Raw genomic sequence first — 113,610 nt, 5'->3', positions numbered from 1 at the left:
CGATTCGATCGCGATCGAGGACAGCAATGTCTGCATCATTCCCTTCCACCTGCTCGAATCGCTTTGCCGGGAAGCCAAAGGCGTCCAGCAGCACGTGCACCGGATGATGAGCAGCGAGATCGTCCGGGAATCGGTGCTGATGATGCTGCTTGGCACGATGTCCGCCGAACAGCGCGTCGCCGCTTTCCTGCTGAACCTGTCCACCCGGCTGAAAGCGCGCGGTTATTCGCCCGCCGAGTTCTATCTGCGCATGACGCGCGAGGAGATCGGCAGCTATCTCGGCATGAAGCTCGAAACCGTCAGCCGCATGTTCTCGAAGTTCCAGCGCGAAGGTCTGGTGGAGACACGCGGCAAGCAGATTCACATTCTCGATCTGGACGGACTGGCGCGGGTATGAAGTCGATCGGCGACCGGGCCGCCGGGCCGGTTCCCTCCGATGCCGGAACTCACAGCGAGGCGCTTTCAGCGCCGTGCTTCCTGATGCGACCTCAACGGACCGTCAGCACCGCGGCGCCTGTCAGCCGTCCTTCGCGCAGGTCGGCAAGCGCCTGGTTGGCGTCACCGAGCGGATAGCGCGTCGTTTCGATCTTGAGACGTGTCTCGCCGGCGAGTCGCATGAAGGCGACGCCATCTTCGCGTGTCAGGTTGGCGACCGATACGACCCGCCGCTCGCCCCACAGAAACGCATACGGAAACGACGGGATGTCGCTCATGTGAATTCCGCCGCACACCACGATGCCGCCCTTCGCCACCGCCTTTAGCGCGAGCGGTACAAGCGCGCCAACCGGCGCGAACAGAAGCGCGGCGTCGAGCGGCTCAGGCGGCGTGTCGTCGCTAGTGCCGGCCCATGTTGCGCCAAGGCTGAGCGCGAGTTGCTGTGCGGCCGTATCGCCTCGCCGCGTGAACGCATAGATTGTCCGCCCCTGGTGCCGCGCAACCTGCGCGACGATGTGGGCCGCCGCGCCGAATCCGTAGATGCCGATGCGCTGCGCGTCGCCGGCCATGCTCAAGGTTCGGTAGCCGATCAGGCCGGCGCATAGCAGCGGCGCGGCTTCCACGTCGGAATACTGAGGCGGCAAATGAAAGCAGTAACGGCTATCGGCGACCGTACGCTCCGCGTAGCCGCCGTCGATCGTGTAACCGGTAAATCCCGGCTCATCGCACAGATTTTCGCGGTGAGCGAGGCAATAGCGGCAATGTCCGCAGGTTCGCCCGACCCACGGCACGCCCACACGGTCGCCGACGGCGAATCCCGTGACATCGGCGCCGAGCGCGGCGACTGTGCCGACGATCTCGTGCCCGGGAATGACAGGCCGCTTCGGATCGGTCAATTCCCGGTCGACGACATGCAGATCGGTCCTGCAAATCCCGCAAGCGCGAATGTCGATCAACAATTGTCCGGCGGCCGGTGCGGGATCCGGCACCTGCATGTCGCGTAGCAGACTCGAGCTGCCGTCGAACACCATCGCGCGCATCGCTTGCCTCCCAGATTGATCTCCAGTCGACGCCGGGAAGGCCGGGGCGAACCGGTTATCGCCGCGCCGATGACGACCGCGCTGCTTACGTGGCGCGTCACTCACAGAACCGGAAGTAGCCGCTACGTAACAGCACCGGCTTGCCATCGACTTCCTTCAACATCCGCTCGGCCGCGTGCTCGATGGCCGCCCGATGCGCCTCGAACGCGGCGAGCAGGTCATCCTCGCGTAGCGACGCCGCGCCGAAATGATCTTCGAGTGCCTCGGCGGTGATCGCGCATTGGACACGCTTGCCGTTGACCACCGACGGAAACGCCAGCACAAGGTCCCGGCCGCAATAATCCGGGCGTTCCTGCGGAAAATGGATATGCATGAGAGTACTTCACTCGATGCGTGGTTCCAGAACGCGCATCCGGATCCGCCGCATGGCGAGGCGCGTGTCGCCACGCGCGACGGGCGCCTTCACACAGGATAGGCCGTCGGCGCCGCACGACAAGTCGCGCCTCCCAGCGCTTGACCCAGATCAATGCCCCTCCCGGCCGGTCGTGGGGGCCCGATTGCACCCGATTACGGCCGAGGACGCCCGCTGGCGGAGCGAGCGACGCGATGGGACTGAATTCGGGACCGCAATTCACCCCATCCGGCCGGGGCGCTCAGCTGCTCGCGCCCGAGCGGCATAAGCATCGCGCGATGGCAGCCTTTTCTCAGTCCTCGTCGGTGGGACGTGGCGTGAGCATCAGCGCGAGGCACGCCACGCCGATTCCCGCGACAATGACACCGTTGCGCGTCACACTGTCCTGATCGAACAGCAATCCGTGGATCGCGGCCGCAATGCCGCCCAGCACGACGAACACAGCAATTGTCGCAAACACGATCCGGCGTTCTGCGCGCACCATGGTGTCCTCCTGCCCGGCCTCGCGGAACCGCCGTACACCGTCAGGGAAAACCTGTGCCGACGAAGTGGCATCCCGCTTGATACAGATTAGCCGTTTCGCGTGCCGGCGCCACGCGCGTTTCCCCCACTCGCGCTCAGGACGCCGGCTGCTCCTGACGCACCAGCAGCACAGGGCACGTCGAGAACCGCACAAAGCGCTCGGCGACGCTGCCGATCACCAACCGCCGGATGCCACGGCGGCCATGGGTGCCGAGCACGACGAGATCGGCGCCGATACGCTCTGCCGTGCGTTGCAGGCAGCTGGCGATGTCCTCGGAAAGGCCATCGGTTTCAACAATCTCCGCAACGCCCGCAACGTCATGCTGAGCCATCAGCGTGCGGGCCTCGGCGAGGACCTGCTCGCCATCGGCGCGTATCGCTCTCGTCAACGCGAGCGGGTCGTACGCACCGGGATACGCAAACGAATGCGAGCTATCCACCACATAGGCCGCCGTGAGCTGGCCGTGCGCGAGCGACGCCATGCGAATGGCTTCGCTCAATGCGCGCTTCGAAGACTCGCTGCCGTCTACCGCTACCAGGATATGGTGATACATGATGGTCTCCCCACCGCGGGTTAAAGGATCAGAAACAGCACGCGACGACGCGCGCGGCACCGGCACGGGCGTGTTGCCGCGCTGTAGTGGCCACTGGTCGAGCTGCCGCTCCGCGGCGTCGAACGCCGAGCGCAAGGCGACGTTCGGATCCTCATTCGAGCAATGCTCGACGGGAACCAGATCGTTGGTGTGGGTGATCAGATCGAGGCGCGCGTCGTACACACAATGCCCCGACCGGACGCCGATCGCCTCGATCGCAAGATGACACCCGGAGATCTGCTTGCCGAACCGTTCGAGGCGGACGAACTGCGCGCCCGCCTCGCCTTCGATCTGCGTCGTCCCGGCAAATCCCAGATACACAATCTGCATGCCGACTCCCATAGGTCACCTCACACGAAATACGCTGCTTCAAATGACCTGATTCCTTCCGCTCCACGACAGAAAACGGGCTGCGACGACAACAACGGTTCTTCATCGGGCTTCCCCCCGGTGAACGCGGCCTCGAGCGCCAGAAAGCCGTCGTCCGTTGGCCCCCATGCAACGGGTCGCAACTGGAACCCATGCAGTCATGATCGGTGCTTTACCGCTTCGAACCTTGACCTGCATCAAGCGCGCGAAATCTGTCGCGGAATGGGGGGAAGCTGTACCTCGCGGGCGATGGCGCGATTCGCGACCCGGAGACCGGCTACTTCACGATCACCGGCCGGATCGACGACGTGCTGAACGTGTCAGGCTACCGGATGGGCACCATGGAGGATTTGCGCGGACAACCTGGCTGCTGAACATGATCAATGCCGGCTGGTTCACCGGAAAAACGATGAGGATGGAGCAGGGTGAATCCGGAACCCGGGCGGCCGCCCCCGCTTCTATCCAGGCAATTTCGCCGCGAGTACATCCACTTTTTCGATGACAGGTGATTGCGACAGGAGATCGGGAGCTTGCGCCATCAGCGCCGCGGCGACGCGTCCGGCGAGATGCGCCTGCCGCCCCTCCTCGTCGGGAAATGCGTCGAAGATGCCAAACGTCGACGGTCCCAGCCGTAGCCCAAACCACGCGACCGTTCCCGGCTCTTCCTGAACGATCGGCAGACCGGAACGAAGAAAGCTCTCGACAGCGGCTTCCTTGCCCGGCTTTGCCTCGAGGCGAACGAACAACGCTACATTGACCATTTCCCACCTCCACACTGAGTGTGAAGTTAAGGCTACTCCGTTTCTGAACGCGGGCAAGCCGGCGTCGCAGCCCTCTTGCTACAACCACAATCGCTGTCCGCCGTTCCGGTTCCGCCGCGCCAAACACGTAAAATAGCGCCCGGTTCACCGCATCCGAGCAGAGACACTCATGAAACGCAAAATGCCCGCGCTGAACGCGCTCAAAGCCTTCGAAGTCGCTGGCCGCACGGGCAGCTTCACGCGCGCCGCCGAGCTGTTGAATGTCACGCAAAGTGCCGTGAGCCGGCAGGTCCGGCAACTGGAAGCGCAGCTTGGCGAGACGCTGTTGCAGCGCCATCATCACCACCTCGAACTGTCCGCCGCCGGTCGAATCCTGCTGCAGGCATTGCAGCAATCGTTCGACCGTATAGAACTGACGGTGCGCAGTCTTCAGGAAAAGACCCATCGCAACCGGCTGCGCATCAATGCGCCGCCCACGTTCACGAGCCGCTGGCTGATGCCGCGTCTGGGTCGTCTGCGCGACGCGCATCCGCACCTCGAATTGAGCCTGTCGACGCGGGTCGACGACAATCTCGCCGAATCGGGCGTCCTTGACTGCGCGATCCGCTTCGGCAACGGTGAGTGGGAAGGTTTCGACAACCGCCTGTTGATGAACGAACGTCACGTCGCCGTGTGCGCGCCGACGCTGCTGGCGCGCCAGACGGGACGCACGGCGATCGATCTGAATCAGTTCACGCTGTTGCACGTGCTGGCGAGCGCCGATCAGCGGTATCTGACCTGGCAGCACTGGCTGAAGGCCGCCGGCATCGACAACGTCGATACGCGCGGCGGCTACGAATTCGATCTGCTCGATCACGCGATTCGCGCGGCAGTCGACGGCCTCGGCGTGACGATTGCCGATCGTCACATGATCGGGCGCGAACTGGCGGAAGGCCAGTTGGTGCAGGTGCTGAATGTGCACGTCGACGGCCACCAGTCCTACTGGCTCGTGACGCGCGCGGAGCAGGACGACCTGCCCCACGTCGCGCTGTTTCGCGACTGGCTGCAACAGGAAATCTGGCTGACGGAACGCGCGCTCGATTCGTCGGAATCGGCGCCGCTAAACGACGCGCCCTGATTCAGACTGCGCTATGAATGTGCGCCGATGCGATGCCTCCGGCGCAAAAAAACCGCGCCGATAGCATTGCATCCGCGCGGTTTCCAGCTTACCTGACGGCTATGCCTTGATCATCAGGCCGCGGCAGCCAGCTCCTTTGCATCGATTTTAAGAAACGCCTCTACCTGCGCGTCTTCGAGAATCATCGCGGCGCCCTTCTCCGCCACCATCATCGTCGGCGCATTGATATTGCCGGATGTGATGTTCGGGAAGATCGACGCATCGACCACGCGCAGGCCGCGGATACCGTGCACCCGCAAACGTGCGTCCACCACCGACGTGCGCGGATCGTCGCCCATCGCACACGAGCCGCACAGGTGATAGATCGAACCGGACTGCTCGCGGAAGTATTGCAGGAAGCCTTCGCGTGTATTCACCTGCGGTCCTGGCGAGATTTCCTCGACCGTGATCGCCTTCAGCGCGGGCGCGGCCATGACCTTGCGCACCAGTTCGCAACCCTGGATTACATCGTCGATGTCCTTTTCGGTTGTCAGCGCGTTGATCCGGATTTTCGCGGCATCTTCAACCCGGTTGGACGCAATCTCGATCGATCCACGGCTGGTCGGTCTGCACGGATTGAACGCCAGCAGGAAGCCCGAATACGGCTCGGGTTCAAGGCTCGCCTTGTTGCTCTTCGGAATCCGGTACGACAGCGGATTGAAGTAAAGCTGCAGGTTCGGCTGCGCTTCCCGATCGTTGCCCTTGAAGAATCCGCCCGACTGGTTCACGCTCATCGCGAGCGGCCCTTTACGCGTCAGCAGATACTGCAAACCAAGTTTCAGCTTGCCGAGCAACGGACGCATTTCGTCATTGAGCGTCTTGATGTTCGCGCGATAGTAGAAGCTCACGCACAAATGGTCCTGCAGGTTCTGGCCGACCGCGGGCAGGTCCTTGACCAGCGCGATGCGATGCTTCGCGAGCAATGCGCTATCGCCAACGCCTGAGAGTTGCAGCAGCTTCGGCGAATCGACCGCGCCCGCAGACAGGATCACCTCGCGATTCGCCATGAACTGACGCGTGCTGCCATTCTGCGTGACTGTCACGCCGATCGCGCGCTGGTTGCCGTCGAACAGTACGCGACTCGCCAGCACGTCACACTCGACGGTCAGATTCCTGCGCGTCAGCACCGGATGCAGATACTCGAAGCTGCTCGACGAGCGCTGACCGTTGCGCGTATTCACGTCGTAGATGCCGGCGCCTTCGAACTGTGCGCCGTTGAAATCGTCGCTACGCCTGTAGCCCGCCTGGTCGCAGCCGTTCAGAAACACGTGGCAAATCGGATGCACCGCATCTTTCATCGGCGAAATGCGGATCGGGCCGTCGGCACCGTGATATTCGGTGTTGCCGAGCGGATGCGATTCGAGCCTGCGGAAATACGGCAGCACGTCGCGGAATGCCCAGCCCTTGTTGCCCGCTGCCGCCCAGTCGTCGAAATCGTGCGGCTGGCCGCGCACGTAGATCATCGCGTTGATCGAGCCGGAGCCGCCCTGCACCTTGCCGCGCGGGCAATAGATCGGCCGGCTGTCGAGTTCCTTTTCGGGCTCGCTGTAGTACATCCAGTTATAGGTTTCGTTGTAGTACGTCTTAGTGAAACCGACTGGGATCCTGAACCAGAACGAGTCGTCCTTGCCGCCCGCTTCGAGCAGCAGCACCGAATATTGGCCGGACGCCGACAGGCGATTGGCGAGAATGCAGCCCGCCGAACCCGCGCCGACGATGATGTAATCGTAGTTCATGCTCTATGTCGCCCGACGGCGCTCAATCCAGTGAATGCGAAAATCGAATTTCAACCCTTGGCCGGCGCGAGGTCTTTCACGTCGGCGGGCCGGGCAGCCATTTGCAGATGCAGACGCTCGCCGGTGTACGGTGTGTGCTGGCGCACCACGTCCATGTTCAGCTCGACACCAAGACCCGGCTCTTGCGACGGAATGATGTAGCCGTCTTCCCATTGAATCGGCTTCATCAACACCGCCGAATGGAAGCCATCCCACGTACCAATGCTCTCCTGGATCAGGAAGTTCGGCGTGCAGGCGGCCAGCTGAATACTCGCGGCAGCACCAATCGGGCCGTTGTACAGATGCGGGGCGATCTGCGCGTAGTACACCTCGGCGAGTGCCGCGACCTTCTTCGCTTCGAGCAGACCGCCGACGCGCGCTACGTTCAGTTGCAGAATCGACGCAGCGCCTGCTTCGAGCAGCTTGAAGAATTCGTACTTCGTGGTCAGGCGCTCACCGGCGGCGACTGGAATGCTGGTGTGCTGCGCGACTTGCGCCATCGCGCCTTCCTGCCCCGGCGGCACCGGCTCTTCGAACCACAGCGGATCGTATTTTTCGAGCCGCTTCGCAAGCCGGATCGCGGACGACGGCACCATCTGCCCATGCGTGCCGAACAGCAGATCGGCCTTGCTGCCGACCGCTTCGCGCACCTTGCGGCAGAACGTTTCGCAACGGTCCAGCACTTCGAGCGACAGCTGATGCCCCGAGTACGCCGTGTACGGACCCGCCGGATCGAACTTCACCGCGGTGAAGCCGCGCTTGACGTTCTCAGCGGCGCATTCGGCGGCGAGATCAGGATCGTCGTAGTCGTACTCGCCGCGGCTGTTCTCTGGATACAGATACGTGTATGAGCGCAGGCGCGAATTCACCATGCCACCGAGCAGTTCATACACCGGCTTGTTCGCCGCTTTACCGATGATGTCCCAGCACGCCATTTCCAGCCCGCTGACCACGCCCATCATCGTCAGATCGGGACGTTGCGTGAAACCGCTCGAATACGCTTCGCGCCAGAACCGCTCGATGTGGTGCGGATCCTTATCCAGCAGATAGCGGCTGAATACATCGTCGATGATGTGCGTCATCGCCTTCGGATGGAACGTCGCCGAATAGATTTCACCGACGCCTTCGATGCCGCAATCGGTCTTCAGCTTGACGAAGATCCAGTACATGCCGCCGAGATGCGGTGGCGGAACGGCAACGATATGCGTTTCGAGCGAGACAACTTTCATTTACGCACCCTCTTTCCTGTTAAGCATGTTGCGCAGCGCGAGGCCGGCGAAGCCGCCGAGCGCCGCCATTCCAGCCACATAACCGAAGTACAGCTGGTAACCAAAGACGCCCGGAAAATTCTGCGTCAGATAGCCGTTGATCAGCGGCAGGAACACGTCCGGCGAATAGCCGAGCACCGAGATGAGGCCGATCGCGAGACCCATCGTTTCAACCGGGATGTTGCAGCGATCGAGCAGCGACCAGTACAGGCCGCGAATCGCGTAAGTCAGAATGCCGATGAACAGCACGAGGAACACCAGCAGCACGTGGCTGGAAATACGCGGCGCCGCCATCAGTCCGAGCAACGACAACGCGGCGAGGAACAGCGCGATAACCAGCACCGAGACCTTCGAGTAACGGTCGCCGAGAAAGCCGCCGCCGATACCGCCGACAGGCCGCATCCACAGCTTGAGCGTGGTGATCGTGCCGGCCATCACCACAGTGAGACCGATCTCGCCTTCGTGCAGATAGGCGGAAAAGCTGTAAGTCGCCCAGAACACCTGATAGCCGCAGAACACAATCGCGGCAACCAGCCACAACTCGGGAATCGTCGCGAGCGTTTTCAGATCGACCAGCACGTTGCTGCGTTTGCGTGCGGTGCGACTGGCGGCTGCGTCGCTAGCGCCTTGCGGATCCTTGACCAGCGCGAGCACGACGCCGAGCGCGACACAAAGAAACGCATACATGTAGACCACCAGCTTGAAGCCGGCTGCGACCGGCTCGCCCTTCGTTTGTGTGAACCAGGCGAACAGCGTGATCGCGATCGTTGCGAGCATCGCTTCGATCAGACCGCGCCCGCCGTCGAGCAAACCGAAAAAGCGGCCCTGCTCACGCGTACCGGCGATCATCGCCACGCGCTTGATGACGGCGGCCCAGAACGTCAGGCCGGTCGTCAGCCCCCAGCCGCCGAAGATCACCATCAACACATTGAACGACGGTGCGGTCGAATACCAGAGACCCAGCACACCGGTGGCGATCAGTGAAAAACAGATCAGCAGACGCGGTGCGATGCGGTCCGCGAGCCAGCCGCTCGGCAGGTAACTCAGCAGAAAAATCGTGCCCAGCGACGAATACAGGTAGCCGAGCTGGCTATCGGTGATGTGGAACACTTCCAGCATCGTCGGCTGATAGACCTGCCGCAGATAGAGAATCGGATAGATGGCGCCGGCGGCGAGCACCAGCAACATCAGCTGCACATAGCGTTGGGATGCGCTGTCTTGCAGCGCGGCGGGGTCGCCTGAGGCGAGCGATGCAGCGGTTCGAACGGGTTGAGATGACACTTGAGCGCTCCTGAGAGACACGCAACGCCGATGTTCCGGTGTGCCGGGTCTCCAATATGTTTTGTTATGGATGCAGCGTGCTTGCACGTTCTGCAGGCTTAAGGAAGGCGCGCGCCGCATTAAGGTTTGCAACGCGCGCCGGTACTGCTTCAGTACTTCATGACCACGAGGCGGGTCTGCGTGAATTCGAGCATGCCGTGCTTGCCGTCGTCGCCGCCGAGGCCGGAACGCTTCCAGCCCGCGTGGAACCCCTGATACGGATCGGCCGGCGTGCGGTTCACGTACAACTCGCCCGCTTCGATGCCGTTGGCGATCTTCATCGCGCTCCGGTAGTTCTCGGTGTAGAGCACCGACGACAAGCCGAACTGATGGTCGTTGGCCATTTCCAGCGCTTCGTCGAGCGTGCGGTATCTGACGACCGGCATGATCGGACCGAAGGTTTCTTCCTGGATGATCTCCATGTCCTGCCGGCAGTTCGACAGCAACGTAGGCGGATAGAAGAAACCCTTCCCTTGCGGCACCTTGCCGCCGGTTTCGACCGTGGCGCCCGCAGCAACAGCGCGTTCGACCATCGCGTGAATCGACTGGCGTGACGCTTCGTTGACGAGCGGCCCCATCAGCGTCGGCTGCTCGCTGCGATCACCCGTCTCCACGGCGCTCATGTGCTTCTTCAGCAATGCGACGAAACGGTCATGCACGCTCTCCTGCACGTAGACACGTTCGATCGCCGTGCAAAGCTGGCCGCAATGGGTAGTTTTGGATGCAACCAGATCGCGCGCCGCCTTCTCCAGGTCAGCATCCGCCTCGATGATCGCGGGCGTCTTGCCGCCCAGTTCCAGCGAAGGCTTCGCGATATTCGCCTTGCAGTATTCGAGCACCTTGCGGCCTGCGCCGACGCTGCCCGTCAGCGTGATCATGCCGACCGCCGGATGGGTGCAGAGCGCTTCGGCGGTTGCATGATTCATCGCGAGAATGTTCACGACGCCAGCCGGAAATCCGGCCTTCTCTACCGCCTTCGCGATTTCGAACGCGGAGGTCGGTGTGTTGTTGCTCGGACGGACAACCACCGTATTACCGGCAATCAGCGCAGGCGCAACCTTGCGCATGAACGTATAGACCGGGTAGTTGAACGGAATCAGGCACGCGACGACGCCGATCGGCTCGCGATGCAGCACCAGGTTTTCGTCGGGCGTATCGCTCGGAATCACTTCGCCTTCGATGCGGCGCGCCCATTCGGCGTGATAGCGGGTGATCTGGCCGGCGTAGATTGCTTCGTTCGTGGCGTCGGCGAGGCTCTTGCCCGACTCCAGCGCGAGCGCCGCGCCGATAGCGGGTGCGCATTCGGTCAGCGCGTCGGCGAGCTTGTGCAGGTAGACCGCGCGCTCCGCCGACGGCAGTTTGCGCCAGCCTTTTTGTGCTGCTGCGGCAACGTCGACCGCTGCGACGGCTTCGGCTTGTGTGGCGCCGGTTACGTGGGCGATCAGCGCTTCGGTGGCCGGGTTGTAGACGGCGATGAGCTCGTCACTCGCCGGTTCGATAAACCGGCCGTTAGCAAAATTGCGATCGAGTCTCATGGTTGTCTCCTGACAGGCGTGGTGCGAAAAAACGCGTTAGCCGCATTGCCGTCGGCTATGAACTTCATGCCGATGGTGCATGGACGGAATTTTTCTCCCCGCGACACATCGCCACAAGCGAATAATTTGCGGGACAAACATTCGAAAAAATCACGTTTATCCAGGGAACAGCCTCATTCGCGTTTGGTCGGCGCGCAGTACGTGTACACGATGGAAAACTACGATGCATCCACCGGTAACGTGAAGCCGAAGATTCACTCGTTCGGCTTGATGGCGGACTACAACCTCTCAAAGCGCACCGACGTCTACGTGCAGGGCGAATATCAGAAGGTCACGGGCGACTCGACACACTCGATTCTGGACGACGCGTTTATTCCTGGCGTACAGGCGCCGTCGTCGACGGGCAATCAGGTGGCCGTGCGGGTTGCGTTGCGGCACAAGTTCCCGGCATCAGGCGGATTGCGGGCGCGTCTATCACGAAAGTGATATAGGAATAGGCGCGCCCGCGCGCCATACTGGTTTTCATCCAGCCGGCTTTCACCTTCCCCGGATCGTCGCGACGGATACTTTTTAATTCGGTACGCTAAGTTAAATCTGGTTCTCTTCGGTCGTGCTTTCGCACGACCTCTGGCGCGGACGTACATGCGCCCATGTTTCGCAAGGAGACTCACATGAAAACAGCATTGGTCATTATCGGTGGAGCGATCTGTATGTCCACCTGGCAGGCAAATGCGGCAGAGACTGCCACGAATCCCTCTTCCTTAACGTCGGAGAGCGTGATCAATTCGGAGGGTCCGGACTTCTCCACACACTCCATGTCGGGCAGCGCTTCCGTTCCTTATGGAAAAAGCCGCGCAGATGTCTATCAAGACCTGGTCCACTCGAAATCCGACGGTGAAGCAGCACAGATGCAGAAACTCTTCAGAGGGAGCCGTTGAGTCCACTGAAGCTTCACCGGCTGGCAGATGCGACACGAGGGCCGATTGACGCGAAAGGCCGTCGCCAGCCCATATCAGTTCTTCGACCGCAGGTTGTTGGCCCCCATCCTGCGGGTGATGAGGTGAATCAGGTACGTTGCAAACTCCGGGTCCTGATAATAGAGGCGCATTGCGTGCGCCGCCGAGGCTGAAAGCAGTTCACAGTCGCTCTGGCAGCGCGCCGTGCACGTGCGACGATGGTCGGGAGAAAACAGACCGATCTCGCCCAGCATCGTGCCAGGCCCTACTTCGATGCCGATCTCCTGCAGACTGACGGTCCCGCGCACAACGTAGTAGAGCGCGTCGCTCTGAGCATGCTTGTGAAACAGCACCTCGCCAGCCTTGAAGCGAATGGGCGTCATGCTGGCGAACAGTCGTGGCAGTGAAAGCTGTCCGTCCAGCGCGTGATGAATCTGTGCCTCGCCGACTTCCGGCAACCGCGCAGCGGCAATACTCGCCTGGCTTCGGCTGCAGACCTTGAGCGCCTTGTACACCGTGTACAAGTGTACTTTTACCGTCCCTTCCGCAATATCAAGCCGCCGCGCAATCGCTTTATTGGACTCTCCGCGCACCGCGAGGGCTAACACTTCAACCTGACGAGGCGTGAGCGTGCAGGGACTGGCTTGAGGCGCGGCATCGGGGACAGGCGTTTTTTGTGTGGCCGGAGAATCGACGCTGGTTTCAAAGGCATGCAATGCCTGTGGCAGATATCGACAGCCTGCAAGCGCCAGACGCAGCGCATCCATGAGCGCATCCGCGGATTCCGATTTGCCGACGCAGCCACTCACGCCAGCCGCAGTGAAATCCGCGACGGTCTGCGAATCGATCGTCGTCAACACGGCGACGATCGGCAAGGCCGGTTGCATACGTCGCGTCGCAGTTGCTGTTTCAAGCGCTTCCTGAATGGAGTCGCCATCCAGCACGAGCAGATCGAGAGGAGATCCGCGTTCGTAGGCGCGCGTAGCGTAGTCGGCGCATCGCACCTCCACGCCGGTGGCCAAGTCGGTGAGAAGACGCGCGACACCGTTGCGAAACAGACCACCTGGCGCGACGAAAAGAACATGCATAAGCGAGCGTTGCTTCCGTTACGACGTCGGCGCGCAGCCGCGCCATCGTCTATCGTTCTACCGCAAAGAGCCGCCAGTCACCTGGAACGCCCTTCAGAGCGTGGACTCCGCGGTCATGAAATGACAACGCGGATCCTGCAACCAGATCCTTTACGGTCGCCGACACCAGCACTTCGCCCGGCTGAGCAAGGGCTGCGACACGCGCGCCGATATGGATGGCTATTCCGCCAAGGGCGTCACCCATGACCTCGCACTCTCCTGTATGCAACCCGGCCCGAACCTCGAGTCCAAGCGACTGCATGTTGTCAGAAATGGCACAGGCGCAGCGCACAGCCCGTGCCGGGCCGTCAAACGCGGCAAGAAAGCCGTCTCCCGTCGTGCCGATCTCACGGCCACGGAATCGCTCAAGCTCGCGGCGGACCGAAGCGTGATGGCATTCAAGCAGGTCGCTCCAGCGGCGATCCCCCAGGCTGACGGCTTTATCGGTGGAACCTACAATGTCAGTAAAAAGAATCGTGGCCAGTACACGATCATATTCAGGGCTGTGCCGCACACCGGTCAGGAAGTCCTCCACTTCGTCGAGGATGGCATCGCCGTTATCGCCCCACGGAATGTGATCGGCGCCATTCAGTTCGACGAGCTTCGCGCCGGGTATTCGTGACGCCAGATACCGCGCCGTGCCGGGATCGACTACGCCATCACGTACGCCGTGGAGGATCAGCGTAGGTACACGGATACTCGGCAGCACATGCCTGATGTCGATTTCCGCGTTCATTCGCAGCAGCGTCATGGCGGCCGCGGGGCTGGCACTGGCCCGCAGCCTGCGGGCCCACCATTGGCGGAATCGCTCGTCTTGCGCCATGCTGGGAGCATGCGCATCGATATTGACCGGCCCACCCCACTCGCGCTGAATCAGATCGAGCGCGTGCTGGATCTGCGCATCGGTTTGCCCCCAGGGGTAGTCAGGCGCCCATCTGCGGCGTGGAAATGCGCCGGCCATGATGAGCGCCGACGTTCGAGCGGGGTACGTCGCGGCAAACAGCGCACACATGGTCCCGCCTTCGGAGTACCCGAGTAGCGCTGCGACCTCTGATCCGACTGCGCGCATGACGGCCCACACATCGTCCATCCGTACCTCGAGGCTCGGCATATCGGCGACGCGATCGGACAACCCGGTCCCTCGCTTGTCGAACAGGATCACACGCGAAAAGGACGAGAGCCGGGTCAGGAACCGCGCGAACGCAGGTTCTTCCCAGGAGAGATCGATATTGGACACCCAGCCCGGCACAACCACCAGGTCAGGCGGTCCTTTCCCGAGCACTTGATATGCGACGTTGACTCCGCCGCTGCGGGCGTATCGGGTGTCAGGCAGCATTCCGGATGTCTCTGGCCTGGAGTTTTGTCAGCTGCTGGACGATATGGCGGATCAGGCCGCGTGACCCGCTCGTCGGTGACTGCGCTTCCTCTGGGAATTCTAGGTTCCGGGACGGCGGATGCCAAATCAGATTGACCGCTTCTCAACGCTCTATATTGAACATCACACCCCAAGATAGAAGCGCTGAATATCGCTATCGTCCAGGAGCTCCCGGCCAGTCCCCTCACGCACGATGTGCCCCCGTTCCAGTACGTAGACGCGATCGGCAATGCGGAGCGTCGAAAGTGCATCCTGCTCGACCAGCAGAACGGCCGTCCCCGCGCGCCTGATGTCATCGATGGCATTGAAGATTGTTGCCTTCAGGCGGAGTGCCAGACCGACCGAAGGCTCGTCCAGCACCAGCAGCTTCGGTTTGCCCATCAATGCCCGTCCAACGGCCACCATCTGCTGCTCGCCGCCCGAAAGCGTCCCCGCCTGCTGCGACCGTCTTTCGCGCAAGGCTGGAAAGAGGCCAAAGACACGTTCAAGGTCGGACTCGATCCCGCCACGGTCTGCCCGCAAGTAAGCGCCGAGTCGCAGGTTCTTCTCTGCCGTCAATTCCTGGAATAGATGCCGACCCTCCGGGCAATGGCAGATGCCCTCTGCTACCACCTTGTACGCCGGCATGCCGGCCAGATCTTTTCCGTCGAACCTCACGGTGCCGGTGCTCGCGAGCACGCGGGAAATGGCACGCAACAGCGTGGTCTTGCCCGCCCCGTTGGAACCGATCACGCCCACCAGTTCACATGCGGCGACCTGAAGCGAGACGCGCTCGAGGACGACGGCTTTGCCGTACCGCACCTCAAGATTCTGTACGTCGAGCAGAGGCATAAGCATCCTCCGGTGTGCCGATATAAGCGGCGACAACCTGCGGTTGCAGCACCACGCGAGCGGGCTCGCCGTCCGCGATGATCTCGCCGAAATTCATGACGATCACACGGCTCGCCAGTTGCATCAGTTCCCGCAACCTGTGCTCGATCATCAACACGGTCAGTTCGTGACTGCCATGCAACTGATGGATCAATGCAGCCAGGTTCCCGGCTTCGCTGGCACCGAGACCTGCGAACGGCTCGTCCAGTAGCAGCAGACGCGGCTCTGTGGCGAGTGCTCGTGCGATTTCGAGTCGACGCAGATCGCCATGCGACAACGCATGCGTCTGCAGCGATGCTTTGCCCTCGAGGCCGACACGCTCGATAATTTCCAGGGCACGCCTGCGTGGCATTTTCCTGCAGCGGACTCTGGGCGCGAGACAGCCGACCATGACGTTCTCCTCGACGCTCATCCCGGCAAACGGGCGACATAGCTGAAATGTCCGGGCGCAGCCAAGGTTGACGATCCGGTCGGGCGCCAATCCCGTCAGACGGCTTCCATTGAAGTGGACTTCGCCGCGGTCGGCCGTCATGAATCCGGTCAGCAGATTGAATAGCGTCGTCTTGCCTGCCCCGTTTGGACCAAGGATCGCCGTGATTTCGCCGGTCGAGATGACAAAGGAAACATTCCTGACCGCGTGAACACCCCCGAAGCCTTTGCACAATCCCTTCGCATCCAGTAGCGCTGTCATTCACGGGCTCCGCGCATCGACCGCCAAAGCGGGGCAACGAGCCCGTCTGGTCTGAGGAATACGACGAAAATCAGCACCAGGCTGTACGCAAGCAACCGGAACTCCCCTACGCCGCGTAACAGCTCCGTCAGAACGGTCAGCAAAATCGCGGCGCCTGCAGCGCCGTAAATCGAGCCGATTCCGCCCACGTACGCCATCGTGATGATCAGAACCGAAACGAACACGGAAAAGAGTTGCGGGCTGACCTGCAACTGATAGTGCGCATACAGTGCTCCACCGAGACCAGCGGGCGCAGCGCTGATCGCGAAGGCGGCGATCTTGTAGAAGGTGGTGCTGTGTCCGCTTGCGAGGCAGGCTGCTTCATCGCCGCGAATCGCCCGAAGGATCAATCCCCATCGCGAACGTGCGATCGCGAGCAATGTGGCGACGACCGCTGCCAGACAGAACAGGGCCAGATAGTAAAACGCAAGCGGAGACTGCAGCAGCGGAGCAATGCCCTGGATGCCATCTTCGCCGCCTGTATATGTCCAGAAGATCAGCGTAACGCGCTGCATGATCGCCGCAGCAGCGAGCGTGGCTAACGCAAAATACGGTCCGCTCAGGCGCAATGTCGGCACGCCCACGGCCACGCTGAACGCCACCGCGACTGCGACTGCGGCCGGCAGACTGAGCCACGGGTTTGCGAGCCAGACTGTGTTGAGAAACCCCGCGGCATAGGCACCGGTGCCGATGAACAGCGCGTGACCGAAATTTTCGCGGCCGGTCAGGCCGGACATGAAATCCCAGCTCGCGGCCCATATGCCGTAGATCGCGCCAAGCGTCAGTACGCCGAGAAAATAGCGGCTCGGGAAAATGAATGGCAGGACGATCAGTACAACGATGGCGCCGGTCGCGCCCACAGCGTTCGCGTGCCGCCTCAGCATACTGATCTCCTCAGAAAGTCGGCTTTCCGAACATGCCAGCGGGCCTGAATATGAGCGTGAGAAACACGGCGGCGAGGGACACCAGTTCAGTCCATGAAGCGGAGAATGCATACGCAACGATGGTCTCGGCGTAGCCCAGCATCAGTGCTGCCAGAATGCTCCCTCGAATCGACCCCAGCCCGCCGACGATCACGATGGAAAAAGCCTTGACCATGGGCAGGAGACCCATACCCGGCTGCACAGTGAGAAATGGCGCGGCCAGCACGCCCGCAATGGCCGCAAGCGCGGCCGACATGCCCATCACCAGCGCGAAGACCCGGTCGCCGGGGATGCCCATGTACTGGGCCGCTTCATTGTCGCCAGAAAGTGCGAGGATCGCTGAACCCAACCGGGTTCCATGAATAAAGACCCACAACATTGACAGCAACGCACAACTCACGGCGAGAGCAAGCAGGCGCTGCGCGCTCACGTCCACCCCGGCGATCGCCACCTTGCCCGCGACGAAACCCGACACATTGCGGTACTCGGAACCGAAGCCGAGAAAGAGCAGTTGCTCCACGACCAGCGACGTCGCGAGCGTGATCATCAGAACGGCAAGACCTGAATGGCGCAACGGACGGATCAAGATCCGCTCAAGACTGACACCAAAACCCGCGACGAAGAGCACTGCCAGCAGGGCCGCGACAATCAGTGGCATGTTGAAACGGGCGGTCAGGAAGTACGTCGCATAGGCGCCCAGAGCATAGAACGAGCCGTGCGCCAGATTTAGCGTGCGCGCCACCCCGAAGACAAGCGTGAACCCCACGGCGAGCATCGCGTAGATGGAACCGGTCACAGCCCCGTAGATAAGGATTTCGGTCACGGCGGCCGGCAACGGCTACTGCCTCATCCACGGTGGCATGATCAACCTTCCGGTACGCAAATCCTTCGGCCACACAATCGCGCGCGTTCCGTTGTCCTGCCATTGCGAGAACCGCACATTCACATATCCCGGGCCAGCGCGCACATCGTGCGCCTCGTCGAAGGTCACGCGTCCGACAACACCCACATGATCTGTTTTCTCCAGTTGCGGGATCAGCGCTTCAGCGCTCGTGCTGCTGGCGCGCTCCACGGCCTCGGCGTAGATGTACGTGGCATCGTACGCGCCCGGGGCGGTGTACACCGGCGCCCGATGGTAGCGACCGAGGAATGCATCCCAGAACGGAATGGTTTTGGGCGTCACCGGCGCGCGCACCGCGCTAGCCGTCGTAAACTCGCCGATCGATTTGCCACCGAGCCGCTGGTAGAAGTCGGCATCCTGACTCTTCGTGTCGATGCCACCCATCAACAGCGGGACACGCGCGTCGTACCACTGCTTCACGAAGGTATCGCTCGATGTGTGAGACAGGAGAACCACCATGAATTGCGCGCCGCTCTCTCTGGCTTTGGAAAACAGTGGCGAAAAATCGGTGGTCTGTGCGTCGAATAATTCGGTCATGCGCACTTCGATTCCGGCCGCGGCGATGCCCGTCTTCAGGGTCGGCACGATGTCCTGCGCCCATCTGGCGTTTTCTCCGACGATGGCGACGCGGGAATACGCCAGCTCGCCTTTGAGTGTCCCAGCGACAAAATCGACGAGGCCCTCTGCCAGGTGTATGGAGTTGACGGGATTCACGCGGAAGAAATATTTGTAGCTGGCGTAGTCGCTCTTCACTTTCGCCGTGATCGAGGGCGAAGCGGCGCCGATGCCGAGATAGATCGTCTTCGACTGCGCGACGTGCGGCATTTCCGCAAGCGCCACGCCGCTCGAATAACCACCGATCAGTACATCGACCTTGTCATCGGCGGTTAGCTTCCGGATCGCGCTGATGCCTTGTTCCGGGTTTTCCGTTTCATCGGCAACGACCATTTCCAGTTTCCGGCCGAGTACGCCACCCTTCGTGTTGATCTCGTCGATCGCCATCTGCACGGCGTCCACGGCGTCGCGGCCAACCTGTAGCTGGATCGCCGCAGGCACGCCAATCCGGATCGGTCGCGCTGCCTGTGCCACGACCGACGTGCCCGCAATGAGATCGACCAGCAAAACACCGAGAAGAATGACTAGCGACTGAGTCAATCGCACACGTCGGTTCGTCATGGAAAGCTCCTCATCCGGCTCGCAGCGTCGCACGGCCACTGCCGCCATCTTGCGCGTTCCTCTAACGAATAGCACTTTTTTCAGCGAAGCTCATCTCATGGTCATCCGGTACGGCTGGACGCGGGACCGACGCCGTGATCGATGCCGCGCGATGCCGGATCGACGCGCCGAAGCTTCATCGGGTGAGTCGCATGCACGCGAGCTCATACGCATGGACGTCCGACATCGTCGAACTACCGCGTATTCCCGTCGAAGACTGGGTGTCGCCAGGCACCGTCGGCAACTAACCGCCGTTGTGCATTCGCGATCGCCCTCCGTCGTTCGTCTATCGATAGCAGCGCGCCCACGGTGACGGTAGTTCACGCAACAACTGCCGCATATACTGATTGCTGAAATGCAGTTCTCTTTCCGTGCCGATTTCACTTCGAGCAGGGGCCAGCGTGAAGAGCACCAGAGTCACCGATGGCGAAGCACTGCCGGTGAGCGCGCCGGTGGGTGACAGTTTTGACGTCATCGTCGCCGGTGCCGGTCTCGCCGGGTGCACGGCGGCGCGCCTGTTCGCGATGGAAGGTCTGCGTGTCGCGCTGGTGAAACACCACAACGACATCTCGGCTTTCAAGCAGTTATGTACGCATTTCATCCAGGCATCGGCCACACCAACGCTGCGACGTCTGTGCCTTGACCACCTGATTGAAGAGGCCGGCGGCATTCGCAGTGGCATCACAAGAATACGATCCACTCACCCGCCCTGCGCGGCCCAATATGCTCCCACGTGCTGGAGACCACCATGCGATCCATATTCAAAATCTTGCCTGCCTGGGCAATGGTCGTCGTTGCACTCTGTTTCTCGTCACCCGATGTGCTCGCCCAGACAGCAGCGGACATTGTCGGATCGTGGTCACTGGTCTCGTTGACCGTGTCGAGGAGTGGAAGCGACATGGAATTGCTGGGCCCCCATCCTGAGGGGCAACTGATATTTGGCAGCGACGGCCACTATGTTCTGGTCGGGGTTCGTGCCGATCTGCCAAAGTTCACATCGGGTAGCCGCCTGTCGGGAACATCCGAGATGAACCAGAAAATCGTCGAGGGTAACGTCGCGCATTTCGGAACCTACACAGTCGACCCTGCCGGACACGTGATTGTTTTTCACATTCAAAGAAGCACATTTCCGAATTGGGACGGCGACGTCCAGCAGCGGCCGTTCACGCTGGTAGGCACCCGATTAACCTATGTCACGCCGGGTAGCTTTGGATATGGGTCGGCGAAGGTCGTGTGGGAACGCACAAAGTGACTGAAGCGCAGGCGGACACGCCTGCAATCCGCTATTGGCGCGGAGTCAGATCATTCTCTGTTTCCTCCGCAGGCCGTTTCGTGTCATTCGTTTGAGCGTGCCCGTTGCGCGGAACGGGCGCCGCGCATTTCTCCAGCGCGGCCGCCGTCCTTTTCGCGAGCGCGACGGTCTCTTCGCACGCGGCGATATCGCTGAAGATGCGGCAGCCGCCACCTGCATCGATTTTTGCCAATGCTGAGCGTATTTTGGCGAGCCCCGCTTCCGGCGAGCCGTTGTCCGCGATCAGCGCGGCCACGTTGAATACACTCCCGGCAGGTGTCGTCACAAGCTCCGGGCACGCAGGTCTTGCGTGCGCACCCGCTATGAGTAACGTCGCCGCCATTCCGATGGCCCAGCCCCGATGGCGACGTGTCAAACCGGCTAGCGTACTCATCAACGCACCCTCATCAGACGAATGCCGCTGCGACACGTCCGTCGCGTGACGCGGCTTCAAGTGCAACGGTAACGCGCCATGATTCCGCCGAACGTTGCCTGCCGCGCACGCGCCGCCACTTCCCTGCGCAGCATCGGTGCGTGCATCCGCGCGATCGGCCTGGTTACATTGTCGCGGGCGGGCGACCCGCGTGATCTGCAGGCTGGGTGTAAATGGCTATCTGGTCGCGTTGCTCACGCGCCATCGCCTAAGCCAGGTCAGGCAGAGGAAGCGCCTCGCGGATCACGGCGCTGAAAGCCTGCTCGACCATCGCAATATCCCGGTCCCGATTGCTCGCATGGATGCCGCGCAACTGCGGCAACTCGAGCTTGACCGCGTGGCACGCCGGGTAGTCGCGCACGCGCAGCTCTGGCGCGATCGTCGTAAAGAACGCTGTCGTTGGAACATTGAAGCCTGCTGCGACGTGAACGGCGGCCGTGTCGCAAGTCATCACGAAGCGCGCGCCTCGAACCAGTGCGAGGAAGTGAGCCGTGTCTCTCGACTCGGGCAGCACGTCGATATATCGAGCGTGATTCACCGGCCCAAAGCCGAGCACCGGGAGATCGTATCGTTCTATCAGCCGTTCAACGAGATCGGCGCGAATGTGTTGAGGAATGCTCCGTACCGGTGTGCTCGCCGTTGAACAAAGCAATACGTAGGGCTGATTCTGCCACTTGCGGGGAACGGCAGGCAGCGATATATCCGCGAGCCACTGGTTCGCCTTCTCTTGAGGCTGAACGCCGGACGCGTCGACGCCAAGCGCACCCAGAAAAAAATCGATCATCGGCAGCGTCGTGAAGTCCGGCCAGAAAAGGTGATTGCCGACATCGATCACGGTTGCCTCATCGGGGAGCTCATGGTGAGAGCACGGCAGCGTGATGATGTTCGACAGCAGGTCGCCTGCCAGGGCATAGAGTTCCTGCACGTATTCCGGTGCGCGGGCTGGCCGGTATAGCGAGAACCGTAGATCGGGGAATGCGCTCTTTATGGCCGAAATCGCCGTGAGCCCGATGATCGAGTCGCCGAGCGTCACGCCCATCCCGTTGAGGACGTGGATGGCGGACGCCGCGCGGTAATCAATCGTGAAAGGACACGCGCTTGCGTTCAGGATTCGCGGGTGATGAGCGGCTGCGCGATATCCTTCAATTTCGTCACCGCCCTCCTCGAGATCATACGAAGCCACGAGAAGCCCGTCCGCGGAAAGGAGAGATCCGGGGTATGTGAGCGCGTCAGCAGGGCTCAATGCAGTCATAACGACTATTCCCGATACGTGTGGCGGCATCCGTTTTACAGCGCGTCCCCGGTCAACCCGGCGCTGCCTGCTGCGCCTGAACGCGTCCCGGCGGTCAGACGCGACTATGCCGATAGAAGACGGAGGGATGCGCACATTGTGCACGGATCACACCGAATCTGCGATGTACTCACGCAGCCATTGATGCGCGGGGTCGCGATGGGAGCGCTCATGCCAGAGCATGGCCATCTCGTAGCCGGGTACCTCGACAGGTGGCTCGACGACCCGCAGCATGCTGGTGTCGCGGACCAGGCGCGAAGGTACCATCGCCACGAGGTCTGTGCTCGCGAGGACCGACATCATGAACAGGAAGTGCGGAACGGAAAGCACCACCCGACGCGTCAGGCCGGCCTCTGACAGCACTTCATCCGTGATACCGCTAAAGCCGCCGCCATCCGTCGACACGATCACGTGATCGAGTTCGCAGAATTGCGAAAGCGTGGGTCGTCTTTTCAGGCGCGGGTGACCCGCGCGGCCCGCCAGAACATAGCGCTCCGTAAAAAGCGCCCGGCGACGCAAGCCGGACGGAGCCCCCTCGCTGGTGTGAAAAGCAAGATCAATCTCCCCCTGTTCCGCTTGCCTCGCTATGCGTGACGGAACAAGTTCAAGGACCGCCAGCCGGGCACCCGGCGCAGCCGAACGAAGTCCGATCAGAGCTGGCAGCACGATCGTCGATTCGCCATAGTCGGCAGCGGCAACACGCCACGTATGACTCGCCTCGGCTGGATCAAAAGGGCTTGCGGGCGACACCGCGCGCTCAAGTGCATCAAGTGCCTGTCGCAAAGGTTCGCGCAACTCATCGGCCCTCGCGGTGGGCCTCATTCCTCGTGGCCCCGGCAGCAACAGAGGGTCTCCGAAAATGTCCCGCAGCCTGGCGAGATGAACGCTTACCGATGGTTGGGAGAAGTTCAGACGCTGTGCCGCACGGGTCACATTGTGTTCCGAAAGGAGGACATCCAGTGTGACCAGCAGGTTGAGGTCCAGTCTTCGAAGATTATTCATGTTAATACCTGCAATATTGGATATTCATTTCCAATATACCTGCTACAGACCTACTCTGCTGTCTTCCAGCAACGGAGGTTTAATCATGAATGTTCTTCTTGTCTACGCTCATCCCGAGCCCAGATCATTGAATGGCTCGCTCAGGGATTTCTCGGTCAAACGGCTTGAGGACGCGGGGCACGTCGTGCAGGTATCAGACCTGTACGCGATGAAGTGGAAAGCATCGCTCGACGCAAACGACAGTCTCGACAGGCAGGCCGATGCGCGCTTCGATCCCGCTCTCGACTCACAGCGTGCGTTCGAGAATGGCCGGCAGAGCAAAGACATCGCGCTCGAACAGGACAAGCTGATGTGGGCGGATGCAGTCATCCTGCAGTTTCCGCTGTGGTGGTTCTCGATGCCGGCGATCCTGAAAGGCTGGGTAGAGCGCGTCTATGCGTATGGCTTCGGGTATGGCGTCGGAGAACACTCCGACGCCCGCTGGGGCGACCGGTATGGCGAAGGCACGCTGGCAGGAAAGCGGGCGATGCTGATCGTCACGGCGGGCGGATGGGAGTCTCATTACGGCCCGCGCGGTATCAATGATCCAATGGATGATGTGCTCTTTCCCATCCAGCACGGGATTCTGTATTACCCCGGCTTCGACGTCCTGCCACCGTTCGTGATCTATCGGACAGGCCGGATTGACGCTGCAGCCTTTCCAGAGATCTGTGATGCGCTGGGACAACGTCTGGATGACATCGGGAAGACCGCGCCGATACCATTTCGTCCACAGAACGCGGGGGCGTACACCATCCCGGAACTCACGCTGCGGCCTGATATTGCTCCGGACGAGTCCGGCTTCGCTGTGCACATCGCATAGAAATTGCGCCGTCGTGCGCGGCCTTCCGCCGCTACTCACCCGCAAGCGAAGGCAGTTCACGCATGAACGCGTCGCGTGCCCGAACGCCAGCCGCGCCCGGCTCTTTCCTGTCGTCCTGAATGAGGCGGGCGAACACGAGGGTCGTATTGCCCTTCGTTGCCCAACTGACGAACCCGCCGTGGGGATGATTTTCGTCCAGGGTTCCATCGGGTTCGCGCGATATACCATTCCTCGGTCACTCACGGGCCGTCACTCTACCGCGCCAGCCCGGGAGCGGCAAACCCAGCCCGTAATCTCGCGCGACCGGCGCCCGCGTGTTGATCCGCTCCGGCCCGGGACACTGTTCTGATTGAAGGCAAGGTCAAGTTCAGGTTCTAATGTCGGCTACACCTGAACATCTGGATGCGCAGTTGCAAGCCCGGCGCGCGCCGCGTCTGACCGGTGTGACGCTGCACCGGGCGGTTATGCTCAGGCCGGCCCGATTAAGGAATCAAAAAAAAAGATGACGATGCTTCGCAGCACTCTCGCGGTCTTCCTTGTCCTGTTTCTATCCGCCTGCGTCAGTCTGCCGCCGCAGGCAGATCGCACCGCCACACACGCGCTCGAAGACACGAACACCACACGTCTCGGCACGATGCTGATGCCGGAAGTGCACAGGCATCCGGACCAGAGCGCCTTTCACCTGCTGCCCGATGGCATCGACGCGCTGCTCGCACGCATCGTACTGACCGGGCAGGCCGACCGCACGCTCGACCTTCAGTACTACATCTGGCACGACGACCTCACAGGGCGCCAGCTCGCCGACGGCGTACTCAGGGCCGCCGACCGGGGCGTCAGAGTTCGCGTACTGCTCGACGATCTGGGAACAGGCGCCGACGACAAGGTTCTGCTCGCGATCGCCTCTCACCCGAATATCCAGGTGCGGCTCTTCAATCCGGTGGCGAGCCGCACCTTCAAGACGCTCGGCACGGCGCTCGAATTCGGCCGCGTGAACCGGCGCATGCACAACAAGTCGCTGATCGCGGACAACCAGGCTGCGATACTCGGCGGCCGCAATATCGGCGACGAATACTTCGGCGCGTCCAGCGACGTCTCGTTCGGCGATCTCGACGTGCTGACGTTCGGCCCCGTCGTGCATCGGGTTTCCAGTGCATTCGACCAGTTCTGGAATTCTGACGCGGCCTATCCGATCGAATCCCTGACCGGTCATCCCGCGGCGCCCGATGCGCTGGCCATGTACCGCGTGAAGCTGACCGCAGCGATCGCCGCGCAGCAGGATTCGCCATACGTCGTTCAGGCGAAGCAACGTCTCGCGAAACTCGTCGCTGCACGCGATCCGGAGTTTTCGTGGGGTAAGGCGACGCTGCTCTACGACGACCCGGCCAAGATCACCCGTTCGCCGGACGATCCGCAGGGTCATCTGCTGACCCAGTTCGATGCACTCAGCGTGACGCCGGACAGGCAGATGCTGATCATCTCGCCGTACTTCGTGCCTGGCAAAAAGGGCGTCGAGTGGATGCGCGCGCAGACGGCGCGCGGCGTGCGCGTGACGATCCTGACCAATTCGCTCGCGGCAACCGACGTCGCGGCCGTCCACGCCGGTTACCAGCGTTACCGCAAGAATCTGCTGGACGCGGGCGTGCATCTGTACGAACTGAAACCTGCCGAAACCGAAGACCCGACAGCGAAAAAGAAATCGCTGCTGGGTTCGTCGAAGGCCTCGCTGCATGCAAAAACCTACGTCTTCGACAGAACGAGCATCTTCATCGGCTCGATGAATTTCGACCCGAGGTCAATCACACTCAATACGGAAATTGGCGTCTACTGCGAGAGCGATGCAATCGCTGCGCAGGTGGCGGACGGGCTCGAACCGAAGCTCGACCAGATCGCGTGGCGGCTCGAGGAACGTACGGACGCCAACGGCGCGAGCCGGATCGTGTGGATCGACACCGCGCCGGACGGCACGGTGAAAGAACTCGACGAGCCCGGAGTGTCCAGCATGAAACGCATCGGCATCTGGTTCCTCGGACTACTGCCAATTGAATCGGAGCTTTGAATGGAACAATTCGTCAATCATCCGCTTGAACTCTTCCTGATCGACATGGTGCTGATGTCGCTGGCCGCATGGTTTGGCGCCGCCGTGTTACGCGGCAAAAAGCCACTCGATAACGCGACCCGCGAGGACTTCGCCGTAGTCCAGTCCGCTACGTTGACGCTCCTTGCGCTGGTAATCGGCTTCAGTCTCTCGATGGCGGTCGGCCGCTACGACCAGCGCAAGAATTACGAAGAAGATGAAGCGAACGCGATTGGGACAGAGTTCATCCGCGCGGACCTGCTGCCCGCTTCAGAAGCGGCAAGCACGCGCACGCTCCTGCTGAAATATCTCGACCAGCGCATTCAGTACTATCGGGTCAGCGACCTGCAACAACTCGCCCAGGTCAACGCGACCACGGCGCAACTGCAAACGGACATGTGGACGGCAGTCCGCAGCGGTGCGGCTGCTCAACCCAATCCCGTCACCGCGCTGGCGATCGCCGGAATGAACGATGTGATCAACGCGCAGGGATACACGCAGGCTGCATGGTGGAACCGCATCCCGTTTGCCGCCTGGACGCTGATGACCCTGATCGGACTGGGCTGTAACCTGCTCGTCGGCTACGGGTCGCGCACCGGCAAGGTGAAGGTCAGGTTTCTGCTGATCATGCCGCTGGTCGTCTCGTTGTCGTTCATGTTGATCGCGGACATCGACAGCCCGCGCAACGGCATCATCCGCGTGGTGCCGCAGAATCTGATCAACCTCGCGCAATCACTACCCAAGCCGTGAGCGGCACCTTAAAACCCCGGTCAAAATAATCAGGCGTCGTCCTGGTGCGCCGGCGCCGTCGGGCTGAACCGATAGATCGCCGTGCCCACTGCCAGCGGAACAGCGGTGAACAGGAACAGCCGCGAGTACAGCGCCGGATTCGTCAACCCCGCCGCTCTCACGTGCTCGGTGATCCAGCCAAAGCAACTGCTCGTCAGCGCGATGCCGAGAAACACCATGCTGTTGAGTAATCCAAGGCTGAGCCCAAGCCGATGCGGTGGAATGATCGCTCGCGCCTGCGACATCACAAGTGGATGAATCGATCCGACCGAGAACAGCACGCAGATCAGCGCCACGCTGAGCACCGCACTGCCGCCCGGACTCGCCGCGAGCAGCAGTGCAGCGACCACACCCAAAACAAGCCACGCCGACGAGATCGCTTTCGGCGCCCAGTATCGAACGGCAACCGGCACGCAGAACGATGCGGCAATGGCTACGATGCTCGTCACCGTCATCGCGTTTCCGCGTGCGATCACATCGAAACCGAACACGTCGGCGAGATACGGGCCGCCCCACGACGTCCGGAACGTGCTGCCGACCGATAACGCGAGGCACGCCGGCATCAGCGTCCAGAAACGTGTCGAGCCGCTGGCCGATGCCCTCGCCTGCTGCGATTCAACCGCTTTCGTCGCGGGCGCAGGCTCATTGCTACGACGCACGAAGCACAGCACGCCGACCGTCGCGCACAGTATCGCAACCGCTGCTGTCGCCATCACCGGACGCCAGCCGAAGCTGGCCGTCGCACGGCTCAACGGAAAGGCGGCAAGCAGCGCACCGGCCATGCCGATGGCGCTCGCCGTCGTCACCGCGCGCACGTTTCGATGGCCGTGCCCGGTGCGCAGCACATGATTGAGCAGGCCGATGAAGATCGGCGCGCAGCCGATCCCGATGCCCGCCTGCGCGAAGATCGCGAGCGGCGCACTCGACGTGACCGACAGCAGTACCGCGGACACCGTGCCGATGCCCATCAGCGCGGCCGTCGGAAGACGAACGCCATAGCGGTCGAACAGCATGCCGATCGGTAATTGCGCGAGTGAGAAAACGAGAAAGAATGCGCCAGCAAACCAGCCGAACATCTGCGGCGAAAAATGAAAACTGTCGATCAGCTGCGAGGAAATAACAGCAATGTAGCTGCGAAAAAACTGGCTCAGCACGTAGCTGAAAGTCAGGGCCCACAGACCGTAATCCGTGGATGATGACGATGACGATGAGGTTGAAGTCACGCGGTTCCGGGTAGAGGCCAAGGCTGAAGTCCGACGAAGGTGTCGTCATCATACAGGGTCCCTCGCCACGGCACGCCGTGCTGCCTCGCGCACGACGTTCGATGGAAACGGTTGCGCGCTCATCCTTTCCATGCGGTCAGACGTCGCTCGGCGATCACGACCACCTGATTGAACGCGAGTCCGAGCACGGACAGCGTAATGATGCCCGCGTACATCTTCGGAATCTCGAAGGTGAACTGCGAGTAGTTGACGAGGTAGCCGAGACCGGCCTTCGCACCCACCATTTCCGCAGCGATCAGCACGAGAATCGAATACGCACCGGCAACGCGTATGCCGGTAAACACGGTCGGCACCGAAGCCGGCAACACGACCTTGTAAAAGAGTCTCAATGGCGACAGTCCCATCGAACGCGCCGAGCGGATCAGCAGCGGATCGACATTGCGCACGCCGCTCACCGTATTGAGCACGACCGGCCAGATGCATGAATACACAACCATCGAAATCTTCGACGTCTCGCCCATGCCGAGTATCAGTACGAATACGGGCAGAATGGCGAGCGGTGCGGTATTGCGGAAGATTTCGAGCAGCGGGTTGAGGATATCGGCGAGCGCGCGATACCAGCCGATAAAGAGTCCCAGCGGCACGCCGATCGCTATCGCAATGACAAAACCGCCTAGCGCCCGGCCGGTGCTCGCGAGCAGATGCGAAGTCAGCTCTCCGGAAACCAGCATTTCGACCAGCGCGCGCGCGACCGTGGAAAACGGCGGAAGAAATGTAGCATCGACCCAGCCGAGACGCGGCAACGCCTCCCACAGCGCGATGAAGACGACAATCGCAATGCTGTTGCGAAAGAGCCGCGGCAACGTCGTCGCAAGATATGTCGCTATCGGGCGCGACGTTGGGTTCAGCGTAGTGAGTGTGCTCATGGCGTAAGGAAATGTCATCAGGCGGCGCGCGCCACGTGAAGCCGTGGCGCTTCGCTGCGGTGGTGGATCAGTTGCCATATCTGGTGCCGAAGCTCGACGAATTCGGGTGTCGCGCGCAGATCTCCAGCGGGATCATCACGATTCAGGCGCACGTCGAGCGAGTGTGTGACGCGGCCCGGCGCGGCCGCCATCACGAGCACGCGCTGCCCGAGATACACCGCTTCCTCGATGCCGTGCGTGATAAACACGATCGTCTTGCCCGTCTGCTGCCAGATGCGCAGCAGTTCGTCCTGTAGCGTCTCGCGCGTCTGCGCGTCGAGCGCGGCGAACGGTTCGTCCATCAGAAGCACGTCCGGATCGTACGAAAGCGAACGGGCGATCGCCACGCGCTGCTTCATGCCACCGGACAGCTCGTGCGGGTACCGGTCTTCGAAGCCCGCGAGCCCGACCAGATCGAGCCAGTAGCGCGCACGGTCGACGCGCTGCGCTTTCGGTACGCCTTTGGCTTCTAGCCCGAATTCGATATTCCCTTGTGCGGTTTTCCACGGAAACAGCGCGTATTGCTGGAGCACGATGCCGCGATCGAGGCCCGGCCCGGCGATCGGGTTGCCGCCCGCCAGAATGCTGCCGCTATCGGGCGTCGTCAGACCGCCAATCAGATCGAGCAGCGTGGTCTTGCCGCAGCCGCTCGGACCCACCAGCACGAGAAACTCCCCGGCTGCAACGTCGAAGGACACGTCCTGCAGAACAACGAAGTGCCCGCGCCGGTTCAGATGAAACCCCTTGGCAATGTTGCGTACGCTGATGGTGGCGCCCATGTGCGATTCTCCTTGAGCTGCGTCGTGGGTCAAGAACCCGGCTGGCGACTGCCCAGCGCCTCGTTGAACGGGTTGAACTGGTTGGTATAGATATCGTCCGCCTTGACCTGACCGGGTTTCAGGACGCCGTTGCTGACGTACCAGTCGACATAGGTCGGAAACTCGCTCGTGCTGATCACACCGCCCTTGCCTCCGACGCCCGCCGATTTCCAGTAACGCACGATGGTTTTGTCTTCGTTGCGGTTGCGCGCCTGCACGATCTTTTCAAGCCGCGCAACGACTTCCGCACGCGGCGTCTTCTGCGTCCACTCGATGGCCCGCGCGGTGCCTTCGACGAATTTGCGCACCGTGTTCGGGTTTTGCTGGATGAAACGGTCGGTGAAAATGTAGCTTGCGTAACCGAAGCTGCCGAGCAACTGATAGTCCGTCGTCAGCAAGGTCGCGCCGCCTTCGGCGAGCAGCTTGTCCTTGATGATGTCTTCGAGGAAAATCGCATCCAGCTGCTTCTGCTTGAGAAGCTGCGCAAGATTGACCGGCGGCGCTGCGACAAAGGTGATCTTCTGGATATCCTCTTTCGATACACCCGATTTTTCCAGCCACGCGGTGACGAGATACTGCTCATATGCGCCCGGCGTGTTGACGCCGACCTTGTGTCCCACCAGATCATGGGCATTTTTGATCGGGCTGCCTTGCAGCACGAAGAGGCCGCCGTTGGTGTCCTTGTCGGCACCCACATAGGACAGGACTGCCTTGATCGGCGCGTGGGCTGCCGCGAGCTTCACGATGGAACCGTTGAACGCCCCGCCGAAATCCACGTCGCCGGTCACGGCCGCCTGAATGTCCTGCGGCCCGCTCGTCGTGTTGCCCACCCACTTGAGTTTGATCGGCGCAAGGTAGCCAAGATCTTCCGCCAGTTCGGGGTACAGCACCTTGCTTGCCCAGCCCTGATAGCGCAGCTCCAGTTTTTCCGGCGCCTGCGCGTGCGCCAGCGGGCCGGCTGTCAAAAGAAGACCCGCCACCAGCACGACGACCATGCTGCGCCACGTGCTCCATAGAATTGCTTTCATGCGTTGCCTGTTAGTCCGCGTCCGTGAAGCCAGTTAGCAAAAAAGCGCGACGTCGTGCCTGCAAGGCGCGCCTTTATCCGGTCCTTTTAAAGCAGGTCTTTAGAACGCGCCGTCGTGTTCGAGCGTAACGCGGTGAATCCGCCGGCGTGCCGATCCATAGTCACGCGCCGCGTAATGCTGCACCTGACGGTTGTCCCAGATCGCCACATCGCCCTGCTTCCATTCGAAGCGCGCCTGGACTTCCGGCGTCTTGATCAGGTCGTACAGGTAGTTGAGCAGACTCTGGCTCGCGGTCTTCGACACGCCGAGCAGATGGCTCGTGTGGCCTTCGTTGACGAACACCAGCTTTCGGCCATTCTCGGGATGCGTCTTGATGACGGGTACTTCGATCGGCGGGTACTTCTGCGCCGCATCGCGAACACGTGCGAGCTTTTCTTCCAGCGTTTCCTCGGAGGTGCCCGGCGGCAGGTCGTAGCCGCTCAGCAGATCGGAAAGCGCCTGCTTTTTCGGCGACGCGAGGAATGTGTTCACCGCGCGCAGCTTTTCAAAGTAGCGCGCGAGATCCGGGTCGAGCAGATCATAGACCCCTGCGGACGAGGTCCAGATCGTGTCGCCGCCACCGCCTTCCGGAATGTCCTGTGCGTGCAGCACAGTCGCTTTAGGTGGCTGAGGCTGCCACGAGACGTCGACGTGCCAGTTATCCGTGCCGCCCGACTGCGTCCTTTCGCTATGGGCGATCACCTCGATTTCCGGAAATCCGGCTACAGCAGGCAGATAGATGTTCTTGCGGATCGGGTTACCGAAGATGCGTGCGAGCGCAACGTGCTGTTCCGGCGTGAGCGTCTGCTCGCGAATGAAAATGACGCCGTGGTCGACAAGTGCCTTGTTTAGCGTGCTGCGATTGTCGTCGCTGAGCGGGCGTGACAGATCGACGTTTTCAATGACAGCACCGATCAACGGCTTGTAGCGCCGCACACGGATGTCCTGATGGGCGCTACCTGACTGCGAAACCGGATTTTCGAGCACGGTGCTCATGGCGTTTCTCCTCGGGTGAACGGATGTGGTCTGGATCAGCGTCCAGACATGAAAACAGGCACGTCCATGAGGAACAACGAAGCATTTCGCCAATCGATATCGAACGAAAATCGATTCACATAGACCCGAAACCGTTAAACGCAGTTCACGTCGCGTGCGGATTGCTTCTCGCGAAAGATCATTTCCGCGCCATGACGTGTGTGTCTATATTCGAAGGTTGCCGACAGCTACGCGCATGCGTGGCGCCCCCTAAGAGCGCGGCCTGCTTTGGTTGTGAGCTTTTATTGGTTCGCAGCGACGCAGCCGCGGGCTACATTGGTCGACCCTACAAAATCAGCACGAGGATCGACCAATGACATTTCTCCGGGGAACGCTGTTTCGCCCTTTCCGACGTTCGAGCAGATATAGCGCGGGCTTTGCCGCACTTGCGGCAACCGCGATGGCTTCGTTCACGCCCGTCGCTGCGCAAGCTGCACCACCCGCTGAGCTGAAGCTCGATTACGCGTATTACTCGCCGGAAAGTCTGGTGATCAGGCGCAACGGCTGGCTCGAGGAAGAACTCGCGGCCGATCATACGCAGGTCAAATGGGTGTTGAGCCTCGGCAGCAACCGCGCGCTCGAATACCTGAACAGCGGCGCAATCGATATCGGCTCGACCGCTGGTCTCGCCGCTGTGCTGGCGAAAGCGAACGGCAATCCGATTCACGCCGTCTATATTTTCTCGCGTCCGGAATGGACCGCGCTGGTCGTGCGCAAGGATTCGCCGATCAAAACGGTCGCGCAGCTTAAGGGCAAGAAAATCGCCGCGACCAACGGCACCGACCCGTTCCTGTTCACGCTGCGCGCGCTGCACACCGCCGGCCTTTCGCGTGACGACGTGCAGATCGTGAATCTGCAACATCCGGATGGTCGTACCGCGCTCGCCAATGGTCAGGTCGACGCATGGGCTGGGCTCGATCCGCACATGGCGGCCGCTGAAGTCGACGACGGCGCGCGTCTTTTGTACCGCAACGTCGATTTCAACACATGGGGCTTCCTGAATGCGCGCGAGGACTTCATCAGCGCGCATCCCGACACGCTCGCGCATGTGCTGAAGGTGTATGAGAAGGCGCGTCTGTGGATCGCCGCGCATCCGGACGAAACGGCAAAGATCATCTCCGAAGAATCGAAACTGTCGCTGCCGGTCGCGAAGCTGCAACTGAGCCGCAACGATTTCAGCCATCCGCAGCCGGGACCGCAACAGCTTGCGGCACTCAAGGCCGCTGCCCCGATTCTCACGCAGGAGCAACTCGTGAAGCCAGGCACGGATCTGAACCAGGTCATCGAAGCGCTCATCGATGCGAAGCCGGCTCAGCCGATCATCGCAGCGAACAGCGGCAAGTGAACTACGGATCCACCGAATCGACGCGTCTCTACCGATATGTCTGCTGACAACTCACTCGCGATTCACGATTCGCGCTCCGCCAATCCGGAGCGTGCCGCGCGCTCGCCTTCATCGAACCGGCTGAAGGGCTGGCGCATCGCCGGTCTGATCCTGCCCCTCGCTTTTCTGGGGCTGATCGAAGCACTGGTGCGCATGCACATCGTGCCGGAGCATCTTGTTCCCGCACCTGGCACCATTGCCGAAACCTTGTGGAATCTGGGCGGCGCGCGTCTCGGCCGGCATATCGGCGCGAGCAGCCTGCGCGTGTTTGCTGGCTTTGGCATTGGCGCCGCGCTGGCACTGCTGGTCGGTGCGGCGATGGGTTTGAGCCGTCGGCTCGATGCGTTGTTTGATCCATCGTTTCAGGCGCTGCGCGCGATTCCGTCGCTTGCGTGGGTGCCCGTTCTGCTGCTGTGGATGGGCATCGACGAATCGCCGAAAATCACGCTCGTTGCAATCGGTGCTTTTTTTCCGGTGCATCTGAGCGTGGTGGCGGGTATTCGCGGCGTCGACAGAAAACTGGTCGAGGTCGGCAAAGTCAACCGGCTAGGCGAGCGTGCACTTTTTACGCGAATCCTGTTGCCGGCATCACTGCCGCAGATTTTCACGGGTCTGCGCACCGGCTTGAGCCTTGCGTGGATGTTCATGGTGGCCGCCGAACTGATTGCCGCCACGCGCGGCCTTGGCTATCTGCTAAGCGACGGACGCGAAACGGGCCGCCCCGATCTCGTGTTCGGCGCGATCCTGCTGCTTGCGTTGCTGGGCAAACTCAGCGACAGCATCCTGAAGGCAATTGAAGCCCGCGTGCTGTCGTGGCGCGATACGGCCTCAGCTTCAACCTCACGCACCGCGAGAGAGACACGATGACTGCCTCACGCTCTTCTTTCCCGCCGCTGCTCGATGTCCGCGCGATCAGCAAACGCTACGACGAACGTGCGATTCTGGAACGTGTGTCGCTGTCGATCGGACGCGGTGAAATCGTCAGCCTCGTTGGTCCCAGCGGTTGTGGCAAGAGCACACTATTGCGCGTGCTGGCCGGACTCGATCGCGACTTCCATGGCGATGTTTTACTCGATGGCACTGCGCAGCGAGGGCCGTCGTCGGGCATCGGCGTGATCTTTCAGGAGCCGCGTCTGTTGCCGTGGCTGACGGTCGCCGACAACGTCGCGTTTTCCGCGGGCCTGCGGCAGGGAAACGATCCGCGTGTGCGCGAACTGCTCGCGGAAGTCGGCCTCGCCACAACTGGCCGTGTGCTGCCGAAGCAGCTTTCAGGCGGCATGGCGCAGCGCGCCGCGATTGCGCGTGGACTCTTTCCGCAACCTGATCTGCTGCTGCTCGACGAGCCGTTTAGCGCCGTTGACGCCATGACCCGGAATCGTCTTCAGGACCTTCTGCTGTCGATCACGCAGACGCATCGCACGGCGGCACTTCTCGTCACGCACGATCTGGATGAAGCGCTATACCTGTCCGATCGCGTGCTGCTGATGACCGCCTCGGGCAAATCGGGCGCCGGTCGCATTTCGCGCGAAGTCGTGGTGGACGCGCCGCGTCCGCGGGATCGACGCAACGTATCGTTAGCGGAGGTACGCGCCGATCTGCTCGACGGTCTCGATCACGCTGCGGTTCCGCTTCATGCATAGCGAACGGCGGGTTTTAAGTCCGTTCCTGTTTAATCATCACGCCTGGCGTTGCACGGGCCGCTAACGTGTTGCTGTTTCAGGAGAGTTCGACGATGGCGCGTTGACCGTGGCATTTGCGCGCGAAGGCCGGGGCGTGATGTTTGCGCCGACCGTGCTTGCAGCGCAACTGAAGCGGGAACACAAGCTCATCGCGATCGGCCAACGTCTGACACCCTGCATGCTCAGGTCGAATCGGTACAATACTGATAACCATTCGACCGAAACGCCGCCCGTCATGCAGAATCTGAAATACCTGAGCGCCTATCCGACGACGCTCCAGGACAAGGTGCGCCGGCTCATCGCCGAACAGCAGCTTGGCGCGTATCTGGAAGACCGGTATCCGCGCAAACACGCTGTGCAGACCGACCGCGCGCTGTACGACTATTGCGCGGACCTGAAGCGTGAATTCATCCGCAACGGGCCGCAGATCGACAAGGTCATCTACGACAGCAAGCTCGACGTGCTGCGTCACGCGCTGGGTCTGCACACGACGATTTCACGTGTACAGGGCAGCAAACTGAAGACGAAGAAGGAAATTCGCATCGCCTCGCTGTTCAGGGACACGGCGCCGGAATTCCTGCGCATGATCGTCGTGCACGAACTCGCCCATCTGAAAGAAAGTGACCATAACAAGGCGTTTTACCGCCTTTGCGAGTTCATGCAGCCGGGGTACCACCAGACAGAATTCGATCTGCGCCTTTATCTGACGCATCGCGATCTCACGCGCGCGCAATCTGACTGAGGGATAAGCGTGCCTCTTCCAGGCTGTGCGTGTAAAACATCTCTTTGAGCGGAGACATGTCTCATGCGACAGGCAATCCGTCACCTCACAGTTGAAGCGCCGGCACGCGGGCTCGTGGAGTTCACGTCGCAGGTGCGCGGCTTTGTCAGCGAGCAGCGGATCCAGACGGGCGTATTGACGATCTTTTGCCGTCATACGTCGGCTTCGCTGCTGATTCAGGAGAATGCCGATCCTTCCGTGCGGCGCGATCTGGAAAGATATTTCGCCACGATAGCGCCCGAAGACCCCACACGTTACGAGCATGATGCCGAAGGCGCGGACGACATGCCCGCGCATCTGCGGACCTCGCTGACGCAGGTACAGTTGTCCGTGCCTGTCGAGCGTGGGCAGATGGTGCTCGGCACATGGCAGGGGCTCTATCTGTTCGAGCATCGTCGCGAGGCGCCGCCCCGCGATATCGTGCTGCATCTGATCGGCGAGTGACGCCAGGTGCGAGGCGCGTTCAGCGTCGAATATCACCGGCTGGGAGTATGCTGCACACGTGATTCGATCCACACCGTCGTCAGGGAGGGATACACGATGAGCACCGCAAGCGAGCTTCAGAACACCGTCGATGCAATGGTTCAACCGGGCAAAGGATTGCTGGCCGCCGACGAGAGCGGACCGACGATCGCGAAACGCTTCAAGACCATCGGCATCGAGTCAAACGAAGAATACCGGCGCGCGTGGCGCGACCTGCTGCTGTCGACGCCCGGTCTTGGCGAATTTGTCAGCGGTGTGATCCTGTATGAGGAAACGCTGGGGCAGCGTTCCGACAAGGGCACACCACTGCCTGAGCTGGCAGTTTCACAAGGCATCGTGCCGGGCATCAAGGTGGATCTTGGCAAAATCCCGCTTGCGCACGCGCCTGGCGATGAGATTACGCAAGGGCTCGATGGGCTTGCGGGACGCCTGGCTGGATATAAGAAACAAGGCGCACGCTTTGCGAAGTGGCGCGCGGTGTACAACATTTCGCCGACGCTGCCGAGCCGGCTTGCTATCGAGGCCAATGCAGATGCCCTCGCCTGCTATGCGGCAATCTGCCAGGAAGCGGGCATTGTGCCGATCGTCGAGCCCGAAGTGCTGATGGATGGCAATCATACGATCGCGCGTTCTTTTGAAGTCACCGAGGCTGTGTTGCATGAGGTTTTTCACGCACTGCATCGGCATAAGGTTGTGCTTGAGCATATGGTGCTTAAGCCGAGTATGGTTATTGCGGGTTCGGAAGCTGGAGCGGGTGCGCAGGCGACCGTTGAGGATGTCGCGCGGCAGACCGTGCGGGTTCTTAAACGGACAGTGCCTGCTGCGGTGCCGGGGGTGGTTTTTCTGTCTGGTGGGCAGACGCCTGAGCAGGCCACTGCGAATCTTGATGCGATGAACCGGCTCGGAGTTTTGCCCTGGGGTTTGAGCTTTTCTTACGGGCGAGCGTTGCAGGAGCCGCCGCTTCAGGCGTGGAAGGGGTTGGCGGCTAATGCTGCTGTTGCGCAGAAGGTTTTGCTGAAGCGGGCCAGGTTGAATAGTGAGGCTTGTTTTGGGCGGTATGAGGTGGGGATGGAGCGTGGGGAGGGTTAGGCGCGGTGCGACCGACCGCATCGTTGATGCGGTCGGAACTCTGGATCATGCGCGTTCAAAAAAGGCCGGGGATCACACGAAAACGAACCTTGTCCTTGTATGCGACGTAGTCGTCATCCGTCGACAGGAGTCGCTCTTCGCGAAAAATCCGGCCCGCCTGCAATGCGAACTGAACGGCGTAGACGATCAGGTTCTGCACACCGAAGTTCACAAGCAGAAATCCAACGTCCATGACGAGATAGCCGAGATACATGGGATGCCGTACGAAACGGTACGCGCCCCTCGAAACGACGCCCCGGTTGGCGGGCAAGATTCCAAACGAACGGCGCAACGAGGTCTTTGCGAAGAGTTGCCAGAAAATGCCGGCCAGCTGCAATATCACGCCGACGGTTTCCGGTACGAGTTGCACCCCCGGCGCGAGGCGAATCGCCAGAAAGTAGTACGTCGCGCCCATCGAACACAGGAACGCCAGGGGGTTCCAGTCGCGTTGACGCGGAACACGCGAGAACAGGGACAACCCGACCGTCAGGCATTCCGCTATCACGATCATCAACAGGGTGATACGCGCCGGCTCGTGCCAATACTTCGACCAGCATATCGCGAATCCGGATCAGGATCGCTTGCGCGGAAACTGGAGATGCCAGCACAAACGTTTCATTTGCTCTCGTGTTCATATGATCCCCGATCCCTCTTTCTGGATTTAGCTGACGGTACGCCTGCTTTCGTTGCGTTACCTACTTTGCAATACGCAGAATCGCCGAGGCCAGCTGCGAATAGCAGGGCTTCAGATCAGCCGGCGTTGCGGCGTGGCAATAAACGCCCACCGGCTCCTGCGCGTTGTAGCAACGCGCAGGAGCGTCGGACGTGTTGGCCATGCACTTGAGCACGTCCTGACCCAGTTCGTTGTCGGGGCCCGCGGGTTGTGTCAGCTCCAACCCGAGCCCCAGCGTGAAAACGTAGATTTTGTTCGCGCGCGCATTCTCCGCCATGGCTTCCAGCAGATTGCGCGACGCACGGTTGATGTTGGTGTAGGTCACAGCGTTCGTTACCACCCGCGGGCTGTTGGTGACGATCGGAAAAGTCTGGTCGTTAGGGTTATGCGCGTTATAGAAAGCGGGCAGCTGCTTGATGAAATTATTCGATACGTTACCAACGGAACACGGCCAACCCACAGACTGGCTGATCTGGTCATCTCGGTAAAAACCAGTGGGTGTGCCACTCTGCCCGTCCCCACTCACCACTGTGCCGACCATGTTGTTACACGCAGCAACCTTGTTCGCGAACTGCGATGCGAAGCTGTTCGGCGCACCATCCGAGAAGAACACAATCACGCGTAGACTCGATGGATTGACCAACTGGTCCATCTGCGTACGCGCGTTCCAGAAGGCCTCAGAAGAATTGGTGCTGCCCTTGAAGCTGAAGTGATTGATCGCCTGGGTCATTCCTGGTCGATCGAAACCGCGCGAACTGTCCGCCTTGTAGGGCACATCCACGATCGTTCCGTACGCGAAGTGCATCAATGCCACGCGATCGTTCGAAATATCGAAATTGTTCAGGAACGAAATGGCGTTCGCGCGCACGGCGGCCGGCTCGCCTGGCATGGTTGTCATCGAACCCGTGACATCCACGATAAATGCCATGTCGAGGTCCTTTCGGATGGTCTGCGAGTGCGTTGAAACGTTCAGTATCCTGAAGCCAAACAGCTGCATGAAACTGACGGGCACCTGCGCTTGTGCCTGTACGTCGATCGTGACCGTTCCGGCGTTGAACACTATTGAAGGAGTGTTCATGGTCGCGGTCGAGCCGAGAAAATTCGTCGGGTAGTTCGCTGTGAAAAACGCAGCGGCCGCCTGCTGTGCGTTCGTGGTCTGCTCAGCCGGGGTGTTTCCACGCGTCACGGCATGGCCCGCCGCAAGTGCGGCGCCGTCCGCTGCAGCGTCGAGCCGGGTACGAATCATGTAACCAAAGCCCGAATCTATTGCGAGACCGAGTACGGCAATCACGGCGATCAGCGAAATCACGACAAGCATGCTGATCGAGCCTTGCTGGCGCTTTCTGGATAAGTTCATCGCGTCGCCCCTGTCGCGTTCATTCAAAAGGCCGTCATGGCGTACAGATTCGGAGAAAGCGCCGGCGTGTTAATGCCAAAGCCAAGATTCAGCGCACCTATGAAAGGTTGCTGTAGATAAAACGATTCGACGACGTAGACCACCTGTCCGTCCCACAACTGTCCTTGTAGCAGGTTCACCGGCGGCGAATTTGCGCCGAGCGGCGGCACGTTATTGCAGTTTCCGCTGCCGTCCTGCGCCCAGCCTGAACCGTTCGATCCGCAATTCCAGAGCTTGCTTGCCGGATGATAGTTGCCGCCTGTCCACTCGTATTGCGCAGTGACAACGCCCGAGCAATGGTTTCCGTTCGCGTCGCAATTGTTATTACCAACGATCACCGTGATGTAGATCATCCCGTTCGACGCCATATTGAGCGGCGGCGCCGTGGCCGTGAGGGAAGACATGATCGTCTGCACAGGAAACGTCGACAGCGCGCGCGACGCAAGATTGGCGCCTTCGCGGCTTATGTTCGTGAGAATCATCTGCGCCTGAATGTTACGGGCGAAGTCAAAGACGGGTAGCGTGAGTGCGATAACAAGTGGCATCAGCATCGCCATTTCGATGGCGACGATACCCCGCGATGCGCGACGTCTCCCTGCGAATGCTCTGGATTTCATTTCAGAAGCCCTCGTTGCGCATCGTCGCCGCGACGCTGAAGGAATAGCTTCCGCCCGCGAAGAACGGTTGCGCGAGTGGCGTCATCAAGGGCCACCTGCAGTTGATCTGCAGCACGATGATGTCGCCCGGATTACCAAACATGGAACTCGAGTAAGTGCCCTGCGCGCCGTAGTTCTTCGTCTGCCCGTTGATGGTGATCGTGTAGCTCGGGTTGACTAGCGCATATAGCCCCATCGAACTGTCCTTGATTTCCTGAATGATCGCGAGATAGCGCTGCTGGTTCGACGCGGCCGGGTCGAGGTTGGACTGTCCAGTAACCGCATAGCGCGCACCTTCACGCACCGCGTACTGCATCGTCAGGTTCACCCAGAGCAGCGATGCCAGGTCGATTGCCACGAAGAGGAGCAGGAACAGGATCGGCGCCACGAGCGCGAATTCGATCGTGCTGACGCCTCGCTGCCCCCGCGACGTTCGCAGAAAATTCCGTGATCTCATCTCGATCTCCCCTTGCCTCGATGCAGCGTCCCGGCTGCTTCGCATCCCATCGACGTCATCAACTGATGCCTTTCATCGCCGGCACCAGAACGTGTCCGGCCTGAATGATGGCGGGACCGAGCAGCACGATGATCAACGTCGGGAAAATGAAGAAAATCAGCGGAAACAGCAGCTTCAATGCGATCTTCGCCGCCTTCTCTTCTGCACGCAGACGCCGCTTCGTGCGCAGGTTGTCGGTGTACACGCGCAGCGAATCGCCGACGCTGGTGCCAAACCGGTCGGCCTGGATGAGCATCGTCGTCAGCGTGTCAATATCTTCGACGCCGGTTCGGCTCGCGAAATTGCGCAACGCCTTGTCGCGTCCTGACCCGGCGCGCAGTTCGAGCAGCACGAGTTCCAGCTCATCACGCAGTGCAAGGCTCTTCATGCCGATCTCCTCCGTGACTCGCCCTAGCGCAGCATCGAAGCCGAGACCCGCTTCGACGCATACGGTCATCAGATCGACGGCGTCGGGAAGGTCCTCGAAGAGCGCACGCTTGCGGTGATCGACCAGCCGTGCAAGCACGCCGTTGGGCAGATAAAAACCCAAGGCGGACGCAGAAAGCAACGCGAGCAGCAGATAGGGTCGCGGCATATCGTGGAAATGGCCCGCGAGAAGGACCATGACAACGAATGGCAGCCCAAGCGCCAGCACGGTCTTCGATGCGAAATAGATGGCGGGTGCGGACTCTCCGCGCAGACCGGCATTCAGAAAGCGGACGCGTAACAGCGAACGATTCCAGTCTTCGCCCGGCAGCGAGAACTTTGCGACGCGCGAAGAGACCTGCGCAACCTTCTCTACCCATTTTCCAGCTTCCTCCGGCTGCGGGTCAGCAGTCCCCGCGCCGGCTCCACCGCTGATGCCAGATACCACACCAATCTCGTTGATGCGCCGCTCCAGGGGATCTGGGCGCAGAAGGCTCATTGCCTTGAGCGCCGCACCGAACACGATCAGAAACAGCAATGTCAGCATCGCGATCTGGTCAATTCTCATGATTGCCGGGTTGCCCCGCCCTCATTCATTTTCTCGTTGACAAAACATCGTTCAAACGCGGATCCGCACGATGCTGCGGGTCCACAAGATGCCGAACAGCATGCAGACACACGCCACGCCGGCTAGCTGGATACCTCCGGGGTCCGTCCACAGGATGCTCATCAGCTTGGGGCTGATCAGCGATATCACCCCCGCCAGGACGAACGGCAGCAGACTCAGAATCCAGGCAGAGAGCCGCCCTTCGGCGGACAGGACCCGCACCTTGCCGAGCAGCTTCAGTCGCTCACGGATGATCGAACTGATATTGCCGAGAATCTCTGCGAGATTGCCGCCCGCCTCGCGCTGGATCAGCACCGCAATCACGAAGTACCGCAGGTCGTCAACCGGCACCCGGTTCACCATGTTGAGCAGCGCGTCGTTCATCGAGACCCCGAAGTTGATCTCGTCGAACGCCAGCTTGAATTCAGCGCCAAGCGGTTGCGGCATTTCATCGCCCACCATTCCGAGCGCACTGGTGAACGAGTGCCCCGCACGCAACGCACGAGCGACGAGATCGGCCGCCTCGGGAAGTTGCTGTTCGAGAACGGCAGTGCGTTTGCTGCGTTTGCGACGCACGATTAAGAGCGGCAGCAATGCGCACACGCATCCCAGTACCAGCAGAACGATCACGCCCTGATGCAGCACGATGCCAACAGCCACACCGCACACGGAAAGGACGGCCGAATAGCCCAAAAAACGCCCAACCGACCATGTGCTACCGGACTGTTGCAACAACCTGTCCAGCGTATTGACGCGCGGCACCATTCTCAGGATGCCCAGCAGCATCGGCGAATCACTCAAAGTACGGCGCTTGAGGATCGACAGCTGTTCGTCGCTGGCGTTGCCGCCCGGCGCGGCGGCGCGCACACGCTGCTTCATGCGCTTGACGGACGCACCGTGGCGGCTGTGCCAGAAGAAGTACAGACCTTCGATCATCAATACAGTCGCGACGAACAGCAGCACGACGAAACCCAGAAACGACGTATTCATGCCTGACTCCTCAAAGCGTCGGATCCGCGCTCATACCTCGAAGCGCCGCGCCGGATCGAAGATGTTGTCGGGAAGCGTGATGCCAAACGCGGTCAAGCGCTCACAGAACCTGGGGCGCACACCGGTCGCGCAAAAATGGCCCTTGATCCGGCCGTCTTCATCGACGCCCGTTCTCTTGAACGTGAAGATCTCCTGCATGTTGATGACATCACCCTCCATGCCGGTAATTTCCTGAATGCTCATCAGCTTGCGCCGACCATCGGTCAGTCGCGATGCCTGCACCACAACGGAAATAGCCGAGGCAATCTGCTGACGCATCGCCTTAACGGGCATCGTGAGACCTGCCATCGACACCATGTTTTCAAGGCGTGTCAACGCGTCGCGCGGCGTGTTCGCGTGTAACGTCGCCATCGATCCTTCGTGGCCAGTGTTCATCGCGTGCAGCATGTCGAGGGCCTCGCCGCCACGCACTTCGCCGAGCACGACGCGATCCGGGCGCATCCGTAGCGCGTTACGCACGAGCGCCCGCTGCGAAATCTCGCCCTTGCCTTCGATGTTCGGTGGCCGCGTTTCGAGCCGCAGCACGTGCTGCTGACGCAGTTGAAGCTCGGCCGCGTCCTCGATCGTCACAATCCGCTCGTCGGCAGGAATGAAACCTGAAAGCAGATTCAGCAATGTGGTCTTGCCGCTGCCCGTACCGCCTGAGATCAGCACGTTGAGCTTGGACTTGATCAGCGCTTCGAGCACTTGCGCCATCGCAGGCGTAAAGCTCTGGTTGTTGAGCATGTCGTTGACCGTGAGCGGATTCACGGAAAAACGCCGGATCGAAACAAGTGGTCCGTCGATTGCGGACGGCGGAATGATCGCGTTCACGCGTGAGCCGTCCGGCAGTCGCGCATCGACCATCGGCGTCGATTCGTCGATACGACGTCCCACGCGCGAAACGATGCGCTCGATCACCTTCATCAGGTGGGCGTCGTCATAGAATGTGACGTCGGTGTGTTCCAGCTTGCCGCGCCGTTCGACATACACATGCTGCGACGTGTTGACGAGAATGTCGGATACAGTCGGATCATTCAGCAACGGTTCGAGCGGTCCGAGGCCGAGCATCTCGTCCTGCACGTCCTGCACGAGACGCTTGCGCTCGAACTCGTTCATCGGCACCTTGTCTTCGTCGACGATGCGCTCGACGAGTTGTGCCAGTTCACGCTTCACCTGATCAGGCGTGAGCCGTTGCAGTTTGTCCAGTTCCACCCTTTCGATGATCGTCTGGTGGATGTTCATTTTGAGCTGCTGATACGCCTGGCGTGCTGCCTTCACGTCACCGGGTGACGAAGCAGTGCTCGAGGCCGGGGCTTCAGCCACCGCCAGATCGCTTTGCATCAGGAGTTGTTCGCGCAATGACATGCTGCTCTCCGGTTATCGATCAATGACTGGTTTGAGTTGCTGCAGGCTGTTCTGCTTCGGCGCGAGGAAGCGCCCGAACACCCGCCTCGACGGCGCCGCTGGTTGCGGCCACAACAATCCGGCAAGCGCGCCGAGGCTCTTTGTGAGTGACGATCCCTTCGCGCTTTCGAGCAGCGGCACGCCTTGATTCACCGCCTGCCGGGCGCTTTTTTCGTCGCGCGGCAACAGATGAACGGGCTTCACACCCAGCGCCTCTTCAATTGCCGCGAGGTCGACCTGCGCGCCTTTTTCGTACTGGTTCACAAGCAGATGCATCTTGCTCGTGGAATATCCGAGCGCCCCGAGCATATCCAGCAGCTTTCGCCCCGCGTGCAGGTGCGGGATGGTCTGCTGCGCGACCACACAGATCGCTTCACTCTGATCAAGCGCATGAAGCGCGAGTGGATTGATGGTCTGGCCGATGTCGAAGATCACCGCGTCGTACTGGTCGCGAACCAGCGTCAGCACGCGTTCGAGGTGCGACGCGCGCATGTCCGCGGCCTTGACCGGGTCACCTGCACCGGCCAGCACGTCGAGGTTCGAGTGCACGTGCGACACGCAGGCGTCGAAGTACGCCGCATCCAGCCGTTCAATCTGTGCGAAGAGATCCGCGATGGTCGCAGGCGGCTTCTTCTCGGTGACGAGCAGACTTGCGTCCGAAAACTGCTGATTCAGATCGACGAGCAGCACGCGCTTGTCACGTGCAGCAGCAAACGCGTAGGCGAGATTCGCGGCAATCAGCGTCGTGCCCGAACCGCCCCTGCCTGACGTGAACGACATCACGCGTCCATCGCGGCGTGTGCTCGAGGTCTTCTTGCCGGCGACGTGCGACAGTTCCTGTGCGAATTCCTGCGCGTCGATCGGCCACGACAGCACGTGTCTCACGCCGGCGCGCATGGCCGCCATCAACATCTCCGTCGACAGCGCCGATGCCACCAGCATGCAACTGAGCTGAGGCGCATGCCCGATCGCTTCTCCGATCGCAGCGAGATCGGATATGGCCAGTGCCGTATCCGCGACGATCAGCAAATCGGTCTTTTTGATCTGTTCGGCGTAGCGCGGCAACTGCTTTGCGGCGCCCCGTTCCGTACGCAGACGATGCCGCACCTCGCTCGTCGCGAGCAACGCCGTCACGTCACGCGCATGCTCTTCGTTGGACGCAATCAAAAGGATGTCGATCATGTGTATCTCCACTGCCACGTGTACGTGCTTCAGAAACTAGTTGGTGCTGCCGTTGCCGACACCGATCGTGAACACGTTAGTGTGCGGTGTCGGCGCGATGAACGACTTCGCATAGTTGGATTGCGCGGACACCGCCGCGCGCCCGTCGATTCCGGCAACGGGATCGTCGTTTTCCGAGGCCATCGGGTTGAGCGTCTGCATTGCCCGGATCTGCGTGACGGAGCTACCAAAGGTCTTATCCCATTCCGGCGTCGAACTCAGGCAGCCCGTGAGCGCCGCGCATACGCCGACGCACAGCGCGAGGCGGATCGAGTACTGGATTGTGTTCATGTTCTTCTCCGATGAATCCGCCTGGCGGATTCGAATCATTGCGTCGTGCTGATCTGCGTTGCGACCGGTACGGTTTGGGCCAGGGTGGTGTCCGGTGGATCAAGCGTCCCGGAAGCGAGTGCTGGAGCCGGTGGCGACGGGGTCCCCAGTCGCGATCCAGGGTCTGGCGCACCGGGATCCGGCGTCGTGGTCGCGGGACTACCCGACGCGGTGACAGAGGGTCCTGGTAGCGGCGTCACGCTGACCTGCGCGGTATGCACCGGCGCCACACGTGGTTCGTCGAGCGCGAGCGGCTTGCCGCTCGACGAGACCGGGTTCGCCGGGGCCGTCGCATCCGACCCGGGCGCCTGCGTCGAACCCGGTGTGGCGGGCGGTGTGGTGACAGGGCCTGCAGCGGGCCGGATGTTCACTACGGGGCCCGTCGGGGTTGCGCCGTTCGTAGCTGGAGTAGCCGAAGCGGGTGCTACCGGTGCAGCCGGCTTGCTGCCCTCCATGCTTCCGGTCGCGAGGACTGCGGCTTCGTTGACCTTGCCGAAGCTGTCGGTCGGCATCGGGTAATTCTTCGGCAACGGCTTCGCGAGGCGCGGCGTCACGACGAACACCAGCTCAGTCTTGTCTTCCTGATAGCTCGTGCTGCGGAACAGAGCGCCAAGCACAGGCAATTCGCCGACGCCAGGCAGTCCCTTGATCGTGCCCGTCACGTTGTTCCTGAGCAGCCCCCCGATTGCAAAGCTTTGTCCGTCAAACACCTGCAACGTGGTCGACGCGCGGCGTGTGGTGATCACCGGCAGGATCGACGTGAAGTTCGCGTTGCCCGCGCTGACTGCCACACCGGTCGGCGAGAGCTCTGACACTTCCGGCGCCACCTTCAGGTTGATGCGACCGCCTTCCATCACGGTTGGCGTGAAGGTGAGACCCACGCCGAACTGCTCTTCCTGAAGGACGACCGTCAGGCCGCTCGTGGTATTGCTTTGCGGAACCGGAATGAAAACCTTGCCACCCGCAAGGAAGCTTGCTTCCTGCCCGCTGATTGCAATCAGGTTCGGTTCGGCGAGAATCTTCACCAGCTGGTCAGTCTTTTGCGCATCGATCTGCACGCTCAGCGGCGAATTGTTCGCTTTCGACCCGGTTATCGCGGCAAGTCCGCCCGACAGGAAATTCGCGAGCAACCCGAAGGACCAGCTGCCGATTCCGCCATTCAGGTTGGTCTGCGCGCCCAGTTGATCGATCAGCGTCTTCGACACTTCAGCGACCTTCACCTCGAGCATCACCTGTTGCGGCGCCGCGACCTGCAGCATGTTGATGATGCGTTCGGACTTTTCGATCACCGCACCTGCTGCTGCGGGCGGCGCCGAGCCGGCGCGGGCGTTGGGCTGCGGGATTGCGATATTCGGACGCTGCACGAACGCACGCGCCAGTTCAACGATGCGTTCCGCCTTCGCTGCGTCGGTGACAACGCCCGTCAGTACGAGCGCGTCGCCCGCTGCCTTGACCTGGATGCCGGTTTCTTCGGGCATCAACGAGGCGAGCGTCGTTTGCAGTCCAGCTGGATCGGTACCCACAATCACATCGATCACGCTGCACGAACCGCTCTTGCCTTGCACAATCATATTGGTCGTGCCGATATCGGAGCCCAGCAGATAAAGCGTCTGCGGCGAGACGAGCATCGCCTGCACGACCGACGGATTTCCGACCGTACGCTCGCGGACCGGCTCACGCAGATTCACCATCGTCGACTTGCCGAGCGGCACGACCACGGTGCTGTGTTCGCCAACCGGACCGGAACAGTTCGGTCCCTTGCTGTTTTTCGCAGCGGCAGCGGCAGCCTGCGAGTCGTCGCCGCCGCCGATCGTGAGACGGATCGGTCCATTTGCCGCGACCGTCAGCGGTGCGTTCGACGCGAGCGCCTGCGGTTGCGCCTGCACTGCAGGCTGCACGGTGCCGATGGCAGTTGCGGTCTGCCGGGTGCTTTCAGCCTCGGCGGAAGGCAGCACCCAAAGGAACAGTCCGATCGCGCCCAGCATGGTCGTCAGTGCAAAGCGCGACCTACCCGCTCCCCGTTTCGTCGCGCGCCGATGCGGCGCCCGCGCCGGACACCCTGATTTCGCGTTCATGTCCTTCCCCCGTCAGCTGCTGCTATATATGAACAACTTTGTGTTGTAGGTATTGCATGCCGGCGATGCCGGTCAGAAGCATTCCTGTCCTGTCTCAGTGCCAGTGATCACCCGCACGCAGTTAGTCGGCGCGCGTGCGGCGACGCGCCTGATGACACGCGGCGCCTGCGGTTCAGATGCCGGCGCGGCGACAACTACCGGGGTCTGCAACAGTGAAGCGCGTGTTGCACCCGCCGTCGGCAATGCCTGTGGATCGACCTGGTTACGCAACACAAGCGACAGCGTTCCGATGCTGCGCGCAAGGTCGATGGTCTCTGCCTGGCCCGGCGTTACTTCTAGCGTGACGGCATCCACCACCTTCGGCTTCGTCTCGTCACGTCCGACTTCCTGTGCCACAGCCAGCACGAGAATTTTTTCGAGCACGATCTTCGAGATGTTCTGGTCACGCGAGACGCCCGCATCTTTCTGCGTGTTGACGATGATGTCTACGTAATTGCCCGGCAGCGCGAAGCCCGCTACGCCGATCACGTCGTTCACACGAACCGTGATCGCCCGTTTGCCTTCGTTGATCACCGCCGACAGACCACCCAGCGTACCGGCTGGCGACAGCTTCGATTCGAGGATTGGTTCACCTTTCAGCGCGCTTTCCTTAAGCACACGTCCGTCGAGCTTCTGCGGATCGGCGAACGAACCGGGCGGCATCGCGTTCGATGGCCAGTCGACGACCTTCAGCATATCGGGCGTCACGCGCTGTGCCAGATTGATGTCGGACGCCGCCACGACCACATGGGTTGTGGCATTCGACGCCTGTGACACCATCCAGCGCGAGCCGAATACGACAGCGGCCAGACCCGCCGCCGTGGCAATCAGCAACATGAATACAGCGCGCGAGTTCTTCATTTCAGTCTCCTGCTACTGGCCACCGGATGGCGACCTTCTGGGTGAATTGCCTGCTTCAGGCCGTAGCGAGTCGTCGGATCACTTCGCCCGAATGGGCCGGCTTTGCTGTGACGGAATCAGGGCCGCCGGTGTTGGCAAAATAGCTGCTCCAGGCACGCCGCAAGGTTTCGGGTGTGGCCACTGCCGCTTCCTCGCGATAGCTCGCCTGCGCAACGACGAGACTCAACAGATCGCGCGGATAACACGCAAGCAACGGTCGGCGTCCCGGCAGATGCAGATGGTTGATCAGGTAATCAAACGCTTCGACGCCAGACTGCACGCCTAATAACGCGCACTGGTTGTCGTAGAGTTCGCGGTACTCGTCCTGAGCGAGCGGACCGACGAAGAGCTTGCAGCCGAGCCGGCGCAGGAACGCTTCGTCGCCAAGCTGATCGGGTGTGAGATTGCTCGAAAACGCAAGACGCACATCGAAAGGCAGCGTGAAACGCGCTCCGTTTTGCAGTGTGAGCGTTTCGCTTCCACGCCCAAGCGGCACGATCCAGCGGTTGAGCAGATCCTGCGGCGCGACACGCTGACGGCCCAGATCGTCGACGATATAGAGGCCGTTGTTGGCCTTCATATGGCCCGGTGCCTGATAAAAGCCGGTGCCAGCGTCGTAGTGCAATTCGAGCATGTCGAGCGTGAGTTCACCGCCCGCCATCACGACCGGACGGCGGCAACGTTGCCAGCGACGATCCGGCAGCGCGGCGAGAAGACTGCCGTCTTCGGCATCGACGGACTGATGGATCAGCGGATCGAAAATCTGCACGATCGAGCGGTCGATCAGCAATGCGTACGGCACGTCGATATGGCCAGGCAGCAGCTTTGCCAGGCATTCGGCGATGTAGGTCTTGCCACCACCTGCGGGGCCATACAGCAAAATCGGGCGGCCGGAATTCATCGCGCCGCCGACATCGTCGATCATCTCGTCGTTGAGCTTGATGCCCGCAAGCGCCGTGCGTGCGAACGAGCGCGAGATACGTACGAGATTGACTGACTGAAGTCCGATCGCCTCTGTATACGCTTCGAGCGAAACGGGTGCCGGGCCGATGTATGCGCATTTGGCGAGATAACCAATCGCACGAACACGTCCCTCTTCGGTGAGCTGGAACTGGACATCGAAGTCGGCGGCGCCGCGATGCGTCACTTCGAGCACCCGTTCGCGGATCATGAAACCGGTGACTTCATTGAGCACGGGGATCGGCAGCTTGAGGCGCTCCACCAGCTGCGCGAGGTTGATCTTACCCTCGACGGCGGCGGCCTTTGCGGCCAGTTCGGCCAGAAAGTGCAGGTCGAGCCCGCTCTGTTCGACCGTTTGCGGAGCACGACGCGCGGCGCAAACTCCGGTCGCCGCGGAACCGGCTGCGTCGGCTTCATCACGACGCACAGAGGTGTCACGGAGCCCAATGTCGCTCCAGTCCAGCGCTTTATTCATCGTGCTTCCCCGTATATGGCCTCCATTTCATGAAGGCTCATTCCAGCCAGGTTCTGCCCGCGCGGATGCGTGGGCGTGACCTGCCGGCCAACCTGCGCCTCTCTGCGGAGACGCGGTCCTTTGATCGGTCCAGCTGCATTACTGCAATTCTGTTGCTGCTCCGCTACTGCTTCATCGCTTCGTCGATTCCTGATTCGCGCAGGTCAAGCGCTTGTCAGAAGCACACCTACTGTGCTGATGGCGATGACTACGCCATACGGCAGCCGTCCAGCTGACTGTTCGCGAAAATTCTGGCCATGTCGTGCTGCTTCACGAAATCCGCCTGCCATGACGAACAGCATCGAAAGCGCATTCGTCAGTCCTGCCCTTGCCCGTCTGCGCTGTATCAGCGATACCAATGCCCACACAGCGCCGATCACACATGCGACCAGGGCGATCTGAAAGACACAAGCCGCGCCACAAAACGCGCCGATCGCGGCTGTCAGCTTGACGTCGCCCGCGCCCACCGCACGCAACAGATATCCGGGCAAAAAAAACAGGCCACCGGCGAGACAACCCAGAAGCCATGTCTGAACGCCGCCCAACGCGCCGTGAAGCATCCACTGCACAGGCAGTGCGACAATCAACGCGGCTCCGACCAGCCAGTTCGGAATACGTCGTGTATTCCAGTCCCATACGGCTGCTGTAACAACCAGCGCAACCACGCAAGGTCCAATCGGAAATGGAACGCCATTCATCGGAAACCTCACTGACTCAAGTTGAAGCGGATTCCACTCTGTCTCGCCGATGACCCGCGAGACAGAGCGGGTGACCCGGGTTGGCGCCCTGATCAGTTCACAGCGATACCGTTCAGCTTGGTGCCAATGCGGGTGAAGATGCCGGAGATGTCTGTCCCGACCGCAGTGGCCGCGACGATGATGCCGACTGCAATCAGACCAGCGAGCAGCGCATATTCGATGGCGGCTACACCTTCTTCATCACGCAGAAATTGTTGGATCGTGCTCTTCATGCTAACCCCCGTAAGAGAAAAGTCGACTGCTCGACGGTCCGCATCCATCAAGGGAAGGTGCGGAATTAAAACGCCCGGCATGGGCGAAACTCTGGCCTAACCTCGTCGTTTCGACACACCAAACAACCGACGTCCGAAGCGAACCTCATTCGTTCGTATTGCTCATCGTGTCATCACGATCAGGCTTTGCCGCTCTTCTGCATCTGCTCGAGGCTTCCTGCCGCTTGCAATGCTGAAGTTCTGTGTCGCGTTCGCAAGGTCTGGTCTCCTCTTTGCGGTCGCGGCGAATCTGTTTCCGGGTCCCATACGCAACGCGTGTGCCATGCACATGCAAAGCCTTATGTATCCTGAGGCCGACGAAAATCTGGCGCGTCGCGAGAGGCGCGCGGAAGCGGCATCGTTGCGAGTCCGTTACATGGTTTTGTGTTCAGGCGAGCGCTGAAAAACGTCGTTCATGGCACCGTCCGCAGACCTCACGATGCGTGAAGATCATTCTCTGGCGCGGCTTTCCAGCCGAATCACCATGCAAGGACAACGCGTCAAGGAGATTCACTTCGACGCAAGACGTGTATGAAAAAGCTGTCGCAAAGTTGAGACCTTGCAGGGCGTTTGCTCAACGCGTGCATTCAATGACGAAACGTTCTGCTCTCCACGCGCGCTGCTTTCGACGGGGATCAGTCGATCGTTGGAGAATCTCGACGCACTTTGTGCGCCGGCCCAGGATGCGCATGCAGCCTTGCTCCGCGGCACGCTCACGCGTTCCGTCAATATCGCGCGGCACGCCCTGGCAGACCGGGAGATACGCCCAACTCCAGTTCGAATGTGTCCGATGTAGCAGTGTTGAAACGCAGCCCACGCGGAACTGGAAATTCCGAACAGTCGTTCGCGTATGCGCCGATCAGGGTTCGCCGTGACACCGCACGTCATGCCTCTTCCGCACGTTCAAACTCGGATCAGTTAGTGACGCTAAAAAACGACATCCAACCCGGGAAATCGCACCCCAAAACGCTTGAGGGGCATTTATTTCTATGGCAATTCAAGATTCTTTGTTCTATGTTCACTGTCATGCGCCACACTTAGAGCGCATAAAAAAGCCGATAGAACAGCAGGCCAGCGTATTACGGGGGTATCAAGATGACGTTTAACCGTCCACACAGGCGCACCTGTCGCTGCGCCGTCCAGTTCCAGCGCGCTCATTTCTCGCGCCGAATTGTCTGAACAAATAAACTCGCGCGCCGCACCAAAACGGGTAGCGCGAACACGTCGATCAAACTGTGACATCGGAATCCGCCGGCTGTAGACCAGCAGTCAGAAGGCGACTTCGATGCGACTCGCGCACAAAACCGGCAGGTTTAACGCGGTGTGCACGGGTCCGGGACCGGGGGCATCATGGATACGATCTGCACGTCAGATTTCGCACCGCGCGTTGCGCTGTGCCTTTTACCTTCAGGCGATGAGCGCGTCGTCCGCTTCCTCGAAGAAGCGGGATGGCAGGTGGCGTTTGCTGCTTCCACAGCCGAAGCCGAACGTATTCTCGATTGCGCCGACATCTCCGTCGGTCTCGTCGAAGTGCCGAGGGACTGCACGCCGCAGCATGTGCGAGCGCTGGAATCCTGTATGGAGCGCACACATACAACATGGATCGCCGCAGTCTGGCCGGGACAGACCGACGACGAATCGTTGCGTCGTTTTATCCTCGACTACTGTTTCGACTTCGTCACGATGCCGTGCATGGACGAACGGTTGACCTTCGCACTCGGCCACGCGCACGGGCTGTCATCGCTGCGAACGCGCGCCGCCGCACCGGAACAGACGCTCGGACAACACGAAATGATCGGTCAGTGCGACGCCATGCTTCAGTTGTATCGCGGCATCGACAAGTGCGCGCACAACGATGCGCCGGTCTTCATTGCAGGTGCGTCGGGCACGGGCAAGGAACTGACCGCACGTGCGATTCACGAGCGCTCGCCGCGCGCCCGAAACGAATACGTCGCAATCAATTGCGCGGCCGTCCCGCCGACGCTCCTTCAATCCGAACTGTTCGGCCATGAACGCGGCGCGTTTACCGGCGCCGCGCAACGCAAGATCGGGCGCATTGAAGCCGCGCACGGCGGCACCCTCTTTCTCGACGAAATCGGCGATATGCCGATCGAATGTCAGGCCGTCCTGCTGCGCTTCCTGCAGGAAGGCACGATCGAGCGTCTTGGCGGAACGGGATCGATCAAGGTCGACGTGCGCGTGATTTCAGCGACGCACGTGAATCTCGAAGCCGCTGTCGAAGCTGGACGGTTTCGCGCGGACCTGTACCATCGTTTATGTGTCTTGAAGCTCGGTGAGCCACCGCTCTGCGAACGTGGCGAAGACGTCAAGCTGCTCGCCAACTACGCGCTCAACATGTTCCGGCGGGACAACTCGCGCAAGCTCCGCGGCTTCACCTCGGACGCGATCACGGCAATCTGCAACTACACGTGGCCGGGCAATGTGCGTGAACTGTTCAACTGCGTGCGCCGCGCGGTCGTGATGGCCGAGGGCCGCTTCATCACGGCGGCGGATCTGGGTTTGCCGGTCGATCCGGAAGGTTCGCCGCGCACGCTCTCTGAGATTCGCGCCGAAGCGGAGCGCACGGCTGTCCAGCACGCGCTGCGCAGACATGGCTATAACCTGTCCGGCGCGGCCGAAGAACTGGGCATCTCGCGCGCCACGCTATACCGGCTGATGAACGCCGTCGGCCTGCGTCCCGAGCCCGGGCAGATGCGCATGCTGCGAGTGTCGAACGCGATGGACAAGGCTGCGGCCAACGGCGATCGTGCTCGCGTTGCGGCCACGCAGGAGGCGTGAGCGCGCGAAAATCTGCGATTCTGCGCGGTTACGTAACGGCCTGCGCGCTGCCCATATCGGCGCGCAGCCTTTTTGCGGCTTCCCGCAGCGCTGACGCGACACCGGGGTCGAACGTCCAGTGACCCGCCGCATCGACGATCGAAAGATTCGCGCGAGGCCACGCGTCGGCCAGCGCTTTTGCCTGATCGACAGGACAGACCATGTCAAAGCGGCCATGCACGATATGACACGGCAAGTGCGCAAAGCGCGGCACCTCAGGTAGCAGCGCGGGCGGCGGAAGTTCGTCCGCCATAAAGTGACGTTCGAGCAAGGCCATCGCGATCGCGGCGCGCGAAGATTCGTCTTCCGTGCGCTCTTCGCTCTCCTGCCCCTGACCTTCGTGATTCACACGCGACAACGTCGATTCATAGTCGCGCCACGCGCGCGCAAGCACGGTACTTGTCGCGTCGAAACGCGAAAGCGGCTCGCCGCTGAAGTCGAGCAGCGCGCGCGCACTGGATGGCCGCTGGCCAGCGGCCTTTTCGATCGCATCGAGAAACGTTGCGTGCACATCGGGATACACGCGTCGGACGTCCCAGAGAAACCAGTTCGTATCTTCGCTGCGCGCGAGATAGACACCGCGTAGCAGGAATCCACGGCACCGCGATGGGTGCGCGGCCGCGTATGCAAGCGCGAGCGTTGTACCCCACGAGCCACCGAACACAGCCCATTGTTCGATGCCGAGGTGCTCACGTAACGCCTCGATATCGCCGACAAGATCCTCAAGTCCGTTGTTTCGCAATTCACCGAACGGCGTCGACTTCCCACACCCGCGTTGGTCGAAGAGAACAATGCGCCATTGCTGCGCGTCGAGCAGATCGGCCCATTGCGGATTCATCGCGCCGCCGGGGCCGCCGTGCAGGATGACTATCGCAGGCGCCCGCGGGTTGCCCTGGCTGCGCCAGTAAATCGAATGTCCTGCGCCGACGTCGAGCATGCCGTCTTCAAAGCGTTCTTCTGTTTCCATTTTGACGCGGTTCCAGTGTTGAAGAGTGTTATCGGTTGCAGGTTAGTCCATTTCGCGCGCAACCGCCTTCTGCCAGGCGCGAGTCTCGCCGGTCGACCAGCAGGCTCACGCTGCTGTAATAATGACGATGATGCGCATCGCGTAGAAGCCGTGTGCCATACACTGACTGTCAAACCGGCCCTCGCCTGGTAAAATCCAGTGCTCGCGGCAAGCGTGCCGGCGGTTTCCGTGTCGCGAATCAAATACAGAATATTTTGCCCTCTGGAGCACTTATGGCTGGTGTCGGTCTATTTCTCACTGCTGCGGGCGTCGGTCTCGCCGTTGCAGCGCCCGTCGGTCCGATGGGCATGTTGTGCATCCGTCGTACGTTGACTGACGGTCCGCGCGCGGGGCTCGCGATTGGCTTTGGCATTGCCAGCGGCGACGCGCTATACGGTCTCGTCGCCGCACTGGGCATGGTCAGCATCTCGCAGTTCATGCTCGCGTACGACCGGCCGCTGCATCTGGTTGCGGGGCTTTTCCTGCTCTACATCGGCGTACGCACGTTCATGCAGAAGCCGGTTTCGGATACCGCAAACCCGGGCGAAGGCGTATCGGCCAGCGCGGCGCGCGCTTACGCAAGTTCGCTGCTGCTTACGCTCACGAACCCACAGACGATCATCATGTTCGCCGCTCTATTCGCGACACTTGCGCCACGCGGGCCGTTTTCGACGAGCATTGCCTTGACCACTGTTTCCGGCGTGTTCTGCGGGTCGATTGCATGGTGGTGTTTTCTGGTCGCCGTGATATCGGGCGCGCGCCACGCGCTTGGCGCGAAGATGCGTCATTTGATCGATCGTGTCGCGGGTCTCACACTCGCCGCTTTCGGGGTGGCCGAAATCCGTCGCGCGGCTTAATCCAGATCGAAATCAGGGCAGCGCCGGCCTGAACGAAACCTGCTCGACGTTCGGGCCTTTCGTGATGACGGCCATGCTCTCCGGGATTTCTTCCCATGCGCCCGGCAGATCGACCAGCGGCTCCGAGAGCACAAGAAATGCATCGTCGCCGGCGGCCTTGATGCGCGCGTCCTCGGGATACAACTCACGCAGATGACGGAACGACGTGCTGTGAAAGAGCGAGCGCGACTGACGCTCGCTCGAATAGCGCACCGCCACGATCTGCTCTCCATCCGTCGCGCACACTGTCATATTCAGCGGATGCTCGACGCCGTGCCGACGCCCTGCTTCCTCGACAACCGCCGCCATCCGCTCCAGCGCTGGAACGGGCGCGAGTTCCAGGCCGAACGTGAGTGCCAGAAAGAACATCACTTCCGAATCGGTCGACCCTTCCACCGAGGCAAACAGATCGGGGGCGATCGCCATCATCAGATCACGCCTGACGCTCGGGTAATTGCGGATCAGGCCGTTATGCATGAAAAGCCAGCGTCCATAGCGGAACGGGTGGCAATTGGTTTCCTGAGCGGGTGTATCGGTTGCCGCGCGGATGTGGGCGACAAAAAGCGGCGCTTTCACGGCACGCGCCGCCTCGCGCAGATTGCGGTCGCTCCACGCTGGATGCACGCATCGATAGCGAAACGGAATGTCGGTGGGATCGCCGTACCAGCCGACGCCAAAGCCGTCGCCATTGGTCGTCGTGTGCCCCATACGCGAGTGCAGGCTCTGATCAATCAGTGAATGCTCGGCGCGGAACAGTACCGCTTCGAGTTGGACAGGATTACCCGTATAAGCAAGCCAGCGGCACATGGTCGTCTCCAGTAAGGCCGCGCGCCAGCACGCTTAGGCATCTGCAATGCCAATGCCTAAGGCGCCATGCGCAGCTGGGCAATAGGCGTCAGAAATTCGCCAAGCCCCGTCAATATGATCTGCACGCCAATGCACAGCAGCAGAAAGGAAGAAACACGCATCGCGACCTTCGTGCCGTCGATGCCAAGATAACGGGCAAACAGCGTCGCGCGGCTATACGTGAGGTAGATCGCGATGCCGATCAGCACGGTGATCGCAATCGATGCCACCGCGGAGAGCACAAAGTCGGTGAGCTTGTGTGTGCGGTTTGCCGTCAGCGCGATCGCTGTAGCGAGCGAACCCGGGCCGGTGGTGAGTGGCATCGTCAGTGGGAAGAACGCCTTCGACATCGCGTTGTCACCATCCACATTTCGCGCCGCCGAAGCACCTGGACGCACGTCGGGCGCATTGAGCATCTGCCAGCCGCTAACGGCGACCGCCAGGCCACCGCCGATGCGCAAAGCCTGTATCGAGATGCCGAAGAAATGAAGTACCGGCGTACCCACAAAAAACGCGACCAGCAGCACGATGCATGCGTTGATGGCGACTTTCTTGGCCAGCACAGCGCGCTCTTCGTTAGTGAGCGATTCCGTGCGGTCCAGAAACACAAAGGCAACGCCGATCGGATTGATGATGCTGATCAATCCGGTAAAGCCAAACAGGATGTCCGAGATCAGGCTTTCTACCATGTGTGCGATCCGCATCGAACGACTGGCTCACCGGCCGCGCCGGGCCTGCACTGAGCAGCGTGTTGTTATATGACCGAACGGTATCGACGTACCGACGCCTCTGCAACCGATGATACTGGAGCCCGAGCCGGAATGGTCGGTGGCTGCAATGCAGCATGCAGGGTACTCCGGCTCGCCCGCTTCTTACAACTGGCCTTCATTATTTTTGAACGCCTTTACGGAGGGTTGTACCAGGCATAAAGTCCTTGCGACAACACGCCCGCAAACAGAATCCACCAGACGTAACTACCGCCTTGAGGAGCTGTCCTATGCTGTTTCGCCTGCTGGCCGCCCTGCCGTTCATCGGTATCCTGCTTGGTGTTCCCTTCGTCAACCGTGTCGAACCGCTCGTGCTGGGCATGCCGCTCGTGCTCGCGTGGATCGTGTTCTGGGTCGTCATGGGCGCAATGATCATGGGGATTATTTACCGCTTCGATCCGAACAACCGGCAAGTCGCTGATGAAACCGCGGAGGTGCACTCATGAGCAGCGCACTGATCCTGATCGCACTTGTCACGCTTTTTGCGCTGTATCTTGGTGTGCGCGCGCGACGCGGGCACGACATGAACCTCGAGCAGTGGACCGTGGGCGGCCGCAGCTTCGGCACCGCGTTCGTGTTTCTGCTGATGGCAGGCGAGATCTACACGACGTTCACGTTCCTTGGCGGCAGCGGCTTCGCCTATGGCAAAGGCGCGCCCGTCTATTACATCCTCGCTTACGGCACGCTCGCATACATTCTTTCGTACTGGTTGCTGCCGCCCGTCTGGCGCTATGCGAAGTCGCAGCGCCTGGTTTCGCAATCGCACTTCTTTGCGCGCAAATACGACAGCCCTGCGCTCGGCGTCCTTGTAGCACTCGTCGGTGTCGCGGCGCTGATTCCGTATCTGGTGCTCCAGCTAAAGGGCCTTGGCATCATCGTTGCAACCGCGTCTTACGGCGCGATTTCTTCAACAGCGGCGATCTGGATTGGCGCGATAGTCGTTACCGCTTACGTGATGGTGTCGGGCGTACGCGGATCGGCGTGGAACTCGGTCGTGAAAGACGTGCTGATTCTCGCGATCGTTCTGTTCCTGGGCATCTACCTGCCGATCCATCATTACGGCGGCCTGAGCGAGATGTTCCGCACAATCGACGCCGCACGTCCCGGCTTCCTGACTTTCCCGGCCAAAGGCTCAAGCGTGACGTGGTTCCAGTCGACCGTTCTGCTTACAGCGCTCGGCTTCTTCATGTGGCCGCATACGTTCGGCTCGATCTTCACCGCGCGCGACGAACGGATCTTCCGGCGAAACGCGATGGTCCTGCCGCTCTACCAGCTGATTCTGCTGTTCGTGTTCTTTGTCGGCTTCGCCGCGGTATTGAAGGTGCCGGGTCTCAAAGGCGGCGATATCGATCTGTCGCTGTTCCGTCTGTCGATCCTGACCTTCGATCCGTGGTTTGTCGGCGTGATCGGCGCGGCCGGCGTGCTCACTGCACTGGTGCCGGGATCGATGATACTCACCAGTGCATCGACGCTGCTCGCCAACGACGTGTATCGCGGCGCGCTGCAACGTAACGCGTCGGATGCGGCCGTCGGCAAGCTCGCGCGCCTGCTGGTGCCCGTCGTGGCGCTGGTCGCGGTGGGCTTTACGTTGCATGGCGGCGATACGATTGTTGCGTTGCTTCTGATGGGCTACAGCTTCGTAACGCAGTTGTTCCCGGCGCTGCTGTGCAGTCTCGCCACGCGTAACCGCGCGACGAAACAGGGTGCGTTCTGCGGGATTCTTGCCGGCGTGCTCGTGGTTGCGGTCACAACCATCATGCACCTGACGGTTGCCCAGTTGTTCCCATTCCTGCCTGACAGCCTGAAAGACGTGAATATCGGCTTTCTTGCGCTCGCGGTGAACGTGATCGTGTTCGCGATCGTGAGCGCCGTGACGCAGCCACAAACGTCGGCTGAACCATCGCACGCGCGGCAGCATTAGAGCTTTTGAATGGCTTGCATTGCGGCGGCTTCCTGTTTTGCGTTCCCGTTGCGTGTCTGACTGGAATCAGATCAGGAAAGCCGCGGCGGCCCTCAAAAGCCTCCGCGCGGCTAAGGAATCCGTCGCTCCGCTTTCGCGTAAAGCGACGAATTGCTGAACGCGTCCGCGTCCAGAACACGCCCGACCAGAATCAGCGCAGTCCGCTCGATCTGCGTGCCCTCGACCTTCGCGCAGATATCCGCGAGCGTCCCGACAACACGCTCCTCATCCGGCCAGCTCGCGCGATAAACCACCGCGACCGGACAATCCTCGCCGTAGTGCGGCGCCAGTTCATCGACGATACTCGCCAGATGTCGCACGCCAAGATGAATCGCCATCGTCGCGCGATGCTGCGCGAGATCGCCTAGCGCCTCGCCTTCGGGCATGCTCGTTTTGCGCGCGTAGCGCGTCAGGATCAGCGTCTGCGAGACATCCGGCAATGTGAGTTCAACGCCAAGCGTCGCAGCGCAGGCCGCCGTGGCCGTTACGCCCGGGACAATTTCATAGGAAATGTTCAGCGCGCACAACCGGCGGATCTGTTCGCCGATTGCGCCATACAGTGAAGGATCGCCCGAATGCACGCGTGCAACGTCCTGCCCCTTTGCGTGTGCTTCTTCGAGTAGCGCGATGATCTCGTCGAGATTCAGGTCCGCCGTATTCACGACGCGTTCAGCAACGTTGCCCGCCAGCACCGCCTCAGGAACCAGCGAACCCGCGTAAAGAATCACGGGACATCGATGCACGAGCTTTTGCCCTTTCACGGTGATCAGTTCAGGATCGCCCGGCCCCGCGCCAATAAAAAATACGGTCATCTACTACTCCATCATTCGATTTGCGCGAGAGGCACTGTGACGCCTTTCACGAGGACAACGCTTCCAGCGCGGCCAGCAGTTCAGCGGGCGTGTCGAATTCGCGATCGACATCGGCCAGCGCCGGACGACGCAACATGACCACCGGCAACCCAAGCCGACGCGCCACGACAAGCTTCGCCTCCGTCGCCTTACCGCCGCTATTTTTGCTGACGACCACATCGATCCGATGCTCGCTAAAAAGCGCGCTTTCGCCCTCGACGGTGAACGGCCCACGTGCATCCATCACACGCGAACGGACGGTGCCGGGTTGTGTTTCGAGGCATCGTACGATCCAGAACTGACGCGCCGGTATTTCGTCGAGATGCGTGAGCGGCTCGCGCCCTAGCGTGAACAGCGGCCGCGAGAATGGCGCGAGCGCCGCGACAATGCCCGCCCAGTCATCGACCATGCGCCAGTCGTCGCCGGCCTGCGGTTGCCACGGCGCGCGACGCACCGCCCAGCACGGGACACCCGTCGCGTGGCTCGCCGACGCCGCGTTCGCACTGATCTGCGCTGCGTATGGGTGCGTCGCATCCACGAGCAGCCCGATCCCTTCCTCGCGCAGGTAGCGCGCAAGACCTTCCGCGCCGCCAAACCCGCCTACGCGCACGGCGCACGCAAGATCAACCGGTACCTTGCCGAGACCGGCGAGGCTATAGACATCCCGCAGGCCGAGCTCTCGCGCGATCTGCATCGCATCGCCGGTGCCACCCAGAAGCAGGATGCGCGTCATTGTGCGACGCCCACGATATTGCCCCGACGATCGATCGCGAACATCTCGACTTTCACTTCAGTCGGCACGATGTCGCGTGCGACCCTTAGCGCGCGAGCGCAGACGATATCGCCAAGCGCCACGCCGCGATCGCGTGCAATCGCCATCGCCTGCTGGCTCGTATTCGACGCACGAATCGCCTCCTGCAAAGCGGCTTCGGCGCCATGTTCCGCGGCCCAGCTTGCGAGCTGTTCAAGATCGATACTGGAATTGCGGCTGTGCAGATCGAGATGTCCGGCAGCAAGTTTGCTAAGCTTGCCGAACCCGCCGCACACGCTCAATCGCTCGACAGGCGCGCGACGTAAATGCTTTAGCACCGCGCCAACGAAATCACCCATTTCGATGAGCGCGATATCCGGCAGGCCATAGTGCGCACGCATTGCGTCTTCACTGGTGTTACCGGTGCACGCGGCGATATGCCGGTAACCATTTGCGCGTGCGACATCGATGCCTTGATGGATCGACGCGATATACGCCGAGCACGAAAACGGCCGGACAATCCCTGTGGTCCCAAGAATCGACAGACCGCCGACGATACCGAGCCGGGGGTTCATCGTTTTCAGCGCAAGCGCTTCGCCGCCTTCGACGCCAATCGTGACGTCGAAGCCACCCGCATAGCCGTGCTCGACCGCGAGTTCGGTGAGGTGCTGCGTCATCATCTGGCGCGGCACGGGATTGATCGCCGGTTCGCCGACCGCCAGCGTCAGGCCAGCGCGCGTCACCGTACCCACGCCCGGCCCCGCGAAAAAACGCACGCCTGGTTGCGCGCGCAACTGAACGCGCGCGAACACCACCGCGCCGTGCGTCACGTCGGGATCGTCGCCGGCGTCCTTGATCGTGCCTGCTTCCGCGCCGCCGTCGTCTGTCAGGCGGCAGAACACGAGCGGCATCGGCACGTGCTGGCCCTTCGGCAACACGATATCCGCGACATCGGATGCCACGCCCACGAGCAGCAGACGCGCAGCGGCAAGCGAGGTCGCCGTCGCACAACTCCCGGTCGTGTAGCCGCTACGCAGGGGCGCGGGCTGTTCGGGCGTTTCGTCGCGCATTATGGTTTGCCGGTTTCGAGCAGCGTGATCGGCAACGCCTGGCGCCAGGTGTCGAAGCCGCCAAGCGGCTGGGCCTGCGCGACACTAATGCGCGTCAATGTGCCGCCGTGCTGTTCGCGCCATGCGACCAGCGCGGCCTCGCTCTGCACCGTCACCGCATTGGCGACGAGCCGCCCGCCGCTACGCAGTTGCGCCCAGCAGGTGTCGAGTACGCCAGGCACCGTGACGCCGCCGCCGATAAAAATCGCGTCAGGCGCAGTCAGGCCATCAAGCGCATCCGGCGCCTTGCCCGCGACGATCTGCAAGCCCGGCACGCCAAGGGCGTCGCGATTGTGTTCGATGAAACGCTGCCGTTCGGGTTGCGCCTCGATGGCGATGGCCCGGCAGGATGGGTGCGCGCGCATCCATTCGATCCCAATCGAGCCGCAACCCGCGCCCACATCCCAGAGCAGTTCGCCCGGCTTTGGCGCGAGGCGTGCGAGCGTGATCGCACGGATATCGCGCTTCGTCAACTGCCCGTCGTGCAGCCACGCTTCGTCTGGCAAGCCGCTCGTGAGCGGCAGCGGTTGCGCTTCCTGCGAAACGCGACATTCGACGGCGACAAGATTCAGCGCAGCCACTTCGCTCGCAGTCCATGCGTCGGCGCGTGCATCGATCCGCCGTTCCGACGCGCCCCCCAGGTGCTCCAGCACGATCATCCGGCTCGGACCAAAACCGCGTGCGGTCAACAGTGCGGCGATGGCGGCGGGCGTGCGGCCGTCGCTGCTCAGGACGAACAGCCGCGTATCACGATGCAGATGCGCGTTAAGCGTCGCGAGCGGCCGGCCGACAAGCGAGACCATCGCGAGATCCTGCAGCGGCCAGCCAAGCCGCGCCGCCGCCAGCGACAACGACGAAGGCGCCGGCAGCACGCGCATTTCGTCGGCGGATACCTGACGGGCGAGCGTTGCGCCGACGCCGAACAGCATGGGGTCCCCGCTCGCGAGCACGCAGATGGATGCATTCGGGCCGCGATGCGCGAGCACCGGCGCCAGGTCGAACGGACGCGGCCACGGCTCGCGTCGCGCGCGCAGCCGCGGCGGCAGCATCGCGAGGTGACGCTCACCGCCGTACACTACTGACGCGTCCAGCAGCGCACGCCGCGCCGGCCGTCCCAGACCGGCAAAACCGTCGTCACCCATTCCCACTACGGTCAGCCATGCCCGCATGCGACCATCCCCATTCTTGATTCCCGATATGACTGCTGCGGCGCACCAGGCAAGGCCGCAGCGTACTTGTGCTGTGCGAAAAAAGGCATAATACAGCCTCGCCGGTGCCCTTCGGGGCCGAAGAGGGAACACAGATCGACTGTGGCTGCCCCCGCAACTGTATGCAGCGAGTCCGCGCCTCACCTGTGCCACTGGTTTGACCGGGAAGGCCGGCGCGGACCACGACCTGCCAGCCAGGAGACCTGCCGGTGAGACTTGTTCGTGCCAGCCAACGTCGGGCGGGGTGTACCGATGCCGCAGCATTTCCCCCTTTGCGGGGTGCTCGGGCCGTCGCGCGGCGCACAACCCGGTGACCTCTTGAACCACGTTTCGTCTTTCTTCGCTCCGATTGCCGCATTGCGCCCTTCGGCCTGCCCTGGGCTGTTTCGCATCGTGCAGGCGCTTGACGGCGGCCTCTGCCGGCTCAAGCTGCCTTGCGGGGAATTGAGCGCGGAACAGGCGCGGGCTATCGCAGATGCAGTCGACGCGCATGCGTCGGGCGTGATCGAGGTGACGAACCGCGCAAACCTGCAACTGCGGGGCGTGCGCGCGGGCCACGAAAACGCGCTGATCGAGCGATTGCTGCATGCGGGACTCGGGCCGCAAGGACCGTTTGCCGACGATGAAACGAACCCGATCGCGCGCGACGACATCCGCAATCTCATGGTCAGTCCGCTTGCGGGCCGCGATCCACACGCGCTCTTCGACGTCACGCCGCTTGCGTCGCAGATCCTCGCGCTGTTGCAAAACGATCCGCGTTTTACGGCACTTTCACCCAAGTTCGCGCTGATGCTCGATGGCGGCGAGCGCCTCGCCATGCTCGGTCATCCGCACGATATCTGGCTTGCTGCAGTGCGGGATCTCGACGAAGTGCGTTTTGTTTTTGGGCTTGCGGGTTGTCCGCCGGTCCGCACCAACGTGCGCGAGAGAAGCGAAGGCCCGGCGTCGAAAGCGCTGGCTTCCGTTTTGCCGCACCAGGTTCCTCCGCTGGTCAACGCATTGCTGCATACGTTCCTCGACCTCGCTGCCCCCGACGATTCCCGCATGCGTGATGTGCTCGCTACACACGGCGTCGAGACTGTTTTGCAGCTTGCACAGTCCAGAGTCGATTTCACTCTCGCGCGGGATATTCGTTCAGACGCGTGGTGCCGCTTCCCGGCAGATGAGTCACTGAGACTCGGCTCGCACCCGCAAATCAACACCGGCCTTTCATACATCGGCGGCCAGCCAAAGCTTGGACGCATTGATGTTCCAATGCTCAAAGGCCTTGCCCAGCTTGCTAGCGACGTGGGCAACGCAACGCTTCGCATGACGCCATGGCAAGGTGTGCTCATCCCGGACATCGCCAGTGAGAATACGCCTCAGGCGTTAAAACGACTTGAGTCACTAGGACTCGCTGTCAGCACATCCGATCCGCTCACGCACCTGATCGCCTGCACGGGTTCTCAAGGCTGCCTGAAGGGAATGGCCGACACCAAGGCCGATGCCCTGCTGCTTGCCGCGCGTCTGCCCGCTCACGTCGACGTGCATCTCAGTGGCTGTCCACGCTCGTGCGCTGCCGCCCATTGCGCGCCGTGGACGCTGCTCGCCGTTGCACCCGCTCATTACGATCTTTATCGACGCGACGGCACGCCTGGTTTTGGCGAGCGTGTCGCACAACACCTGACGATCGAACAGGCCGCCGATTCGCTTGAACGCCTGACCCGGAGATCATTCGATGCTTGATTACATTCGCGACGGTCGGGAGATCTATCGCCAGTCGTTCGCGACGATCCGCGCGGAAGCCGACCTGAGCCACATTCCCGCCGACCTCGAAAAGCTCGCGGTCCGCGTGATCCACGCGTGCGGGATGGTCGACATCGTCGACGATCTGCAGTTTTCCACGGGTGCCGGCGTGGCCGGCCGCGCGGCGCTGCTGCGCGGCGCACCGGTTCTCTGCGATGCGCGCATGGTCGCCGAAGGCGTCACGCGGGCACGCCTGCCCACGGACAATCCGGTCATCTGCACGCTTGGCGATCCTTCCGTGCCGCCCATGGCGCTCACGCTTCACAACACTCGCTCAGCGGCAGCGCTAGAGCTGTGGCGACCGCATCTGGAAGGCAGCGTGGTGGTGATCGGCAACGCGCCGACGGCCCTCTTCTATCTGCTCGAGATGCTTGACGCCGGCGCGCCGAAACCCGCATTGATCCTCGGATTCCCGGTGGGTTTCGTCGGTGCGAAAGAATCGAAGGCGATGCTCGCGGAAAACAGCCGCGGCGTGCCATTCGTGATCGTCGCGGGACGGCGTGGCGGCAGCGCAATGGCGGCCGCCGCGGTTAACGCGCTTGCGTCGGAGGAAGAATAAATGACGGTGCGTGGACGTCTCTTTGGACTCGGCGTCGGCCCCGGCGACCCGGAGCTGATCACGCTGAAAGCGGTGCGACTGCTCAAGGCGGCGCCCGTCGTCGCGTACTTCGTGGCGAAGGGAAAAAAGGGCAACGCGTTCGGCATCATCGAAATGCATCTCGACGAAACGCAGCTCCGCCTGCCGCTCGTCTATCCCGTAACGACCGAAACGCTCGCGCCGCCGCTGTCGTATGAAACAGTCATCGCCGACTTCTACGACACCGCCGCCGACATCATCGCGAACCATCTTGACGCAGGCCGCGATGTCGCCGTGATCTGCGAGGGCGACCCGTTCTTTTACGGCTCGTACATGTACCTGCACGACCGGCTGGCAAGCCGCTTTGAAGCGGAAGTCGTGCCCGGCGTGTGCTCGATGCTGGGCGGCGCGGCGATACTCGGCTCGCCGCTCGTGTATCGCAACCAGACGCTATCGGTGCTTTCCGGGGTCCTGCCTGAAGACGAACTGAAACGCCGGCTCGCCGATGCCGATGCCGCGGTCGTGATGAAACTCGGCCGCAATTTCGACAAGGTGCGCCGCGTGCTCTGCGAACTGGGCCTTGAAAAGCGCGCGCTCTACGTTGAGCGCGCAACGATGACGAATCAGCGGGTCGTGCCGCTTGCAGAAGTCGATCCGATGGCGTCGCCGTATTTTTCGCTGCTCGTCGTGCCGGGGGAAAAATGGCGCGGATAAATGCTATCGCGCCCGCGATCGTGATCCTCGGCACCGGCGCGCTCGATACGGCGCGCCGCATCCAGGCGCGTTATCCGGACGCTCAGGTGCATGGGCTGGCAGGACGCGCCGAAGCCGATGTTGCGTATAGCGAACTCAGCGCGCATCTGCGTGACCTCTACGCACGCGGCACGCCGCTCGTCGCGTTGTGTGCGGCGGGCATCGTGATCCGCTGCATCGCGCCGCTGCTGTCGGACAAGGGGGCAGAGCCGCCGGTTCTTGCAGTAGCCGAAGACGGCAGCGCCGTCGTGCCGCTGCTTGGCGGTCTGGCTGGCGTAAATACGATGGCGCGAGAAATCGCCGAAGCCCTGAAGGTTGCGCCCGCCATCACCACAAGCGGCGAATTGCGTTTCGGCACGTGCGTGCTGAATCCGCCAGACGGTTACGCGCTTTCGAGTCTCGCGCAGGGCAAGCGTTTCGTGTCGGACCTGCTTGCAGGCGAAAGCACGCGTATAGAAGGCGCCGCGCCGTGGCTCGACGATGCGCAGTTGCCGCGCTCGACAGCGGCGCGACGCGCGATACGCGTCACGCCGGAAGCATGGGATGGCCGCGTGGACGAGCTGCTGATTCATCCGCGCAGTGTCGTCGCTGCGGTCAGCACGCTCGATGAACGCGTAGCGGAGCGCGTACGTGAGGCACTGGACGCGAACGGGATCGCCGCGTTATCGCTGGCCGCACTGCTCGCGCCCATCCAGCGCGCAGGCGATGAAGCCTTGACCGAAGCCGCCGATACGCTTGGCGTGCCGCTTCGTTTTGTCTCTACGCCGGCCGCCGCCGATGCGCGGGAACCCCTCTCGCTTCTCGAAGCCGCAATGCGTGTGCCGCACGACATTCGGGCAGGCGCTTCACCGGTTGCGCTGGCGCTTGCCCGCGCGCCTGTCGATCCGGCGTCCATTGGACAGGCCCGCGGACGTCTGACCGTCATCGGCCTGGGCCCAGGTGACGCCCACCTGATGGTGCCCGCTGCCCGTTCCGCACTCAACGCAGCCACCGATATTCTCGGCTACGAAACCTACGTGACGATGGCGGGCCCGTTCCGCGCGGACCAGCGCGTGCATGGCACGGACAACCGCGAGGAGATGCAGCGCGCGCGTCACGCGTTCGAACTGGCCGCCATGGGGCGTTCTGTCGTGATGGTGTCGTCCGGCGATCCGGGTGTGTTCGCGATGGCCGCTGCGGTACTGGAGGCGCTCCATGAATCGGACAATGCGCGCTGGGCCGGCGTCGAACTGGAAATTCTGCCCGGCGTTTCAGCCGCAATGGCGACCGCCGCGCAAGCCGGCGCGCCACTCGGTCACGATTTCTGCATGCTGTCGCTTTCCGATAATCTGAAGCCTTGGGAAGTCATCGAAAATCGCTTGAGACATGCGGCTCAAGCCGACCTCGTGATGGCTTTCTATAATCCGGTTTCGCGCGCCCGACCCTGGCAACTCGACAAGGCGCTCGATATCATTCGCGAATTCCGTATTCCGTCCACTACGGTTGTGCTGGGAAGAAACGTCGGACGACCTGGCGGCCAGGTGATTTATACGTCGCTCGGCGAACTTCGTGGCGAAATGGTCGATATGCGGACAATGGTCATTATCGGTTCGTCACATACGCGGGCATTTTCCGTCGATGGCAAAACCGAATGGGTTTATACGCCGCGCTGGTATCGCTAGCTTTTTCTGTACGTATCCTGCTTCATACGCTTATGCGCAACAGATAAGCGAATCCGTATATCGCCGGCAATTCTGGATTTTCTTAAACCTTCAATTAAAGTTTTATTCCACGAGGCCGTATACGACCGTTAAGAACCTGAAATGAGGTGGTCGGCATATGTCTTCAAACGAACTGGCAGAAGAATCGATCGTCGTGTCCCAAACGGCGCTGAAGGCAGATGAGGTGCCTGTTGCGACATCGCTGCCGTGGCCTCTCATCGATCAGGACGGCACGCTGCTGCGGGCGCGCGGCGCTTCGATCGCGAACGAAGAGGAACGCCAGTTCCTCTTCGAACATTTCCGGCCGCGCCGCAAGGACACGATTGTTGCGGGCGCAACCTCCCCGCAGCCTGAAGGCGAAGCGCCCCATCCCACTTCGCTTGCTGAAATGCATCTGCCGATTGGCGCGCTGCTGGGCGTGCGTTCGCAGATCGGCATGGGCCGTCCGATGCATCCGGCCCGCGTGATCGGCTTTGCGCCCAACCAGGTGCTGTTCATCACGCCACCGGTCGCGAACGGCAAGGCGTCGCCGCTCGAGGTCAACGAGAACGTCGACATCGTTGTGATCGCGAGCCAGGCCGTTTACCGCTTTACGTGCACCGTCGAGGCACTCTGCAACTTTCCGTTCAACTACGTCGTGCTGTCGAAACCCGGCGCGATCCGGCGCCTGCGCGAACGACGCTCGATCCGCGTGCACGCGCACCTCGCGGTTCGCTACGGTAGCGAAGCCAACGAAGTATGGGATGGTGTCGGCCTCGCCGATGGAGTCAGCGCGCTCGGCCTGTCACTTGCGACAAAGAACATGCTGGGGCGCGTCGGCGAGCGGCTGCGTCTGTCGTTCTGGATCAAGTCCGGCGACATCGAGACCCTGATCGAGACGCGTGCGGTCATCCGCAACGTGCAGGCCGACGAAACGCACAAGGAACTGACGGCGCACGGCCTCGAATTCGATGTGCTGGAACCGGCCATGCAGACGGCACTGAAAGCATTCGTGTTCGATCGTCAGGACGACGCCTACATCTGGAACAGCATGACGCGCACGTGAACACGGCCCGATGCGCGTCCTGATTCCCTCAGGACGCGATCAGGTCTTCTGGCGTGCAGCACAGGGCATCCCATGCACGCGCCAGTTGCTCGCAGCGGCCGAGCCTTACCGCACCGCGTTCGAAATCGACGCACACGATCTGATCTGCAAGCGCGGGACGTAGCGGCAGATCGCCGCTGCGTCCATCCGACAGAAGCCAGAGCCAGCGCTGCTGCAAAGGCTTGCTGCGCGCAGCGCGTTCAAGCACGTGAGACGCCCGCGATATACCGAGACCGAGCGGCGTGCCTCCTCCACCACCGACCGGTTGCAGCCAGCGCTCATTCCACCAGCGTGGTACCGCAGGTCCGAATCGCACATCGGCGCGCATACCGCCAAAACACACCAGTGCCGCTTCGGCGCGCGCCGTGCAAGCCTGATCGAGCATCGCGACAAGCAGGCCCTTGGCTAACGCGAGTTGCTGACCTGACAGCATCGAGCCGGAACAGTCGAGGACGAAACAGTGCAGCACGCCACCCTTCGATGCTTCGCGTACGAAGCGCAAATGCGCTGGCGTCAGATGTTCGCGTCGTTTCGCTGTGAGCGTCGACGGCCAGTCGATACGTCTGCCAGGTTTTGAGCCATGTGTGGCGGCGCCTGTTGTGTGTGGCCATCGAACACCGCTGATCGATCCAACGGCGGCGCCTGATCGATGGCTCAGCGTTTTTTTACGGGTAGCGGAATGACGCCCTTGACGGCCGTGGTGCCCACCGTCTCTGGCGGCAGATGACCCCAGTCGCCTTCGCTGCTTTCGTTGTCTTCCGACCGCGGCTGCTGCGGTGATTCGTGCGTGGTCTGCGGAGGCTTCGACGGCGGCGGCATCGCGTGCGGGCCGCGCTGAAGTCGACGATGCCTCAACACCGCTTCCGCGACGCGATCGACGTGTTCAACGGTAATCGTCGCGGCCAGCTCCAGCGCTGCCAATGCGCGCGCCGCGCGCAACATGACGAGATCGGCCCTCAGCCCATCCACTGCAGCATCGATGCAGATACGGCTGACGTGATCGTGAAGCGCATCGCCGAACCCGAGTTGCGGCACGCGTTCACGCGCGGCGTGAATACGCTGCACGTAAGCCGTCTGCTGCGCGGCATATTTCGCACGAAACGCGGACGGATCGGCTTCAAACGCAAGGCGCGCCTTGACGATCTGCTGACGCACCTGCGGATCGAAGCAGTTCTCCAGTTCCACCATCAAACCGAAACGATCGATAAGTTGCGGACGCAACTCACCCTCCTGCGGATTCATCGTGCCGATGAGCACAAAGCTCGCCGCGTGACTGTGCGAAATGCCATCGCGCTCGACCGTATTCACGCCGCTCGCCGCCGCATCGAGCAGTGCATCGACCAGCGTATCGGGCAACAGATTGACCTCGTCGACATACAGCACGCCACGGTGCGCTTTCGCGAGCAGACCAGGCGAGAACTTCACCGAACCGTCGCGCAGGACTGTTTCGATATCCAGCGTGCCGATCAGCCGCTCTTCACTCGCGCCAAGCGGAAGTGTGACAAGTTGCCCTTCGGGCAGCAATTCGGCGAGCGCACGCGCCGCTGTCGATTTCGCGGTGCCGCGCGGGCCGCTGATCAGCACGCCACCCAGCCCTGGATCGATTGCCGCGAGTAATAACGCCTGCTGCAATGGTGCCTGGCCGATCAACCCCGCAAACGGAAAGGTGGCCCGACCCGGCACGGAGGTTGCAACATCGCGCGAATCCGTCGATGCGTTCATGTTCGTGTTCCTTCGAGTTGCTGTTCGCTTGCCAGCAGATGCTGCTCAACCTGCGCGCGATAGTCGCCGGGGTTCTGCCACAGGCCGCGCTGCATCGCTTCGAGCAGACGCTCGCAGATGCCATGCAACGCATGCGGATTGTGCGCCGCCAGAAAATCGCGCGTACCGCTGTCGTTCAGATACGCGTCCGTCACCAGCGCGTACTGATGATCCGATATCACGCGCGCTGTCGCGTCGTAGCCATAGAGATAGTCGACAGTGGCCGCGATTTCCGCGGCGCCCTTGTAGCCGTGCCGCTTCACGCCATCGAGCCATTTCGGGTTCACCACGCGCGAGCGGACCACGCGCGCGATCTCTTCGTGCAGCGTGCGAATGCGCGGTGCAGCCGGGTTGCTGTGGTCCGCATGATAGATATGCGGCTGGTTGCCCGCGAGATGTCGGACCGCTGCCACCATGCCACCCTGAAACTGGTAGTAGTCGTTCGAATCGAGCACGTCGTGTTCGCGGTTGTCCTGATTCTGGAGCACGACGTCCAGCGCGGCGAGGCGCTTGCCGAACGCTTCGCGTGCCTCTTCGCCCGCGCTCTTTTGCGCGTACGCGTAGCCGCCCCACGCCTGATACGCAGCAGACAGATCCTGATCGGTCTGCCATTGCCGCGTGTCGATCATCTCCTGCAAACCCGCGCCGTATGAACCGGGCTTCGCGCTGAATACACGCCAGCCGGCACGACGGCGCGCTTCGATTGCTTCCACGCCGCTCGCAATCAACGCATCCCTTTCGCGCAGCACGCGGGCGCGGATCGGATTCAAGTCCTCTGGCTCGTCGAGTTCCGCCACAGCCTGCACCGCTGCATCGAACAGATGCATGACGTTCGCGAACGCATCGCGAAAGAACCCGGAGACACGCAAGGTGACGTCGATGCGAGGCCTGTCGAACACCTCGATCGGCATGATCTCGAAGTCGGTCACGCGATGGCTGCCCGGCGCCCATCTGGGTCGCACGCCGAGCAACGCAAGCGCCTGCGCGATATCGTCGCCACCGGTGCGCATTGTCGCGGTGCCCCACACAGAAAGCCCGATCGCGCGCGGATAGTCGCCGTGTTCCTGCACATGCCGCTCGATCAACTGCTGCGCCGACTTGAGACCCAGCGACCACGCCGATTGCGTCGGCACAGCACGGGTGTCGACAGAATAGAAATTGCGCCCGGTCGGCAGCACGTCGGGGCGGCCACGTGAAGGCGAACCGCTTGGACCCGGCGGCACGAAACGCCCTTCGAGTCCGCGCTTCAGGTGCAGCATTTCCTGCGGTCCACATGCATCGAGGCGCGGCAGAATATCGTTCCGCAAGCGTTCGAGAACGCGTTCCGCTTGCGGCAATGCGCCGGGTTCAAACGACGTTGCGGTAGCCGATCCCGTATCGTCGCCCACATCATTCAGTAGCGCTGCCGCGAGACATTCGAGCCGTTCGCGCGTATCGCCGTTATGCCGCCACGGCGCGTCGCTCACCTGCTGCAGAATCCCGGGGCGCGGACCTTCCCACGCTGCAGACCAGTCCGCTACCAGCGGATCGAACAGGTGATCCATCTGAAGGTCCCGTGCAAGCGCATCAATCAGCCCCGCCTTCGCGCCCTGCCCGTCACCGACAGGAAAACGCCCGATTGCCAGCAGCGTATCGCGTCGCTGCGCCCCTCGCGGCGACTGCCCGAACGTATGCAGGCCGTCGCGAATCTGCGCCTCCTTCAACTCGCACAGATACGCATCGGCACGTGTGAGCAACGCGTCTTCCGCGTCCTGGCCATCGGGCAAACCGAGGCTCAGTTCCTCGTGCAGACGATGCGTGATGATCGTTTCGAGAATCGTCCTTCGCAGCAGTTTCGAGCGACGCGGATCGACCATCAGCGCTTCATAGTATTCGTCGACCTGACGTTCGAGGTCCTGCAACGGACCATAGTTTTCCGCGCGCGTCAGCGGCGGCATCAGGTGATCGATGATGACGGCCTGCGTGCGCCGCTTCGCCTGGCTGCCTTCGCCCGGATCATTGACGATAAACGGATACAGATGCGGCATCGGCCCAAGAATGAGATCCGGCCAGCAGGTTTCGCTGAGCGCGACGCTCTTGCCCGGCAGCCATTCCAGATTGCCATGCTTGCCGACATGAACGACCGCGTCGATACCGAACCGGTGACGCAACCAGAAATAGAACGCAAGATACGCGTGCGGCGGCACCAGATCGGCGTCGTGATAGCTTGCGTAATCGCCACCTTCGCGCGAACGCGCTGGCTGAATGCCGACGAACACATGGCCGCAACGCCAGCCCGCAATCATGAAGCGGCTACGACGGAGCGTCGGATCCTGTTCGGGCGTGCCCCAGCGCGCATTCAATGCATTGCGTACTTCAGCCGGCAACTGCTGGAACTGCACCAGATAATCGTCTAGCGCAAGGCTTTGCAGCGCCGGGCGCAGATCACGCACGACGGGGTCGTTCGTCACCCCTTCCGTCAGCGTGTGCATCAGCGCATCGCCATCGGCAGGTACAGTATCGACGCGATAGCCCTGCTCGCGCAGCATCGAAAGAATGCCTACGACAGATGCGGGCGTATCAAGACCCACGCCGTTGCCAATGCGGCCTTCGCTAACGGGATAATTCGCGAGAATCAGCGCGAGTTTCTTGTCGGCGTTTTCGATGCCGCGCAGGCGACACCAGCGCTGGCTTAGCCCGGCGACAAACCTGACGCGCTCAACGTCAGGCTGATAACGCACGACATCGACTTCGGTGTGCGGACAACGATACGCGAGCCCCTTGAAGCTGATCGCCCGCGTAATGATGCGGCCATCCACTTCGGGCAGCGCGATATGCATGGCGATATCGCGTGAATTGAGACCCTGGTTGTCCTTGAGCCAGTCGTCGCGATTGCCGCCGCTCAGGATCACCTGCATCACCGGCGCGTCGCCGGCAAGCGCGAGTGGTTCAGGATCGTCGATGGCTGACGCGGCGAATGCCGTCGTATTGAGCACCAGCGCCACGTTATGTTGCGCGCACAACCGCTGCACCACGTCACGACTCACGTCGTCTTTCAGCGACGTGATCGCGACCGGCAACGGATTAAGGCCCTGCGCATCGAGCGCGTCGATCAATGCATCGAACACGGCTGTATTCGCCGCCTGCAAATGCGCGCGATAAAACAGGATCGCGACCACCGGCGCATCGGCACGCCAGCGTGCCTGCCAGTCTTCGACCGTGGGAACGTCGCGCTCCGGATGGTAAAGCGCTGCGGCTGGCAACGGTTGCGGCAGCGGCGGCTCGTCGCCCCAGCCCAACGCGCGATGCGCGATGCAGCGCAGAAACCGCTCCGCATTCTGCGGGCCGCCTTCGCGGAGATAACGCCATAGCTGATGACACAGCGCAGCGTCGGCGGTGCTGCGTGCGAGCAGATTCGGGTCTTCCTGAAGATCGCCCGAGAACATCGCGAGCACCTGCTGTTTGCGCTCCGCCAGTGCAACGACCTGCTCGATGCCGTATGGCCAGTAAGCCTCGCCGCCGAGGTGATCGACGACGACGACTTTCGCATGCTGCAACACGTCCTCGACGTAGAAATCGACCGACGCAGGTTGCCGGAGGAATGTGACATTCGCGAGCCTCAGGCTTGGGAAATCAGCGCCCAGACGCGGGAAAACGCTCGCGAGCAGCGACAGCGTCGTATCAGCGGAACTGAGCACGACGATATCCGCCGGTCGCTGATCGATCCGCATGACGCCGGCCGTATCGTCGACAAAGCCACCCGGCGTGGTGCGCAGCAGATGCATGTCGATTTACGCCTGTTGCACGACGTTGCGGCTGTCGCTCAAAGCGACATCGAGCGCCTGCTGCAATGCGGCCTGATCGAGGTCTTCGCCGATCAGTACAAAGCGGCTCGCGCGCGTTTCATCGGCCTGCCAGCGACGGTCGAAATAGCTGTCGAAGCGTCGTCCGACGCCTTGAATCACAAGACGCATTGCTGCGCCCGGCAATGCCGCGAAGCCTTTGACCCGGTAAATCGTGTGGCTTTCGACGAGGCTCTGCAGTGCCGCGATCGCCGCCTCACGCGACGAAACGTTCGCCTCGACCACTACCGAATCGAACTCGTCGTGATGATGATCGGCGTCGTCGGCGGAACCGTGATGGTCGTGGCGCAGATGAATGGTGTCTTCGGAAGCTGCCTCAAGACCGAGCAGTGCGTGCAGATCGAGCTGTCCCATGTGTGCACGCACAACCTTCACCTGCGGCGGGATTTCTTCACGGATCAGTGATTCCACTTCCCTTTGCCCTGCCTCGTCGAGCAGATCCGTTTTGTTCAGAATCACCAGATCGGCTGCGGACAACTGGTCTTCGAACAGTTCGTGCAACGGCGACTCGTGATCGAGATTCGGATCGGCTTTGCGCTGTGCGTCGACCGCTAGCGGATTCTCCGCGAACTGACCACTTGCCGCGGCTGGACCGTCGACTACGGTCACAACCGCATCGACCGTGAAGCTGTTTTTGATCTGCGGCCAGTTGAATGCCTGCACGAGCGGCTTCGGCAACGCAAGACCGGACGTTTCGATCAGCACGTGGTCGATCTGGTCGCGGCGTTCGACGAGTTTTTCCATCACTGGAAAAAACTCTTCCTGGACAGTGCAGCAAAGACAGCCGTTGGCGAGCTCATACAACTGGCCTTCGGCTTCACTGCCGTCTTCGTTACACCCGATGCCGCAGCCTTTGAGGATTTCGCCATCGATGCCGAGTTCGCCGAATTCGTTGACGATCACCGCGACGCGAAGGCCGCCCGCATGTTGAAGAATGTGCCGCAGCAAGGTGGTTTTGCCGCTGCCGAGGAAGCCCGTGACAATCGTGACGGGAATCTTGCGCGTCTGCATCCTGACTCCAGGGTGGTGGACTGTTGAGTAGATGGGGACGAAAAACGGCTTGCCCGGAGCAACCGGACATTCGATGAAATCGTGGACGATACGCCGCATCCCCGCGGCGTTTGCCTGTTTTTCTCGGGCCGGTATCCGGGCTGACGAAATCGCCGCTTCACCTTCCCGCGCATTTGACACGTTGCGCAGTGGACAGATACAGGCACGCTGTAATGTGCAAGTATTGAAGCCGGCTTTGCATCGCTTTTAAGCGATGCCTTCGCTTACCGTTGCGGGGGCAGCACAGGTTGGCCCGATCCGTGCAGGAAGGGCTCCCTGTTTCCCGTTTAACTGCGCGCACGGAGCGTGCGCGCGAGCACCAGAGTGCGTGCGAGTGTAGGCTTCGGCAGTGGCAACGTCAAGAAAGGGCCCGCGGCAAGGGCACTCCGGCGGGCTTTCAGGGAGTGCCTGTGATATCGTATGCGCGCGTTTGGTGCCCGCACACGCGTTCGCGTGTGCAGTTAAACGGGAAACAGGAAGCGAAGCGATTTGCTGAGCCTGTGCTGTCCCCGCAACGGTAAGCGGCCAGCGGATCATGCATCCGCACATGTCATTCAACGCCACTGCCTGCGCTGCGCAGGTGGGAAGGCGAACGGCATGCGGTCGTCAGCCCGGATACCGGCCAGACGCAAGGGGCGACCGTTGCGATCGCCGAACGCCCGATCCGCGGGGGACGGAATGAGGCGCCTGACGTGTGGCAACGCATGATTCATCTATTCGTCAAGCCGTCGATATGACGACTTCCAGGCTTTCCCTTCCCGACTGCACGCCGCGGCCTGCGCCGTGTTGCGCGCCGTGCCGTTCACTATGAGCCGCGCCTGGCTGATCGGCGCCGGTCCAGGCGACGTCGAGCTGATGACGCTCAAGGCGACGCGCGCGCTAGGCGAAGCCGACGTCGTCCTTGTCGACGATCTCGTGAATCCCGATGTGCTGCAATTCGCGCGTAAGGATGCGGAAATCGTGTACGTCGGCAAGCGCGGCGGGCAGCCGTCTACGTCGCAGTCTGGCATCGTCGAGGCCATGCTCGCGCATCTGCGCGCGGGGCGCAGCGTCGCCCGGCTGAAAGGCGGCGATCCGTTCGTGTTCGGGCGCGGCGGTGAAGAACAGCAGGCGCTGGCAGCCGTCGGCATTCACGTCGAAATCATCAACGGTATTACAGCGGGTATCGCCGCGCCCGCTGCGATCGGCATTCCTGTTACCCATCGCGATCATGCACAAGGCGTCGTTTTCGTCACCGGACACGGCGCGGGCAGCGGCGAGCCGGACTGGCGCGCGCTCGTCGCGACGCAGATGACACTGGTTGTCTATATGGGCATGCGTCGACTCAACGACATCGTCGCCGCGTTGCTGCAAGCCGGCATGCCAGCGGAAACGCCGTGCGCCGCCATCGAATCCGCCACGCGCCCCGAGCAGCGGCACGTGCGCGCGACGCTCGATACACTCGCCGCGAAAGTCGCAGAAGCCGGACTCGGCTCGCCAGCAATCGTCGTGATTGGCAGCGTGGCTGCGCTCGGCTTGCCGTATCTTCCAACTGGCGACAGCACATGAAAACGCTGACCGTCGGCATCGGAAGCAAACGCAACGCATCTGCGCAGCAGATCGAATCCGCCGTGCGCGCGGCGCTCGCGCTGGCCGGCCGTTCGCTCGACGAAGTGCTTGCGGCCGCAACGATTGATTCAAAAGCACGCGAACCCGGACTCGTCGAATTCTGCACGCGCCATGGGCTGCTGTTGCACACCTTTGCGCCCGAGCAGATCGACGCGCTAGGAGAACTGCCCACGCCTTCCGATACGGTCCGTGCGCATCTCGGCGTCGACGGCGTATGCGAACCGTGCGCACTTCTTGCATCGCCCGGCGCGAAGCTGATCGTCTCCAAAACCACGCTCGATGGCGTCACCGTCGCCATCGCATCCGCACACTGATTTCCGCGCAACACGAACGCCTCCCGGCACCAGGACACGCCATGAAGACAGATCCCGAATCGCATCAACGCATGACGCAACGCCGTCGCGAGGGTCACGAGAAAAAGCAGGCTTCGGCTACGGTCGAAAAAGGCCTGCTGATCGTCAACACGGGCACCGGCAAGGGAAAAACCACTGCGGCTTTCGGCATGGCCGTGCGCGTGCTCGGGCACGGCATGAAGCTCGGCGTCGTGCAGTTCATCAAGGGCGCGCTGCACACGTCCGAGCGCGATTTTCTGGGCGCGCAGGCGCACTGCGAGTTCATCACGATGGGCGACGGCTACACGTGGAATACGCAGGACCGCGACAAGGACATCGCGACCGCGCGCAAGGGCTGGGACGAAGCGCGCCGGATGATCGAAAGTGGCCACTATCAGATGGTGATTCTCGACGAGCTGAATACGGTGCTGAAGTACGAATACCTTCCGCTCGACGAAGTGCTTGGCGTGTTGAACGCGCGTCCGGACATGGTGCACGTGGTCGTCACGGGACGTCATGCGCCCGACGCATTGATCGAAGCCGCCGACCTCGTCACCGAAATGCGGATCATCAAGCATCCGTATCGCGAGCAGGGTGTGAAGGCTCAACGCGGCGTGGAATTCTGAGCGATGTCCACGTGCCCCGCCCTGTTTATCAGTGCGCCGGCGTCGGGTCAGGGCAAGACCACGATTACGGCCGGCCTCGCACGCTATCACGCGCGGTTGGGGCGGCGTGTACGCGTCTTCAAGACCGGTCCGGATTTTCTTGACCCGATGATTCTTGCGCGCGCCAGCGGCGCGCCGGTGCAATCGCTCGACCTGTGGATGGTCGGCGAAGGCGCGTGCCGCGCACTGCTGGCCGAAGCGGCTGGAAACGCCGATGTGATCCTGATCGAAGGCGTCATGGGTCTTTACGACGGCACGCCTTCCAGCGCCGATCTGGCGACCACATTCAACGTGCCTGTCGTCGGCGTGATTTCGGCGAAGGCGATGGCGCAGACTTTTGGCGCAATCTCGTTCGGGCTCGCGAACTATCGGCCAGGCGTGCCGTTTCATGGCGTGTTCGCCAATCGCGTCGGTTCACCGCGGCATGCGCAGATGCTCGAAGAGGCATTGCCCTCCGGTCTGCGCTGGATGGGACACATCGCGAGCACGAGCGACATCGAATTGCCGGACCGGCATCTCGGTCTGCATCAGGCAGACGAAATCGCCGACCTCGACGCCCGCATCGATCGCGCGGCCGATGCGCTCTCGACGACGACGCTCGCCGAACTGCCGCCGCCGGTCGATTTTGGCGCGCCGGCACGCGAGGTGTTGCCGCGTTTGCTCGACGGCATGCAGATCGCCATTGCGCGTGATGCGGCGTTTTCGTTCATCTATCCCGCCAACGTCACGCTACTCGAAACGCTCGGTGCGAACGTCATGTTTTTTTCGCCGCTCGCCAATGAACCCGCGCCGGAAACTGCCGATGCGCTCTGGCTTCCCGGCGGCTATCCGGAACTGCATGCGCAGACGCTTTCGCGCAATACGCTAAGCGCCACATCGATTCGCGCGCACGCCGCTGCCGGCAAAACACTGATTGCCGAATGCGGCGGCATGCTGTATTTGCTGGATACGCTAACCGACACCAGCGGCGCACGCACACCGATGCTCGGCCTGCTGCCTGGCCACGCGACGATGCAGCCTCGTCTCGCTTCGCTTGGCATGCAGCAGATCAACGGCACGCACGGCGCGATGACCGGGCACACGTTCCACTACTCACATCTGGAAACCACGATGACGCCGCTAACGACAGCTGTCCGCGCGCAATCCGCTGCGCCGGGTGAAGCCGTGTTCCGGGCAGGCAATATCGTCGCGACGTACATGCACAGTTACTGGCCCTCCAACCCGGCTTTCACAGCAGCACTCTTTCATGGCGAAGCGTTTTAGCGATCCGGATCGCGCGGCCGTTTACCGCGCCATTCACGAGCGGCGTGACATGCGGCACTTTCTTGATGAGCCGGTCGATCCCGTCGTTTTGAAGCGTCTGCTGGACGCTGCACATCACGCACCCAGCGTAGGCTTCATGCAGCCATGGCGCATTGCTCGCATTACCGATGCTTCACTGCGCGTCGCGCTGCACGCCGCAGTGGAACGCGAGCGGCTCAACACCGCCGACGCACTCGGCAAGCGACGCGACGAGTTCATGAAGCTGAAGGTGGAAGGCATGCTCGAGTGTGGCGAGCTGCTTGTCATGGCGCTCATGGACGATCGCGAGAAACATATTTTCGGCCGACGCACGCTGCCGGAAATGGATCTTGCGTCTGTTGCCTGCGCGATCCAGAACATGTGGCTCGCCGCGCGCGCGGAAGGACTCGGGATGGGATGGGTCTCGCTCTTCGACGTCGACGAAGTGCGTGCGCTGCTGCGCATGCCGGCAGGTGCGCGGCCGGTCGGCATTCTGTGTTTAGGCCACGTCGATGCGTTTTACGATCAACCAATGCTGGAAACCGAACGCTGGGCGTCGCGCATGCCGCTCGAAGAATGCGTGTTCGAGAACTGCTGGCCGGACAACGGCGAGCACGGCAACGACGACGACGGTAAAAGCAACTTCAACGACGTATAACGCTCACGCGAGCGTCGCCGCCGCGTCGCCCGACTCCACGTTGGCGTGCGGCGCACCAGTCAGCACCTTCAAACCAGCCGCCGAAAACGCCTCAGCAGGCTCTGGCGGCAACGCTGCATCGGTTACCAGCAGATCGAGTTCGTCTGGGTTGAACGCCCGCACCAGCGCGCTGTGCCCGAATTTCGCGTGATCCGCGGCCACGACGCGCTGCTCGGCCTGCGCAAACGCAGCCTGCGCGAACGCGGCATCCCACGGCAAAGAATCCATCAATCGGCCGCGGTTGTCGATCGCCGTCACAGAGACGATCGCGTAGCGAACGTGGAACTGGCGGATAAACGTCAACACGTTCTCACCGAAGGCGGATGCATCGTCCGGACGCAGTTCGCCGCCCGTCATGAACACGCGGTTTTCGTTGCGCGGCGCGAGCGTGCGCGCGATCTCGGCGGAATTCGTCACGACAGTCAGGCGCGAATGCGCACTCAAGGCCTGCGCGATATGAACGCATGTGGTGCCGCTGTCGAGAATCAGCGAATCGCCGTCCTCGATCAGATCGCCAATGCGCGCAGCAATGATCTGCTTGCCCTCACGGTTTTCCTGCATGCGGCGCTGGAACGGGGGCTCGTCGAGATGCTCGGGCAGCATGATGCCGCCGTGAACCTTGACGAGCAGCCCGTCGCTGATCAGCGGCTTGATGGTGCGACGAACGGTTTCGTCGGACACGTCGAAGAGACTGGCCAGCCCGGTAATCGTGCACGTCTGCTGCGACCGCACGATGCGCATGATTTCAGCCTGGCGTTGGGTCGGGAACATGAGCGTTGCTGTTGGGAACGAGTGACGTGGTCTGGATCCGGGCAGTCTAGCAAAGGTCTGGGAAAGCGGAAAGCCCGATTCCTCGCATTTCAACATAAATCAACAATCACAGGTGTTTCAACCTGCCCACCTTATATTTCCGCCTGAATGCGCGTGGATATGGGTCAGGCCGCCTATCTCATCTCATCGCCGTTAACCGGACATACGCTCACAACCGCAGCCCGACACGTATTTCGCCACGCCAGCTTGCATTTCCCGTCATCCTCCTGCAACATACTTCCTCGAATATCCACACATTCCCACATTCATCGACGGAACGCGACACATGGCAACCACCCTTCCCCAGCACGCACGCGTGGTGATCGTCGGCGGCGGTATCGTCGGCTGTTCCGTCGCGTACCACCTGACGAAGCTGGGCTGGACCGACGTCGTGCTGATCGAACAGGGCCAGCTGTCGTGCGGTACGACGTGGCACGCAGCCGGGCTCGTCGGCCAGTTGCGCGCGCAGGAAAGCCTGACGAAACTGATCCGCTATTCGACCGCCCTCTACGCCCGGCTCGAGGCTGAAACAGGGCTTGGCACGGGCTGGAAACAGTGCGGATCGCTGTCGGTCGCGCGGACAGCCGAACGCATGACACAGTTAAAACGCACGGCCGCCGTAGCGCGCGCATACGGCGTCGACTGCGACGTGATCGGTCCGAAAGACGCTGGCGAGTTGTGGCCGGTGATGCGCACCGACGATCTGCTCGGCGCCGTCTGGCTGCCCGGCGATGGCAAGGCGAATCCGACCGATCTCACGCAGGCGCTCGCGCGCGGCGCGCGGAGCGGCGGCGCGCGCATCGTCGAGAACACGCGCGTGACCGCGATCCACACGCGGCCTGCGGCGTCCGGCGGCCGCGAAGCGTGCGGCCTCGCGTGGCGCAACAAGGACGGCGAGGAAGGCACGATCGAAGCGGAAGTCATCGTCAACTGCGCCGGCCAATGGGCGAAAGCGATCGGACGTCTATGCGGCGTGACCGTCCCGCTGCATTCGGCTGAGCATTACTACATCGTCACTGAGCGCATCGCGGGCGTGCATCCGGATCTGCCCGTGATGCGCGACCCGGACGGCTTCATCTACTTCAAGGAGGAAGTCGGCGGCCTCGTCATGGGTGGCTTCGAGCCAGACGCGAAACCGTGGGGCATGAACGGCATCCCGGAGAATTTCGAATTCCAGTTGCTGCCGGACGACTGGGATCAATTCCAGATCCTGATGGAAAACGCGTTGCAGCGCGTGCCTGCGCTCGAAACCGCGCAGGTCAGGCAGTTCTACAACGGACCGGAATCGTTCACCCCCGACAACAATTTCATACTTGGCGAAGCGCCCGAACTGAAACGCTTTTTCGTCGGCGCGGGTTTCAACTCGATGGGGATCGCGTCGGCGGGCGGCGCCGGAATGGCGCTTGCGGAGTGGATCGTCGCGGGTGAGCCGACGATGGACCTGTGGCCTGTCGATATCCGCCGTTTCGCGCGCTTTAACGGCAACGACGCGTGGCTGCACGATCGCGTGAAGGAGACGCTCGGGCTGCACTATGCGATGCCCTGGCCGAATCGGGAACTTGAGAGTGCGCGGCCATTCCGCCGTTCGCCGCTCTATGCGCTGCTTAAGGAAGATGGTGCGTGTTTCGGCAGCAAGATGGGCTGGGAGCGCGCGAATTTCTTTGCGCCAACGCCTGCCGAAGCGCATATCGAATACGCGTTCGGGCAGCAAAACTGGCTGGCGTGGAGCGGCGCGGAACATCGCGCGTGTCGCGAAGCCGTCGCGCTCTTCGACATGACGTCGTTCTCCAAATTTCTCGTGAAAGGTCGGGATGCGGAGGCGGTGCTGCAAGGCATCGTCGCTAACGATGTCGCGGTGCCGCCGGGCACGACGGTTTATACCGGCATGCTCAACGAACGCGGCACGTATGAGTCGGACTTCACGCTCACGCGGCTCACCGATGATCAATATCTGATCGTCACCGGTTCAGCGCAGACCACGCGCGATTTCGACGCGATCGAGAAGCTCATTGCAGAGGACAAACATTGCACGCTCGTCGATATCACCGGGCAATATGCGGTGCTCGCTGTGATGGGTCCGAATTCCCGCGCGTTATTGCAGCGTGTTTCTAAAGCTGATTTTAGTCACGAGGCGTTCGCGTTTGGGCAAAGCCGGGAGGTCGATATCGGTTATGCCACCGTGCGGGCTACGCGGCTGACTTACGTCGGTGAGCTGGGTTGGGAGTTGTATGTGCCTGTCGAGTTTGCCGTCGGCGTTTATGAGACTTTGCATGCCGCTGGCCGTGAGTTTGGGCTTGTGAACGCCGGGTATTACGCGATCGATTCGCTTCGGATCGAAAAGGGTTATCGGGCCTGGGGGCGTGAGCTTACGCCGGATTCGAATCCCTTTGAGGCCGGGTTGGGGTTTGCCTGCAAGCTGGAAAATGGTATTGATTTTCGCGGGCGCGAGGCGCTTTTGAAATTGCGGGATGAGCCTTTGCGGCGGCGGATGGTCGTGCTTACTGTTGACGGTGCTAGCGACCGGATGCTTTGGGGTGGAGAGGCTATCTTGCGCGATGGCGTTGTTGTCGGGTTTGTTTCTTCAGCTGCGTTTGGGCACAGCCTTGGGTGTCCTGTTGCTATGGGTTTTGTTTCGAATTCTGCTGGCGCGGTGGATGAGGTTTTTTTATCCAGTGGACGGTTCTCTGTTGACCTGGCCGGGGAGGTTTTGTCTGCGACGCTGCATGTTAAGGCGCCTTATGATCCTAAGGGGTTGCGCGTTAAAGGTTAAGGTGGGGGCGTGCTTGTAGGCGGAAGCGCACCGCGCAGCACTTCCGCGTCCATCTACGCCCGCCGGCCCGCCCTCGCTAATTCGCGTGGTGGCGCACCCAGCAGCCGGTTGACCCAGTGCGCCATGTGACTCTGGTGCGCAAAGCCCGCCTCCAGCGCAATCTGTGTGACGCTCAGTCGTCCCTCCAATAGCAACGCCTTCGCCCGCTCTACCCTCCGCTGGATCACATACCGATGGACCGGCATTCCCAACGTCTCCCGAAACAACGCCTTGAAGTGCGGTGCGCTTAAGCCCGTCACGTGCGCAAGCTCCGTTAGCGTGAGTCGCTGGTCAAGATTGCTCTCGATGTATTCGATTACCCGTGTTGCCATATGCGGCGCCAGCGTGCGTCTGCGGTCGTCGCGCTCGGGAACGCCGTCGATCAGTCGCACCACCAATGCCGTGCACAGGCTTTCTGCGTACAACGCGTCAGATGTCTCGTCCGCCTCCAGTTCTGCTCGCAATGCCCACGAAAGATGTTTCAGGCGTGGATCGCGCAGCTGGAACTGCGGGCGAAACGCTGCCCGCGAAGGGCTCACGTCCAGCTGCTCCATTGTTGTGCGCGCAAACGCATCGTCAATCCAGATCCGCAATATCGTGCAGTCAGCGTCGTCCGCCCATTCGCCGTCCAGGCCCGCCGGTATCACGTCCATGTCTCCGTGCGCCTGAATCCGTGAGACGCGTCGGCCGTTGCACAGGCAGCGTGCCCTCACCGGTGTGCCAACATGCACGCCAACGCGGTGATACGGCGCGCCCGGAATCCGGTGCGGCCCCGCCGCAATGCCCAGCAACTCCGCGCCGAACCCTCGCCAGCCCAGCGACGCGCTCGAACGCAGGCTGATCGTCCGGCCGGCAGGTGGCGTATGCAATGAGAGCGCAGCGTTCATGGCGTTTCCTTCCAGGAGGCAATCCGTGCGCTCATTGTGATGCCATTCCGGCGGATCTGCTGGCGTTCGTCACCGTGCAACACGTCGAAGAAAATCATCCGAATCTGCTCAAACCGATCCGCGCATGTGCATCCTGATTCCGCCGCGCGTCCATGATGGCTCCACAACGTCGACCAGGAGTGCCACGTGTTCGTCATCTTCGGAGCAGCAGGAAATGCAGGCCGTCTCACCGCTACCCGGCTGCGTGAAGCCGGTCTTCCCGTGCGGGCCGTTGTAAGGCGCGCGGATCAGGGCGCAGCGCTTGCCGCGCTCGGATGTGAAATCGCGCTCGCGGACCTGACGGATCTCACGTCCTTCGCGAAGGCAATCAAGGGCGCACATGCCGTGCAGATGCTGTGTCCAGTGCCGTCCGGTCACGCAAACCCCGAACACGTCATGCGCATCATGATCGATGTCGCCGCGCAGGCCCTGCGCGCTAACCCGCCGTCGCATGTGCTCGCCATTTCCGACTACGGCGCCGAACTGGACATGAATACCGGCATCACACGTCTCTTTCACTATCTCGAGCAACAGCTCAAATCGAGTGCGCCGCGCCTCACCCTGCTTCGCTCGGCGGAACACATGCAGAACTGGTCACGCATGATTCCTGTCGCGCTCTCCACCGGCGTGCTGCCAAGCCTGCATCACCCGCTCAGCAAACGCTTTCCGATGGTCGCCGCGCAGGATGTCGGCGCCGAAGCCGCGACGCTGTTGCGCGAGGGTCCACCGGCTGGCGCAACACGCATCGTCAGCATCGAAGCGATGCAGCGCGTCTCGCCGCTGGATATCGCGCGCGTGCTGCAACTGGAAACAGGACGTGAGGTCGTCGCGCGCGAACTGCCGCGCGAGCAATGGCTGCCCGCCCTGACGCGCGCCGGTCTGGGCGAGAACCACGCGAATCTCATCATGGATCTATATGACGCCCACAACGCAGGCCATATCGATATCGAAACACACGCAACCGAACGGCGCTTCGGTACCACTTCGCTTGCGGAAGTGCTCGCGCCGATCGTCAAAACGGTCGCATCGCTCGCCCAATAACCCGGCGAAACCTTCTGGAGTCACATCATGCATGCCTGCAACCGGTTGAACGCGTTGCTTGCCACGGAGCCGCCATCTGCGAAACGACCCGTGGGTAAAGCTAAACCTGCCGGCATCACAAGACGCAAGGCGATGGCATTCGCACTAAGCATCACAGGCATTACCGCCTGGCGCAGACTACGCAACCTGCTGGCACAACTTCCCGACAGCAACGACGATTTCTTTCTCCATTAATGCACCGTAAACGACAAGGCGCGCGTTACCGGCATAACCGGCAACGCGCGCCGCAGCACGCGCCCAAATGCAGCGACGTTATTCGTTTTCTTCGAAGTAGTGCCCGAACTTGACCTGCTTGGTCCGGATATAGCGCTCGTTTTCCTCGCGCGTTGGAATGGCCAGCGCTACGCGCTCACACACCGGGATGCCGTGTTTCGCGAGTGTGTCGAATTTCTTCGGGTTATTGCTCATCAGCCGCACTGACGTCACCTTCAGCAGACGCAGAATCGCCGCGGCCGAATCGTATTCACGTGCGTCATCGGGCAGACCCAGATCGAGGTTGGCTTCGACGGTGTCGCGCCCCTGCTCCTGCAGCGCGTACGCGCGAATCTTGTTGCTGAGGCCAATGCCGCGCCCTTCGTGGCCGCGCAGATACAGCAGCACGCCGCACCCTTCGGCCGCGATATAACGCAGCGCCTGATCGAGCTGCTCGCCGCAGTCGCAACGATACGAGCCGAGCACGTCGCCCGTCAGGCATTCCGAATGCAGGCGCGTCAACACCGATTTGCCGGTCGTGACGTCGCCCATCACCAGCGCGAGATGTTCGGCTCCGTTCTCGACGACGCGAAAGACATACGACGTGAACGTGCCGTAGCGGGTGGGAAGCGTAGCGGTGGCGTCGAGCACGACGCATTCGCTATCGTCGGATGCGCAGTTCGTGGACGGTACGTGAGGCGTGGACATGGCGTTAGACAAGGATGCTGGCAAAATCCGGTGCATGGCCGGGATGAAACCCGGAGATCGATTCCGGCGTTGAAACCGGATCAAGGTTGGACTGGAGTTTACCGCTAATCGCCATCGGGCATCGATACAACCCCACAGAACCCCGTGCTTCGGCCGAAAGCGCCACACGTCATACGCAACACCAGACGACGCCTATACTGGAATAGCCTGTCCACACGACAGCGCGCCACCCACCGACGTGCTGCATTGCGATACGGAGCCGCTCCATGACAAGCGTTGCACAAGTACTCAGAACGAAGCCACACAACACCGTTTACACGGTTTCAACAGGTGATTCCGTCTACGACGCGATCAAACTGATGGCGGAAAAACAGATTGGCGCACTGGTCGTCACGGAAGGCGACAGCATCGCCGGAATCATCACCGAGCGGGATTACGCGAGAAAGATCGTGCTGATGGACCGGTCGTCGAAGGCGACGCCCGTGCGCGACATCATGAGCCGCGCGGTGCGTTTCGTGCGCCCGGAGCAGACGACCGAGGACTGTATGGCGATCATGACCGACTTCCGCATGCGCCATCTTCCTGTGATCGACAAGGAAAAACTCGTCGGCATGGTGTCGATCGGCGATCTGGTGAAGAACATCATCGAGGAGCAGCAGTTCACGATCCGGCAACTGGAGCTGTACATCACCGGAGAACGTCCTACGTAGCCTGCCTCGGGGCCAGCGACGAAAAAGAGCCCAAGCCGGAAGGGTTGGGCGAAGCCACCCTGTCGGGCGGCGGAGGTTCGTCGATGTAAGTTACGCCGGCTTTCGCCGGTGGGCGTCGGCACGTCCACTGGCGAAGGCCGGTCAGGCGTGCCTCAGCGGCGCGCCCCGTCCCATGGCTGTTCGGCCACAGCTACCCGGCTGATACCCGATGCCTAGTTGCCGAAATAGACATTCCGTTGTTGCGGCGTCTGGGCAGTTGCTGCGCCCGACTGCGACGAGCCGTTCGTGGCTGCACCGTAACCGCTCGTGTCGGCGACCGGGGCCTGCGCGGTAGCGGTGTTTTGCGCATTGACGCGCTGTTCGGCTGCCTGGATATCGGCCGGGTATTGCGGATCGCGGCGAGCCGGGTCGTAGCCCGCCTGTTCGAGCTGGATCAGCTGCTGGCGAACTTCCGCGCGGGTCACGGGCTGGTTCGACTGGGCAAACGAAATAACCGGTGCAGCAAGGACAGTAGCAACAACAACGGCCTTGATCAGGGATTTCATGACTTACCTCCAGAACTTTGTTTTTTGCCTTCGCGGGACACACCACGTGTCGAGCGAACAAGTTCAGTGTAGTCACCGCCTAAACAAGGGAAAACCCCTATTTCGGATATAAACACTTGCGATATTCGCAAGAATGCCGGTTTGACTTCCAACTGTAAGCCATCGTTACCAAGAATTACCGTAATAATCGCAGGCTTCGTAAGCGAGTGAAGGACATGCCCGCTTCATACACCCTGGACCGGAATCGAAGCCGGCAACAGGAGCCGTCGCGGGCCGCTCACGTACACGCTGCCCGGCACATAAAAGCGTAGCGGTTGATGCATTTCGCGTGAAAGGCCGATCCGTTTCGTGGCCGCAACGGGCAGGCTCGCCTCGCCGTCTCCCTTGCCGATCCATAAATCCCGCCCCGTGCACAGATCGCGGCCGTCGAACGACTGACCTATGCCGAACGCCATGGTGAGCCGTCCCGGACCGCGCGCGAGATCACGCAGCGGCACACCTTCCCGCCGGGTTTCCATGAGCGGGATGCCTTCGACGGGTTCGACTGCGCGCAGCAGGACGCCCGCGCCGATCTCTGCGGTTTCGCTGGACATATTGAGCATGTACGCTGTGCCATATGTCAGCCGCACATAGGCGTGGCCGCGTTCGAGGAACAACGAGCCGTTATACGGGCGGCGCCCGAGAAACGCGTGGCTTGTGGAATCGCCCACCGGATACGCCTCGATTTCGACGATTCGCCCGCTTATACGTCCATCCGGCACGTCGTGCACCAGGTATTTGCCCACCATGAAGCGGGCCAGTTCGACCGTGTCGAAAGGCAGTTCTTCGCGCCGAAGCGGCACGATCCGCCCGGTTTTCGGTGTGATGCGTTGCGTCAAAGCCTCATTTCCTGGTCGCGTGGCGGTCACTATGGCACCATTTGAGGTATGTTTACCTTCCGGCGCATCCGGATAAGCATACCGGCGGCCGTTTTAGCGCTTCTGTCCGCATTATCGCCAGACCCAACGCAATATCAGCAACACAGTTCCATCGCGACTCAATCCAGAAGTACTTTGGTGGTGTAGTGCAACGGTTCCGCCCGGGACCACGCAAAATTGTGACAACAGGAGAAAATGCATGAAGGCAATCCACGCAATCAAACTGGCAGGTAGCGCACTTCTCGTCGTGGCATCGATCAGCGCTTACGCTCAGGCAAGCGATGCAACCGCTCCCGATACGTCGACGACAGCTGGCGCCAAGCAGCAATACAAGGCGACCAAGGCAGCAAACCGCGCGCTCCAGAAGAAGGTGCGTGCAGCGCTGTCGAAGACGAAGGGCGTGAGCGTCGCTAACATCACCGTTCGCGCACGCGACGGCGCCGTCACCCTGGAAGGCACGGTGCCGGAGCAGGCGCAAAGCGACAAGGCGACGGAAGTTGCCAAGGGCGTAGCGGGCGTGTCGTCCGTGAAGAATGCGCTGTCGATCCGTCCGGAAGGGACGTAATACAGCGGGCTGGTTGACCCCGGCCACACGCCGCCCCCTAAAGGGGCGGCGTTTTTATTTGCGCGTCCGTTCACCCGGCTCTTTTCGCGCGCGCCTTTAGATCACGCTTCTAACCTGCGAAACTGCGTTGCATTTCGCGCGCGATCACAATCTGCTGGATCTGCGTCGTGCCTTCGTAGATGCGGAACAGCCGCACATCGCGATAGAACCGCTCGATGCCGTATTCGCTCATATAGCCCGCGCCGCCGAAAATCTGCACAGCCCGGTCGGCCACGCGTCCGCACATTTCTGTCGCGAACATCTTCGCGCACGACGATTCGCTCGTGACCTTCTCGCCCGCATCGCGCCGACGCGCCGCGTCGACGATCATGCAGCGCGACGCATAGATTTCCGCCTGGCTGTCGGCGAGCATCGCCTGGATGAGTTCGAATTCGACGATAGCCTTGCCAAACTGCTTGCGCTCCATTGCGTAGCGCAGCGCATCGGCGAGCATCCGTTCAGCCGCGCCCGTCGCGACAGCGGCAATATGCAGGCGTCCTTTGTCGAGCACCTTCATCGCCGTCCTGAAGCCCACGCCCTCCTTTGCGCCGATGAGGTTTTCTGCCGGTACGCGGCAGTTGTCGAAGATCACGTCGCAGGTATGCGCGCCCTTCTGGCCCATCTTGCGGTCGATCTTGCCGAGCGACAGCCCCGGCGTACCCGCTTCGACGACGAACGCCGAAATCGCGCTCGCGCCCTTGCCCGCCGGGTCCGTGCGCGCCATCACGGTGAAGAGCCCGGCTTCCGGCGCGTTCGTGATAAAGCGCTTGGTGCCGTTCAGTACATAGTGGTCGCCATCGCGTGCGGCGGTGGTCCGCAGCGACGCGGCATCCGAGCCTGCTTCCGGTTCGGTGAGACAGAATGAGCCGATCAGGTCGCCCGAAGCGAGACGCGGCAAGTACTTTTCCTTTTGCGCAGGCGTTCCGTCGATCACAATGCCGGTTGAGCCGATGCCGTTGTTGCTGCCGATCGCCGACCGGAATGCAGGCGACGTCTTGCCCAGTTCCATGGCGGCAAGGACCTCCTCTTCCATCGTCAGGCCGAGGCCACCATACTCCTCCGGTAGACAGAGACCGAAGAGACCGAGATCCTTCATTTCCTGTAGCAGCCCGGCTGGAATCTGGTCGGTCTCGGCGACGATATCCTCGTTTGGCACGAGTCGCTCCCGTACAAAGCGGCTGATGCTGTCGAGCAACATGTTCAACGTTTCCTGACTGCGGATCACAGCGTCTCCTTAAGAATGCGTCTTCATCACTTCACCATAACTGTTTTATTTTAATGGAGCGGATGGTCAGCCTTATCGGGTATGCCGGGTGGCCCCGTGAAACACGGCCGCCGGCTTTACGGCTTGAGAGCCATTGATAACGAACAGGAAGGAACGCTCCGCATGACTACGACAACGACGCTGCTGCCTCGCTGGACGCTGTGGGTGCCGATCGCGGGCTGGGTGATCCTGGCGGCCGCCGCGCTGCTGCCGGGTAACGCCGTGCTGCTTTCGCTCGTCGGTGCGGCGCTCGCGGGCGCGGTCTTCGCGGGCGTGCATCATGCGGAGGTCGTCGCGCATCGTGTCGGCGAGCCGTTCGGCACGCTGGTGCTCGCCATCGCGGTGACGGTGATCGAAGTGGCGCTGATCGTCTCCGTGATGCTGACCGCCGGCCCGGATAAAGCCGGCCTCGCGCGCGATACGGTGTTCGCCGCGGTGATGATCGTCTGCAACGGGATCGTCGGCGTGTGTCTGCTCGCGGGCGGCATCCGCCATCGCGAGCAGGACTTCCAGATTCGCGGCGCGAGCGCGACGCTCGCCGTGCTGGCGCCGCTGTCGGTGCTCACGCTGGTGATACCGAATTTCACCAGCGCCGCCGGCCCGGTGCTCACGCCGTCGCAACTGGCGTTTGCGGGCGTATCGTCGCTCGTGCTGTACGGCGTGTTCGTGTTTGTGCAGACCGTGCGGCATCGCGACTACTTCCTCGTCGATGTCTCCGATGAAAACGTCCACGCCGAGCCGCCCAGCGCACGCGTGGCGATGCTGAGCGCCGGCTTGCTGGTGGTGTGTCTGGTCGCTGTCGTGCTGCTGGCGAAACTGCTGTCGCCGGTCGTCGAATCGACGGTGGCCGATGCAGGATTGCCGAAGGCCGTCGTCGGCATCGTGATTGCCGCGCTCGTGCTGTTGCCGGAGGCGCTTGCGGCTTTGCGCGCGGCGCGCGCCGACCGTTTGCAGACCAGCCTGAATCTCGCGCTCGGATCAGCGCTTGCCAGTATCGGGCTGACGATTCCGACCGTCGCGGTGGTGTTTCTCTACATCGACCAACCGTTGCAACTCGGGATCGACGGCAAGGAAATGGTGCTGCTGTTTCTGACGCTCATCGTCGGGACGCTGACGCTCGGCACCGGCCGCACTACGATCCTGCAAGGCGCGGTGCATCTGTCGCTGTTCGCGGCGTGGCTGTTTCTGTCGATTGCGCCCTGAACATCCGGGCCTCACGCGCGAAGCCCGCGCGCAACCGGTCAGGCGACGGCTTCGGTCCAGTGTTCCGCGATCCATTCGCGGAACAGATTGAGCTTCTGCTGATGTGCAACGCTGTCCGGATAGACGAAGTAATAGCGCGCGCCCGTCGTCAGCACTGTATCGAACGGACGCACGAGTCGCTTCGCTGCGACATCTTCGTCGATCAGCGCGAGGTCGCTCATCGCGACGCCGAATCCCTGTAGCGCGGCGTTAGTTGCGAGATCAAGCGTATCGAAGCTGGGGCCGTGACTCGCATCGATGTCGCGGGCCTCGACGTGATCGAGCCACATCTTCCAGTCGCGATGGTCGCGCGTCGGGTGCAACAACGTGTGGCGAGCGAGATCTGCGACGCTGCCAAGCGGTTTGTCGTCCAGCAGTTCGGGCGCGCAGACGGGCGTCAGGCGCTCCTCGAACAGCGCCACCGACTGCACATCCGCACCCGGCGACGAACCGTAGATGATCGCGGCATCGAACGGCTCCATCTGGAAATCGACGTCGTGCTGCCACGTGGTCGTGACCTGCACGTGCAGGTCGGGATATTCCGCCTGGAACTGCATGATCTTCGGCAACATCCAGCGCATCACACACGTCGGCACCTTCAGCGCGAGGTCTGTACGCTGACGCGTGAGACGCAGCGAGATTTCCTCGATCCGCGCGAAGCTTTCCTTGACGGCGGGCAGCAATGATTCGCCTTCCGCGGTTAGCGTGAGTCCCTTTGCGTGCCGCTTGAAGAGCGGAAAGCCGTAATAGTCTTCGAGCGCGAGAATCTGCCGGCTGACAGCGCCCTGCGTCAGGCAAAGATGATCCGCGGCGCGCGTGAAGCTGCGATGCCGCGCGACGGTTTCGAAGATCTGGAGGGCGTTAAGAGGCGGAAGTCGTCGCATGATGGGAGCGGCCAGCTATCAGGAAAATGCATTGCGGCAATCAGGTCCGCCGGATGCGCGGTCAATCGTGCCATGCCCGCAGGATACGCCATTCAAAATGCTGACACGACTGGCAATTGCCCTTGCACGCATGCGTTCATCTCATGGCCGTGTTCGTCCGCGGCAGATAGCGTGCCGCAAATACCGCGGGGATTGACACATAAAGCCGAAGAACCACGCCCCGCACGCACCGCTTTGGTGCTTTTAATACGTTTTCGCACCATAGCTGACCTTTGCTCATGCCTCGGCGTCCGCGCCGCCTGCGTGTTCATGCTGGACGTAAACCCGCACACGGCGATGCGCCAAGCGTTTGCGCGATCGACGCGCTGCGCCGCCCGGCCTGCCCGGTCGCCTGCCGCATGAGCTTACGTCATGGCTTCCATGCAGAGATTTCGTTTGTTACGTGATTTTGGCAAACCTAGAGTGCATCAACGCGCCACACCATCGGCTGCGCCGGATTGCAACTTTCACAACGGGAGAGACGGCCATGCAGGACAACAAAAGACGACAGGTAATCAAGACGATCGGTGCGGCGCTGGCGGCGTCCACGCTACCGATGCCCTTCATCAACGTGAATGCGCAGGAGAAAAAATTCGCAGGCAAGACGCTGCGGCTCCTGACCTGGTCCGACGACACGGGCGCGGCCGCGATGCGCAATATCGCCGCGACGTTCACCGAGAAGACCGGCGCCAAAGTGATCGCCGACCGCGCCGACGGCACCTCCGGCATGGTCGCGAAGACGAAGGCCGCGGGCGACCGTCCGACCTATGACGTGATCACGCTGGCAGGCGTCGGCGCGGCCGGTCTCGGCGACGCAGGTCTGCTGGTCAAGCCCGATCTCAACAAGCTGCCCAATCTCAAGGACGTGCCCGAGCAGTACCGCACCGGAGCGAACGGCTTCGGCGTCGGTTACCTGCTGTGGTCCGATGGCCTGATCTACAACACGGCGACAGTCAAGACGCCGCCGTCGTCGTATGAAGCGCTGTGGGACCCGAAGTACGCCGGCCGCCTCTTCCTGCCGCCGCCGGAATGGGCCGAAGCGGTCGACCTCGCGATCATCGCGGCAAAACTCGCGGGCGGCTCGCAGCAGAACATCGAGCCGGGCTTCAAGAAGCTCGCGCTGCTGAAAGACCACGTGATGACGCTCGGTGAAAATCCGAATCAGGTGGCCGATCTGTTCCGCACGGGTTCGCTCGATATCGGCGGGATCTATTCGCCGGCATTTTTCCCGGCGCAGATCCGCAAGCCTGAGTACAAGATGGGCGTCACGTACGGCATGAAGGAAGGTTTCGCGACGCAGTTGATGTTCACCGTGATTCCGAAAGCGCATCCGGGTGACATCGATCTGATCCACGCGTTCATCAACCATTCGCTCGACGCCGGTGTGCAAGGCCGGATGGCCGCCGACGTGCTGAACGGCCCGGTGAATTCGAAAGCGCAGATTCCGGCGGAAAGCCGCGCATTTGTGCCGACCCCGCAGCAGATCGCCGAAAAAGCGATCCTGCATGACGACAAGGCGCTGGCGGTTGTACAACCGGCGTGGATCAAGCGCTACACCGAAATCTTCGCAGCATGACCACGATGCCCGCGCTCTCCTCGCAGCGCGCCGGTTCCGGCGCACCCGATGAACCGGCGGCCGGCGCGTCGGGCGGTCTGCTCGCGCGGGCACGTCCGTGGATTCTGCTCGCGCCGATCCTCGCGTTTCTCGCGGTGCTCGCAGCCGCAGCGCTCGTTGTGCTGCGAATGAGCTTCGGCACATCCGGCAACGAGTGGCACAGCTTCACGCTGCAGAACTACGCCGACCTTGCGGACAATTATTTCCTGAAGTCGCTGTGGCTGACGTTGCGGCTCGCGTTCCAGAGCATGGTCTGCGCGGTGCTGCTGGCCATTCCGGTTGCGCTGGCGATGGCGCGGACTGAATCCCGGCTCGCGCGTCGTCTGTTGCTGGCGGGCGTGCTGTTGCCGCTGCTCGTGAACCTGCTGCTTCAAGGTTATGGCTGGCTCGTGATTCTTGGGCCGGCAGGTCTGCTTAACCATGCCTTGATCACAGGCGGCTTCATCGATCGTCCTGTGCAGTGGCTTTATCGTGAGCATGGCGTGTTGCTCGGATTGATCCAGACCGCGTTTCCGCTGGCAGTGCTGCCGCTCTCGAGCGCGATGCGCGCCGTGTCCCGCTCGTATGAAGAAGCCGCTGCCACACTCGGCGCGACGCGCATGCAGACGCTGCGTCACGTGATGCTGCCGCTCGCGATGCCCGGTCTCGTATCAGGTGCGTTGCTGGTATTCGCCTACAACGCGAGCGCGTTCGCGGTGCCGCTGCTGCTCGGCGGGCGCCGCGTGCCGATGCTGGCCGTGCTCGTCCACGATCAGGTCGCGCCGCTGCTGAACTGGCCGGCGGCTTCCGCATCGGGCATCGTGCTGATGGTCGCGACACTCGCCGTGATGACTATCTCCCAGCGGCTCGTGCGCCGCACGCAGCGTCTCGAAGAGGAGCCGAAAGCATGAGCACCGTCGCCACTTCGCGCACGTTCCGTCTGCCCACCACCATGCCTGGCCGTCTCGGCAAGGTATCGAGTCTGCTGGCCGCGATCGTGCTGTTTCTCGCCGCGCTGCCGATCCTGACGATGATCACGATGTCGTTCAGCGCATCGGACACGCTCGATTTTCCGCCGCACGAATACAGCCTGCAGTGGTATCGCGCGGCATGGCACACGTTTGTTTCGCCCGATGCAAGCGACGTGCTCTCGATGGGCAGCGCACTGACCACAAGCCTGATCGTTGCAATTTCAACGATGATCATCGCGACGCTGGTTTCCGTGCCCGCCGCGTATGCGCTTTCACGTTACCGTTTTCGCGGCAAACCCGCCGTTGAACAGCTGGTCGCGTTGCCGCTCGTCTATCCGCTCGTGATGCTGGGGCTCTCGCTGCTGCTGGTGTTCAACGTGCTGCCGGTCGAGCTCGGCGTGTTCAGGCTGATCATCGCGCACGTGATTCTCGCACTGCCGTTCACGGTGAAGAACTGCGCGGCATCGGTGGCGACGATCGGCCCGGAGTTCGAAGAAGCCGCCTGCGTGATGGGCGCAAGCCCGCGCCGCGCGCTGATCGACGTCGTGTTGCCGCTGATGAAGCCGGGCATTCTGGCCGGCATGCTGTTCGCGTTCATCATCTCGTTCAACGAATTCACGGTCACGTTCTTCCTCTACGGTATCAACACGATGACGCTGCCGGTGTGGCTGTATAGCCGCACGGTGTCGTCGCTCGATCCGACTGTGTTCTCGTTCGCGGTGTTCATCGTCGCGATCGATTTCGCATTGATCTGGGTGCTGGAAAAACTGATCGGCGACGAAGGCGTTGCGCTCTAACGCGCCGCTGCGCCAACCTGAAGGAATCATCATGACGCATCTGACCTTGCAATCCGTGACGAAGCGCTTCAACGGCGCAACCGCCGTCGATAACGTCGATCTCAGTGTGCCCGATGGCAAGCTGGTCTGCTTTCTCGGCCCGTCGGGTTGCGGCAAGACCACGCTGCTGCGGATCATCGCCGGGCTCGAAACACCGACGTCGGGCAGCGTGATGTTCGCCGGCAAGGACGTGACGCACGTGCCCGCGAACCGGCGCGACTTCGGCATGGTGTTTCAGTCGCTGGCACTGTTTCCGCACATGAGCGTTGCGGAGAACATCGCGTATCCCCTGCGGCTGCGCAAGATGGACAAAGCCGCGCAATCGCGACGGATTGCCGAACTGCTGGAACTGATCCAGTTGCCGCATATGGCGAACCGCCCGGTCACGCAGCTTTCCGGTGGTCAACGTCAGCGTGTGGCGATCGCACGTGCGATTGCTTCGTCGCCGAAACTGCTGCTGCTCGACGAGCCGCTTTCGGCGCTCGACGCCAAGCTGCGCGAAGCGATGCAGGTTGAAATCCGTCTGCTGCAGCAACGCCTTGGCATCACGACAATCATGGTCACGCACGACCAGCGCGAAGCCATGACGATGGCCGACGAAATCGTCGTGATGGAAAAAGGCCGCATTGCGCAGGTCGGCAAGCCGCTCGATATCTACCGTGATCCGGTCAGCGAATTTGTCGCCGACTTCATTGGCCTTGGCAACATCCTTCCGGTTACGCATGACGGACTCGGCGGCGTCAACCTGCCGGGCGGTCAACAGATCATCGTTGCCAACCCTGGACGCGTTGCTTCCGCGGCAACCGACGAAATCCGCCTGCTTATCCGGCCGGAAGACGTCTGCGTCAAACCTGCTTCGACGGAAAGCAGCGGCAATCATCTTGCCGGCACGGTGACCTTCATCCGCGACGTCGGCGCCACACTCGAAGCAACGATCGACTGCGCCGGCTTCACGCTCACCGCCGCGACCACGCCGCGCGAAACGCCAGGACTCCGGACGGGCATGCCCGTCCTCGCCGAACTGCCCGCACACGCATGCAAACTGATCGCTGCGCGCGCCGCACATTGAGTTTTCCAAAACCAACGTTTTCGACAGAGGAACGACTGATGACCACCCTTCACTCACTCCACGCACACGCCCGTCGCCTGCTGAAAGCCACTGCGGCCGGCCTTGCGCTGACCAGCGCCGCCGCGCTCACAGCTTACGCGCCGGCTGCCCACGCCGACGCGATCGACACGATTGCCAAATCCGGCGTGGTCCGCGTCGGCGTTTTCATGGACTATCCGCCGTTCGGCTCGATCGGCCCGGACATGAAGCCGATGGGCTATGACATCGACGTCGCCGACCTGATCGGCAAGGCGCTCAATGCGAAGGTCGAGCTGGTGGCAGTCACCGGCGACAACCGGATGGCGTACCTCGCCGACCACAAGGCCGACATGCTGCTCTCCGTCGGCCAGACGCCGGAACGCGAGAAGGTCATCGACTTCTCGAAGCCCTACGCGCCGTACTATCTGGCCGTATTCGGCCCGAAAACGCTGGCCGTGAAGAACGCAAATGACCTCGCCGGCAAGTCGATTTCGGTTGCGCGCGGCACGCTGGAAGACCTGAGCGTCACCAAAATTGCCCCGCCGACGGCCACGATCAAGCGTTTCGACGATCCGAACGGTGCTATTTCTGCATTTCTTTCTGGTCAGGTACAGTTGATGGTGGTCGGCAACGACGTGGGTGCGACGATTCTCGCGCGTCACCCCGCGATCGATCCGGAGCAGAAGTTCGCGCTTTTCAGCTCGCCGGATCACGTCGGCCTCAACAAGAACGAGCCGCGCCTGCTGCAAAAGGTCGACGAAACGATCGCCAAAGCACGCAAGGACGGCACGATGAACGCGATTTCGCAGAAGTGGCTGCGCACGCCGCTGCCGGCTGATCTCTAAGCCGACAGCGAGGGCCCGGGCCGCTTCAGCTGAACCCGGGCCTTACCACACGATGACCAGCACCCCATGAGCTACGCGTTCGACTTCAGCGGCTTCGATATGTACGCGGGCATGCTTGCCCGCGGCGTCGGCGTCACCCTTGGGCTCACCGCCGTATCGACGGTGCTGGGCGGACTCGTCGGTATTGCCGGCGCGGGCATCAGCATCGGCGGCCCACGCTGGTCGCGTGCGGTTGTGGCGGCGTATGTGGAACTGATCCGCAACACGCCGTTCATCGTGCAGCTGTTCTTCATTTTCTTCGGTTTGCCGGGGCTCGGCATTCATATCGACGAAGTCTCGGCCGCGATTCTCGCGATGACGGTGAATCTCGGTGCATACGCCACTGAGATCGTGCGCGCCGGTATCGATTCGATTCCGCGCGGCCAGGTGCAGGCGGCGATGGCGCTCGGTCTGCATGGACGTCAGGTGTTCAGGCACGTCGTGCTGCCGCAGGCCATTGCCAACGTGTTTCCTGCGCTGCTAAGCCAGGTGCTGATCGTGATGCTCGGTTCGGCGGTGGTCTCGCAGATTTCGGTGCCCGACCTGACCTACGCGGCGAACTTCATCCAGTCGCGCAATTTCCGTTCGTTCGAGAGCTACCTGATCATTACCGCGACGTATCTGTTCCTGTCGATCGCGTTGCGGCAGGTGATAAACCGTCTCGGCGCGCGCCTCTTCGCGGGACGTATGCCGCACTCGGCCAGCGCGCCGCGCGGGCTTTTCCGTATTCTGTCTGCGTGGCGCACGGCGCGCGCGTTGCCTTCGGAGCGTTCGTGATGATGGAATTTACGCTCTGGGATATCGGCCGCAATCTGCTGCTCGCGGCACGCTGGACGGTGCTTCTTTCGCTGATCGCGTTTGTATGCGGTGGCGCGGTCGGCCTGATCCTGCTCGCAGCGCGTGTGTCGCCGTTGCCGTGGATGCGGCGCGCCGTGACGCTTTACGTCGAGCTCTTTCAGGGCACGCCGTTGCTGATGCAGCTGTTTCTGGCGTTCTTCGGCTTGCCGCTGCTGGGCATCGATGTGTCGCCGTGGGTGGCCGCGACTGTCACGCTCACGCTGTATACGAGCGCGTATCTTGCGGATATCTGGCGCGGCTGCGTCGAAGCGGTGCCGCGCGGCCAGTGGGCCGCCGGCGCGAGTCTCGGCATGACGCACGCCCAGCAGTTGCGCTATATCGTGTGGCCGCAGGCGCGCAAGATCGCGACGGCGCCGACCGTCGGCTTTCTCGTGCAGGTTGTGAAAAGTACGGCGCTGACGTCGATCATCGGCTTTGTCGAACTCACGAAAACCGGCACGATGATTACGAACGCGGTGTTTCGCCCGTTTCCGATCTACGGCATGGTCGCACTGCTCTACTTTGCGATGTGCTTCCCGCTGACGTGGTATGCGCGTGTGCTTGAGCGGCGCGCTCGGGTTGGGCAGCATCGGTAGCGTTTTGCTGCTGCATCGCCTGAAGACCCCATGACTGAATGACTGAACGACAAAAGGCCACTGCGGTGATTTCCCGCAGTGGCCTTTTTTTACGAACCGCTAACCGCACCAGGCAGGCGTATTTAACGCGCCGCGTTAGTCGACTTCCGCAACTTCGCGACATCATCCGGCTGCACGGCAGGCGCGTTGTTATTCCAGCCTGCCCGGATAAACGTCAGCACATCAGCGATCTGCCGGTCGTTCAGTACCGGCGCGTACTTCGGCATGGGATACGGCGCCGGAATACCATCCACCACCAGATCGCCAGTACCGTTCAGCGTCACATTGACGAGCGACGACGCATCTTTCTCCAGCACGTTCGGATTGCCCGCCAGCGGCGCGAGCATGGGCGCAAAACCGCGACCATCGACGCCATGACAGTGCATGCAATACGCCGTATAGACTTTCGCGCCCGGATCGTTTGCAGGCCGGTTCAGCGACACCTTCGTCGCCTTCGGGTCATACGCGTACTGCGCGCCGCCATAACCGCCTGACGCCGGCAGCGACTTCAGATACTGCGCCACGGCCTTGACGTCGGTATCGTTCATCGCCTGCGTGCTGTTGTTGATCACGCTCGTCATCGAACCGAACGCTGAAGCATGCGCGTTCGCGCCGGTCTTCAGAAACGTGGCCAGATCCTGTTCCGACCAGCGCCCCAGCCCGAAGTTATGTTCGCCAGTCAGGTTCGCGGCGAACCAGCCGTCGAGCAGACCGCCCGTCAAAAACGCGCTGTCGCTTTCATCGAGCGCTTTCTCCTGGAACGCGAAGCCGCGCGGCGTGTGACACGATCCGCAATGCCCGAGGCCCTGAACAATGTAAGCGCCGCGATTCCAGGCGACGTCCTTGCCCGGTTTGTCCTGGTACACTCCGCTTTTCAGAAACACGATATTCCAGAGCTTCAGCGGCCAGCGCATGTTGAGTGGCCATTTGATGTCCGGTTCGCGATTCGCCTGTTTAACCGGCGCAACGCCGTTCATGAAATACGCGTAAAGCGCATGCGTGTCGTCGTTGTTCACCTTCGCATACGACGGATAAGGCATCGCCGGATACAGGTTATGGCCATCCTTCGCGACACCTTCCCGCATCGCGCGCGCGAAGTCTTCCTCCGTATAGCGGCCGATGCCCGTATCCGGATCGGGTGTGATGTTGGTCGTGTAGATCTGACCCATCGGCGTGTTCATCGGCAGGCCGCCCGCGAACGGCTTGCCGCGCGGCGCCGAGTGACACGCGACGCAATCGCCGAGCTTCGCCAGATACGCGCCACGTTGCACGAGCGCGTCGTCGGCGGCATACGCGGCCAGCGGCAAGGCGATACCCAGCGCCGCGGATACAGCTTTGAGTGTGATGTTCATCGACGGTCTCCGGTCAGGCGGTTTGCAGCTGGCTGCCGACCGGCAATTGCCGGATCCGCTTGCCCGTCGCCGCAAAGATCGCGTTCGTCAGCGCCGGCGCGAGCGCCGCCGTACCCGGTTCACCGATGCCGCCTGGCGCTTCGGCACTCTTCACGATGTGGACGTCGATTGGCGGTGTCTGGTCGATCCGCAGCATCCGGTAGTCGGTGAAATTGTTCTGCTCGACGCGGCCGTCCTTGATCGTGATTTCGCTGTACAGCGCTGCCGTGATCGCGAAGATCGCGCCACCCTGCACCTGTGCCTCGACGGTGTCCGGATTCACCACCATGCCGCAGTCCACCGCACAGACCACGCGCTTCACAGCCACTTCGCCCTTGTCGACGGCCACGTCGACAACCATCGCAAAGAAACTGCCGAACGCGTGCATCACCGAGACGCCGCGCCCCTGACCCTGCGGCACCGCACTGCCCCAGCCCGCCGCCTGCGTTGCCACGTCGAGCACGTTACGCGCGCGCGGTGAATGCCCAAGCAGATCGCGACGATATTTAACGGGGTCGACCTTGGCCTGCGCGGCGAGTTCGTCGACAAAACTCTCGACAACGAACGTACTACGCGTCGGACCGACACCACGCCAGAATGCCGTCGGCACCGCGTGCGGTTCCTGACGTACGTAGTCGACCAGCTGGTTCGGCAGATCGTACGGAAGATCGGCGGCCACTTCGACGGCATCGGGATCGAGCCCGTTCTTGAAGGCCGGCGGCGCGAAGCGCGCGAGAATCGACGAGCCCACAATCCGGTGCTGCCACGCGACCGGTTTGCCGTTCGCGTCGAGTCCCGCGGAGATCCTGTCGTAGTAATACGGGCGGTACATGTCGTGCTGGATGTCTTCCTCGCGCGTCCAGACCACCTTAACGGGTACGCCGAGCTGCTTGCCGACCTTCAGCGCCTGGGTCGCCATGTCGAACTCGAGCCGTCTGCCAAAGCCGCCGCCGAGCAGATGGTTATGCACGACGATCTTCTCTGCCGGCAGACCGGTGATCTTCACAGCCGTATCGACAATGCGCGTCGGCACCTGCGTGCCGAGCCAGATCTCGCAGCCATCGGCCCGAACATGAACCGTGCAGTTGACCGGCTCCATCGTTGCGTGCGCAAGGAACGGCTGCTGATACACAGCGTCGACGCGCGTTTTCGCGGACGGGAACGCGGTGTTCACGTCGCCTTCCTTGCGCGCCACCGCGCCCTCGCGCTGCGATGCGTTCGCGAGATCGTCGACGATCTGCTTCATCGATATCTGCGCACCCGCGCCTTCGTTCCATTTGATATCGAGCGCCTGCACGCCGCGTTTCACGGCCCACGTGTGATCGCCGACCACCGCCACACCGTTGTCGAATTTGACGACCTGACGCACGCCGGGAATCTTCTTTGCGTTCGTATCGTCGACGCCTGCAAGCGTGCCGCCGAACACCGGGCATGTTGCAATGGCCGCGTAGACCATGCCAGGTACGCGCACGTCGAGACCGAACACCGCCGTGCCGTCGACCTTTTCCGGCGAATCGAGTCGCTTCGCCGTGGTGCCGATCAGCTTGAAGTCCTTTGGATTTTTCAGTGTCACGTTTTGAGGCGCCGGCAATTTCGCGGCTGCGTCGACGAGATCGCCGTACGCGATGCTGCGGTTGCTGGCCGCATGAACGACCTTGCCGGCCTGTGCATGACACGTCGAAGGATCGACCTGCCATTGTTGCGCGGCCGCGTTGATCAACACCACGCGCGCGGTTGCGCCGGCGCGCCGCATCGGTTCCCACGCGTAACGGATCGATGTCGAGCCGCCCGTCAGCTGGCCGCCGAGCAGCGGGTCCATGAAGAGCTTTTCGTTCGGCGGCGCGTGATCGATCGTGACGCTCTCAAGCGGCACTTCGAGTTCTTCCGCGATCAGCATCGGGATGGACGTGTACACGCCCTGTCCCATCTCGACCTTCGGAATCACCAGCGAGACCTTGCCGGTCCGGTCGATCTGCACGAACGCATTCGGCGCGAACACGCCCTCCTGCGGCGCTTCAATGCCATCGCCACCGATCACTGACCTGTGTGGCGGCTGGTCCTGACCTGCCGCTGGCAGACTGAAGCCAAGCAGCAGACCGCCGCCCGCCGCCGCACCTATCGTCGCGCCGAACTTGAGGAACGTGCGACGGGAAATACCATGCGCCTCTTTTCCGCGCGTGTCGCCATTTTGTGCGTCGAGCAATCCTTGCGACATATCACGCCTCCTTCGCGGCTTGCTTGATGGCCGCGCGGATGCGGTTGTACGTGCCACAGCGACAGATGTTGCCCGCCATCGCGGCGTCGATATCGGCATCGCTGGGATTGGGATTCGACGAGAGCAGCGAGGCCGCGGACATCACCTGCCCGGACTGGCAGTAGCCGCACTGCACGACATCGAGCTGACGCCACGCGACCTGCACTTTCTTGCCAGCAGGCGTATCGCCGACGGCTTCGATCGTCGTCACCTTGCGATCGCCGACGGCTGCGACCGGCAACACGCACGAGCGGACCGCGACGCCGTCGAGATGTACGGTGCATGCGCCGCATTGCGCGATACCGCAACCAAATTTGGTGCCGGTTAGCCCGACGAGGTCGCGCAACACCCAGAGCAACGGCATATCGGGCGGTGCGTCGACAGTATGAGCCTGTCCATTTATCGTAAGCGTTGTCATGAGCTGCTCCGGATTGTGGGGTTATTGTTTGAACGTAGACTGAATTCGCAATGGGCTGACGGAATTTATTCTGTCGACTAGCGCTAATACAGCGCTATGCTGGTGAACAGCGCAACTGACACTTGAGAACGCATCGGCATAGCAACGAACAGCGATGAACGAAAGGGCGAAAAGATTGTAGCGCCGACTGAAATTACGTGTTGACCAGCTGCCAACACGTTTGCTGGCTTGCTGTCAGAATCGCCTGATGAACTGAAAGGAGAAGACGATGAACGAAGCGCGCGCGATTCAATTTCTGAATGCCATCCGCAAACCGCTACTGACACTGCACAAGACGATCCTCGACCACGAACGCGCATCGTATGAGAAAGAGTTTGGTCCGATCACGCCAGCGGCGTTTCTTCAGGTGCTGATCAACGGCTCGGGGTTTCGCTGGATTACGCCGCTCTCGACGATCATCGCGAACATCGACGAAGTCGTCGACGACAAGAAAGCGACGCCCGCGGATAAAACCGGCGCCGCGGAGGCTGTCGTCGCGCTGTTCGCACCCGGCGACCCGAATGCGATTTTTCTGCCGCGCTATCTGCCGCTGCTACAGATGAATCCCGACATGCTGCACGCGCATGGGCAGGTCGCGCAGTTGCTGCGCGAAGTGGCGGAGAAGTAGCGCGCGCCAGTCGTTATGCGAATGCAGCCACGACGATACGCGCGGCGTCGGCGAGCACGTCGCCGCGCGATTTCGCGTCCTTATCGTTCTGCGTGAAGTAAGTCACAAGGACGATCGGCGGCTTTGCGGGCGGCCACAGCACGGCGACATCATTGGTCGTGCCGTAATCGCCCGTACCTGTCTTGTCGATCACATCCCAACCTGCTGGAACGCCGGCGCGAATACGTGCCCCGCCCGTTGTGTTCGCACGCATCCACACCTGAAGCTGGTCGCGTTGCGGTGCGCCCAGCAGATCACCAAGTGCGAGCCGCTGCACGCTTTGCAGCATCGCGGCGGGCGTCGTCGTATCGCGCGGGTCGCCCGGGATCGCCGTGTTCAGCTCCGTTTCCCAGCGGTCGAGGCGAAACGTATCGTCGCCTGTTGAGCGCGCGAACGCCGTGACGGCTGACGGACCGCCCACAATCCTCATCAGCAGGTTCGCGGACGTGTTGTCGCTATAGTCGATGCCAGCCGCGCAGAGTTCGGCGATAGTCATGCCCTCGTCGACGTGCGTCTCCGTTATCGGTGAATACGCGACGAGATCGGCCTTCGTATACCGGACGCGTTGTTGTAAAAAGCCCGGCTCCTTCGCGCTGCGCGCGAGGATCGCGGAGACGATCATCACCTTGCACGTGCTGCATAACGCAAAGCGTTCGTCCGCGCGATGAGCGAGCTGCGCGCCATTCGCCGTATTCAATGCCGCGACGCCAAGGCGTCCTCCTGATGACGCTTCGAGCGCCGCAAGCTTTGCTTCGGGCGAAGAGGCTTTAGACATATCGGTCGCCCATGAAGAACAGGCAGCGATAAAGGGCGTGGATGCAGCCGCGAGCAGCAGTACGCGACGGGAGGGCGAATGAGTCATCGTCGGATTGATCGTGTGAGGTTTGCCGGGACAGTCATGCGTGCGATTCGATTGCGCGACCTCTGGAAGGTTCCGCGTTATCGAACGCCATCGTTGCTGTCTTTGAGGCCACCTGATCCCGAATATCCTCACCATTGGGTTTTCGATCTGACGCGGACGAAATGCATGCATTCCATCGAGGAAAGGATGTTTGTCTATTGACAATCCCTTCCTCATGCACTTCGCACGGTGCGAAAACCCCTTATTTCAGGTGCTTTTATGCATCGTTCGCTAATCGACGTCGCCTTGCATCGTCCATCGCACAAAAATGCATCGCTTGTTGTTGCGATTGTTTCCACACCTGACTTGATCAAAGGTGAGGTTCTGCGGGAGGCGTTTTTATCGCGTTGCGCTGCTGGCCGTCGCGAATGCGGTGGCCGGAAGATCCGTTGTCACCACAACGAACGGCCCCCGGCAAGCGATTTGTCGGGGCCACTTTACTTTGCGCTAACGCGTCAGAGCGTGAGCGGAACGATGCGGCTAGCCCCGCCCTTGCGGCAGGTAAGGCATCGGATCGACGGGCTTGCCGTCATGACGCAACTCGAACAGCACCGACACGCGCGTATTGTTCTCATTCCCCATTTCAGCGATCTGTTGCCCCTGATGCACGACGTCGCCGGTTTTAACGAGCAGCTTGCGGTTGTGCGAGTAAGCCGTCAAAAAGTCCTTGTTGTGCTGGACGATGATCAGACTGCCGTACTCGTTGAGCCCTGTCCCGGCGTACATGACCTTGCCGTCCGCGGCGGCCCGCACTGGATCGCCGGCCTTGCCCGCGATCTCGATACCGCGCGTTTCGCCCGCCTGGAACGGCTCCACGACGGCGCCCTGCGCCGGCCACGCCAGCGCGACACTCTTTGCAGCGCGTGCAGTCTGCGCGGTCATCTGACGCGAATCCGCCGAACCTGCCGACGCACCCGAACCGACCGGTTTGCCATTCGCCGCGACCGTGATCGTCACAGTCTGCTGCGTGACGATACGCAGCACCTGGCCTTTCTTCACGTGTGCGGACGGCTTCATCCGGTTCCAGGCCAGCAGGTCCTTCACGCTGCAATTGTTCTTCTGCGCGATACCCGCGAGCGTGTCGCCGCGCTTCACGCGGTAGTGGGTTGTCTTCGTCGTCGTGACGGTGCGGCTCGTCACCGCATCGCTTGCAGCCTGTTGCGCCTGCGCCGCTGCATCGGATGCCGCTGTTGCCGCGGCTGCCGCAGCCTGAGCGTCCGAAGCCGCGTTATCCGCTGAAGCGCCCTGCTGTCCAACGTTCGCACAGCCGCTGATCGCGACGGCGATCCATAACCCGGCGAGGCCTGTCCTTGTCCTGTCGAAGCGACTTCTCAACATGTTCGACTCCTGCGTCTTTCAATGGCCAGGCTTTTCGTACGTTGCGCAGAAGGCATGCATTCACGTATTGGCGTCTTGCGCAGACCGCAGCGACGGGAGACTCACATCGTTGTGTCCGCAACCAGCTCACACCAGTCAGCACATGAAGCACCTTCTCACTCTCGCAACCGGGACACATTCCTCATACAAAAAGGGCCAGATTTATCGGTTAAATTTCACGCAGCATTGTAATGGCCGCATCACAATCTGCGCGCTCCCCAAACAACTCGATACAAATGCTTACGAAGGGAATCTTTCGGCCGGTTCGCATCGACACCGCGCGCGACATAGGCGCGACTGGCGGCAATGACCGGACGTGGGGTGCGATCGTAGCCCCGTGACTCGTCCAGCACGGTGCAACCGCTCAGGTTTGGAACCCTCCTGGCTACTGGCACGACCGCATCTTCTTAACGGCAGCGTGCGCGCAAAACTTGAGGCACAGCGTGGATACGCGCGGCTGTCAGCTGTAATACTCGCCCGCGTATTTCACGTAACCGACGGGATGATGGGTGAAATGCAGCACCGGCAGCACCGGGTTGGTGTTGTCCTGGGTCGGATAGGCGCTGGCTTCGGGAATATATTCGCCCTGCACTTCGATCGGCTGGCCAGCCTCGAGACCGGAAATTTCCTGACTGAGACCTTCGTTGTCACCGAAACGCACTGCGACGAACACTTCGGTACCCGTCAGATTCTGCTGGCCGCCCTCGAACTTCACGACCGTATCGATCTTCATCACGAAGTGTTGATGATTGGCGCCGTTGTGATTTTCAGGTTCGTCGAAAACGCGCGAGATCGTTCCTTGAACGCAGGCTAACGGCGCGCCCAGCGAGTAGACGAAACGGTGATGCGGAAGAATCTGCGTGGCGCGATTGCTCATGATGTTCTCCTCGGCGTGGCCTGTGGCGGATATCGTGACGAGATGGCGGCGCACAAACCGGACCCGCGTGTCCGGGCCGGTCGACATGCGCGCGATATCATTTGAGCAGCCTTACGCGCGCGAGTTTCAACGCACGCGGAATCGACCGTTATCTGAACGGAGACATCGTGCAAACCTTCGAATCGAAAACGATCAGCGTGCGCATTGAACGGAGCGCGCACGATGTCTATGACTTCACGGCATCGCCTGCTTCGTTCGCGCGCTGGGCGTCGGGGCTTGGCAAGCCACTACGGGAAGAAGGTGCGGTGTGGGTGTTCGAGGGACCCGAAAGCCCGGTGAAAGTCCGCTTCAGCGAACGTAATGCATATGGCGTGCTCGATCATCATGTGCTGTTGCCCGACGGCAGCGAAATCTATATTCCGCTACGCGTGATCGCGAACGGCACAGGCTGCGAAGTGCTGTTCACGTTATTCCGTCTGCCCGGCATCAGCGGAGAAAAATTCGACGCCGACGCTCAATGGGTCGCGCGCGATCTGAACACGCTGAAAGCGCTGGTCGAAGCATCGTAAGCCAGAGACTTCCGCACTCACGCACTGACGTATTTACGCGCGCACGATCGTTACGCCCAGCGCTTCGAGCGGCGCAGTCAACGTAACGGGCGTCTCCTTCTCGACGACGATCGCGCTCGCGGCCGCGATCTCCGCGATCATGCAGGCCGAGGCCGCGTTGAGCTTCTCCGCCGACGCCAGCACGATGGTCTCTGCCGCGCGCGCAGCCAGCGCGCGCTTCACATAGGCCTCTTCGAAGTCACCCGTGCTGAATCCCGCCTCGGGATGCACGCCCGTCACGCCCATGAAATACAGATCCGCGCGGATATGACTGAGCGCTTCGATGGCGGCCGCGCCGACGGCTACCATCGAGTGCCGGAACAACCTGCCGCCAATCAGGATCACTTCGAGCGCAGCATGATCCGCCAGTTCGACCGCGACACTCGGGCTATGCGTGACGATCGTTGCCCGCAGGTCGCGTGGCAGATTGCGCGCGAGTTGCACGGCCGTCGTTCCGCCATCGATGATCGCGATCTGCCCGGGCGCGATCATCTGCGCGGCGGCCTTGCCGATCGCCGCTTTCGCCGTTGATCCGATGCCCTGCCGCCCCGCGAAATCCACCGCGGCCGGCGACGATGGCAACGCGCCGCCATGCACGCGCTGCAGACGCCCTTCGGCTGCAAGTTCACGCAGATCGCGGCGCACCGTGTCCTCCGATACGCCGAACGCGGCGCTCAACGTTTTGGCGACAACCTGGCCATCGCGGGCAAGCGCGTTCAGGATCAGCTGTTTTCTTTGCGAAGTGAGCATGGAAGCGTGGTACACGAAATTACTTGTTTTTGCACGAATATGCACGATATCATGATTTTCAAAGGTAAACGACCGGTCTGAAAGGAAATTCCATGAACGAAACTGCCGACCGCGTACGGATCGTCGACGTTGAAGTGCTGTCCGACGACTGGTACGTCCTGAAAAAAACCACGTTCGATTTCCAGCGTGCCGACGGCAGCTGGCAGCGTCAGAGCCGCGAAACCTACGACCGCGGCAACGGCGCGACCTTGCTGTTGTACGACCCGGAGCGCGCTACGGTGGTGCTGACGCGGCAGTTTCGTCTACCGGTTTTCGTCAACGGCCACGACGGCATGCTGATCGAAGCGCCGGCCGGTTTGCTCGAAGCGGCGTCGCCCGAAACGAGGATTCGCGCGGAGGTCGAGGAGGAGACCGGCTACCGCGTACACGACGTGCGCAAGGTTTTCGAGGCTTACATGAGCCCCGGATCGGTCACCGAAAAGCTGTTCTTTTTCGTCGCGCGATACGATCCCGCGTCGAAGGTCAGCCAGGGTGGCGGGGTTGCCGGCGAAGGCGAAGACATCGAGGTGCTGGAACTCACGATCGACGAGGCGCTGGCGATGGTCCAGCGCGGCGATATCGCCGATGGCAAAACCATCATGTTGCTGCAGTACGCCGCGCTTCATCTGTTCGCACGATGAGCGGCAGTTGCCGCGTCTGACGCGCGGCAACCCGTCGCCATCGCGTCAGTCAGCGTGATTCAATGCGCGCCGCGTTCGCTATCGAGATGCGCCATCTGCGCTTCGTTGTAGCGCGTCCCGGCGACGGCTTCAGGCGGAATCGCGGCTTCGATCGCAGCCAGTTCGCCCAGTTCCAGTTTCAATCCGGCGGCAACGATCGCATCGGTCAACTGCGCCCGGCGACGCGCGCCGACGAGCGGCACGATGTCGTCGCCACGCGAGAGCGCCCACGCAATCGCGATCTGCGCCGGGTTGCTGCCGCGTGCCTCCGCAATGGTCCGCAACGCTTCGACGAGCGCGAGATTGCGTTCGAGGTTTTCACCCTGAAAACGCGGGCTCATGCTGCGAAAATCTCCCTTGCTGTTTTCGCGCGATGCCGACCACTTACCGCTCAGCAGCCCACGCGACAGCACGCCATACGCGGTCACGCCGATCCCCAGTTCGCGACAGACCGGCAGAATCTGCGCCTCGATCCCACGCGACATCAGCGAATACTCGATCTGCAGATCGCTGACCGGCGCGACAGCCTGTGCGCGACGAATCGTATCCGCGCCCACCTCCGACAGCCCGATGTGCCGCACGTAGCCCGCTTTTACGAGATCGGCGATGGTGCCGATCGTCTCCTCGACCGGCACGGACGGATCGAGCCGCGCGGGACGATAGATATCAATGTAGTCCGTGCCGAGCCGCCGCGGCGTGTACGCAACATAGTTGCGAATGGACGCCGGCCGCGTATCGATACCGATGAACGCGCCAGCCGGATCGCGCTGTGCGCCGAACTTCACGCTGATGATGACGTTCTCGCGCTGACGGCCTTGCAGCGCGTCGCGAATCAGCAGTTCGTTGTGGCCCATGCCGTAGAAGTCGCCGGTGTCGAGCAGCGTGATGCCGGCGTCGAGCGCGGCGTGGATCGTCGCAATGCTTTCGTCACGATCGGCCGGGCCGTACAGGTCGGACATGCCCATGCAGCCAAGACCGATGGCGGAAACCGTCGGACCGTTCTTGCCGGGTTGGCGGGTTTTCATGCGTCTGCTCCAGAAAGCGGGATCGGGACGCTGCACACGACCGGAGCATCGCGCGCTCCGTGCAGCACATCGACAGGATTCTGCGCTCAAGCCGCGTTTCGGGGAACCGGGCTCGCTGAGCAGTCTATTCAAACCTGTTAACATCGGCGGGTTGCGCGACGTGGTGAAACCTCCGCCGCGCCGAGGAACTTCCGCCACCACCACCGGTCAGTCCTACCAGTCCCGCAGCGGGTTTCCCTTTTCGCCTGCCCAACCGGCCTCGCGTCGCGCGCCTTCGCGGCAGCGCATGCGATATCGGCTCCCCCATTCAGCAAACCTCGCGCTGCCAGCCATGCGTCAAGCATGCGTCTGCGCGAGGTCGTTCTGGCAATACCTATGCAAACGTCGCAACACCGTCTCGTCGAGCTCGATTTTTTCCGTGGGCTCGTGCTGCTCATCATCGTCGTCGACCACATCGGCGGCAGCATCCTGTCGCGCTTCACGCTGCACGCGTATGCGCTGTGCGATGCTGCAGAAGTCTTCGTGTTTCTCGGCGGCTTTGCGACCGCCACCGCGTGGGCTGCGCTCGCGGAGCGGCGCACGGACGCCATCGCACGCAACCGCTTCCTCAAACGTTCGCTCGAGATCTACCGCGCGTTTCTCGTGACTGCGGGCCTGATGCTGCTCGTCAGCGCAGTGCTCGTCGCGTTCAGTATCGATGCACCGAATCTCGCCATCAACGATCTCGACGACCTGATCGACGCGCCGCTCGAGGCGCTTGGCGATATCCTGCTGTTCCGCCGCCAGCCGTATCTCGCGTCGGTGCTGCCCATGTACGCGTTCTTCGCACTGATGGTGCCCGCCGTGTTGCCGCTCGCGCGCAGCAAGCCGTGGCGGCTGCTCGCGGGCAGCGTCGCGTTGTGGGCGTGTGCGCCGCATCTGGCCGGCTGGCTGCCCGGTGTCGAAGACACACCATGGGATTTCAATCCGCTCGCGTGGCAACTGCTGTTCGTGCTGGGCGTGATTGCGCGCTGCCAGCCGGTCTATCAGCGTATCAACGCGCATCGCGCGGGCGGGCTCGTCACGATCGCGGCCGCGTGCGTGGTCGGGGCGGCTGCGTACTACAAGCTCTTCGTCGAAACCGCGCCGCTCGACCCGAGCTTCAAACAGAATCTCATGTGGCTGCGGGCGGTGAACTTTCTGGCGATCGCGTGGCTGGTCGCGAGGCTGGTCCGCATGGGTTGGGTGGGCAAGGTCGCGCAGCGGCTGCCATGGATCTGCCTGATCGGGCGCAAGGGCTTGCTGTGTTTTGTCGCCGGGACGGCGATTTCACTCGTCGTCGATTCGCTGCTGTATCACGCGACGGACGGCCTGCTCGATGTTCCGTTCGGTCTGGTCGCCGACGTGATCGCGGTCGGCTCGTTGCTGCTCGTCGCGCAGGCGTCTGGGCCGGTTTCGCGCTTCATCACGTTGCGTCCGAGCCGTCGCCAGGCGGGCGCAACGAGCGTCACCGGCGTACCCAGTCGTTCCACAGCACCATCAGCACGGTCATCAACGCCGGGCCTATAAAGAGTCCGAGCAGGCCGAACGTCTCCGCGCCGCCCAGAATGCCGAACAGCACGAGCAGAAACGGCAACCGCGTCGAGCCGCCGATCAGCACCGGCCGCACGAAATGCTCCGCGACAAACACGACGACGAAACCGATCACTGCAAGCCCTATCGCCGCTGGGACCGAGCCTTGCGCGAACAGCCATAGCGCCGAGCCGCAGAACACGATTGGCGCGCAGAACGGCAGCATCGCGGCGACCGCAGTGATCAGACCCAGCAGCGCCGCATGCGGAACACCGACGAGCGCATAGACAACGCCCAGCAGCGCGCCTTCACCGAGCCCGACCACCACCAGCCCTGTCACCGTGCTGCGCACTGCGCCCGCCATGCGCTGGATCAGCTGCGCGCCATCGGAGCCGAACGCCCGCCGCGCGCCCTTCAGCATCGTGTCCGACAGCCGCGGGCCGGCCTGCAGGATCATGAACAATGTGATGAGCATGAAGCCGAACACGACGAGGATATGCACGGCGCGCTCACCGAAATGTCGTCCGTAGGTGAGCACAGTCTGGCTGTGCAGGCCCTTCATCGCCGCCGAATCACGCAGCGGCTGTTCGAGATTCGTTTTCCACCACATCGTGATCTGCTGCACGCCGAACGGCAGATGCTCGATGAAGGCCGGTACCGGGATGCCGTTTTCCTGCGCATCGCGGAACCACGCGAGCAGGTTTTGCGCCTCGCTGACGGCCTGAGCAATGCCAAGCCCGACCGG

At 61.8% G+C, this 113,610-nt stretch carries 110 protein-coding genes, 1 pseudogene and 3 riboswitches (2 of these 114 cut by a window edge); of the genes and pseudogenes, 46 read left to right on the top strand and 65 right to left on the bottom strand.

Features of this window, described 5'->3' with window-relative positions; translation table 11 throughout:
• Positions 1–397: the 3' portion of a fumarate/nitrate reduction transcriptional regulator Fnr gene (fnr, locus tag P3T21_RS19010; protein ID WP_429257480.1), read on the top strand. The gene continues 392 nt to the left of window position 1, outside the view; 397 of the gene's 789 nt are visible here — the last part of the coding sequence; its start codon lies off the left edge, out of view; it ends in the stop codon at positions 395–397.
• 91 nt (positions 398–488) lie between these two features.
• On the opposite strand, the gene P3T21_RS19005 is transcribed toward fnr, so the two are convergent.
• The 5 genes from P3T21_RS19005 to P3T21_RS18985 all read right to left on the bottom strand — a co-directional run bounded on the left by P3T21_RS19005 (position 489) and on the right by P3T21_RS18985 (position 4,132).
• Positions 489–1,475, bottom strand: a complete 987-nt coding sequence (locus tag P3T21_RS19005) for a zinc-dependent alcohol dehydrogenase family protein (protein WP_429257479.1) — start codon at positions 1,473–1,475, stop codon at positions 489–491.
• A 97-nt stretch (positions 1,476–1,572) separates the two neighbouring features.
• Positions 1,573–1,848, bottom strand: coding sequence for a DUF1488 domain-containing protein (locus P3T21_RS19000; protein ID WP_429257478.1), 276 nt, complete (start codon positions 1,846–1,848; stop codon positions 1,573–1,575).
• A gap of 331 nt (positions 1,849–2,179) precedes the next feature.
• Positions 2,180–2,371 carry a DUF2964 family protein gene (locus P3T21_RS18995; protein WP_429257477.1) on the bottom strand — a complete coding sequence of 64 codons (192 nt, stop codon included), beginning with the start codon at positions 2,369–2,371 and terminating at the stop codon, positions 2,180–2,182.
• Positions 2,372–2,504: 133 nt separating this feature from the next.
• Positions 2,505–3,332, bottom strand: coding sequence for a universal stress protein (locus P3T21_RS18990; RefSeq protein ID WP_429257476.1), 828 nt, complete (start codon positions 3,330–3,332; stop codon positions 2,505–2,507).
• 497 nt (positions 3,333–3,829) lie between these two features.
• Positions 3,830–4,132, bottom strand: coding sequence for a putative quinol monooxygenase (locus tag P3T21_RS18985; RefSeq protein WP_429257475.1), 303 nt, complete (start codon positions 4,130–4,132; stop codon positions 3,830–3,832).
• A 181-nt stretch (positions 4,133–4,313) separates the two neighbouring features.
• Here P3T21_RS18985 and P3T21_RS18980 point away from each other — a divergent pair, with 181 nt between their 5' ends.
• Positions 4,314–5,249, top strand: a complete 936-nt coding sequence (locus P3T21_RS18980) for a LysR substrate-binding domain-containing protein (protein ID WP_429257539.1) — start codon at positions 4,314–4,316, stop codon at positions 5,247–5,249.
• Positions 5,250–5,362: 113 nt separating this feature from the next.
• Here P3T21_RS18980 and P3T21_RS18975 read toward each other — a convergent pair whose 3' ends face one another.
• The 4 genes from P3T21_RS18975 to aldA form a co-directional block, all read right to left on the bottom strand.
• Positions 5,363–7,024: a GMC family oxidoreductase gene (locus P3T21_RS18975; RefSeq protein ID WP_429257474.1), complete on the bottom strand. Its 1,662-nt coding sequence runs from the start codon at positions 7,022–7,024 to the stop codon at positions 5,363–5,365.
• Between the two features lie 50 nt (positions 7,025–7,074).
• Entirely contained in the window at positions 7,075–8,292 is a 1,218-nt protein-coding gene (locus P3T21_RS18970) for a mandelate racemase/muconate lactonizing enzyme family protein (protein ID WP_429257473.1), read from the bottom strand.
• Entirely contained in the window at positions 8,293–9,612 is a 1,320-nt protein-coding gene (locus tag P3T21_RS18965; RefSeq protein ID WP_429257472.1) for an MFS transporter, read from the bottom strand.
• A 149-nt stretch (positions 9,613–9,761) separates the two neighbouring features.
• A complete protein-coding gene (aldA, locus tag P3T21_RS18960; RefSeq protein ID WP_429257471.1) occupies positions 9,762–11,186 on the bottom strand; it encodes an aldehyde dehydrogenase in 1,425 nt (474 codons plus the stop codon).
• Between the two features lie 186 nt (positions 11,187–11,372).
• On the opposite strand from aldA, the pseudogene P3T21_RS18955 reads away from it, so the two are divergent.
• Positions 11,373–11,672, top strand: a pseudogene (locus P3T21_RS18955) (porin); the annotation flags it as partial.
• A 185-nt stretch (positions 11,673–11,857) separates the two neighbouring features.
• Complete coding sequence (locus tag P3T21_RS18950; RefSeq protein ID WP_429257470.1) at positions 11,858–12,124, top strand: hypothetical protein; 267 nt, start codon at positions 11,858–11,860, stop codon at positions 12,122–12,124.
• 74 nt (positions 12,125–12,198) lie between these two features.
• Here P3T21_RS18950 and P3T21_RS18945 read toward each other — a convergent pair whose 3' ends face one another.
• The 7 genes from P3T21_RS18945 to P3T21_RS18915 all read right to left on the bottom strand — a co-directional run bounded on the left by P3T21_RS18945 (position 12,199) and on the right by P3T21_RS18915 (position 19,244).
• Positions 12,199–13,017 carry a LuxR C-terminal-related transcriptional regulator gene (locus P3T21_RS18945; protein WP_429257469.1) on the bottom strand — a complete coding sequence of 273 codons (819 nt, stop codon included), beginning with the start codon at positions 13,015–13,017 and terminating at the stop codon, positions 12,199–12,201.
• A 262-nt stretch (positions 13,018–13,279) separates the two neighbouring features.
• Positions 13,280–14,605 carry an adenylate/guanylate cyclase domain-containing protein gene (locus P3T21_RS18940; RefSeq protein WP_429257468.1) on the bottom strand — a complete coding sequence of 442 codons (1,326 nt, stop codon included), beginning with the start codon at positions 14,603–14,605 and terminating at the stop codon, positions 13,280–13,282.
• Positions 14,606–14,767: 162 nt separating this feature from the next.
• Positions 14,768–15,475, bottom strand: a complete 708-nt coding sequence (locus P3T21_RS18935; RefSeq protein ID WP_429257467.1) for an ABC transporter ATP-binding protein — start codon at positions 15,473–15,475, stop codon at positions 14,768–14,770.
• On the bottom strand, positions 15,447–16,205 hold the full coding sequence (locus P3T21_RS18930) for an ABC transporter ATP-binding protein (protein WP_429257466.1): 759 nt from the start codon (positions 16,203–16,205) through the stop codon (positions 15,447–15,449). The genes P3T21_RS18935 and P3T21_RS18930 overlap by 29 nt, the downstream gene beginning before the upstream one ends.
• The gene (locus tag P3T21_RS18925; protein ID WP_429257465.1) at positions 16,202–17,128 is read right to left on the bottom strand and encodes a branched-chain amino acid ABC transporter permease; all 927 of its coding nucleotides are present in this window, start codon (positions 17,126–17,128) and stop codon (positions 16,202–16,204) included. Before P3T21_RS18925 ends, P3T21_RS18930 begins: the two co-directional genes overlap by 4 nt.
• Before the next feature lie 10 nt (positions 17,129–17,138).
• Entirely contained in the window at positions 17,139–18,002 is an 864-nt protein-coding gene (locus tag P3T21_RS18920; RefSeq protein WP_429257464.1) for a branched-chain amino acid ABC transporter permease, read from the bottom strand.
• A 3-nt stretch (positions 18,003–18,005) separates the two neighbouring features.
• Complete coding sequence (locus P3T21_RS18915) at positions 18,006–19,244, bottom strand: ABC transporter substrate-binding protein (RefSeq protein ID WP_429257463.1); 1,239 nt, start codon at positions 19,242–19,244, stop codon at positions 18,006–18,008.
• Between the two features lie 440 nt (positions 19,245–19,684).
• Here P3T21_RS18915 and P3T21_RS18910 point away from each other — a divergent pair, with 440 nt between their 5' ends.
• Together P3T21_RS18910 and P3T21_RS18905 are read left to right on the top strand one after the other, a co-directional pair.
• Positions 19,685–20,158 (top strand): FAD-dependent oxidoreductase, encoded by a 474-nt coding sequence (locus P3T21_RS18910; RefSeq protein ID WP_429257462.1) that lies wholly within the window; start codon positions 19,685–19,687, stop codon positions 20,156–20,158.
• A 23-nt stretch (positions 20,159–20,181) separates the two neighbouring features.
• On the top strand, positions 20,182–20,535 hold the full coding sequence (locus P3T21_RS18905) for a lipocalin-like domain-containing protein (protein ID WP_429257461.1): 354 nt from the start codon (positions 20,182–20,184) through the stop codon (positions 20,533–20,535).
• A gap of 31 nt (positions 20,536–20,566) precedes the next feature.
• Here P3T21_RS18905 and P3T21_RS18900 read toward each other — a convergent pair whose 3' ends face one another.
• The 3 genes from P3T21_RS18900 to P3T21_RS18890 form a co-directional block, all read right to left on the bottom strand.
• Entirely contained in the window at positions 20,567–20,830 is a 264-nt protein-coding gene (locus tag P3T21_RS18900; RefSeq protein WP_429257460.1) for a hypothetical protein, read from the bottom strand.
• Between the two features lie 385 nt (positions 20,831–21,215).
• Positions 21,216–22,259: a glycosyltransferase family 9 protein gene (locus P3T21_RS18895; RefSeq protein ID WP_429257459.1), complete on the bottom strand. Its 1,044-nt coding sequence runs from the start codon at positions 22,257–22,259 to the stop codon at positions 21,216–21,218.
• A 147-nt stretch (positions 22,260–22,406) separates the two neighbouring features.
• Positions 22,407–23,300 carry a LysR family transcriptional regulator gene (locus tag P3T21_RS18890; RefSeq protein ID WP_429257458.1) on the bottom strand — a complete coding sequence of 298 codons (894 nt, stop codon included), beginning with the start codon at positions 23,298–23,300 and terminating at the stop codon, positions 22,407–22,409.
• Between the two features lie 85 nt (positions 23,301–23,385).
• On the opposite strand from P3T21_RS18890, the gene P3T21_RS18885 reads away from it, so the two are divergent.
• From P3T21_RS18885 to P3T21_RS18875, 3 genes are all read left to right on the top strand, one after another.
• Positions 23,386–24,162 (top strand): NAD(P)H-dependent oxidoreductase, encoded by a 777-nt coding sequence (locus tag P3T21_RS18885; protein WP_429257457.1) that lies wholly within the window; start codon positions 23,386–23,388, stop codon positions 24,160–24,162.
• Positions 24,163–24,664: 502 nt separating this feature from the next.
• Positions 24,665–26,218, top strand: coding sequence for a phospholipase D family protein (locus P3T21_RS18880; protein WP_429257456.1), 1,554 nt, complete (start codon positions 24,665–24,667; stop codon positions 26,216–26,218).
• Complete coding sequence (locus P3T21_RS18875; RefSeq protein ID WP_429257455.1) at positions 26,219–26,986, top strand: hypothetical protein; 768 nt, start codon at positions 26,219–26,221, stop codon at positions 26,984–26,986.
• A 29-nt stretch (positions 26,987–27,015) separates the two neighbouring features.
• Here P3T21_RS18875 and P3T21_RS18870 read toward each other — a convergent pair whose 3' ends face one another.
• The 5 genes from P3T21_RS18870 to P3T21_RS18850 form a co-directional block, all read right to left on the bottom strand.
• Positions 27,016–28,248: an MFS transporter gene (locus P3T21_RS18870; RefSeq protein WP_429257454.1), complete on the bottom strand. Its 1,233-nt coding sequence runs from the start codon at positions 28,246–28,248 to the stop codon at positions 27,016–27,018.
• 119 nt (positions 28,249–28,367) lie between these two features.
• Positions 28,368–29,174, bottom strand: coding sequence for an ABC transporter permease (locus tag P3T21_RS18865; RefSeq protein ID WP_429257453.1), 807 nt, complete (start codon positions 29,172–29,174; stop codon positions 28,368–28,370).
• A 17-nt stretch (positions 29,175–29,191) separates the two neighbouring features.
• Complete coding sequence (locus P3T21_RS18860) at positions 29,192–29,992, bottom strand: ABC transporter ATP-binding protein (RefSeq protein ID WP_429257452.1); 801 nt, start codon at positions 29,990–29,992, stop codon at positions 29,192–29,194.
• Positions 29,993–30,021: 29 nt separating this feature from the next.
• Positions 30,022–31,059: an ABC transporter substrate-binding protein gene (locus tag P3T21_RS18855; RefSeq protein ID WP_429257451.1), complete on the bottom strand. Its 1,038-nt coding sequence runs from the start codon at positions 31,057–31,059 to the stop codon at positions 30,022–30,024.
• Positions 31,060–31,158: 99 nt separating this feature from the next.
• Positions 31,159–32,094: a TauD/TfdA dioxygenase family protein gene (locus tag P3T21_RS18850; protein WP_429257450.1), complete on the bottom strand. Its 936-nt coding sequence runs from the start codon at positions 32,092–32,094 to the stop codon at positions 31,159–31,161.
• Between the two features lie 439 nt (positions 32,095–32,533).
• Here P3T21_RS18850 and P3T21_RS18845 point away from each other — a divergent pair, with 439 nt between their 5' ends.
• The 6 genes from P3T21_RS18845 (at position 32,534) to P3T21_RS18820 (ending at position 37,549) form a co-directional block, all read left to right on the top strand.
• Positions 32,534–33,478 (top strand): aliphatic sulfonate ABC transporter substrate-binding protein, encoded by a 945-nt coding sequence (locus P3T21_RS18845; protein ID WP_429257538.1) that lies wholly within the window; start codon positions 32,534–32,536, stop codon positions 33,476–33,478.
• 36 nt (positions 33,479–33,514) lie between these two features.
• On the top strand, positions 33,515–34,384 hold the full coding sequence (locus P3T21_RS18840; RefSeq protein ID WP_429257449.1) for an ABC transporter permease: 870 nt from the start codon (positions 33,515–33,517) through the stop codon (positions 34,382–34,384).
• Complete coding sequence (locus P3T21_RS18835; RefSeq protein WP_429257448.1) at positions 34,381–35,157, top strand: ABC transporter ATP-binding protein; 777 nt, start codon at positions 34,381–34,383, stop codon at positions 35,155–35,157. Before P3T21_RS18840 ends, P3T21_RS18835 begins: the two co-directional genes overlap by 4 nt.
• A gap of 274 nt (positions 35,158–35,431) precedes the next feature.
• Complete coding sequence (locus P3T21_RS18830) at positions 35,432–35,938, top strand: M48 metallopeptidase family protein (protein WP_429257537.1); 507 nt, start codon at positions 35,432–35,434, stop codon at positions 35,936–35,938.
• 63 nt (positions 35,939–36,001) lie between these two features.
• The gene (locus tag P3T21_RS18825; RefSeq protein WP_429257447.1) at positions 36,002–36,421 is read left to right on the top strand and encodes a secondary thiamine-phosphate synthase enzyme YjbQ; all 420 of its coding nucleotides are present in this window, start codon (positions 36,002–36,004) and stop codon (positions 36,419–36,421) included.
• A 96-nt stretch (positions 36,422–36,517) separates the two neighbouring features.
• Positions 36,518–37,549 (top strand): class I fructose-bisphosphate aldolase, encoded by a 1,032-nt coding sequence (locus P3T21_RS18820; protein WP_429257446.1) that lies wholly within the window; start codon positions 36,518–36,520, stop codon positions 37,547–37,549.
• A 55-nt stretch (positions 37,550–37,604) separates the two neighbouring features.
• On the opposite strand, the gene P3T21_RS18815 is transcribed toward P3T21_RS18820, so the two are convergent.
• The 14 genes from P3T21_RS18815 to P3T21_RS18750 all read right to left on the bottom strand — a co-directional run bounded on the left by P3T21_RS18815 (position 37,605) and on the right by P3T21_RS18750 (position 51,287).
• Positions 37,605–38,147, bottom strand: coding sequence for a methyltransferase family protein (locus P3T21_RS18815; protein WP_429257536.1), 543 nt, complete (start codon positions 38,145–38,147; stop codon positions 37,605–37,607).
• A gap of 136 nt (positions 38,148–38,283) precedes the next feature.
• Positions 38,284–39,618: a vWA domain-containing protein gene (locus P3T21_RS18810; RefSeq protein WP_429257445.1), complete on the bottom strand. Its 1,335-nt coding sequence runs from the start codon at positions 39,616–39,618 to the stop codon at positions 38,284–38,286.
• A gap of 23 nt (positions 39,619–39,641) precedes the next feature.
• The gene (locus P3T21_RS18805) at positions 39,642–40,274 is read right to left on the bottom strand and encodes a TadE/TadG family type IV pilus assembly protein (RefSeq protein ID WP_429257444.1); all 633 of its coding nucleotides are present in this window, start codon (positions 40,272–40,274) and stop codon (positions 39,642–39,644) included.
• Position 40,275: 1 nt separating this feature from the next.
• A complete protein-coding gene (locus tag P3T21_RS18800) occupies positions 40,276–40,770 on the bottom strand; it encodes a TadE/TadG family type IV pilus assembly protein (protein WP_429257443.1) in 495 nt (164 codons plus the stop codon).
• 58 nt (positions 40,771–40,828) lie between these two features.
• Positions 40,829–41,803, bottom strand: a complete 975-nt coding sequence (locus P3T21_RS18795; protein WP_429257442.1) for a type II secretion system F family protein — start codon at positions 41,801–41,803, stop codon at positions 40,829–40,831.
• Between the two features lie 51 nt (positions 41,804–41,854).
• Positions 41,855–42,832, bottom strand: a complete 978-nt coding sequence (locus tag P3T21_RS18790; RefSeq protein WP_429257441.1) for a type II secretion system F family protein — start codon at positions 42,830–42,832, stop codon at positions 41,855–41,857.
• A 30-nt stretch (positions 42,833–42,862) separates the two neighbouring features.
• The gene (locus P3T21_RS18785; RefSeq protein ID WP_429257440.1) at positions 42,863–44,239 is read right to left on the bottom strand and encodes a CpaF family protein; all 1,377 of its coding nucleotides are present in this window, start codon (positions 44,237–44,239) and stop codon (positions 42,863–42,865) included.
• 12 nt (positions 44,240–44,251) lie between these two features.
• Complete coding sequence (locus P3T21_RS18780; RefSeq protein ID WP_429257439.1) at positions 44,252–45,460, bottom strand: AAA family ATPase; 1,209 nt, start codon at positions 45,458–45,460, stop codon at positions 44,252–44,254.
• Positions 45,461–45,496: 36 nt separating this feature from the next.
• Positions 45,497–45,790, bottom strand: coding sequence for a hypothetical protein (locus tag P3T21_RS18775; RefSeq protein ID WP_429257438.1), 294 nt, complete (start codon positions 45,788–45,790; stop codon positions 45,497–45,499).
• Positions 45,791–45,825: 35 nt separating this feature from the next.
• Positions 45,826–47,904: a pilus assembly protein N-terminal domain-containing protein gene (locus P3T21_RS18770; protein ID WP_429257437.1), complete on the bottom strand. Its 2,079-nt coding sequence runs from the start codon at positions 47,902–47,904 to the stop codon at positions 45,826–45,828.
• A gap of 72 nt (positions 47,905–47,976) precedes the next feature.
• Positions 47,977–48,804, bottom strand: coding sequence for a Flp pilus assembly protein CpaB (gene cpaB / locus P3T21_RS18765; protein ID WP_429257436.1), 828 nt, complete (start codon positions 48,802–48,804; stop codon positions 47,977–47,979).
• A 55-nt stretch (positions 48,805–48,859) separates the two neighbouring features.
• Entirely contained in the window at positions 48,860–50,278 is a 1,419-nt protein-coding gene (locus P3T21_RS18760) for an ATP-binding protein (protein WP_429257435.1), read from the bottom strand.
• A 203-nt stretch (positions 50,279–50,481) separates the two neighbouring features.
• Positions 50,482–51,015 (bottom strand): A24 family peptidase, encoded by a 534-nt coding sequence (locus P3T21_RS18755; protein WP_429257434.1) that lies wholly within the window; start codon positions 51,013–51,015, stop codon positions 50,482–50,484.
• A 92-nt stretch (positions 51,016–51,107) separates the two neighbouring features.
• Entirely contained in the window at positions 51,108–51,287 is a 180-nt protein-coding gene (locus P3T21_RS18750) for a Flp family type IVb pilin (RefSeq protein ID WP_429257433.1), read from the bottom strand.
• Positions 51,288–52,676: 1,389 nt separating this feature from the next.
• Here P3T21_RS18750 and P3T21_RS18745 point away from each other — a divergent pair.
• Positions 52,677–54,125, top strand: a complete 1,449-nt coding sequence (locus P3T21_RS18745) for a sigma 54-interacting transcriptional regulator (RefSeq protein ID WP_429257432.1) — start codon at positions 52,677–52,679, stop codon at positions 54,123–54,125.
• Between the two features lie 28 nt (positions 54,126–54,153).
• Here P3T21_RS18745 and pip read toward each other — a convergent pair whose 3' ends face one another.
• On the bottom strand, positions 54,154–55,131 hold the full coding sequence (gene pip / locus P3T21_RS18740; RefSeq protein WP_429257431.1) for a prolyl aminopeptidase: 978 nt from the start codon (positions 55,129–55,131) through the stop codon (positions 54,154–54,156).
• Between the two features lie 272 nt (positions 55,132–55,403).
• Here pip and P3T21_RS18735 point away from each other — a divergent pair, with 272 nt between their 5' ends.
• The gene (locus tag P3T21_RS18735) at positions 55,404–56,027 is read left to right on the top strand and encodes a LysE family translocator (protein WP_429257430.1); all 624 of its coding nucleotides are present in this window, start codon (positions 55,404–55,406) and stop codon (positions 56,025–56,027) included.
• Positions 56,028–56,039: 12 nt separating this feature from the next.
• On the opposite strand, the gene P3T21_RS18730 is transcribed toward P3T21_RS18735, so the two are convergent.
• Positions 56,040–56,873 carry a class II glutamine amidotransferase gene (locus tag P3T21_RS18730; protein ID WP_429257429.1) on the bottom strand — a complete coding sequence of 278 codons (834 nt, stop codon included), beginning with the start codon at positions 56,871–56,873 and terminating at the stop codon, positions 56,040–56,042.
• Between the two features lie 56 nt (positions 56,874–56,929).
• Positions 56,930–57,601, bottom strand: coding sequence for a MarC family protein (locus tag P3T21_RS18725; protein WP_429257428.1), 672 nt, complete (start codon positions 57,599–57,601; stop codon positions 56,930–56,932).
• 308 nt (positions 57,602–57,909) lie between these two features.
• Between P3T21_RS18725 and P3T21_RS18720 the strand changes: the two genes are divergently transcribed.
• Positions 57,910–58,125 (top strand): DUF3311 domain-containing protein, encoded by a 216-nt coding sequence (locus P3T21_RS18720; RefSeq protein ID WP_429257427.1) that lies wholly within the window; start codon positions 57,910–57,912, stop codon positions 58,123–58,125.
• A complete protein-coding gene (locus tag P3T21_RS18715; RefSeq protein WP_429257426.1) occupies positions 58,122–59,600 on the top strand; it encodes a sodium:solute symporter family protein in 1,479 nt (492 codons plus the stop codon). The genes P3T21_RS18720 and P3T21_RS18715 overlap by 4 nt, the downstream gene beginning before the upstream one ends.
• 110 nt (positions 59,601–59,710) lie before the next feature.
• Here the strand turns inward: P3T21_RS18715 and cobM are convergent, their stop codons facing one another.
• Genes cobM through cbiE form a run of 4 tightly spaced genes read right to left on the bottom strand, consistent with a single transcriptional unit; the run spans position 59,711 to position 63,519 of the window.
• On the bottom strand, positions 59,711–60,451 hold the full coding sequence (gene cobM, locus P3T21_RS18710; protein ID WP_429257425.1) for a precorrin-4 C(11)-methyltransferase: 741 nt from the start codon (positions 60,449–60,451) through the stop codon (positions 59,711–59,713).
• Between the two features lie 46 nt (positions 60,452–60,497).
• Complete coding sequence (locus tag P3T21_RS18705) at positions 60,498–61,223, bottom strand: cobalt-precorrin-6A reductase (RefSeq protein WP_429257424.1); 726 nt, start codon at positions 61,221–61,223, stop codon at positions 60,498–60,500.
• Entirely contained in the window at positions 61,220–62,311 is a 1,092-nt protein-coding gene (locus tag P3T21_RS18700; RefSeq protein ID WP_429257423.1) for a cobalt-precorrin-5B (C(1))-methyltransferase, read from the bottom strand. The genes P3T21_RS18705 and P3T21_RS18700 overlap by 4 nt, the downstream gene beginning before the upstream one ends.
• Positions 62,311–63,519, bottom strand: a complete 1,209-nt coding sequence (gene cbiE, locus P3T21_RS18695) for a precorrin-6y C5,15-methyltransferase (decarboxylating) subunit CbiE (RefSeq protein WP_429257422.1) — start codon at positions 63,517–63,519, stop codon at positions 62,311–62,313. The genes P3T21_RS18700 and cbiE overlap by 1 nt, the downstream gene beginning before the upstream one ends.
• A gap of 85 nt (positions 63,520–63,604) precedes the next feature.
• Positions 63,605–63,783: riboswitch (cobalamin riboswitch) on the top strand.
• Between the two features lie 93 nt (positions 63,784–63,876).
• On the opposite strand from cbiE, the gene cobG reads away from it, so the two are divergent.
• The 5 genes from cobG to P3T21_RS18670 all read left to right on the top strand — a co-directional run bounded on the left by cobG (position 63,877) and on the right by P3T21_RS18670 (position 69,418).
• Positions 63,877–65,283 (top strand): precorrin-3B synthase, encoded by a 1,407-nt coding sequence (gene cobG, locus P3T21_RS18690; protein WP_429257421.1) that lies wholly within the window; start codon positions 63,877–63,879, stop codon positions 65,281–65,283.
• Positions 65,276–65,902, top strand: a complete 627-nt coding sequence (locus P3T21_RS18685; protein ID WP_429257420.1) for a precorrin-8X methylmutase — start codon at positions 65,276–65,278, stop codon at positions 65,900–65,902. The genes cobG and P3T21_RS18685 overlap by 8 nt, the downstream gene beginning before the upstream one ends.
• Positions 65,903–66,634 carry a precorrin-2 C(20)-methyltransferase gene (locus P3T21_RS18680; protein ID WP_429257419.1) on the top strand — a complete coding sequence of 244 codons (732 nt, stop codon included), beginning with the start codon at positions 65,903–65,905 and terminating at the stop codon, positions 66,632–66,634.
• The gene (cobJ, locus tag P3T21_RS18675; RefSeq protein ID WP_429257418.1) at positions 66,622–68,334 is read left to right on the top strand and encodes a precorrin-3B C(17)-methyltransferase; all 1,713 of its coding nucleotides are present in this window, start codon (positions 66,622–66,624) and stop codon (positions 68,332–68,334) included. The genes P3T21_RS18680 and cobJ overlap by 13 nt, the downstream gene beginning before the upstream one ends.
• A 157-nt stretch (positions 68,335–68,491) precedes the next feature.
• On the top strand, positions 68,492–69,418 hold the full coding sequence (locus P3T21_RS18670; RefSeq protein ID WP_429257417.1) for a flagellar brake protein: 927 nt from the start codon (positions 68,492–68,494) through the stop codon (positions 69,416–69,418).
• A 28-nt stretch (positions 69,419–69,446) separates the two neighbouring features.
• Here the strand turns inward: P3T21_RS18670 and P3T21_RS18665 are convergent, their stop codons facing one another.
• From P3T21_RS18665 to cobW, 4 genes are read right to left on the bottom strand one after another with little or no spacing between them, the layout of a single operon-like run.
• Complete coding sequence (locus P3T21_RS18665; protein WP_429257535.1) at positions 69,447–70,082, bottom strand: vWA domain-containing protein; 636 nt, start codon at positions 70,080–70,082, stop codon at positions 69,447–69,449.
• A gap of 29 nt (positions 70,083–70,111) precedes the next feature.
• A complete protein-coding gene (locus tag P3T21_RS18660) occupies positions 70,112–71,179 on the bottom strand; it encodes an ATP-binding protein (RefSeq protein WP_429257416.1) in 1,068 nt (355 codons plus the stop codon).
• Positions 71,176–74,982, bottom strand: coding sequence for a cobaltochelatase subunit CobN (cobN, locus tag P3T21_RS18655; protein WP_429257415.1), 3,807 nt, complete (start codon positions 74,980–74,982; stop codon positions 71,176–71,178). Before cobN ends, P3T21_RS18660 begins: the two co-directional genes overlap by 4 nt.
• 6 nt (positions 74,983–74,988) lie before the next feature.
• Entirely contained in the window at positions 74,989–76,071 is a 1,083-nt protein-coding gene (cobW, locus tag P3T21_RS18650; RefSeq protein ID WP_429257414.1) for a cobalamin biosynthesis protein CobW, read from the bottom strand.
• Positions 76,072–76,180: 109 nt separating this feature from the next.
• A riboswitch (cobalamin riboswitch) is annotated at positions 76,181–76,449 on the bottom strand.
• Positions 76,450–76,524: 75 nt separating this feature from the next.
• A riboswitch (cobalamin riboswitch) is annotated at positions 76,525–76,751 on the top strand.
• A gap of 166 nt (positions 76,752–76,917) precedes the next feature.
• Between cobW and cobA the strand changes: the two genes are divergently transcribed.
• The 5 genes from cobA to bluB are packed head-to-tail and all read left to right on the top strand — an operon-like array spanning position 76,918 to position 80,654.
• The gene (cobA, locus tag P3T21_RS18645; protein WP_429257413.1) at positions 76,918–77,658 is read left to right on the top strand and encodes a uroporphyrinogen-III C-methyltransferase; all 741 of its coding nucleotides are present in this window, start codon (positions 76,918–76,920) and stop codon (positions 77,656–77,658) included.
• Entirely contained in the window at positions 77,655–78,032 is a 378-nt protein-coding gene (locus tag P3T21_RS18640; protein ID WP_429257412.1) for a cobalamin biosynthesis protein, read from the top strand. The genes cobA and P3T21_RS18640 overlap by 4 nt, the downstream gene beginning before the upstream one ends.
• A gap of 41 nt (positions 78,033–78,073) precedes the next feature.
• Positions 78,074–78,676: a cob(I)yrinic acid a,c-diamide adenosyltransferase gene (cobO, locus tag P3T21_RS18635; RefSeq protein ID WP_429257411.1), complete on the top strand. Its 603-nt coding sequence runs from the start codon at positions 78,074–78,076 to the stop codon at positions 78,674–78,676.
• A 3-nt stretch (positions 78,677–78,679) separates the two neighbouring features.
• A complete protein-coding gene (locus P3T21_RS18630; RefSeq protein WP_429257410.1) occupies positions 78,680–79,978 on the top strand; it encodes a cobyrinate a,c-diamide synthase in 1,299 nt (432 codons plus the stop codon).
• Positions 79,962–80,654 carry a 5,6-dimethylbenzimidazole synthase gene (gene bluB, locus P3T21_RS18625; protein WP_429257409.1) on the top strand — a complete coding sequence of 231 codons (693 nt, stop codon included), beginning with the start codon at positions 79,962–79,964 and terminating at the stop codon, positions 80,652–80,654. Before P3T21_RS18630 ends, bluB begins: the two co-directional genes overlap by 17 nt.
• A gap of 3 nt (positions 80,655–80,657) precedes the next feature.
• Here the strand turns inward: bluB and P3T21_RS18620 are convergent, their stop codons facing one another.
• A complete protein-coding gene (locus P3T21_RS18620) occupies positions 80,658–81,464 on the bottom strand; it encodes a DeoR/GlpR family DNA-binding transcription regulator (RefSeq protein ID WP_429257408.1) in 807 nt (268 codons plus the stop codon).
• A gap of 325 nt (positions 81,465–81,789) precedes the next feature.
• Here P3T21_RS18620 and P3T21_RS18615 point away from each other — a divergent pair, with 325 nt between their 5' ends.
• The gene (locus P3T21_RS18615) at positions 81,790–84,273 is read left to right on the top strand and encodes a GcvT family protein (protein WP_429257407.1); all 2,484 of its coding nucleotides are present in this window, start codon (positions 81,790–81,792) and stop codon (positions 84,271–84,273) included.
• Between the two features lie 53 nt (positions 84,274–84,326).
• Here the strand turns inward: P3T21_RS18615 and P3T21_RS18610 are convergent, their stop codons facing one another.
• A complete protein-coding gene (locus P3T21_RS18610) occupies positions 84,327–85,199 on the bottom strand; it encodes a helix-turn-helix domain-containing protein (protein ID WP_429257406.1) in 873 nt (290 codons plus the stop codon).
• Between the two features lie 186 nt (positions 85,200–85,385).
• On the opposite strand from P3T21_RS18610, the gene P3T21_RS18605 reads away from it, so the two are divergent.
• Together P3T21_RS18605 and P3T21_RS18600 are read left to right on the top strand one after the other, a co-directional pair.
• Positions 85,386–86,279 (top strand): NAD(P)H-binding protein, encoded by an 894-nt coding sequence (locus P3T21_RS18605; protein WP_429257405.1) that lies wholly within the window; start codon positions 85,386–85,388, stop codon positions 86,277–86,279.
• 27 nt (positions 86,280–86,306) lie between these two features.
• Positions 86,307–86,513 carry a hypothetical protein gene (locus tag P3T21_RS18600; RefSeq protein ID WP_429257404.1) on the top strand — a complete coding sequence of 69 codons (207 nt, stop codon included), beginning with the start codon at positions 86,307–86,309 and terminating at the stop codon, positions 86,511–86,513.
• Between the two features lie 78 nt (positions 86,514–86,591).
• Here P3T21_RS18600 and ribA read toward each other — a convergent pair whose 3' ends face one another.
• Entirely contained in the window at positions 86,592–87,239 is a 648-nt protein-coding gene (ribA, locus tag P3T21_RS18595) for a GTP cyclohydrolase II (RefSeq protein WP_429257403.1), read from the bottom strand.
• Positions 87,240–87,505: 266 nt separating this feature from the next.
• Between ribA and P3T21_RS18590 the strand changes: the two genes are divergently transcribed.
• The gene (locus P3T21_RS18590; protein ID WP_429257402.1) at positions 87,506–87,949 is read left to right on the top strand and encodes a CBS domain-containing protein; all 444 of its coding nucleotides are present in this window, start codon (positions 87,506–87,508) and stop codon (positions 87,947–87,949) included.
• Between the two features lie 212 nt (positions 87,950–88,161).
• On the opposite strand, the gene P3T21_RS18585 is transcribed toward P3T21_RS18590, so the two are convergent.
• Together P3T21_RS18585 and P3T21_RS18580 are read right to left on the bottom strand one after the other, a co-directional pair.
• Positions 88,162–88,494, bottom strand: a complete 333-nt coding sequence (locus P3T21_RS18585; RefSeq protein WP_429257401.1) for a DUF4148 domain-containing protein — start codon at positions 88,492–88,494, stop codon at positions 88,162–88,164.
• Between the two features lie 224 nt (positions 88,495–88,718).
• Positions 88,719–89,372, bottom strand: a complete 654-nt coding sequence (locus tag P3T21_RS18580) for a DNA-3-methyladenine glycosylase (protein WP_429257400.1) — start codon at positions 89,370–89,372, stop codon at positions 88,719–88,721.
• Between the two features lie 238 nt (positions 89,373–89,610).
• Here P3T21_RS18580 and P3T21_RS18575 point away from each other — a divergent pair, with 238 nt between their 5' ends.
• Positions 89,611–89,976, top strand: coding sequence for a BON domain-containing protein (locus P3T21_RS18575; protein WP_429257399.1), 366 nt, complete (start codon positions 89,611–89,613; stop codon positions 89,974–89,976).
• A gap of 109 nt (positions 89,977–90,085) precedes the next feature.
• Here the strand turns inward: P3T21_RS18575 and P3T21_RS18570 are convergent, their stop codons facing one another.
• Positions 90,086–91,240 (bottom strand): acyl-CoA dehydrogenase family protein, encoded by a 1,155-nt coding sequence (locus P3T21_RS18570; protein WP_429257398.1) that lies wholly within the window; start codon positions 91,238–91,240, stop codon positions 90,086–90,088.
• Between the two features lie 162 nt (positions 91,241–91,402).
• Between P3T21_RS18570 and P3T21_RS18565 the strand changes: the two genes are divergently transcribed.
• A complete protein-coding gene (locus P3T21_RS18565) occupies positions 91,403–92,482 on the top strand; it encodes a calcium:proton antiporter (protein ID WP_429257397.1) in 1,080 nt (359 codons plus the stop codon).
• Between the two features lie 38 nt (positions 92,483–92,520).
• Here the strand turns inward: P3T21_RS18565 and P3T21_RS18560 are convergent, their stop codons facing one another.
• The gene (locus P3T21_RS18560) at positions 92,521–93,405 is read right to left on the bottom strand and encodes a LysR substrate-binding domain-containing protein (RefSeq protein WP_429257396.1); all 885 of its coding nucleotides are present in this window, start codon (positions 93,403–93,405) and stop codon (positions 92,521–92,523) included.
• 526 nt (positions 93,406–93,931) lie between these two features.
• Here P3T21_RS18560 and P3T21_RS18555 point away from each other — a divergent pair.
• The 7 genes from P3T21_RS18555 (at position 93,932) to P3T21_RS18525 (ending at position 100,249) form a co-directional block, all read left to right on the top strand.
• Positions 93,932–95,020 carry an ABC transporter substrate-binding protein gene (locus P3T21_RS18555; protein ID WP_429257395.1) on the top strand — a complete coding sequence of 363 codons (1,089 nt, stop codon included), beginning with the start codon at positions 93,932–93,934 and terminating at the stop codon, positions 95,018–95,020.
• Positions 95,017–95,949, top strand: coding sequence for an ABC transporter permease (locus P3T21_RS18550; RefSeq protein ID WP_429257394.1), 933 nt, complete (start codon positions 95,017–95,019; stop codon positions 95,947–95,949). The genes P3T21_RS18555 and P3T21_RS18550 overlap by 4 nt, the downstream gene beginning before the upstream one ends.
• Positions 95,946–96,806, top strand: coding sequence for an ABC transporter permease (locus P3T21_RS18545; protein ID WP_429257393.1), 861 nt, complete (start codon positions 95,946–95,948; stop codon positions 96,804–96,806). Before P3T21_RS18550 ends, P3T21_RS18545 begins: the two co-directional genes overlap by 4 nt.
• Before the next feature lie 31 nt (positions 96,807–96,837).
• A complete protein-coding gene (locus tag P3T21_RS18540; RefSeq protein WP_429257392.1) occupies positions 96,838–97,914 on the top strand; it encodes an ABC transporter ATP-binding protein in 1,077 nt (358 codons plus the stop codon).
• A gap of 38 nt (positions 97,915–97,952) precedes the next feature.
• On the top strand, positions 97,953–98,777 hold the full coding sequence (locus P3T21_RS18535) for a transporter substrate-binding domain-containing protein (RefSeq protein WP_429257391.1): 825 nt from the start codon (positions 97,953–97,955) through the stop codon (positions 98,775–98,777).
• 66 nt (positions 98,778–98,843) lie between these two features.
• Positions 98,844–99,593 carry an amino acid ABC transporter permease gene (locus tag P3T21_RS18530; RefSeq protein ID WP_429257390.1) on the top strand — a complete coding sequence of 250 codons (750 nt, stop codon included), beginning with the start codon at positions 98,844–98,846 and terminating at the stop codon, positions 99,591–99,593.
• Positions 99,593–100,249 (top strand): amino acid ABC transporter permease, encoded by a 657-nt coding sequence (locus tag P3T21_RS18525; RefSeq protein ID WP_429257534.1) that lies wholly within the window; start codon positions 99,593–99,595, stop codon positions 100,247–100,249. The genes P3T21_RS18530 and P3T21_RS18525 overlap by 1 nt, the downstream gene beginning before the upstream one ends.
• Positions 100,250–100,371: 122 nt before the next feature.
• Here the strand turns inward: P3T21_RS18525 and P3T21_RS18520 are convergent, their stop codons facing one another.
• From P3T21_RS18520 to P3T21_RS18510, 3 genes are read right to left on the bottom strand one after another with little or no spacing between them, the layout of a single operon-like run.
• Positions 100,372–101,640, bottom strand: coding sequence for a c-type cytochrome (locus P3T21_RS18520; protein ID WP_429257389.1), 1,269 nt, complete (start codon positions 101,638–101,640; stop codon positions 100,372–100,374).
• 13 nt (positions 101,641–101,653) lie between these two features.
• The gene (locus P3T21_RS18515; RefSeq protein ID WP_429257388.1) at positions 101,654–103,894 is read right to left on the bottom strand and encodes a molybdopterin cofactor-binding domain-containing protein; all 2,241 of its coding nucleotides are present in this window, start codon (positions 103,892–103,894) and stop codon (positions 101,654–101,656) included.
• 1 nt (position 103,895) lies between these two features.
• Positions 103,896–104,351: a (2Fe-2S)-binding protein gene (locus P3T21_RS18510; RefSeq protein WP_429257387.1), complete on the bottom strand. Its 456-nt coding sequence runs from the start codon at positions 104,349–104,351 to the stop codon at positions 103,896–103,898.
• A 268-nt stretch (positions 104,352–104,619) separates the two neighbouring features.
• Between P3T21_RS18510 and P3T21_RS18505 the strand changes: the two genes are divergently transcribed.
• The gene (locus P3T21_RS18505) at positions 104,620–105,018 is read left to right on the top strand and encodes a hypothetical protein (protein ID WP_429257386.1); all 399 of its coding nucleotides are present in this window, start codon (positions 104,620–104,622) and stop codon (positions 105,016–105,018) included.
• A 13-nt stretch (positions 105,019–105,031) separates the two neighbouring features.
• On the opposite strand, the gene bla is transcribed toward P3T21_RS18505, so the two are convergent.
• From bla to P3T21_RS18490, 3 genes are all read right to left on the bottom strand, one after another.
• Positions 105,032–105,919, bottom strand: coding sequence for a class A beta-lactamase (gene bla, locus P3T21_RS18500; protein ID WP_429257385.1), 888 nt, complete (start codon positions 105,917–105,919; stop codon positions 105,032–105,034).
• Between the two features lie 519 nt (positions 105,920–106,438).
• Complete coding sequence (locus tag P3T21_RS18495; protein WP_429257384.1) at positions 106,439–107,296, bottom strand: peptidoglycan DD-metalloendopeptidase family protein; 858 nt, start codon at positions 107,294–107,296, stop codon at positions 106,439–106,441.
• Positions 107,297–107,795: 499 nt separating this feature from the next.
• Complete coding sequence (locus P3T21_RS18490; RefSeq protein WP_429257383.1) at positions 107,796–108,212, bottom strand: hypothetical protein; 417 nt, start codon at positions 108,210–108,212, stop codon at positions 107,796–107,798.
• A 167-nt stretch (positions 108,213–108,379) separates the two neighbouring features.
• Between P3T21_RS18490 and P3T21_RS18485 the strand changes: the two genes are divergently transcribed.
• Entirely contained in the window at positions 108,380–108,781 is a 402-nt protein-coding gene (locus P3T21_RS18485) for an SRPBCC family protein (protein WP_429257382.1), read from the top strand.
• Between the two features lie 33 nt (positions 108,782–108,814).
• Here the strand turns inward: P3T21_RS18485 and P3T21_RS18480 are convergent, their stop codons facing one another.
• Positions 108,815–109,570: a DeoR/GlpR family DNA-binding transcription regulator gene (locus P3T21_RS18480; protein WP_429257381.1), complete on the bottom strand. Its 756-nt coding sequence runs from the start codon at positions 109,568–109,570 to the stop codon at positions 108,815–108,817.
• 92 nt (positions 109,571–109,662) lie between these two features.
• Between P3T21_RS18480 and P3T21_RS18475 the strand changes: the two genes are divergently transcribed.
• On the top strand, positions 109,663–110,250 hold the full coding sequence (locus tag P3T21_RS18475) for an NUDIX domain-containing protein (protein WP_429257380.1): 588 nt from the start codon (positions 109,663–109,665) through the stop codon (positions 110,248–110,250).
• Between the two features lie 59 nt (positions 110,251–110,309).
• Here P3T21_RS18475 and P3T21_RS18470 read toward each other — a convergent pair whose 3' ends face one another.
• Positions 110,310–111,314: an aldo/keto reductase gene (locus P3T21_RS18470; RefSeq protein ID WP_429257379.1), complete on the bottom strand. Its 1,005-nt coding sequence runs from the start codon at positions 111,312–111,314 to the stop codon at positions 110,310–110,312.
• A gap of 375 nt (positions 111,315–111,689) precedes the next feature.
• On the opposite strand from P3T21_RS18470, the gene P3T21_RS18465 reads away from it, so the two are divergent.
• Positions 111,690–112,862: an OpgC domain-containing protein gene (locus P3T21_RS18465; protein ID WP_429257378.1), complete on the top strand. Its 1,173-nt coding sequence runs from the start codon at positions 111,690–111,692 to the stop codon at positions 112,860–112,862.
• On the opposite strand, the gene P3T21_RS18460 is transcribed toward P3T21_RS18465, so the two are convergent.
• Positions 112,801–113,610, bottom strand: partial view of an AI-2E family transporter gene (locus tag P3T21_RS18460; protein WP_429257377.1) — the 3' portion only. It continues 267 nt past the right edge of the window; 810 of the gene's 1,077 nt are visible here — the last part of the coding sequence; its start codon lies off the right edge, out of view; its stop codon occupies positions 112,801–112,803. The genes P3T21_RS18465 and P3T21_RS18460 overlap by 62 nt on opposite strands.

It is taken from the genome of Paraburkholderia sp. GAS334, from assembly GCF_050436625.1.
Taxonomy (GTDB): Bacteria; Pseudomonadota; Gammaproteobacteria; order Burkholderiales; family Burkholderiaceae; genus Paraburkholderia.
The sequence above is the reverse complement of the archived record's forward strand: the minus strand, read 5'-3'. Positions and strand labels throughout refer to the sequence as shown.

Excerpts from the sequence above, each read along its gene's own strand:
- P3T21_RS19005 (WP_429257479.1), bottom strand. The coding sequence starts at position 1,475 with ATGCGCGCGATGGTGTTCGACGGCAGCTCGAGTCTGCTACGCGACATG.
- P3T21_RS19000 (WP_429257478.1), bottom strand. The coding sequence starts at position 1,848 with ATGCATATCCATTTTCCGCAGGAACGCCCGGATTATTGCGGCCGGGAC.
- P3T21_RS18995 (WP_429257477.1), bottom strand. The coding sequence starts at position 2,371 with ATGGTGCGCGCAGAACGCCGGATCGTGTTTGCGACAATTGCTGTGTTC.
- P3T21_RS18990 (WP_429257476.1), bottom strand. The coding sequence starts at position 3,332 with ATGCAGATTGTGTATCTGGGATTTGCCGGGACGACGCAGATCGAAGGC.
- P3T21_RS18985 (WP_429257475.1), bottom strand. The coding sequence starts at position 4,132 with ATGGTCAATGTAGCGTTGTTCGTTCGCCTCGAGGCAAAGCCGGGCAAG.
- P3T21_RS18980 (WP_429257539.1), top strand. The coding sequence starts at position 4,314 with ATGCCCGCGCTGAACGCGCTCAAAGCCTTCGAAGTCGCTGGCCGCACG.
- P3T21_RS18975 (WP_429257474.1), bottom strand. The coding sequence starts at position 7,024 with ATGAACTACGATTACATCATCGTCGGCGCGGGTTCGGCGGGCTGCATT.
- P3T21_RS18970 (WP_429257473.1), bottom strand. The coding sequence starts at position 8,292 with ATGAAAGTTGTCTCGCTCGAAACGCATATCGTTGCCGTTCCGCCACCG.
- aldA (WP_429257471.1), bottom strand. The coding sequence starts at position 11,186 with ATGAGACTCGATCGCAATTTTGCTAACGGCCGGTTTATCGAACCGGCG.
- P3T21_RS18950 (WP_429257470.1), top strand. The coding sequence starts at position 11,858 with ATGAAAACAGCATTGGTCATTATCGGTGGAGCGATCTGTATGTCCACC.
- P3T21_RS18940 (WP_429257468.1), bottom strand. The coding sequence starts at position 14,605 with ATGCTGCCTGACACCCGATACGCCCGCAGCGGCGGAGTCAACGTCGCA.
- P3T21_RS18935 (WP_429257467.1), bottom strand. The coding sequence starts at position 15,475 with ATGCCTCTGCTCGACGTACAGAATCTTGAGGTGCGGTACGGCAAAGCC.
- P3T21_RS18930 (WP_429257466.1), bottom strand. The coding sequence starts at position 16,205 with ATGACAGCGCTACTGGATGCGAAGGGATTGTGCAAAGGCTTCGGGGGT.
- P3T21_RS18925 (WP_429257465.1), bottom strand. The coding sequence starts at position 17,128 with ATGCTGAGGCGGCACGCGAACGCTGTGGGCGCGACCGGCGCCATCGTT.
- P3T21_RS18915 (WP_429257463.1), bottom strand. The coding sequence starts at position 19,244 with ATGACGAACCGACGTGTGCGATTGACTCAGTCGCTAGTCATTCTTCTC.
- P3T21_RS18905 (WP_429257461.1), top strand. The coding sequence starts at position 20,182 with ATGGAATTGCTGGGCCCCCATCCTGAGGGGCAACTGATATTTGGCAGC.
- P3T21_RS18895 (WP_429257459.1), bottom strand. The coding sequence starts at position 22,259 with ATGACTGCATTGAGCCCTGCTGACGCGCTCACATACCCCGGATCTCTC.
- P3T21_RS18890 (WP_429257458.1), bottom strand. The coding sequence starts at position 23,300 with ATGAATAATCTTCGAAGACTGGACCTCAACCTGCTGGTCACACTGGAT.
- P3T21_RS18885 (WP_429257457.1), top strand. The coding sequence starts at position 23,386 with ATGAATGTTCTTCTTGTCTACGCTCATCCCGAGCCCAGATCATTGAAT.
- P3T21_RS18880 (WP_429257456.1), top strand. The coding sequence starts at position 24,665 with ATGACGATGCTTCGCAGCACTCTCGCGGTCTTCCTTGTCCTGTTTCTA.
- P3T21_RS18875 (WP_429257455.1), top strand. The coding sequence starts at position 26,219 with ATGGAACAATTCGTCAATCATCCGCTTGAACTCTTCCTGATCGACATG.
- P3T21_RS18865 (WP_429257453.1), bottom strand. The coding sequence starts at position 29,174 with ATGAGCACACTCACTACGCTGAACCCAACGTCGCGCCCGATAGCGACA.
- P3T21_RS18860 (WP_429257452.1), bottom strand. The coding sequence starts at position 29,992 with ATGGGCGCCACCATCAGCGTACGCAACATTGCCAAGGGGTTTCATCTG.
- P3T21_RS18855 (WP_429257451.1), bottom strand. The coding sequence starts at position 31,059 with ATGAAAGCAATTCTATGGAGCACGTGGCGCAGCATGGTCGTCGTGCTG.
- P3T21_RS18850 (WP_429257450.1), bottom strand. The coding sequence starts at position 32,094 with ATGAGCACCGTGCTCGAAAATCCGGTTTCGCAGTCAGGTAGCGCCCAT.
- P3T21_RS18845 (WP_429257538.1), top strand. The coding sequence starts at position 32,534 with ATGGCTTCGTTCACGCCCGTCGCTGCGCAAGCTGCACCACCCGCTGAG.
- P3T21_RS18840 (WP_429257449.1), top strand. The coding sequence starts at position 33,515 with ATGTCTGCTGACAACTCACTCGCGATTCACGATTCGCGCTCCGCCAAT.
- P3T21_RS18835 (WP_429257448.1), top strand. The coding sequence starts at position 34,381 with ATGACTGCCTCACGCTCTTCTTTCCCGCCGCTGCTCGATGTCCGCGCG.
- P3T21_RS18830 (WP_429257537.1), top strand. The coding sequence starts at position 35,432 with ATGCAGAATCTGAAATACCTGAGCGCCTATCCGACGACGCTCCAGGAC.
- P3T21_RS18825 (WP_429257447.1), top strand. The coding sequence starts at position 36,002 with ATGCGACAGGCAATCCGTCACCTCACAGTTGAAGCGCCGGCACGCGGG.
- P3T21_RS18820 (WP_429257446.1), top strand. The coding sequence starts at position 36,518 with ATGAGCACCGCAAGCGAGCTTCAGAACACCGTCGATGCAATGGTTCAA.
- P3T21_RS18810 (WP_429257445.1), bottom strand. The coding sequence starts at position 39,618 with ATGAACTTATCCAGAAAGCGCCAGCAAGGCTCGATCAGCATGCTTGTC.
- P3T21_RS18805 (WP_429257444.1), bottom strand. The coding sequence starts at position 40,274 with ATGAAATCCAGAGCATTCGCAGGGAGACGTCGCGCATCGCGGGGTATC.
- P3T21_RS18800 (WP_429257443.1), bottom strand. The coding sequence starts at position 40,770 with ATGAGATCACGGAATTTTCTGCGAACGTCGCGGGGGCAGCGAGGCGTC.
- P3T21_RS18795 (WP_429257442.1), bottom strand. The coding sequence starts at position 41,803 with ATGAGAATTGACCAGATCGCGATGCTGACATTGCTGTTTCTGATCGTG.
- P3T21_RS18790 (WP_429257441.1), bottom strand. The coding sequence starts at position 42,832 with ATGAATACGTCGTTTCTGGGTTTCGTCGTGCTGCTGTTCGTCGCGACT.
- P3T21_RS18785 (WP_429257440.1), bottom strand. The coding sequence starts at position 44,239 with ATGTCATTGCGCGAACAACTCCTGATGCAAAGCGATCTGGCGGTGGCT.
- P3T21_RS18780 (WP_429257439.1), bottom strand. The coding sequence starts at position 45,460 with ATGATCGACATCCTTTTGATTGCGTCCAACGAAGAGCATGCGCGTGAC.
- P3T21_RS18775 (WP_429257438.1), bottom strand. The coding sequence starts at position 45,790 with ATGAACACAATCCAGTACTCGATCCGCCTCGCGCTGTGCGTCGGCGTA.
- P3T21_RS18770 (WP_429257437.1), bottom strand. The coding sequence starts at position 47,904 with ATGAACGCGAAATCAGGGTGTCCGGCGCGGGCGCCGCATCGGCGCGCG.
- cpaB (WP_429257436.1), bottom strand. The coding sequence starts at position 48,804 with ATGAAGAACTCGCGCGCTGTATTCATGTTGCTGATTGCCACGGCGGCG.
- P3T21_RS18760 (WP_429257435.1), bottom strand. The coding sequence starts at position 50,278 with ATGAATAAAGCGCTGGACTGGAGCGACATTGGGCTCCGTGACACCTCT.
- P3T21_RS18755 (WP_429257434.1), bottom strand. The coding sequence starts at position 51,015 with ATGAATGGCGTTCCATTTCCGATTGGACCTTGCGTGGTTGCGCTGGTT.
- P3T21_RS18750 (WP_429257433.1), bottom strand. The coding sequence starts at position 51,287 with ATGAAGAGCACGATCCAACAATTTCTGCGTGATGAAGAAGGTGTAGCC.
- P3T21_RS18745 (WP_429257432.1), top strand. The coding sequence starts at position 52,677 with ATGGATACGATCTGCACGTCAGATTTCGCACCGCGCGTTGCGCTGTGC.
- pip (WP_429257431.1), bottom strand. The coding sequence starts at position 55,131 with ATGGAAACAGAAGAACGCTTTGAAGACGGCATGCTCGACGTCGGCGCA.
- P3T21_RS18735 (WP_429257430.1), top strand. The coding sequence starts at position 55,404 with ATGGCTGGTGTCGGTCTATTTCTCACTGCTGCGGGCGTCGGTCTCGCC.
- P3T21_RS18730 (WP_429257429.1), bottom strand. The coding sequence starts at position 56,873 with ATGTGCCGCTGGCTTGCTTATACGGGTAATCCTGTCCAACTCGAAGCG.
- P3T21_RS18725 (WP_429257428.1), bottom strand. The coding sequence starts at position 57,601 with ATGGTAGAAAGCCTGATCTCGGACATCCTGTTTGGCTTTACCGGATTG.
- P3T21_RS18720 (WP_429257427.1), top strand. The coding sequence starts at position 57,910 with ATGCTGTTTCGCCTGCTGGCCGCCCTGCCGTTCATCGGTATCCTGCTT.
- P3T21_RS18715 (WP_429257426.1), top strand. The coding sequence starts at position 58,122 with ATGAGCAGCGCACTGATCCTGATCGCACTTGTCACGCTTTTTGCGCTG.
- cobM (WP_429257425.1), bottom strand. The coding sequence starts at position 60,451 with ATGACCGTATTTTTTATTGGCGCGGGGCCGGGCGATCCTGAACTGATC.
- P3T21_RS18705 (WP_429257424.1), bottom strand. The coding sequence starts at position 61,223 with ATGACGCGCATCCTGCTTCTGGGTGGCACCGGCGATGCGATGCAGATC.
- P3T21_RS18700 (WP_429257423.1), bottom strand. The coding sequence starts at position 62,311 with ATGCGCGACGAAACGCCCGAACAGCCCGCGCCCCTGCGTAGCGGCTAC.
- cbiE (WP_429257422.1), bottom strand. The coding sequence starts at position 63,519 with ATGCGGGCATGGCTGACCGTAGTGGGAATGGGTGACGACGGTTTTGCC.
- P3T21_RS18685 (WP_429257420.1), top strand. The coding sequence starts at position 65,276 with ATGCTTGATTACATTCGCGACGGTCGGGAGATCTATCGCCAGTCGTTC.
- P3T21_RS18680 (WP_429257419.1), top strand. The coding sequence starts at position 65,903 with ATGACGGTGCGTGGACGTCTCTTTGGACTCGGCGTCGGCCCCGGCGAC.
- cobJ (WP_429257418.1), top strand. The coding sequence starts at position 66,622 with ATGGCGCGGATAAATGCTATCGCGCCCGCGATCGTGATCCTCGGCACC.
- P3T21_RS18670 (WP_429257417.1), top strand. The coding sequence starts at position 68,492 with ATGTCTTCAAACGAACTGGCAGAAGAATCGATCGTCGTGTCCCAAACG.
- P3T21_RS18660 (WP_429257416.1), bottom strand. The coding sequence starts at position 71,179 with ATGAACGCATCGACGGATTCGCGCGATGTTGCAACCTCCGTGCCGGGT.
- cobN (WP_429257415.1), bottom strand. The coding sequence starts at position 74,982 with ATGCATCTGCTGCGCACCACGCCGGGTGGCTTTGTCGACGATACGGCC.
- cobW (WP_429257414.1), bottom strand. The coding sequence starts at position 76,071 with ATGCAGACGCGCAAGATTCCCGTCACGATTGTCACGGGCTTCCTCGGC.
- cobA (WP_429257413.1), top strand. The coding sequence starts at position 76,918 with ATGAGCCGCGCCTGGCTGATCGGCGCCGGTCCAGGCGACGTCGAGCTG.
- P3T21_RS18640 (WP_429257412.1), top strand. The coding sequence starts at position 77,655 with ATGAAAACGCTGACCGTCGGCATCGGAAGCAAACGCAACGCATCTGCG.
- cobO (WP_429257411.1), top strand. The coding sequence starts at position 78,074 with ATGAAGACAGATCCCGAATCGCATCAACGCATGACGCAACGCCGTCGC.
- P3T21_RS18630 (WP_429257410.1), top strand. The coding sequence starts at position 78,680 with ATGTCCACGTGCCCCGCCCTGTTTATCAGTGCGCCGGCGTCGGGTCAG.
- bluB (WP_429257409.1), top strand. The coding sequence starts at position 79,962 with ATGGCGAAGCGTTTTAGCGATCCGGATCGCGCGGCCGTTTACCGCGCC.
- P3T21_RS18620 (WP_429257408.1), bottom strand. The coding sequence starts at position 81,464 with ATGTTCCCGACCCAACGCCAGGCTGAAATCATGCGCATCGTGCGGTCG.
- P3T21_RS18615 (WP_429257407.1), top strand. The coding sequence starts at position 81,790 with ATGGCAACCACCCTTCCCCAGCACGCACGCGTGGTGATCGTCGGCGGC.
- P3T21_RS18610 (WP_429257406.1), bottom strand. The coding sequence starts at position 85,199 with ATGAACGCTGCGCTCTCATTGCATACGCCACCTGCCGGCCGGACGATC.
- P3T21_RS18600 (WP_429257404.1), top strand. The coding sequence starts at position 86,307 with ATGCATGCCTGCAACCGGTTGAACGCGTTGCTTGCCACGGAGCCGCCA.
- ribA (WP_429257403.1), bottom strand. The coding sequence starts at position 87,239 with ATGTCCACGCCTCACGTACCGTCCACGAACTGCGCATCCGACGATAGC.
- P3T21_RS18590 (WP_429257402.1), top strand. The coding sequence starts at position 87,506 with ATGACAAGCGTTGCACAAGTACTCAGAACGAAGCCACACAACACCGTT.
- P3T21_RS18585 (WP_429257401.1), bottom strand. The coding sequence starts at position 88,494 with ATGAAATCCCTGATCAAGGCCGTTGTTGTTGCTACTGTCCTTGCTGCA.
- P3T21_RS18575 (WP_429257399.1), top strand. The coding sequence starts at position 89,611 with ATGAAGGCAATCCACGCAATCAAACTGGCAGGTAGCGCACTTCTCGTC.
- P3T21_RS18565 (WP_429257397.1), top strand. The coding sequence starts at position 91,403 with ATGACTACGACAACGACGCTGCTGCCTCGCTGGACGCTGTGGGTGCCG.
- P3T21_RS18560 (WP_429257396.1), bottom strand. The coding sequence starts at position 93,405 with ATGCGACGACTTCCGCCTCTTAACGCCCTCCAGATCTTCGAAACCGTC.
- P3T21_RS18555 (WP_429257395.1), top strand. The coding sequence starts at position 93,932 with ATGCAGGACAACAAAAGACGACAGGTAATCAAGACGATCGGTGCGGCG.
- P3T21_RS18550 (WP_429257394.1), top strand. The coding sequence starts at position 95,017 with ATGACCACGATGCCCGCGCTCTCCTCGCAGCGCGCCGGTTCCGGCGCA.
- P3T21_RS18545 (WP_429257393.1), top strand. The coding sequence starts at position 95,946 with ATGAGCACCGTCGCCACTTCGCGCACGTTCCGTCTGCCCACCACCATG.
- P3T21_RS18540 (WP_429257392.1), top strand. The coding sequence starts at position 96,838 with ATGACGCATCTGACCTTGCAATCCGTGACGAAGCGCTTCAACGGCGCA.
- P3T21_RS18535 (WP_429257391.1), top strand. The coding sequence starts at position 97,953 with ATGACCACCCTTCACTCACTCCACGCACACGCCCGTCGCCTGCTGAAA.
- P3T21_RS18530 (WP_429257390.1), top strand. The coding sequence starts at position 98,844 with ATGAGCTACGCGTTCGACTTCAGCGGCTTCGATATGTACGCGGGCATG.
- P3T21_RS18525 (WP_429257534.1), top strand. The coding sequence starts at position 99,593 with ATGATGGAATTTACGCTCTGGGATATCGGCCGCAATCTGCTGCTCGCG.
- P3T21_RS18520 (WP_429257389.1), bottom strand. The coding sequence starts at position 101,640 with ATGAACATCACACTCAAAGCTGTATCCGCGGCGCTGGGTATCGCCTTG.
- P3T21_RS18515 (WP_429257388.1), bottom strand. The coding sequence starts at position 103,894 with ATGTCGCAAGGATTGCTCGACGCACAAAATGGCGACACGCGCGGAAAA.
- P3T21_RS18510 (WP_429257387.1), bottom strand. The coding sequence starts at position 104,351 with ATGACAACGCTTACGATAAATGGACAGGCTCATACTGTCGACGCACCG.
- P3T21_RS18505 (WP_429257386.1), top strand. The coding sequence starts at position 104,620 with ATGAACGAAGCGCGCGCGATTCAATTTCTGAATGCCATCCGCAAACCG.
- bla (WP_429257385.1), bottom strand. The coding sequence starts at position 105,919 with ATGACTCATTCGCCCTCCCGTCGCGTACTGCTGCTCGCGGCTGCATCC.
- P3T21_RS18495 (WP_429257384.1), bottom strand. The coding sequence starts at position 107,296 with ATGTTGAGAAGTCGCTTCGACAGGACAAGGACAGGCCTCGCCGGGTTA.
- P3T21_RS18490 (WP_429257383.1), bottom strand. The coding sequence starts at position 108,212 with ATGAGCAATCGCGCCACGCAGATTCTTCCGCATCACCGTTTCGTCTAC.
- P3T21_RS18480 (WP_429257381.1), bottom strand. The coding sequence starts at position 109,570 with ATGCTCACTTCGCAAAGAAAACAGCTGATCCTGAACGCGCTTGCCCGC.
- P3T21_RS18475 (WP_429257380.1), top strand. The coding sequence starts at position 109,663 with ATGAACGAAACTGCCGACCGCGTACGGATCGTCGACGTTGAAGTGCTG.
- P3T21_RS18470 (WP_429257379.1), bottom strand. The coding sequence starts at position 111,314 with ATGAAAACCCGCCAACCCGGCAAGAACGGTCCGACGGTTTCCGCCATC.
- P3T21_RS18465 (WP_429257378.1), top strand. The coding sequence starts at position 111,690 with ATGCAAACGTCGCAACACCGTCTCGTCGAGCTCGATTTTTTCCGTGGG.